The 113,946-nt window shown below is 45.9% G+C and carries 117 protein-coding genes and 5 tRNA genes (1 of these 122 only partly in view); 34 read left to right on the top strand and 88 right to left on the bottom strand.

All coding sequences use genetic code 11. The features are described 5' to 3' along the window. Nucleotides 1–766: the beginning of an ATP-dependent metallopeptidase FtsH/Yme1/Tma family protein gene (locus HYX70_04425; GenBank protein ID MBI2798507.1), read on the bottom strand. It extends 1,085 nt beyond the left edge of the window; the window shows 766 of its 1,851 coding nt (coding positions 1–766); it begins with the start codon at nt 764–766; the stop codon falls past the left edge of the window. Continuing rightward, nucleotides 767–2,089, bottom strand: a complete 1,323-nt coding sequence (gene tilS, locus HYX70_04420; protein ID MBI2798506.1) for a tRNA lysidine(34) synthetase TilS — start codon at nt 2,087–2,089, stop codon at nt 767–769. Nucleotides 2,090–2,364: 275 nt separating this feature from the next. Here tilS and HYX70_04415 point away from each other — a divergent pair, with 275 nt between their 5' ends. Continuing rightward, nucleotides 2,365–3,342, top strand: a complete 978-nt coding sequence (locus HYX70_04415; protein MBI2798505.1) for a hypothetical protein — start codon at nt 2,365–2,367, stop codon at nt 3,340–3,342. Between the two features lie 76 nt (nt 3,343–3,418). Here the strand turns inward: HYX70_04415 and HYX70_04410 are convergent, their stop codons facing one another. Both HYX70_04410 and HYX70_04405 read right to left on the bottom strand, forming a co-directional pair. Further along, on the bottom strand, nt 3,419–3,889 hold the full coding sequence (locus HYX70_04410) for a hypothetical protein (protein MBI2798504.1): 471 nt from the start codon (nt 3,887–3,889) through the stop codon (nt 3,419–3,421). Nucleotides 3,890–3,901: 12 nt separating this feature from the next. Beyond that, nucleotides 3,902–4,060 (bottom strand): hypothetical protein, encoded by a 159-nt coding sequence (locus HYX70_04405; protein MBI2798503.1) that lies wholly within the window; start codon nt 4,058–4,060, stop codon nt 3,902–3,904. Between the two features lie 222 nt (nt 4,061–4,282). Between HYX70_04405 and HYX70_04400 the strand changes: the two genes are divergently transcribed. The 5 genes from HYX70_04400 (at nt 4,283) to HYX70_04380 (ending at nt 5,640) form a co-directional block, all read left to right on the top strand. Beyond that, nucleotides 4,283–4,359: transfer RNA gene (locus HYX70_04400), tRNA-Met, on the top strand. Between the two features lie 42 nt (nt 4,360–4,401). Beyond that, nucleotides 4,402–4,476: transfer RNA gene (locus HYX70_04395), tRNA-Met, on the top strand. A gap of 55 nt (nt 4,477–4,531) precedes the next feature. Then, a complete protein-coding gene (locus HYX70_04390) occupies nt 4,532–5,089 on the top strand; it encodes a hypothetical protein (protein ID MBI2798502.1) in 558 nt (185 codons plus the stop codon). Between the two features lie 23 nt (nt 5,090–5,112). Next, nucleotides 5,113–5,307: a (d)CMP kinase gene (locus HYX70_04385; GenBank protein MBI2798501.1), complete on the top strand. Its 195-nt coding sequence runs from the start codon at nt 5,113–5,115 to the stop codon at nt 5,305–5,307. 3 nt (nt 5,308–5,310) lie between these two features. Continuing rightward, a complete protein-coding gene (locus HYX70_04380) occupies nt 5,311–5,640 on the top strand; it encodes a hypothetical protein (protein ID MBI2798500.1) in 330 nt (109 codons plus the stop codon). Here HYX70_04380 and HYX70_04375 read toward each other — a convergent pair. The 5 genes from HYX70_04375 to HYX70_04355 form a co-directional block, all read right to left on the bottom strand. Further along, nucleotides 5,637–6,035, bottom strand: a complete 399-nt coding sequence (locus HYX70_04375; GenBank protein MBI2798499.1) for a septum formation initiator family protein — start codon at nt 6,033–6,035, stop codon at nt 5,637–5,639. The genes HYX70_04380 and HYX70_04375 overlap by 4 nt on opposite strands. Nucleotides 6,036–6,065: 30 nt before the next feature. Further along, complete coding sequence (locus HYX70_04370) at nt 6,066–6,881, bottom strand: hypothetical protein (GenBank protein MBI2798498.1); 816 nt, start codon at nt 6,879–6,881, stop codon at nt 6,066–6,068. Further along, nucleotides 6,882–8,042, bottom strand: a complete 1,161-nt coding sequence (locus HYX70_04365; GenBank protein MBI2798497.1) for a metallophosphoesterase — start codon at nt 8,040–8,042, stop codon at nt 6,882–6,884. It lies immediately after the preceding gene. 66 nt (nt 8,043–8,108) lie between these two features. Continuing rightward, nucleotides 8,109–9,233 carry an ABC transporter permease gene (locus HYX70_04360; protein ID MBI2798496.1) on the bottom strand — a complete coding sequence of 375 codons (1,125 nt, stop codon included), beginning with the start codon at nt 9,231–9,233 and terminating at the stop codon, nt 8,109–8,111. Between the two features lie 159 nt (nt 9,234–9,392). Then, nucleotides 9,393–10,154: an ABC transporter ATP-binding protein gene (locus HYX70_04355; protein ID MBI2798495.1), complete on the bottom strand. Its 762-nt coding sequence runs from the start codon at nt 10,152–10,154 to the stop codon at nt 9,393–9,395. Nucleotides 10,155–10,220: 66 nt separating this feature from the next. On the opposite strand from HYX70_04355, the gene HYX70_04350 reads away from it, so the two are divergent. Then, nucleotides 10,221–10,484 carry a hypothetical protein gene (locus tag HYX70_04350; protein MBI2798494.1) on the top strand — a complete coding sequence of 88 codons (264 nt, stop codon included), beginning with the start codon at nt 10,221–10,223 and terminating at the stop codon, nt 10,482–10,484. On the opposite strand, the gene HYX70_04345 is transcribed toward HYX70_04350, so the two are convergent. From HYX70_04345 to HYX70_04325, 5 genes are all read right to left on the bottom strand, one after another. Next, entirely contained in the window at nt 10,485–11,318 is an 834-nt protein-coding gene (locus HYX70_04345; GenBank protein MBI2798493.1) for a DUF2207 domain-containing protein, read from the bottom strand. A gap of 16 nt (nt 11,319–11,334) precedes the next feature. Further along, the gene (locus HYX70_04340) at nt 11,335–12,120 is read right to left on the bottom strand and encodes an inositol monophosphatase family protein (protein MBI2798492.1); all 786 of its coding nucleotides are present in this window, start codon (nt 12,118–12,120) and stop codon (nt 11,335–11,337) included. A gap of 3 nt (nt 12,121–12,123) precedes the next feature. Then, nucleotides 12,124–12,199 (bottom strand) — tRNA-Ile (locus tag HYX70_04335). Between the two features lie 203 nt (nt 12,200–12,402). Next, nucleotides 12,403–12,570 carry a hypothetical protein gene (locus HYX70_04330; GenBank protein ID MBI2798491.1) on the bottom strand — a complete coding sequence of 56 codons (168 nt, stop codon included), beginning with the start codon at nt 12,568–12,570 and terminating at the stop codon, nt 12,403–12,405. 140 nt (nt 12,571–12,710) lie between these two features. Then, nucleotides 12,711–12,914, bottom strand: a complete 204-nt coding sequence (locus HYX70_04325; GenBank protein ID MBI2798490.1) for a hypothetical protein — start codon at nt 12,912–12,914, stop codon at nt 12,711–12,713. Nucleotides 12,915–13,072: 158 nt separating this feature from the next. Here HYX70_04325 and HYX70_04320 point away from each other — a divergent pair, with 158 nt between their 5' ends. After that, the gene (locus HYX70_04320) at nt 13,073–13,633 is read left to right on the top strand and encodes a hypothetical protein (GenBank protein ID MBI2798489.1); all 561 of its coding nucleotides are present in this window, start codon (nt 13,073–13,075) and stop codon (nt 13,631–13,633) included. Nucleotides 13,634–14,068: 435 nt separating this feature from the next. Here the strand turns inward: HYX70_04320 and HYX70_04315 are convergent, their stop codons facing one another. Both HYX70_04315 and HYX70_04310 read right to left on the bottom strand, forming a co-directional pair. Then, complete coding sequence (locus HYX70_04315) at nt 14,069–15,145, bottom strand: polymer-forming cytoskeletal protein (GenBank protein MBI2798488.1); 1,077 nt, start codon at nt 15,143–15,145, stop codon at nt 14,069–14,071. A gap of 678 nt (nt 15,146–15,823) precedes the next feature. Next, nucleotides 15,824–16,072 carry an RNA-binding protein gene (locus HYX70_04310; GenBank protein ID MBI2798487.1) on the bottom strand — a complete coding sequence of 83 codons (249 nt, stop codon included), beginning with the start codon at nt 16,070–16,072 and terminating at the stop codon, nt 15,824–15,826. A 225-nt stretch (nt 16,073–16,297) separates the two neighbouring features. Between HYX70_04310 and HYX70_04305 the strand changes: the two genes are divergently transcribed. Genes HYX70_04305 through HYX70_04295 form a run of 3 tightly spaced genes read left to right on the top strand, consistent with a single transcriptional unit; the run spans nt 16,298 to nt 18,303 of the window. Beyond that, nucleotides 16,298–17,032 carry a DUF4190 domain-containing protein gene (locus HYX70_04305; GenBank protein ID MBI2798486.1) on the top strand — a complete coding sequence of 245 codons (735 nt, stop codon included), beginning with the start codon at nt 16,298–16,300 and terminating at the stop codon, nt 17,030–17,032. Between the two features lie 21 nt (nt 17,033–17,053). Continuing rightward, nucleotides 17,054–17,641 (top strand): hypothetical protein, encoded by a 588-nt coding sequence (locus tag HYX70_04300; protein MBI2798485.1) that lies wholly within the window; start codon nt 17,054–17,056, stop codon nt 17,639–17,641. Nucleotides 17,642–17,643: 2 nt separating this feature from the next. Next, a complete protein-coding gene (locus tag HYX70_04295) occupies nt 17,644–18,303 on the top strand; it encodes a class I SAM-dependent methyltransferase (GenBank protein ID MBI2798484.1) in 660 nt (219 codons plus the stop codon). Here HYX70_04295 and HYX70_04290 read toward each other — a convergent pair. The 7 genes from HYX70_04290 to HYX70_04260 all read right to left on the bottom strand — a co-directional run bounded on the left by HYX70_04290 (nt 18,283) and on the right by HYX70_04260 (nt 24,256). Then, nucleotides 18,283–18,852 (bottom strand): nucleotidyltransferase family protein, encoded by a 570-nt coding sequence (locus HYX70_04290; GenBank protein ID MBI2798483.1) that lies wholly within the window; start codon nt 18,850–18,852, stop codon nt 18,283–18,285. The genes HYX70_04295 and HYX70_04290 overlap by 21 nt on opposite strands. A 12-nt stretch (nt 18,853–18,864) precedes the next feature. Beyond that, a complete protein-coding gene (lexA, locus tag HYX70_04285; GenBank protein MBI2798482.1) occupies nt 18,865–19,497 on the bottom strand; it encodes a transcriptional repressor LexA in 633 nt (210 codons plus the stop codon). 85 nt (nt 19,498–19,582) lie between these two features. Continuing rightward, nucleotides 19,583–20,737, bottom strand: a complete 1,155-nt coding sequence (locus tag HYX70_04280; GenBank protein ID MBI2798481.1) for an NADP-dependent malic enzyme — start codon at nt 20,735–20,737, stop codon at nt 19,583–19,585. A 59-nt stretch (nt 20,738–20,796) separates the two neighbouring features. Then, nucleotides 20,797–22,908, bottom strand: coding sequence for a tail fiber domain-containing protein (locus HYX70_04275; protein ID MBI2798480.1), 2,112 nt, complete (start codon nt 22,906–22,908; stop codon nt 20,797–20,799). 103 nt (nt 22,909–23,011) lie between these two features. Further along, on the bottom strand, nt 23,012–23,377 hold the full coding sequence (locus HYX70_04270; protein ID MBI2798479.1) for a signal peptidase I: 366 nt from the start codon (nt 23,375–23,377) through the stop codon (nt 23,012–23,014). A gap of 147 nt (nt 23,378–23,524) precedes the next feature. Then, nucleotides 23,525–23,956 (bottom strand): NUDIX hydrolase, encoded by a 432-nt coding sequence (locus tag HYX70_04265; protein MBI2798478.1) that lies wholly within the window; start codon nt 23,954–23,956, stop codon nt 23,525–23,527. A 126-nt stretch (nt 23,957–24,082) separates the two neighbouring features. Further along, nucleotides 24,083–24,256 (bottom strand): hypothetical protein, encoded by a 174-nt coding sequence (locus tag HYX70_04260; GenBank protein MBI2798477.1) that lies wholly within the window; start codon nt 24,254–24,256, stop codon nt 24,083–24,085. 130 nt (nt 24,257–24,386) lie between these two features. On the opposite strand from HYX70_04260, the gene HYX70_04255 reads away from it, so the two are divergent. Then, a complete protein-coding gene (locus tag HYX70_04255; GenBank protein MBI2798476.1) occupies nt 24,387–25,031 on the top strand; it encodes a Crp/Fnr family transcriptional regulator in 645 nt (214 codons plus the stop codon). Here the strand turns inward: HYX70_04255 and HYX70_04250 are convergent. Both HYX70_04250 and HYX70_04245 read right to left on the bottom strand, forming a co-directional pair. Then, complete coding sequence (locus HYX70_04250; protein ID MBI2798475.1) at nt 25,028–25,327, bottom strand: NUDIX domain-containing protein; 300 nt, start codon at nt 25,325–25,327, stop codon at nt 25,028–25,030. The genes HYX70_04255 and HYX70_04250 overlap by 4 nt on opposite strands. A gap of 74 nt (nt 25,328–25,401) precedes the next feature. Next, entirely contained in the window at nt 25,402–26,538 is a 1,137-nt protein-coding gene (locus HYX70_04245) for an IMP dehydrogenase (protein ID MBI2798474.1), read from the bottom strand. An 88-nt stretch (nt 26,539–26,626) separates the two neighbouring features. Here HYX70_04245 and HYX70_04240 point away from each other — a divergent pair, with 88 nt between their 5' ends. Beyond that, the gene (locus HYX70_04240; protein ID MBI2798473.1) at nt 26,627–27,679 is read left to right on the top strand and encodes an amidohydrolase family protein; all 1,053 of its coding nucleotides are present in this window, start codon (nt 26,627–26,629) and stop codon (nt 27,677–27,679) included. On the opposite strand, the gene HYX70_04235 is transcribed toward HYX70_04240, so the two are convergent. The 4 genes from HYX70_04235 to HYX70_04220 are packed head-to-tail and all read right to left on the bottom strand — an operon-like array spanning nt 27,676 to nt 30,615. Beyond that, entirely contained in the window at nt 27,676–28,083 is a 408-nt protein-coding gene (locus tag HYX70_04235; protein MBI2798472.1) for a VOC family protein, read from the bottom strand. The two genes, HYX70_04240 and HYX70_04235, sit on opposite strands and share 4 nt — an antisense overlap. A 32-nt stretch (nt 28,084–28,115) precedes the next feature. Then, a complete protein-coding gene (locus HYX70_04230) occupies nt 28,116–28,499 on the bottom strand; it encodes a hypothetical protein (protein MBI2798471.1) in 384 nt (127 codons plus the stop codon). Beyond that, on the bottom strand, nt 28,496–29,491 hold the full coding sequence (locus tag HYX70_04225; protein MBI2798470.1) for an NAD-dependent isocitrate dehydrogenase: 996 nt from the start codon (nt 29,489–29,491) through the stop codon (nt 28,496–28,498). Before HYX70_04225 ends, HYX70_04230 begins: the two co-directional genes overlap by 4 nt. Beyond that, nucleotides 29,491–30,615 (bottom strand): diguanylate cyclase, encoded by a 1,125-nt coding sequence (locus HYX70_04220; protein ID MBI2798469.1) that lies wholly within the window; start codon nt 30,613–30,615, stop codon nt 29,491–29,493. The genes HYX70_04225 and HYX70_04220 overlap by 1 nt, the downstream gene beginning before the upstream one ends. 38 nt (nt 30,616–30,653) lie before the next feature. On the opposite strand from HYX70_04220, the gene pyrF reads away from it, so the two are divergent. Then, nucleotides 30,654–32,066 carry an orotidine-5'-phosphate decarboxylase gene (gene pyrF / locus HYX70_04215; GenBank protein MBI2798468.1) on the top strand — a complete coding sequence of 471 codons (1,413 nt, stop codon included), beginning with the start codon at nt 30,654–30,656 and terminating at the stop codon, nt 32,064–32,066. On the opposite strand, the gene pyrB is transcribed toward pyrF, so the two are convergent. From pyrB to HYX70_04190, 5 genes are all read right to left on the bottom strand, one after another. Next, nucleotides 32,067–33,020: an aspartate carbamoyltransferase gene (gene pyrB / locus HYX70_04210; protein ID MBI2798467.1), complete on the bottom strand. Its 954-nt coding sequence runs from the start codon at nt 33,018–33,020 to the stop codon at nt 32,067–32,069. It lies immediately after the preceding gene. A gap of 54 nt (nt 33,021–33,074) precedes the next feature. Beyond that, a complete protein-coding gene (gene purL / locus HYX70_04205) occupies nt 33,075–36,992 on the bottom strand; it encodes a phosphoribosylformylglycinamidine synthase (protein ID MBI2798466.1) in 3,918 nt (1,305 codons plus the stop codon). Nucleotides 36,993–37,073: 81 nt separating this feature from the next. After that, nucleotides 37,074–37,880 carry an ABC transporter permease subunit gene (locus HYX70_04200; GenBank protein ID MBI2798465.1) on the bottom strand — a complete coding sequence of 269 codons (807 nt, stop codon included), beginning with the start codon at nt 37,878–37,880 and terminating at the stop codon, nt 37,074–37,076. Then, the gene (locus tag HYX70_04195; GenBank protein ID MBI2798464.1) at nt 37,877–38,671 is read right to left on the bottom strand and encodes an ABC transporter permease subunit; all 795 of its coding nucleotides are present in this window, start codon (nt 38,669–38,671) and stop codon (nt 37,877–37,879) included. Before HYX70_04195 ends, HYX70_04200 begins: the two co-directional genes overlap by 4 nt. An 11-nt stretch (nt 38,672–38,682) precedes the next feature. Next, nucleotides 38,683–39,570, bottom strand: a complete 888-nt coding sequence (locus HYX70_04190; GenBank protein MBI2798463.1) for an ABC transporter ATP-binding protein — start codon at nt 39,568–39,570, stop codon at nt 38,683–38,685. Between the two features lie 61 nt (nt 39,571–39,631). Here HYX70_04190 and HYX70_04185 point away from each other — a divergent pair, with 61 nt between their 5' ends. Together HYX70_04185 and HYX70_04180 are read left to right on the top strand one after the other, a co-directional pair. Further along, nucleotides 39,632–40,918, top strand: a complete 1,287-nt coding sequence (locus HYX70_04185; GenBank protein ID MBI2798462.1) for a chloride channel protein — start codon at nt 39,632–39,634, stop codon at nt 40,916–40,918. Nucleotides 40,919–40,955: 37 nt separating this feature from the next. Then, complete coding sequence (locus tag HYX70_04180; GenBank protein MBI2798461.1) at nt 40,956–42,593, top strand: ATP-binding protein; 1,638 nt, start codon at nt 40,956–40,958, stop codon at nt 42,591–42,593. Here the strand turns inward: HYX70_04180 and HYX70_04175 are convergent, their stop codons facing one another. Beyond that, nucleotides 42,594–43,085, bottom strand: coding sequence for a VOC family protein (locus tag HYX70_04175; protein ID MBI2798460.1), 492 nt, complete (start codon nt 43,083–43,085; stop codon nt 42,594–42,596). Nucleotides 43,086–43,535: 450 nt separating this feature from the next. Continuing rightward, nucleotides 43,536–43,742: a hypothetical protein gene (locus HYX70_04170; GenBank protein MBI2798459.1), complete on the bottom strand. Its 207-nt coding sequence runs from the start codon at nt 43,740–43,742 to the stop codon at nt 43,536–43,538. Between the two features lie 67 nt (nt 43,743–43,809). On the opposite strand from HYX70_04170, the gene HYX70_04165 reads away from it, so the two are divergent. Next, entirely contained in the window at nt 43,810–44,133 is a 324-nt protein-coding gene (locus tag HYX70_04165; protein MBI2798458.1) for a YdeI/OmpD-associated family protein, read from the top strand. 100 nt (nt 44,134–44,233) lie between these two features. On the opposite strand, the gene dapF is transcribed toward HYX70_04165, so the two are convergent. The 8 genes from dapF to HYX70_04125 all read right to left on the bottom strand — a co-directional run bounded on the left by dapF (nt 44,234) and on the right by HYX70_04125 (nt 50,882). Then, on the bottom strand, nt 44,234–45,001 hold the full coding sequence (dapF, locus tag HYX70_04160; protein MBI2798457.1) for a diaminopimelate epimerase: 768 nt from the start codon (nt 44,999–45,001) through the stop codon (nt 44,234–44,236). A 61-nt stretch (nt 45,002–45,062) separates the two neighbouring features. After that, the gene (locus tag HYX70_04155) at nt 45,063–45,473 is read right to left on the bottom strand and encodes a hypothetical protein (GenBank protein MBI2798456.1); all 411 of its coding nucleotides are present in this window, start codon (nt 45,471–45,473) and stop codon (nt 45,063–45,065) included. A gap of 32 nt (nt 45,474–45,505) precedes the next feature. Beyond that, nucleotides 45,506–46,705 (bottom strand): DNA (cytosine-5-)-methyltransferase, encoded by a 1,200-nt coding sequence (gene dcm, locus HYX70_04150; protein ID MBI2798455.1) that lies wholly within the window; start codon nt 46,703–46,705, stop codon nt 45,506–45,508. A gap of 39 nt (nt 46,706–46,744) precedes the next feature. Beyond that, nucleotides 46,745–47,476 (bottom strand): restriction endonuclease, encoded by a 732-nt coding sequence (locus HYX70_04145; GenBank protein ID MBI2798454.1) that lies wholly within the window; start codon nt 47,474–47,476, stop codon nt 46,745–46,747. Between the two features lie 287 nt (nt 47,477–47,763). Next, nucleotides 47,764–48,813, bottom strand: coding sequence for a hypothetical protein (locus HYX70_04140; protein MBI2798453.1), 1,050 nt, complete (start codon nt 48,811–48,813; stop codon nt 47,764–47,766). Nucleotides 48,814–48,856: 43 nt separating this feature from the next. Then, on the bottom strand, nt 48,857–49,309 hold the full coding sequence (locus HYX70_04135) for an NUDIX domain-containing protein (GenBank protein ID MBI2798452.1): 453 nt from the start codon (nt 49,307–49,309) through the stop codon (nt 48,857–48,859). An 80-nt stretch (nt 49,310–49,389) separates the two neighbouring features. Then, a complete protein-coding gene (locus HYX70_04130) occupies nt 49,390–50,589 on the bottom strand; it encodes a phosphatidylserine/phosphatidylglycerophosphate/cardiolipin synthase family protein (protein MBI2798451.1) in 1,200 nt (399 codons plus the stop codon). A gap of 218 nt (nt 50,590–50,807) precedes the next feature. Beyond that, nucleotides 50,808–50,882 (bottom strand) — tRNA-Asn (locus HYX70_04125). 191 nt (nt 50,883–51,073) lie between these two features. Here HYX70_04125 and HYX70_04120 point away from each other — a divergent pair. Together HYX70_04120 and HYX70_04115 are read left to right on the top strand one after the other, a co-directional pair. Next, nucleotides 51,074–52,156: a hypothetical protein gene (locus tag HYX70_04120; GenBank protein MBI2798450.1), complete on the top strand. Its 1,083-nt coding sequence runs from the start codon at nt 51,074–51,076 to the stop codon at nt 52,154–52,156. A gap of 443 nt (nt 52,157–52,599) precedes the next feature. Next, nucleotides 52,600–53,643 carry a cellulase family glycosylhydrolase gene (locus tag HYX70_04115; protein ID MBI2798449.1) on the top strand — a complete coding sequence of 348 codons (1,044 nt, stop codon included), beginning with the start codon at nt 52,600–52,602 and terminating at the stop codon, nt 53,641–53,643. On the opposite strand, the gene HYX70_04110 is transcribed toward HYX70_04115, so the two are convergent. Then, on the bottom strand, nt 53,627–54,757 hold the full coding sequence (locus HYX70_04110) for a glycosyltransferase family 4 protein (GenBank protein ID MBI2798448.1): 1,131 nt from the start codon (nt 54,755–54,757) through the stop codon (nt 53,627–53,629). The genes HYX70_04115 and HYX70_04110 overlap by 17 nt on opposite strands. Nucleotides 54,758–54,981: 224 nt before the next feature. On the opposite strand from HYX70_04110, the gene HYX70_04105 reads away from it, so the two are divergent. Further along, nucleotides 54,982–56,082: a hypothetical protein gene (locus HYX70_04105; protein ID MBI2798447.1), complete on the top strand. Its 1,101-nt coding sequence runs from the start codon at nt 54,982–54,984 to the stop codon at nt 56,080–56,082. Nucleotides 56,083–56,143: 61 nt separating this feature from the next. On the opposite strand, the gene HYX70_04100 is transcribed toward HYX70_04105, so the two are convergent. Together HYX70_04100 and HYX70_04095 are read right to left on the bottom strand one after the other, a co-directional pair. Further along, entirely contained in the window at nt 56,144–57,457 is a 1,314-nt protein-coding gene (locus HYX70_04100) for an O-antigen ligase family protein (protein ID MBI2798446.1), read from the bottom strand. Continuing rightward, nucleotides 57,420–58,526 (bottom strand): glycosyltransferase family 4 protein, encoded by a 1,107-nt coding sequence (locus tag HYX70_04095; GenBank protein MBI2798445.1) that lies wholly within the window; start codon nt 58,524–58,526, stop codon nt 57,420–57,422. Before HYX70_04095 ends, HYX70_04100 begins: the two co-directional genes overlap by 38 nt. A 54-nt stretch (nt 58,527–58,580) precedes the next feature. On the opposite strand from HYX70_04095, the gene gmd reads away from it, so the two are divergent. Beyond that, on the top strand, nt 58,581–59,585 hold the full coding sequence (gene gmd, locus HYX70_04090) for a GDP-mannose 4,6-dehydratase (GenBank protein ID MBI2798444.1): 1,005 nt from the start codon (nt 58,581–58,583) through the stop codon (nt 59,583–59,585). Between the two features lie 12 nt (nt 59,586–59,597). Here gmd and HYX70_04085 read toward each other — a convergent pair whose 3' ends face one another. From HYX70_04085 to HYX70_04020, 14 genes are read right to left on the bottom strand one after another with little or no spacing between them, the layout of a single operon-like run. Beyond that, nucleotides 59,598–60,749 carry a glycosyltransferase family 4 protein gene (locus tag HYX70_04085; GenBank protein ID MBI2798443.1) on the bottom strand — a complete coding sequence of 384 codons (1,152 nt, stop codon included), beginning with the start codon at nt 60,747–60,749 and terminating at the stop codon, nt 59,598–59,600. 10 nt (nt 60,750–60,759) lie between these two features. Continuing rightward, a complete protein-coding gene (locus HYX70_04080) occupies nt 60,760–61,962 on the bottom strand; it encodes a glycosyltransferase family 4 protein (protein MBI2798442.1) in 1,203 nt (400 codons plus the stop codon). Further along, a complete protein-coding gene (locus HYX70_04075) occupies nt 61,959–62,873 on the bottom strand; it encodes a glycosyltransferase family 2 protein (GenBank protein MBI2798441.1) in 915 nt (304 codons plus the stop codon). The genes HYX70_04080 and HYX70_04075 overlap by 4 nt, the downstream gene beginning before the upstream one ends. Before the next feature lie 2 nt (nt 62,874–62,875). Continuing rightward, nucleotides 62,876–64,006, bottom strand: a complete 1,131-nt coding sequence (locus HYX70_04070; protein MBI2798440.1) for a glycosyltransferase family 4 protein — start codon at nt 64,004–64,006, stop codon at nt 62,876–62,878. Continuing rightward, on the bottom strand, nt 64,003–65,151 hold the full coding sequence (locus tag HYX70_04065; protein ID MBI2798439.1) for a hypothetical protein: 1,149 nt from the start codon (nt 65,149–65,151) through the stop codon (nt 64,003–64,005). The genes HYX70_04070 and HYX70_04065 overlap by 4 nt, the downstream gene beginning before the upstream one ends. Then, nucleotides 65,141–65,995, bottom strand: a complete 855-nt coding sequence (locus HYX70_04060; protein ID MBI2798438.1) for a glycosyltransferase family 2 protein — start codon at nt 65,993–65,995, stop codon at nt 65,141–65,143. Before HYX70_04060 ends, HYX70_04065 begins: the two co-directional genes overlap by 11 nt. Nucleotide 65,996: 1 nt before the next feature. After that, the gene (locus tag HYX70_04055; GenBank protein MBI2798437.1) at nt 65,997–66,815 is read right to left on the bottom strand and encodes a hypothetical protein; all 819 of its coding nucleotides are present in this window, start codon (nt 66,813–66,815) and stop codon (nt 65,997–65,999) included. Nucleotides 66,816–66,821: 6 nt separating this feature from the next. Continuing rightward, nucleotides 66,822–68,402, bottom strand: a complete 1,581-nt coding sequence (locus tag HYX70_04050) for a methyltransferase domain-containing protein (protein MBI2798436.1) — start codon at nt 68,400–68,402, stop codon at nt 66,822–66,824. Further along, nucleotides 68,399–69,286: an FkbM family methyltransferase gene (locus HYX70_04045; protein ID MBI2798435.1), complete on the bottom strand. Its 888-nt coding sequence runs from the start codon at nt 69,284–69,286 to the stop codon at nt 68,399–68,401. Before HYX70_04045 ends, HYX70_04050 begins: the two co-directional genes overlap by 4 nt. Next, nucleotides 69,273–70,526: an ABC transporter ATP-binding protein gene (locus HYX70_04040; protein MBI2798434.1), complete on the bottom strand. Its 1,254-nt coding sequence runs from the start codon at nt 70,524–70,526 to the stop codon at nt 69,273–69,275. Before HYX70_04040 ends, HYX70_04045 begins: the two co-directional genes overlap by 14 nt. Next, on the bottom strand, nt 70,523–71,347 hold the full coding sequence (locus HYX70_04035; protein MBI2798433.1) for an ABC transporter permease: 825 nt from the start codon (nt 71,345–71,347) through the stop codon (nt 70,523–70,525). Before HYX70_04035 ends, HYX70_04040 begins: the two co-directional genes overlap by 4 nt. Before the next feature lie 3 nt (nt 71,348–71,350). Continuing rightward, complete coding sequence (locus tag HYX70_04030) at nt 71,351–72,298, bottom strand: GDP-L-fucose synthase (protein MBI2798432.1); 948 nt, start codon at nt 72,296–72,298, stop codon at nt 71,351–71,353. 27 nt (nt 72,299–72,325) lie between these two features. Then, nucleotides 72,326–74,467 (bottom strand): hypothetical protein, encoded by a 2,142-nt coding sequence (locus HYX70_04025; GenBank protein ID MBI2798431.1) that lies wholly within the window; start codon nt 74,465–74,467, stop codon nt 72,326–72,328. Next, a complete protein-coding gene (locus tag HYX70_04020; protein MBI2798430.1) occupies nt 74,457–74,981 on the bottom strand; it encodes a hypothetical protein in 525 nt (174 codons plus the stop codon). Before HYX70_04020 ends, HYX70_04025 begins: the two co-directional genes overlap by 11 nt. Nucleotides 74,982–75,075: 94 nt before the next feature. Between HYX70_04020 and HYX70_04015 the strand changes: the two genes are divergently transcribed. Both HYX70_04015 and HYX70_04010 read left to right on the top strand, forming a co-directional pair. Continuing rightward, nucleotides 75,076–76,113, top strand: coding sequence for a mannose-1-phosphate guanylyltransferase (locus HYX70_04015; GenBank protein ID MBI2798429.1), 1,038 nt, complete (start codon nt 75,076–75,078; stop codon nt 76,111–76,113). Nucleotides 76,114–76,193: 80 nt separating this feature from the next. Next, complete coding sequence (locus HYX70_04010) at nt 76,194–77,918, top strand: VanW family protein (protein MBI2798428.1); 1,725 nt, start codon at nt 76,194–76,196, stop codon at nt 77,916–77,918. 280 nt (nt 77,919–78,198) lie between these two features. Here HYX70_04010 and HYX70_04005 read toward each other — a convergent pair whose 3' ends face one another. From HYX70_04005 to rpmH, 8 genes are read right to left on the bottom strand one after another with little or no spacing between them, the layout of a single operon-like run. After that, nucleotides 78,199–78,603 (bottom strand): hypothetical protein, encoded by a 405-nt coding sequence (locus HYX70_04005; protein MBI2798427.1) that lies wholly within the window; start codon nt 78,601–78,603, stop codon nt 78,199–78,201. Between the two features lie 7 nt (nt 78,604–78,610). Next, complete coding sequence (locus HYX70_04000; GenBank protein MBI2798426.1) at nt 78,611–79,213, bottom strand: hypothetical protein; 603 nt, start codon at nt 79,211–79,213, stop codon at nt 78,611–78,613. A 21-nt stretch (nt 79,214–79,234) separates the two neighbouring features. Further along, nucleotides 79,235–80,605: a tRNA uridine-5-carboxymethylaminomethyl(34) synthesis GTPase MnmE gene (gene mnmE / locus HYX70_03995; protein MBI2798425.1), complete on the bottom strand. Its 1,371-nt coding sequence runs from the start codon at nt 80,603–80,605 to the stop codon at nt 79,235–79,237. A gap of 20 nt (nt 80,606–80,625) precedes the next feature. After that, a complete protein-coding gene (locus tag HYX70_03990) occupies nt 80,626–81,078 on the bottom strand; it encodes a KH domain-containing protein (GenBank protein ID MBI2798424.1) in 453 nt (150 codons plus the stop codon). Next, entirely contained in the window at nt 81,075–81,911 is an 837-nt protein-coding gene (locus HYX70_03985; GenBank protein MBI2798423.1) for a YidC/Oxa1 family membrane protein insertase, read from the bottom strand. The genes HYX70_03990 and HYX70_03985 overlap by 4 nt, the downstream gene beginning before the upstream one ends. Beyond that, nucleotides 81,904–82,158 (bottom strand): membrane protein insertion efficiency factor YidD, encoded by a 255-nt coding sequence (locus tag HYX70_03980; GenBank protein MBI2798422.1) that lies wholly within the window; start codon nt 82,156–82,158, stop codon nt 81,904–81,906. The genes HYX70_03985 and HYX70_03980 overlap by 8 nt, the downstream gene beginning before the upstream one ends. Further along, complete coding sequence (gene rnpA, locus HYX70_03975; GenBank protein ID MBI2798421.1) at nt 82,155–82,502, bottom strand: ribonuclease P protein component; 348 nt, start codon at nt 82,500–82,502, stop codon at nt 82,155–82,157. The genes HYX70_03980 and rnpA overlap by 4 nt, the downstream gene beginning before the upstream one ends. Beyond that, nucleotides 82,502–82,636, bottom strand: a complete 135-nt coding sequence (rpmH, locus tag HYX70_03970; GenBank protein MBI2798420.1) for a 50S ribosomal protein L34 — start codon at nt 82,634–82,636, stop codon at nt 82,502–82,504. Before rpmH ends, rnpA begins: the two co-directional genes overlap by 1 nt. 162 nt (nt 82,637–82,798) lie before the next feature. On the opposite strand from rpmH, the gene dnaA reads away from it, so the two are divergent. The 4 genes from dnaA (at nt 82,799) to HYX70_03950 (ending at nt 86,912) form a co-directional block, all read left to right on the top strand. After that, nucleotides 82,799–84,163 carry a chromosomal replication initiator protein DnaA gene (dnaA, locus tag HYX70_03965; protein ID MBI2798419.1) on the top strand — a complete coding sequence of 455 codons (1,365 nt, stop codon included), beginning with the start codon at nt 82,799–82,801 and terminating at the stop codon, nt 84,161–84,163. Nucleotides 84,164–84,460: 297 nt separating this feature from the next. Then, the gene (gene dnaN / locus HYX70_03960) at nt 84,461–85,561 is read left to right on the top strand and encodes a DNA polymerase III subunit beta (protein ID MBI2798418.1); all 1,101 of its coding nucleotides are present in this window, start codon (nt 84,461–84,463) and stop codon (nt 85,559–85,561) included. A 2-nt stretch (nt 85,562–85,563) separates the two neighbouring features. Next, the gene (gene recF / locus HYX70_03955; protein ID MBI2798417.1) at nt 85,564–86,637 is read left to right on the top strand and encodes a DNA replication and repair protein RecF; all 1,074 of its coding nucleotides are present in this window, start codon (nt 85,564–85,566) and stop codon (nt 86,635–86,637) included. Between the two features lie 2 nt (nt 86,638–86,639). Further along, nucleotides 86,640–86,912 carry a hypothetical protein gene (locus HYX70_03950; protein ID MBI2798416.1) on the top strand — a complete coding sequence of 91 codons (273 nt, stop codon included), beginning with the start codon at nt 86,640–86,642 and terminating at the stop codon, nt 86,910–86,912. 13 nt (nt 86,913–86,925) lie between these two features. Here HYX70_03950 and HYX70_03945 read toward each other — a convergent pair whose 3' ends face one another. The 9 genes from HYX70_03945 to HYX70_03905 form a co-directional block, all read right to left on the bottom strand. Next, complete coding sequence (locus tag HYX70_03945; protein ID MBI2798415.1) at nt 86,926–87,540, bottom strand: Ig-like domain-containing protein; 615 nt, start codon at nt 87,538–87,540, stop codon at nt 86,926–86,928. Then, complete coding sequence (locus HYX70_03940) at nt 87,537–88,559, bottom strand: hypothetical protein (GenBank protein MBI2798414.1); 1,023 nt, start codon at nt 88,557–88,559, stop codon at nt 87,537–87,539. The genes HYX70_03945 and HYX70_03940 overlap by 4 nt, the downstream gene beginning before the upstream one ends. Next, the gene (locus HYX70_03935) at nt 88,556–90,970 is read right to left on the bottom strand and encodes an N-acetylmuramoyl-L-alanine amidase (protein MBI2798413.1); all 2,415 of its coding nucleotides are present in this window, start codon (nt 90,968–90,970) and stop codon (nt 88,556–88,558) included. The genes HYX70_03940 and HYX70_03935 overlap by 4 nt, the downstream gene beginning before the upstream one ends. 112 nt (nt 90,971–91,082) lie before the next feature. Next, the gene (locus tag HYX70_03930; protein ID MBI2798412.1) at nt 91,083–92,078 is read right to left on the bottom strand and encodes a hypothetical protein; all 996 of its coding nucleotides are present in this window, start codon (nt 92,076–92,078) and stop codon (nt 91,083–91,085) included. Continuing rightward, nucleotides 92,078–95,290: a M23 family metallopeptidase gene (locus tag HYX70_03925; GenBank protein MBI2798411.1), complete on the bottom strand. Its 3,213-nt coding sequence runs from the start codon at nt 95,288–95,290 to the stop codon at nt 92,078–92,080. Before HYX70_03925 ends, HYX70_03930 begins: the two co-directional genes overlap by 1 nt. Nucleotides 95,291–95,317: 27 nt before the next feature. Continuing rightward, entirely contained in the window at nt 95,318–97,207 is a 1,890-nt protein-coding gene (locus HYX70_03920) for a DUF87 domain-containing protein (protein ID MBI2798410.1), read from the bottom strand. After that, nucleotides 97,207–98,091, bottom strand: a complete 885-nt coding sequence (locus HYX70_03915; protein MBI2798409.1) for a hypothetical protein — start codon at nt 98,089–98,091, stop codon at nt 97,207–97,209. The genes HYX70_03920 and HYX70_03915 overlap by 1 nt, the downstream gene beginning before the upstream one ends. A gap of 86 nt (nt 98,092–98,177) precedes the next feature. Continuing rightward, nucleotides 98,178–99,185, bottom strand: coding sequence for a PrgI family protein (locus HYX70_03910; GenBank protein ID MBI2798408.1), 1,008 nt, complete (start codon nt 99,183–99,185; stop codon nt 98,178–98,180). A 6-nt stretch (nt 99,186–99,191) separates the two neighbouring features. Then, nucleotides 99,192–101,438, bottom strand: coding sequence for a hypothetical protein (locus tag HYX70_03905; GenBank protein MBI2798407.1), 2,247 nt, complete (start codon nt 101,436–101,438; stop codon nt 99,192–99,194). A gap of 47 nt (nt 101,439–101,485) precedes the next feature. Here HYX70_03905 and HYX70_03900 point away from each other — a divergent pair, with 47 nt between their 5' ends. From HYX70_03900 to HYX70_03875, 6 genes are all read left to right on the top strand, one after another. Next, nucleotides 101,486–102,037 carry a hypothetical protein gene (locus HYX70_03900; GenBank protein ID MBI2798406.1) on the top strand — a complete coding sequence of 184 codons (552 nt, stop codon included), beginning with the start codon at nt 101,486–101,488 and terminating at the stop codon, nt 102,035–102,037. Next, nucleotides 102,034–102,321 (top strand): hypothetical protein, encoded by a 288-nt coding sequence (locus tag HYX70_03895; protein MBI2798405.1) that lies wholly within the window; start codon nt 102,034–102,036, stop codon nt 102,319–102,321. The genes HYX70_03900 and HYX70_03895 overlap by 4 nt, the downstream gene beginning before the upstream one ends. A gap of 40 nt (nt 102,322–102,361) precedes the next feature. Further along, the gene (locus tag HYX70_03890; GenBank protein MBI2798404.1) at nt 102,362–102,652 is read left to right on the top strand and encodes a hypothetical protein; all 291 of its coding nucleotides are present in this window, start codon (nt 102,362–102,364) and stop codon (nt 102,650–102,652) included. Nucleotides 102,653–102,742: 90 nt separating this feature from the next. After that, on the top strand, nt 102,743–103,108 hold the full coding sequence (locus HYX70_03885) for a hypothetical protein (GenBank protein MBI2798403.1): 366 nt from the start codon (nt 102,743–102,745) through the stop codon (nt 103,106–103,108). A gap of 19 nt (nt 103,109–103,127) precedes the next feature. Further along, on the top strand, nt 103,128–103,505 hold the full coding sequence (locus HYX70_03880; GenBank protein MBI2798402.1) for a hypothetical protein: 378 nt from the start codon (nt 103,128–103,130) through the stop codon (nt 103,503–103,505). 234 nt (nt 103,506–103,739) lie between these two features. Beyond that, nucleotides 103,740–105,071: an extracellular solute-binding protein gene (locus HYX70_03875; GenBank protein MBI2798401.1), complete on the top strand. Its 1,332-nt coding sequence runs from the start codon at nt 103,740–103,742 to the stop codon at nt 105,069–105,071. Between the two features lie 268 nt (nt 105,072–105,339). Here the strand turns inward: HYX70_03875 and HYX70_03870 are convergent, their stop codons facing one another. Further along, on the bottom strand, nt 105,340–105,783 hold the full coding sequence (locus tag HYX70_03870; protein MBI2798400.1) for an Hsp20/alpha crystallin family protein: 444 nt from the start codon (nt 105,781–105,783) through the stop codon (nt 105,340–105,342). A 74-nt stretch (nt 105,784–105,857) separates the two neighbouring features. On the opposite strand from HYX70_03870, the gene HYX70_03865 reads away from it, so the two are divergent. Beyond that, nucleotides 105,858–106,517, top strand: a complete 660-nt coding sequence (locus HYX70_03865; GenBank protein ID MBI2798399.1) for a ComF family protein — start codon at nt 105,858–105,860, stop codon at nt 106,515–106,517. On the opposite strand, the gene HYX70_03860 is transcribed toward HYX70_03865, so the two are convergent. The 9 genes from HYX70_03860 to HYX70_03820 all read right to left on the bottom strand — a co-directional run. Beyond that, a complete protein-coding gene (locus tag HYX70_03860) occupies nt 106,514–107,011 on the bottom strand; it encodes a hypothetical protein (GenBank protein MBI2798398.1) in 498 nt (165 codons plus the stop codon). The genes HYX70_03865 and HYX70_03860 overlap by 4 nt on opposite strands. A 36-nt stretch (nt 107,012–107,047) precedes the next feature. After that, a tRNA-Ser gene (locus HYX70_03855) sits at nt 107,048–107,137 on the bottom strand. Nucleotides 107,138–107,290: 153 nt separating this feature from the next. Beyond that, nucleotides 107,291–108,307 (bottom strand): bifunctional phosphoglucose/phosphomannose isomerase, encoded by a 1,017-nt coding sequence (locus tag HYX70_03850; GenBank protein ID MBI2798397.1) that lies wholly within the window; start codon nt 108,305–108,307, stop codon nt 107,291–107,293. Between the two features lie 131 nt (nt 108,308–108,438). Then, nucleotides 108,439–108,825, bottom strand: a complete 387-nt coding sequence (locus HYX70_03845; protein ID MBI2798396.1) for a hypothetical protein — start codon at nt 108,823–108,825, stop codon at nt 108,439–108,441. Between the two features lie 338 nt (nt 108,826–109,163). Further along, the gene (locus HYX70_03840; GenBank protein MBI2798395.1) at nt 109,164–109,538 is read right to left on the bottom strand and encodes a hypothetical protein; all 375 of its coding nucleotides are present in this window, start codon (nt 109,536–109,538) and stop codon (nt 109,164–109,166) included. Nucleotides 109,539–109,707: 169 nt separating this feature from the next. Beyond that, nucleotides 109,708–111,339 carry a chaperonin GroEL gene (gene groL, locus HYX70_03835; GenBank protein MBI2798394.1) on the bottom strand — a complete coding sequence of 544 codons (1,632 nt, stop codon included), beginning with the start codon at nt 111,337–111,339 and terminating at the stop codon, nt 109,708–109,710. Then, entirely contained in the window at nt 111,339–111,608 is a 270-nt protein-coding gene (groES, locus tag HYX70_03830; protein MBI2798393.1) for a co-chaperone GroES, read from the bottom strand. The genes groL and groES overlap by 1 nt, the downstream gene beginning before the upstream one ends. Nucleotides 111,609–111,863: 255 nt before the next feature. Continuing rightward, a complete protein-coding gene (locus tag HYX70_03825) occupies nt 111,864–112,748 on the bottom strand; it encodes a hypothetical protein (GenBank protein MBI2798392.1) in 885 nt (294 codons plus the stop codon). Nucleotides 112,749–113,642: 894 nt separating this feature from the next. Beyond that, nucleotides 113,643–113,946, bottom strand: a 304-nt coding sequence (locus tag HYX70_03820; GenBank protein MBI2798391.1) for a leucine-rich repeat domain-containing protein, incomplete at its 5' end; no start/stop codon positions are given.

Below are 113,946 nucleotides of genomic sequence, written 5' to 3'. Positions count from 1 at the left end.
TCTCGTCAATAAAGATTATGCAGGGCGCATTCTTTTTGGCCTTGTTAAATAAATCACGCACGCGGCTAGCACCCACCCCTACAAACATCTCCACAAATTCCGAACCAGATATGCTAAAGAATGGCACATCGGCCTCACCGGCAACAGCGCGAGCCAGTAAGGTCTTACCAGTACCCGGGCTACCAAACAACAGCACGCCCTTGGGAATCTTGGCACCCAAGGCTTCAAATTTGCCAGGGTACTTCAAAAACTCCACAATCTCTTGCAGCTCAGTCTTAGCCTCAATAGCACCAGCCACATCGGCAAACTTAACTTTCTCTTTTTCCATGCCAAAAACTCTGGCTTTGGATTTACCAAAGCTCATAGCCTGGTTGTTAGACCCTTGAGCTTGGCGCATTATAAAGTAAAAAAAGCCAATTATTAGCAAAACTGGAATAAAGGCCAGCGCAATGTCGATCCATTTGCCCGAGCCGTCGTTTGGATTCTTGGGTTCAACTTTTACTTTATTGTAGTCTATGCCGTAGTCTTTGAGGCTGGTGTTGCTTTCTTTGAAAGCCTGTTCTTTGCTGCCGTCTTTCAGATTTATTACGAGCTGGTCGCCGGTAAGCTCAATGCTTTCTACTTGGCCTTGGTTAGCCTGATCAATAACCTTGCTCAAGCTAACTTGGGCGGGTTTTTGAGGAGTGGTAGTTGAGAAATACAAAAAGGCACCAATTACTAGCAAACCTAAAACTATATAGATAACGTTCTTGGGTATTCTTTTCATTTAAACCTCACAAATTAACTGAATTGGCTGGTCTTTGTCTGTAGCGGCAAAGCGTCGATCAATAGCTAGTGTTGGTAGCCAGACTACCTCGCCGCTAGCGCTCACCACTACTGGCCAGTGCGAACGCAAGTGCTTGGGCACTTTGGCATCCGAAAAAACATCTTGGAGCTTTTTGCTACCCTCCATGCCTAGTGGTTGCACCCTATCACCAGGCTGCCAGAAGCGTACATACATATTGCCAGGACGCACTAAGGCTTGTGGCCTATCGGTATCAATTGGTTCGTTCAACAGGCGCAGATTAAATAAGCCGTGGCTAAAGGGCTGATTAACATTCAAAGGGGCAGTTCTACCAGATCTGGGGTTACTAACCGGATTAACAGAAGTAATCATTACGCTACCATAGTTACACATCATATGCAACCCAGATGCCAGGTGCGTAACCGAGCCACTGCGGGCACGGCTTACAAACCTTAAAGCCTGCTCTAAATTTTTTTGACTCAATGCCACGCCAGGGGCCAGCTGCTTGCAAATATAGCTAAGCAAATTAAGTTGCACGGCTTCGGGCAATTTACTAAATCGAACCTGATCAATCTCCACTTTTTTGCCGTTTTGTTCAATCACGATGTCGGCTAATAGGCCTTGCAAGTTAGATTCAATTCGGTCGTTTAAGACTTCTAGGCGGTCGAGCGAGCAACTTAGCTGGCTACGAAAGTCTGCTTGAGTGATTGAGCCCAATGGCATTAGCTCGTTTCTTAACAAGTTACGCCGATAGGCTAAGTCACTGTTGCTGCTGTCTTGTCGATAAGACAGATTATGCAGATTGGCGTAAACAATTATGTCGGCTTTGCGGAATGGCAGCAAAGGACGCACCAAGTTATCCCGCCTGGCTCTTAGTGCCGCTAAGCCTTCGCGGTCAGCCCCACGAATAGAGTTGAGCAGGCTAGTTTCGAGCCGGTCGTCACCATGGTGGGCTGTAACAATATAGTCGTAACCCCCCGCGCTGGCCAATTCTTGCAAAAATCCATAGCGCGCCTCCCTAAGTTGAGCCTCGCGGCGTTCTTCCCCGGGTAACTGACCAAGATAAAACTTATAGCCATAATCGTCTGCCAACTTGCCAACCAACTGAGCGTCGTCAACCGAATCGAGCCTAGTCTTGTGGTCGAGGTGAGCTATCGCTAACTCCCAGTTATAGTAAGTATTAAGACCGTGCAACAGATCGAGCAGGCTAACCGAATCTACTCCGCCCGAGACAGCCAAAAGCAACTTAGAGCGCGGCGGCAAAAGCTTGGTACTAGAAAGATGGTTATGCAGTTCAGAAAGCATACTTAATATTTTACCATTACCAGGTGTTTAAGAAACCGTAATTACTACCTAATCTAACTTGCGCTTGTCACCCACCCTGTCATCCCGGACCGGTTCGGCTTTAGACGAAACCAGGATCCGGGATCTATATCATAAACCCATGGATCCCGGATCAAGTCTGGAATAACATTTTAGAAGTGCCTGTGCTTGCTCGGCACGAAGATAAGTTGTACAAAGAAGTTACCTTAACGTAGCCCTAAGAAACTGGGCGTAGTCAAAACAGAAAGGAGCTCATCGTGAGCTCAAGCGAAGAAACCACCGGCGAATACGAGCGGCGCAACCCGCTGCTCGACTTCTTGCCTCACCGACTTCGGAATTGGGACAACTGGTACGAGATGCTTCTCAACCCAGAAACCCCGCTCGAAGTTCAGATTGGCCTGCTGCATTGCGGGTTCGGAGTCGAGGGCAGCTGCAATCAGAACGCTGCGATCGACCGCATGGCTCTCTATCTGCGCATGGCCGACGGTCACCTCGATCATCTGAACGGGCTCTACAACCGCGAACGTGATGTGGTCGACGACCGCAGGATCGACCGCTACAAGGAGGGTCGGCAGACGCTCGCCGCCAAAGCCTTTGCTGTCACCAGTGAGCAGATGTTCAGGCAACTGCCCGAACGAGAAGGAGGCAAGATCGTTTCGTGGACTTGGCTGGAACAGCCTGACATGCTCGAGCTGTTCGTTTGGTTCCTCAGAAGCGAAGACCCTCTGTACTCAACACATCGCACCTACAACCTTCAGGACCCTGAAGGCCGTGGGAGCAAGCCTATGGAGTGGGCGGTGAATTGCGGCAAATGGTTGTGCGAGCTGGCCTTTTACCGCGACCTCGAGCTGGACAGTGAGTACCACCAAGGGCTGGTCGCCTTCAACCGGCGACTGGTAGCGTGTCGGCCGCAGCTGCTGCCATTCATGCGGGCCTTCAAACTGCTACACCTGGCCGAGCAGCTGGGCGAGAACCTCGACAAGGCCACGCTCACAGCTTTGCGCAAGATGGCCATGAATGAGACCGTCAACTATGGCCAGCGAAAGCCGGCCAGCATCAAAGATGCCGCAGCATCTGGCTCCTACCCGGGACGCGTCTGCTTCATGATCGACACCATCATCGAGGAGAACAAACGACGGAGAGAGGTCGCCAAGGCACACGCCGAGGCTGCCGAAGCCAAGGCCCGCGCTCGCGAAGCTGAGAAACGAGCCAAGGACCTCGCCAAGTCCAAGTAAGCCCCGTTACGAACGGATCAACCCGCAATGCGCGGCGCCCCCTTCGTAGCGGGGCGTCGTGCCTTCTATGGGTAATTTAGGGCTGAGTTACGCGCATTGAGCTAAAATTGACTTTGCCGCTAACCGATATAAATACTTCGGCATTGTTTGAGTCATATTGCGATGTAAAGCAGAAGAGCGGTTGCGAGATGCTATCGAGTTTAAAGTCATTGGCACCAAAGGCCACGGTTTGACTGTCGTTGTAGCGCACCGAGCCTTGAGTTTGAGCCCCCGCGCTACTGTTGCCCCACCAACAATACTTTAGACCGCTCTTAAGAGCTAGATTAAACCTAGTAGTGCCATTGTTAGCACTAGTTTGCTGGTTTAAGTTGGAGCCTTTTGTAAAACTAACCACTGTGCCGGCCTTGGTAGTATCAACCGAGCGATAAGCTTGGCTTACAAACACCATTGCTAATCCGGCGATTGCAACCAAAACCACTGCCAACCATAATGTTTGTGCTGGCAATGGGTCGCGGTTTAACTTTTTCTTTTTGTTACGAGCAGGCATTTAGCTTGCCTACTAGCGGATTGACGATGTGTAGGTAGCGGCACTAGCGTATAAAATAAATGCTATTCCAGCCATAGCCACCAAAACAATCATTATTAGAAACGATGGTTCAATAAACTGCTTTTTAGAGCGAGCCAGTGGTGCTTTGCGAGTAGACTTTTTTGCGGGCATTAGTTTTTCCTTTTAACTATCCTTCTTATGGTAACGGGTTTGTATCCCCAGAGCAAGCCCTTAGCTTGAGCGTTTACTTTTAGGTTGATTTATGGTAGAATCAGTGGTTTAAACGGCTCAAATTGTCGAAAAAATTTGAACCGAGAGAAAAACCTTGGTGCAGACAAAAGCAAATACATTTATAATATGTTTGCGATAGTCGAAGCCAAAGTTTGACAGCGAGGCTGCGTAGCTCAGTCGGTTAGAGCGCGGGACTCATAAGCCCGAGGTCGAAGGTTCGATCCCTTCCGCAGCCACCATGTTGACTATTACTCCTGATAGAGATAAAATATCACATACGTCGCGGGGTGGAGCAGTGGCAGCTCGTCAGGCTCATAACCTGAAGGTCGCGGGTTCGAGTCCCGCCCCCGCTACCAGAATTATTTTGACCCTTAAAAACGGGTCATTTTTTGTGCTATAGTAGCCATAAGCATGAAGGCTATCAAACACAGCCAACAAGGTTTTAGTGTGGTTGAGCTAATAATTATTGTTTTAATCATAATTATATTAGCTGCTATCGGCTATTTTTTGTATCGAAATAATGCCAAAACTACCATGACAAGTACAGAATGCTTCACCGTATCTGTTCCAGCTAAATATACCATTACTAATTCTGGCGGAAATCGTTGTCAGTTTGTTGCCAAGCTTGGCTCGAGCAACATGGTGTTAATTGTGCCCTTTACTGAAAGTGTAAATAGTAAGGAGCAGGCAGACACAATTCTCAAAGAAGGGTCGCCACGCCTGGCTACCAGCGATATATCTGTAGTGGATATAGATGGCCGCCCAGCAGAGATGTTTTCGGGCGTATCCAAGCCTGCCGACCAACCAGAAAAGCTATTGTACTCTTACTTGGCATATGGAACAAATCCATACAGGCCCTCGGGGAGCGGCAAAACAATAAATGCCTTCTCAATTAAGTTTGTATTTGAACCCAATAATACCTCAAAAGCTGAGATCGATAGAATTGTGAAAAGTATTAACTGGCGCTAGATACGGCCTTGGCTATGCATAGCATGACAGCAAATAAATTCGTGGTAGCTATAACTGGTCCAACAGGATCCGGCAAGAGTGCGGTCGCCAAACGGCTGGCCAAACAAATTCCTGATTGTGCCAATATTGAAGTAGATAATATTAAGCACTTCTTGGTGAGCGGTTTTAAGTACGACATCCTACCAGATGGCAAAAAGAAGTGGAGATTCGAACAATAGAGTTTGGTAGGTGAAAGCATAGGCATGATCGCCAAAAACTTCCACAAAAAAGATTTAAATGTAATTATAAATGGCTATCTTGATGAATCCGCATGGGAGGAGTTAGTTAAGCAAGTCGAGCTGACCCATAAGATACTTCTGTTGCCCCGAGCAGATATTGCCAAACTTCGAGACGAGCAAAGACATGAGAACTTTAGGATGGGTAGAGAGGCGGTTGATGAACATTATGAGCATTTTTCCACCGTCCCCTTTTACAAAGACTTCGTTAAGATAGATTCCTCAAACCACAATATCGAGCGAACAGTAAAACAAGTTACTGGTCTTTTGGCTTAACTGCCGAGAAGGAAATCCCACCACTGTTGCGGGTTGGGCTTTTGGGCTTCTAGATCTTGTTTGGTTTGCAGCTGCACCGGCACACTCTCCACGCTAGCCGAATCTGTACTTGGAGCTTGAGATTTGGTAATAACCACCCCCTCGCCTGGCGCTTGCAAGCCCAACTTTTCGCGAGCTATACGCTCTTTATAAGAGTCGGTTTGATAGTAAGTAATTTTGTAGCCTAGCTGTTCAATCTGCACTTGCAGCTGGTCAATCTGGTTCTGCAAGGCATCACTACGCGCCCGCAGGGTATAATTTTTGGACGTTTCGGAGGCTAATACTGCAAACATGTATATAGCTATAAGCAGGCCAAACCAAAAGAGAATCTTCGAATAATTAAAAAGCTTACGCATAAGACTTATTTTATCACAGGTAGGATGATATTAATCTTGGGCCGGCTTAACCTGCAGGTAGCGCTTGGCCAAGCAAATTTGGTAGGCCAGACTACTATAGATAATTAACACGAACAATACGACAGCCGATATGGTTATCCAGATGCTTCCCAGCAAGATTAGTTTATTGGCCAATAGCATAACAGCTGGCAGCACAAAGATAAGCACAAACAACATTATTGCCGCCATTAAAATGACAGTAAAGACCAGTACCATCTTAACAAATACGCTCATATGGCCTTTTGCCCTCACCAGATTGTAGCTGTCTTTCATGGCCTCAATCGGATTTTGGTTTTGGTCAACCAAAATATAGGTTGCCGGCGCCATAAAGGCTGAGATCAAAACGCTCAGCACCAAACTTATAACAGCGCCAATGAGTGGGATTATCTGAACGGCAGTCACCACCTGATTTATTAAACCAACTAAAAAATTAACTATAAATATGTACCACATCTTAGCCCAAGCTACAGTTTTGAGCTGCGCCAGGCTTAAGCTCTGGCGCTTGGCAATACTGAGCGACAAATAAACGTAGGCCGATGCCAGATACACGCTTAGCACAAACAAGCCGGCCACAAAGGCCAGGCCATATATTGCTGCCAAAATCACCAAGGGTAGCCGGCCGCCTGGCAAAAAGATTGCCATTACTATTAACAACACCAAGATAGCAGCTGCTGGCACCATTAGCAAAGTCCAGCTCATAATATGGACTAAACCCCGATTGTTCAGCCCAATATCTGACAGCGATTGAAAGAACAGTCGCCAAGAGCCCTGCTTGGCGTAATCTTTTGGCGCAACAGTTTGCAACAATTAAACCTCCAGGCTTTTTACTAACTTTGCTTCAGTATACACGATTGGCTTTTTGAGGAGTAGCTTTTCGAACCCCTTCAACCCCTCGAGCTTTCGGTTGCCAGCAAATAGCGAAACTTTTACCTTTTGACCCATTTCGAATTCTAGCCATGATAGCTGCAGACTGGGTATATAGATTTTGGGCAAACCTAGTCGGGCTTGGTAAGCTTTGGTAATCTTGGTACCCGAGCCACTGTTGGCATAAAAGCCGTCCTTGATTGGTGTAAGCTCGGCCACATGGGTGTGACCAAATACTCCACCAGTTATTTTCTTGGAACTAATCCTTGTGCTGGTATACTCACGCGGGTCGCGATTGTGATCACTACCGCCACGTTCATCTACCAAGCTAGCACTAAGTTTCCAAAAGTGCCTCAAGATTACATAGCCAATAACTATCAGCAACACTGCGTCTAAAATAATCACTATGTCGGTTAGCACCAAGAAGTCTAGCACCTTTTGCGGTGGCGCTTGTTCTAAGAAGTAAAAACCAACGACGGTTAAAAATCTGTAGAGCAATGCTAGTACAAATGGCAACGCCAGCCAGCCACTATTTCTAACAATTGTCCGGTAAAAAATCCTTGAAAACAAAAAAATCGGAAACCGGCGCGGATCGGCCAAAGTATCAACATCGGCTAGAACCTCAGTTTTGGATTTTTGAGCCATCGGCAGAATCTTTTGAACCACATATTGGCCCATGGGGTGATCGTGTGGATCGCGCTGATCCTCAAACAAGTTGTCGGGATCCAATTGATGACCGTGCTCAAATATTACAACTTTTCCATTCATATTGAGCTCTAGCTGAAAACAAAGCTTTGCACCAAGCTCAGCTTGAATAACTTTCTGATCCTCGCTACTCCACCCCACCTCGCCATCGTGATTACCCACCACAAATACAACCTGGCAGCCAGGTTGTTCGCCGAAATTTTTTATTGCACTTGTTAATCTAGCGTGAGCTTGCAAGGCAGCCTTTAAATCTGGATTTTGGCCAGCCCACAATTCTATAATGTCACCATTTAGCACTACAATCCCAGGGCCTGCATGCGAGCGAATCCGCTGAGCTAATTCTTGCTCAACCCAAGCCGAGGCTTTGGTCTGCTTAGCCTGTAGGTGAATATCGCTCAAACTTATAGCCCAAAAGGGAGCTGGCAATTTTAACTGTAAACAATCGTTTACTGGCACGCTACTAGCCTATTCCCACTTAAATACTTTGATAGCTACAATAAACATAATCACGCCCCATATAACCAGACCCAATATGTCGCCCCGTACTTGCCACAGGGTGGAGCCCTGAGTTGAGACCGCGCGCATGGCATCGGCCAGATAGGTTAGCGGAAAAAAGCCAGTTATGGTTTGAAGCCAATTCGGCAGAGTATCGCGTGGAATAAATGTGCCGCTCAAAAAGAGCATTGGGAAACTAATAAGGTTGGCAATGGGTGCAGCTTGGTTTTCATCTTTGGCCCAGCCAGCCACCGTAAAGCCAAAGGCCAAGAAAACCAATACACCAAGAAAAGCTAGGACAAATATGTTGAACATGCTGCCTACAATGTGAACCTTAAAAACCAGCACACTAAGCCCTATTAACAAGCTAACCTGCAATACGCCAATCAGTAAGCGAGCAACCGACTGACCAAATATAAATGTTACCGGATGGGTCGGGGTTACAAACAGGCGGCGCAATGCCCCGGAGCTCTTAAAACTCACAAAAGCAAAGGCTATGCTAAATATGCCAAGCTGCATTATAGACAGCGCCACTATGCCGGGCACCAGATAGTCAATGTAGCCTAGATTATAAGTACTAACCCCCTCTGACTGGACACTAAAAACCACTGGCGTTTTGGTAATTTGGCTGTTAAGTCCACCAACAATCTGACCAACCACCAAATTGGCAGCCTGCCCGGTTTGGGGTTGACCCTTGTTGTAGTAGGTTTTAATTTGAGCAGTTTTTGGGCCAAAAGTGCTAGGATCAACCTGGCCAAATTCTGCCGGCACTACGATTACAAGATCGGTCTTACCCTTGTCTAAGCGATCTTTAGCAGAACTTAAATCGTCTTCGGTGGTCTTAAATACGTCTTTGTTACCAGTAAGCGTGTTCACAAAACTTTGCGACAACTGAGTGTTGCTTTGATTAACTATATCGAGCTTAAAGCTACTTTGCTTGGTAGAGTTAAAAGCACCAAATATGAGTATGAACATAACCGGTATAAATAGCGTAAAGAACACTGCCGTACGGTTGCGGAAATACATCTTAACACTGGCAACTGTCAGGGTTTTGTAGGCTAGCCAGGTTTTCTTGTGTTTAACTTGCTTACTCATAGCAAGCTCCTGAGTAGTGTTTGGTATTCGCACGCAAAACACAGCTAGCTTGTGTACAGTTTAAGGCAAGGCCGAAGACCGCAAGCAAGCTGTACGAAGCGTACAGTAAGCGCGGACTGGAGGCTTTAACGCCAAAATGTGCCAAGATACTATGTCGACTCATTCGCGCATATGCTTTCCGGTTAAATCAATAAACACATCCTCTAAGTTGGCTTTTTGCACCGGCTGCTGCTTTTTAAATCCGCGTTTTAACAGCTGGTTTATCAAATTCGCAGGCGTATCTAGGGCAATAATTTTACCAGCATCCATGATTGCTATGCGGTTGCACAACAACTCGGCCTCATCCATGTAGTGAGTGGTTAAGATTATTGTCTTGTCTTTGCTTTGTATGTCTTGCACCAACTCCCACACATTTCGCCTAGCTTGAGGGTCGAGGCCAGTCGTAGGCTCATCCAAAAACAGCACCGTGGGATCGTTTACCAAAGCCGCCGCTATGCTAAAGCGTTGCTTTTGACCGCCAGAGAGTGCCTTAACTTGAGTCTTGGCCTTGGCGGTTAAGCCAACCTCCTTTAAAAGCTCGTGAGGATCACGGCGGGTAGCATATAGATCGCGGAATACCTGCAGCAGTTCGGTAAGGTTTAAGTTATCAAAAAAGGCCGAGGCTTGCAGTTGCACGCCAATTATTTCTTTAACCGAATCTGGATCGGCATTTACGTCTATACCATCGATTATAATTGAGCCTGCGGTTATGGGTCTGAGACCCTCCATCATTTCGAGAGTGGTGGTTTTGCCCGCACCGTTGGGGCCCAAAATTCCAAATACCTCGCCCTCTTGAACTTCAAAATCAATGCCTTTTACAGCCAAGAGTTTGTCGTATTTTTTTTTGAGTTTTTTGACTTCAATTAGAGCCATGAGCCTTATTGTATCACAAGTCTTATCTAGTACAATCTGGAAAATTACTTTATTCCAGGTATAATAAGGCTAACTATGAGCTTCAATGATCAACCTACTAGTTCTAAAATAAGAAAATTCATCGATCACTACGGCAATGTGCCAGCTCAGCCGCCCGTAATCGATGAGGTTGTGGTTGAACCCTTGCCGCCCCGAAAACTCGACCCTCTAAGTCCCCCGCCAGCCGAGCCACAAGTTATTAGCAACCAGTCTTCACGCTCTAACCCCAGCCCGGCCATGCAGCGCACGTTTGAGCTGCAAGAAGAGATCAACAAGCGGCGCCATTTTGAAGGCAAATAGCTAAGCTACCTTGAATTTGTGCTCAACCGCCTTTATAAATTCTGCTTGGCTGGCTATGCCATCGAATCGGGCCGACCAGGATCGCTCAACATTCAACACGATCGCATATGGTAAATACGAATAATAAAGTTTTTGGTCGTTTAGCTTAGACTTTTCGGTTAAATAGCGCTTAAATGCCTGTATTAGAGCGAGTTCATGCAGACCCTCTTGGCTCAACTGCCCATGCCGGCTTAATAGCCAGCCGCCCACTATGCCGCCGAGGGCAAAGACAGCCGGAAAGCTTCCTGGGAAAATTTTGTTTATACCAGCAATGATTAACACTCCAGCAAAGATCGCCAAGAAACCAAGCAACATTGAGCCGCGCTTGCGCAGCGGCGGGATCTGTTTGTACATGTGTTCCTTATTTAGCTGGCCTCGCAATATTTCAATCAGCTTAGCCATAAATGCTGGGGTAGTTTCGGAGTGAATGCTGGCCAATGCCCGTTGGTGCAGTTTGCCAGTAAATATAAACATTAGTAGCTTTTTTTCGAGCGTGTTGGTTGGCTTGTGCAGATTCTGCAAGCAAAGCACATAGTCATTATTATTCCTCATAACCCTTAAAATGCCTCGGTTGTGCAGGCTCAATAGGGTGGCCGCCAACCCCTTACCGCTTAGCCCATTTTGCAGCAAGTACTCAATCTCAGCCGGGGTTAGGTCTTTGGGCGGTTGAGTCTGAGTCGATAACTTAACTCGAGCCAGCTTAGCCTTTTGCAGCCAAGGTGCAAGCCACTTCCAGCCAGCACCAACAATCAGTCCCGCCGCCCCAATCAATATACAAATCTGCTGCCAATTCATTACTTAATCATAACAGTTATTCGCCAACTGGGAACAATGCGTTCTTGGTCTCAACAAGCTCCTTGTATAGTTTGGGAGATGCTGCAATTAGGTCACGATTGCTGAAGTCGTATTTAGTGCTGCCTATATTGGTCACTACCCCACCGGCCTCTTTCACAAGCAAACACCCTGGAGCAAAGTCATAGTCATAGCCAAGTGGATCTTTGCAAACTCTGCCCTCAATCTTGCCCTGCGCAACAAGGCAAAACTCATACCCCGAACAAATAACCTGGATTAAGTAGGCCCGTTTGCGTAGCTCATCACGCAGTTTAGTATTGGCGGGTTTTTTTAGTTTGGTTTCTAGACTTAGAATGAACTGACCGTTAGGACGATCACTTACATTTACCCTTTTACCGTTACAAAAAGTCCCACCTCCTTCAACAGCAGTTAATAGCTCATTGGTAACAAAATTATTTATGATAGCCAACACCGGTCTATTCTCGTGGATTAAGGCTAGCATTGTGGTGCAAAATGGCATACCACGCACAAAATGCATGGTTCCATCGATTGGATCGAGCAGCCAGTAAGTGTCGGCTTTTTTACTAAAGCCAAACTCTTCACCACGAAAGCCAATTGTTGGGTCTAACTTTTCTAGTCGGCTCGCAATTTCTTTTTCAGTGGATTTATCAAGTTCGGTTACCACGTCGTGTGGATGAGTTTTAGCTTGATGCTCGATGTTCCCAAAATAGGGCATCAGCTTTTTACCAGCCTCAACCACTATTTCTGAGGCATCTTGCAATAACTTGTCTAAATTCAAATTCATAAATGGTGGGCCCGGCAGGATTCGAACCTGCGACCAAGCGGTTATGAGCCGCCTGCTCTGACCGCTGAGCTACGGGCCCGCGTCCAAAGCTGTGCTTTGATTGATATAGCACTTTATAAAAGTGCTATTGTAATTCTCGCACAGTTTCTCCTCTCGATTCAAATTTCTTCGACAATTTGAATCGTTTAGCTACACTAGCACGTTTTCAAGTCTAGTTATTCTATTATAAGCCCCCTACTATAAAAGCCCTATCACAAAGGGCTTTTATAGAGAAAACTAGCTTTAAGCAGCTGGAGCTGCAGGATCTGCAGGCGCAGCTGGGTCGGCTGGTTTTACATCCCCCATATTATCATCACCGGCTGGTGCAGCTGGCGGGGTAGCGGGGGCTGGTGCTGCTGCTGGAGCAGTTTGGTCTCCGCTGCCTGGCTGTGCACCGTCTTGTTGTGGCATTGTGCTTTCATCTGGTTGCATGAAACACTCCTCCTTTTTGTGTTTAATAATATGGTAACTATATTATATACCACACATATAAGAGTAAACAAAAACACCCGTCGGCGTTCCCCGGGCGGGTGTTTATGATTATTGGATTTTTATTTGTCTGCTTTTTTGAGAATTGGTAGACCGGTGCGAGTATTCTCTACCACTTGGTAACCAGCTGGCAACTCATCGATCACACCATCCTTTTCTTCGCGAGCGAAGAAATAAATGCGTTGCTGACGACCACCCTTCAAGGTCACATCCCGCTGGTGTAGATAATATGTTTGACCCTTTGAATTCACATGTGAAAAAGCCATAAAACTTTTCCTCCTCACTTAATTTATTCTTATGTTCCTAGATTACGCAACCTGTAAGGTGATGTCAATAGATGGGGCTTACTTTTTATAGAGGGGCGGATTGCGCAAAAGTGCATAAGCAGTTTACAATAATTAGGTTAGTAAAAGGATTTACAGGTATGGATCATAACAATCAGACACCCCAGAGACCCTCTGGCTTACCCTCTTCTATGCAGCCAAACCGGGCTCGACCTGCTACCCACTCACAGCCCCAAACTCACCAGGTGCACAACCCAAGGCCACCTGTTAACAGAAATAGGCGCTTTGGCTTTTGGATACTAATTACGGTACTTTTAGTGCTGGTGGTCGGCATTGGTTTGCTAATATTTCGAATTGCTACTGGCAACTATAATGAGCTGGCCGTAAAGAAAGATAAATACCAGGCCGTGTTTTTGAACAACAGCATGGTCTACTTTGGCAAAATGAGCAATGTTGATGGCAGCTATGTAAAGCTCACCAACGTCTATTATTTACAGTTTCAAAACCAAAACCAGCCTAGCAATCAAAGCAACAACCAATCCCAACAAATTAGCCTGGCTAAGCTCGGTGGTGAGCTGCATGGGCCAGAAGACGTTATGTATATAGATCGCCGCAGCATTATGTTTTGGGAAAACCTACAAGATAGTGGCCGTGTAGTTCAGACCATAAAAGAAATCCAGAGCAAAAGCGGCTCCAAATAGCTTTCTCCGGCATTAAAACAGCGCTATTATTCCCGGCCGTTGCTGCGATCAGCAAGCTAAGCCACTAAGCAACACTCCTGTTTGCGAGAATTCGCTGGCTAGCGAACCGCACAGCGACAGGAAATTACGACTGGCTAAGCGCTGCTTGATCATAAGCACAGGCCAAACGGTTTTGCTATCTTTTTGCCAAGACAAAAGATAGTTGCCCGAAGGTTAAGGCCCTTCAAACCTTGCGCTGTCCGCGCGGGACTTCTTTGGTTGAGCAAAGAAGCAAACTCACCGACATGGACACAAAACATGAATACCATCTATTCTCTCGCTTCCAGTTCTGCGGAACTCATCCCGACGGTACCGTCGGGACTCAAACAGTCCTCGAACATGGAACACTCGAGCCTAGCTGGCTTCCTGTTTGCTTTAATGTCGGTAGAACTACGACTACTTGAGTTGCTTGGCTCTGGTAGCCAGCACGCGCTCGTAGGCTCGTAGGGTGAGTGCGCCGCTACCAAAACAGACCACTATAAACCCGACTATGGCGCCAAGCACTGGAATTAAACTAATTATGCTCAATATGCCAAGTCCTATTAGCAAAGTGTTAATATTCTGGCCAAAGTTAAATTGTGGATTTTTTAGAACTTTGCGCCCAATCGCCACAGCCACAAACACCTGGCTTACAATTAAAACTGCTACATAGCCCATGGCCAGCACGACCGCAAGCGGTAAGCCAATAGCTATAACCAACAGTAACACAAACATAATTGGCACAAAGATTATAAAGCCCAGACCTGCCAGAAAACTCGGAGCCGGCCGATCCCATATAACGTTGGCCACAGCTACAGTACTACCGGGTAATATGCTAATAATAGCCAGGCCGAGCAGCAGACTCGCTAATAAGCCAAATATTAGACCTTGTAGTCGATCTAGCAACGGATTGGTTTTAGAGGCTGCTGGCGCCAGTTTGGTAACCGAGCCTGTAATACGCTTATCGTTAGCAATGCTGATTTTGGCATTTTGATCGTAGCGCAGGCCGCCATTAATAGCCGCTTGATCGCCCAATGTAATCTGGCCACTGCGAATCGTGGTATTACCACCGATTGGTCCATTTATGTTAACTTCGGCACCATAAACGTAAGCTTGGCCGCCCACGCTACCACTATCCTCAACCAATGAACCGGCCAACACCACACCGCCATTTACTTTGGCCAGTCGGTCAATTGTTACTTGGCTACCAACTGCATACAGACTACCGTTAATAGTGCCTTTGACCGTAACTTTTGAGCCAGCCAAGTGAGCATTGCCAGTAATATTGCCTTCTACTACAACTTCGCTACCTACTGCATATAAATTGCCATTAACCGTACCCTTCACACGTACGATATTGCCGGCCAGCCAAGTGTCGCCATTAACGGTGCCGTTTACATTGAGCTCCTGGCCACTGTTTGCATAGAAGCCGTTGTGCACGGAGTCAACTGCCAAGTTTGGACTGTTACTAGCTGCCGCAAAACCAGTGCTCATTGCCAATCCGCTTAAGAGAATGACAAACCCTACTATATATCGTGACAATCTTTTGAACATACAACCTCAATAATTATTACTTTATATTTAAGACCGTTTTGTAATCTAAGGCAAGCTAATCAAGATCCTTCTTATAGAATATGCCCCCAGTGGGGCTCCTTCGGTTAGTCGTTTAAATTCCGTATAGCCAGATTTCGCGTAAAGTTTTTGAGCTGCAATTTGATTTACTGTGGTGTCTAGCTGAACTTGTTTGTAGCCTCTGAGTCATATATCGCTTCAAGCCCTTTGGTAGTCTCATACCAATGCCCACACCTTGTAATGAAGCCTCGACCCGCATACGCTTTAGTTCCGCTGTTGCATTAGATATACTGCTGTAAGCTGCCGTAGCAACTAGCTTGTTGCCCACAAAGCCGGCTATAAATATCCTCCATTCTGAATATATTCTTTTTCTATATTGTTAAGATCTTCGTCCCAGTGACCGCCTTCGGCATAAGCCTACGTTACTCTTAAAGGCTTTTTGTGAAGTGCTTTTACCTTACCTAGATCTCGAGGACTGAAATTGTCTAAACCACTATATTGTCAAAAGCGTTGTTTTTATTAGAACCCATAATGACAATTATACATAAACCAAAAACACCCGCCAGTATAACGGGTGTTTTGAAAGTCTATTTTTAGTCTTTATTCTTTAGAACGGGCTTCTGAAACGTTGATCTCGCGACCATCAAGTTCTTTGCCATTAAGCTCATCGACGGCTTTCTTGGCTTCTTCTTCGCTGCTCATTTCGACAAAACCGAAACCGCGACTGCGACCGGTCATCTTGTCGGTCACCACGTTGGCCGATTCAACAGTACCAACGCTAGAGAAGAACTCTTTTAATGATTCGTCTGTGGTTGCCCACGCTAAACTGCCTACAAACAGTTTTTTCATGTTTTATAAAACTCCTTATTCTACCTCGGACTGCTTTTTCTTGAACCTGCACGAGGATAGAATAAGCTTTGCGAACCGTAGATCTTATTAATAGTAACTCGAACAGTCTAACACAATAGTGGTAAAAATGCAATACCAACCGAAAATGCTATGCTTAAAAGCTTGTCAAAAAATCAGATTGGCTCTACTATGTAACTTAAGCATAACTAAAAAGGACTTAATTAAATGGACAATAAAAAGGCCTCGGCCAACAACTCAGTAAAAGAACCAACTCAAGCTTCGGCTCCACCGCCAGCTCAACCTGCTGCACCAGCCACTCCTGCGGCCGCATCAGCACGTAAGACCAATGGTGTAGCCATTGCGGCAATTATTCTGGCAATTCTATTCCCGCTAGTTGGCCTTATACTTGGTATTGTAGCTCTCTCGCAGATCAAGAAGAGTGGAGAGGGCGGCAAAGGTCTGGCCGTAGCCTCGATTGTAATTTCAATTGTGATTATGATTGGCGGCTTGCTGATAGTATGGGGCGCATTCTTTGCCATTCAAAATGCCGCCAAGAAAGCCGGGGTCGATGTTGGCAACGGCTCGGTCTCGGTTAAAGGTAATAACGGCGAATCGCTGAGTGTTGGCGGCAATGTTAAAATTCCCGATGATTTCCCTAGCAACGTGCCAATCTATAAGCCAAGCGACGCGGTTGCCGCCCTTAAAACCAATAATGGCTACAATGTAACCCTGGCAACCAATGACAGTGCTCAAAAAGTGTCTGACTTTTACAAAAGCCAATTGCCAGCCAATGGTTGGACTAGCGAGAATACCGACATTAGCGTAAGTGGCGGCACTATCACCTCTTACACCCAGGGCGATAAGCAACTAGTACTTACCATTACGACCGACCAAAATGGCAGCTCAGGCAAAAAAACAGGCATTAACCTTACTGTCACCAACAACACGAATGCCCAGTAACGCCTAGGCGTACTTGAGTAAATGCAGCTGTCCAAAGAAAACCTACGCAAGATCTTTGGCCTCACCCATGGCCAGATATGGCTGATTGTGCTGCTCGATGCGGGCATATTCCTACTCATCAACTTCAACCTCATTTTGCTTAAGGCCACGCAGGGCACGGTATTGGCCGATACGGCCGTTCAAGACAGTTTTGCCGAGCAAATATCTAAGTTTACCAATAGCGCCTACATAAATCTTGGCACCTTGATAGTGTTTTGGGCTGGTGTGGGTCTGATAGCCTACAGTGTAATTTACTCGCTATATTCGGTTTACAACGAAGCCCGCAACGAGGTGGTAGTAGAAAAGGAGTACGTGAACCGTGGCGAAGCCAAAAAACGCCTTAAGGCACCGATGGTTCAGGCCGGGCTGCTAGCAGCCATTGTGGTACTAGGCATGCTAACATTAAAGTTCTTCTACCCCATTTGGCTTAGCCTGTTTGCCACCTTCGTACTCACCATTACCAGTAATCCATTCATGGGGATGCTATCGTTAGTGGGTGCAGTATTCGGCTCAATAATAAATATCTACTTATTCAAAATTCTAATTAGCTGGATTGTGGTTTTAGAGTAGCAATGAGTGAGCAGCTCCGTTCATCCGTACCAAAGGAGCCAACTGGCAGGGAAAGGCTAAATAAAGCCACAAAACTCAACAACTCCAATATGGGCCTTGAAGAATATATGTATTACGGAGACATAAAGATTGATGATCTCAAGGGCGATGTTTTAGATCTTGGCTCAGGAGATTTAGATAGATTTTCTAGAGAGGCTACACGACACGGCATAAAAGTTACTTCTCTTGACCCCCACCTGGTTAAACAATCCCAACGTAATCAAGTTAAAACAGGCTCACATTACGAATTTCCATGGCACAGTGATTTGCCCTGGACAAAAAACTCAGTAGCTGGATTAGCACAAGAACTACCATTTAAAGCAGAGAGTTTTGACACAATAGTGGCAAGTGCGTCGGCCCCTGGCTACTTAGATCCTCGTGATTATGATATTTTCCTTAAAGAAACCAATCGGGTTCTGCGGCCTGGCGGTAAGGCTTATCTCTTCCCGCTGTTTGAGGTCCCCAATGAACCAGAAGCTCCCTACAACGAACAAAAGTTTCTATCGTCTCTTAAGCAGAGCGGCCTTAAGTACGCGCTTAAAGATTATCAGCCAGAGGGCAGCCCAATAACATATAGGGTTGCTATTTTGAGTAAACCAGAATCACCAGGGCAAAGTAATTAGTTTAGGCCAAGTCTCGACCCATCGTTCGGCTTTATTATAATACATATCCTTTGTCATAACACTTTTATTGGGTCTGATGGTTAAACTAAATAAATCCTCTAATCCATATGCAGCAAACACTTTGTAATTATTGCCTTCCTTGCGAACTCCAATACAAGTTAAAGTTGTTCCCCAGCTCGAAATACCATCTTCGACCGAGCTATATGGGTTGATGCTTTTGCCAAAGTGATCAGGATACCAAATGTGAACTCGAGCTTGATTTCGGATCTCGACTTCGATTGGGAGGGAGTAAAAAAGCTGGTCTCCGTGCTTAATAAACTTATCCTCGGCTTGGTATGAGATGTCAGGGTCAAAATAAACCAAATCAAAATCTTTAATCCCATACATAGGTTCGAAACCATGCACATGGTTCCAATAGGTTTGTGATACTGACCCTGCAGCAAGATACCAATTGGGCAAGTTAAGTTCGGCGGTTTTATCTAACACATATTTCAGAGTAGAGTTGTCTAAAAGAATGTTTAATAAGCTATTTTCTCGAGGATCTGCCATAGTTTTTAGAACTTAGTACTTACGAATCAAGCCGATAACTACGCCCTGGATTTTGAGCTGAGTGCCGGGTTCTATATAGATTGGCTCCATGCTGGAGTTGGCGGGTTGCAAGCGAATACGGCGAGCCTCTTTGTAGTAGCGCTTGAGCGTAGCCTCTGAGCCGTTTACCAAAGCCACCACCACATCGCCATTGCTGGGCACTTCTTTCTCCTGCACAACCACAAAGTCGCCTTCGTGAATGCCATCCTCGATCATACTTTGGCCCTTTACCTGTAGCACATAGGAGTCTTTGTTGCCGACCATGAATGGTGGCACCTCCAATGTTTCTTTGTGGCCCTCGAGCGTTTCGATGGGGCTTCCGGCCGCAATCAAGCCCAAGATGGGCAGCTGAATGCCTTTTTCGTTTATCTGAGTCTCCACCTCGTCGGTCGGCATAAGCGAGCGAGCCGAATTATTGCCTTTTACCAATAGGCCTTTGGCCACCAAGGTGTCGACATGTTGAGCAACTGTAGCCACAGAGTTTAGCTTAAGACCCTCGGCGATCTCACGATAGCTGGGCGAATAGCCCTTTTGCTCTATAAATGTAGATATAAAATCGAGTGTTTTCTTTTGTTTTTTAGTAAGCGCCTGGCGAACCTTACCCATGAAACGTCCCTCCATTAATACGATAATTTCACTTAACAGTATATCGAACACAGAACGAACATGTCAAGTTTTAAACTGGGGTTTTTTAAAGTTTTTGCTCTAAACTGGCTACAATGGCTGGCACCACTAACTTATCAAACACGCTTGGAACAATCATATTTGGAGTTGGAGCCTGCACCACACCTGCCAAGGCTTGAGCCGCCAAAAGCTTATGCCCGTCATCGATTCTCTTGAGTCTAGCCTTAATTACACCTTTGAACATGCCTGGAAACACTAAAGCATTGTTGATCTGATTGGGAAAGTCTGATCTACCCGTAGCAACCACCGCAGCCCCTGCGCCCGTAGCAACATCTGGCAATATCTCAGGATTGGGGTTGCCCAGAGCAAATACGATTGGGTTGGGCTTCATGCTACGCACCAATTCTGCACTCACCAGGTCTGGCCGGCCAGACAATCCTATCAAAACATCTCTCCCTTCAACGGCTCTGCTTAAATCTCCGTCTATGTTCTGGGGGTTGGTTATCAAAGCTAAGTTCTTCTTCTCAGGGTCCAGGTCTTGGCGATTGCTTGAGACAATACCCTTGCTGTCTACTGCAACTATGTCTTTAAAGCCATGGGCTAGCAAAAGCTTAGCCACGCCGTTACCAGCCGCCCCCGCACCAATCAAAACTACCGAGGAGCTTTTGGTATCACGACTAGTAACTTTTAGTGCATTTATGAGCCCAGCCAGCACTACAATCGCAGTGGCGTGCTGGTCGTCGTGAATAACAGGAATGTCCAGCTCCTGTTGCAAACGCTTTTCTATTTCAAAGCAGTTAGGCGCGGCAATGTCTTCTAAGTTAATGCCGGCAAAAACTGGGGCAATGTGCTTTACGGCCGCCACTATTTCATCGACATCTTGAGTGTCCAAACAGATTGGAAAAGCGTCGAGGTCGCCAAGCTCTTTGAACAAAGCCGATTTGCCCTCCATAACCGGCAATGCCCCAAACGGGCCAATATTGCCAAGCCCCAATACCGCCGAACCATCAGAGACCACTGCCACGGTGTTGTTTTTAATGGTGTATTCACTGGCTTGGTCGGGGTGCTTGGCTAGAAACGAAGAGACCGCCCCAATCCCGGGCGTATAAAACACGCTTAAGTCATGCTCATTCTTAATAGGCGTCTTGGTATTCAGCTCAATATTGCCATGAAGCTTTTTGCTTTGAGCTAGTGATTCGGCTTTAAAGTCGTGTTGGGTCATGCACTCTATTGTACGCCAAAGCAGCTGACTTTGAGTAGAAGAATTTTTACACCTAACAATTATGGAGTTGGGTTGGGTGTTTGATTTGAGCTGCTATTGAGTTTTTGCTCGAGAATCTGCACTCTGGCTTTGAGATCGTTAATTTCGTTGTCCTGCTCACCTACTTTTGTGCTCACAGCCTTCAGCTCTTCTGTAAGGTTGGCTAACTGCAATCCCTGATCGGCCAGCTGTTGATTGGCTTTGTCGATGTTGCCAGATTGTTGTTTAACAGCCTCAACTATAAAGGGCATAATGCCGTCTTTGTTGAGAGACAGTTTGCCATCTGAGTCGGTGGTGACTAGCTCAGGCAGCACTTTTTGAATGTCTTGGGCAATAAAGCCATCTTGTTGAGTGCCATTCGGGTCAGCCTTCCAGTTGTAGGTAACGCCCTGTAGTTTGTTGATAATGTCTAGCCCGTTGGTAATGTTTAGAATATTGGTTTTGAGTGACTCATCGGAGCTACAGCTCCAACCAGTACCAGTTACGACCGTACACTGGGTGCCACCAGAACCATTGAATTTAGCCACGTTGGTGGTGGTGTCGGTAACAGTTAGTTTGTTAGTGGGCGAGGTACTAGAACCAATTGCCATGGCGCCGCTTTGTGTCACCCTGCCTAAAACCGTGCCAGCAAAGTTTTGCCATTGCTGAAGATCGCCGGTTGAGAATGCCGAACCCTGAAGCACAAGAGCCGTATTGGCACCTGTTACATTAATTTGGGCAATTGCTGCGTTGTCGGTCGTCTGCCAGCCAAAAGACGTGTTGTGATTAACCATCAGTCTAGAGTTAGTTCCAAACACAGTTGGGTCATTGCCAACCGAAAGCGCGCCGTCAAGCACATTTTTGCTAGCTTGGCCGCGTGAATAGATATTATAACTTTCACTGGTAGTCGCCACTCCACTCTGATCGGCAACATACAGACCGTGAACGGCTGCGATAGAGCCACTACCAGTGTTGGTGACGCGCTGAATATCCACTACCGAAACATTACTAATATTACCACTGCCTTTGTTAAATACTCCCGCCGTAACCCCATTAGCATTGCCCATATTGCCGGTGCCGCTGCCAAGCAATCCGCCATTATAGATTACGCCAGATAGTCCGTTTGCAACATCAATAGTGCCACCACCATTGTTTTCAACTAACCCAGCCGCACCATTGCCGGTACTAATAGTGCCGTTATCGTTGTTCTTGAGATATCCAAAAGTACCGGCCGCAGCGTTGATCGTTCCACTCGAGTTGTTATAAGCATAGCCCATAACACCGCCCATGAGCCCAATATTGCCAGTGCCCTCATGTACGGCCAGGCCGGCATTACCTGCCAGCGCTAGGTAATTTTGAGGGTTGCCACTCACGATCTCGCCCGCTTGGTAGCCACCAGTAAAATATTGAGACGTGGCAGACTGGCCTAAGTCTACGAAGTATTCCGACGAGGCGCCGGTATAAAAGTTATAACCAGGTGTTAGACTACTTACCCTCTCCTGAACGCCCTGTACACGAATTACTGGTGTACCGGTAAGCGGTGTTAGAATACTTGGGTTGTCGATGGCCGAGGCATTGCCAGTAGCCGTGTGGCCTACGAATTGAGCAGTGCCATTTACCGCCAAAGTTGTTTGTGGCAGAGGGTAGTTTATACCCACCTGACCATTGGCATTAACATTCACCAGGGGATATCCGCTGGAGTTTTGAACCTGTAATATGTCATTAACTTGGCCTTTGGCGCCTCGGATTTGGGCACCCACAAAGTATGGATTAACCGATTGAATGGCCATATTGGCCTGCTCAACTATCGGCGTGTTGCAAACCACGAAGTAGGTACAGGCGCCCACTATATTTGTTGCTGAACCACCAGGGTTTTGCAAAGCATTTTGCAGAAAGCTGGCAATATCGGGCGAAAGCTGATCCAGGCCAACCGAGCCGGCTGCGAGTTTTGCACTGGTGATTGAACCGTTGGCTACAGGTGTCGTGGTAGATACATTACTGGTTTGGCTTGGCAGGTTGTTGATTCGCCAAAGCATTAAAATAATGGCAATTACGCCCAAAAGCGTAGTTATAATCAAAAGATCGGCCAGCACCCTCAACCAGTTGATGCGCCTACCCAGTGATGTATCTAATGTTTGTGTTTGATCTTCCACCACGTTTCATTACGCTTAAGCCAAAGTATAGCTTTTTTTACTACAATTAACAACGCCTAAGAAGACCCTTTTACGGGTCTTCTTATTAGCAGGCTTTGACCGGCTATTTTTTGGAACCAACTGCCTTGTACTTGGCATCGCCAAAGGCCAGCATGTACATGCCAATAATGTGGAATATAACCAATCCCACCACGGCAAATACCGTACTCTTGTTGAACCGTTTGGCCAGATCGAGCATAACTATGATCCAGACGATCAAGAAAGCCAATGGACCCACAAATGGCACTACTGGCAGTAGTAAGAACACTAACCACCATACTGGTCGACCAACGATGTCTAGCAATATATAGAAGTTATAGATTGGAATAATCGCCGCCCAACCTGGTTTGCCAGCTTTTTTGTAAACCATCCAAACTGGGATAATCCCTACCACCAGTAGGATCAATATGAATACCAGGTAGGCACTCAAAAACGCCCCGACGGCAGCTGGATTGCCAGTCGTGGAGTAAGTCGTTGTTCCGTAATCAGTCATTTTTGCTATGACTCCTTATGATTTTAATTTAATGCTTATGTTTATAAATATAATTGGTTAGGAGCCAAAACACAACTTATTACCCTATTTATTACGCGTAAGCCACGCCTGATACTGCTCGAGTTGATAACGTGTCATGGGTGTAAGGTCTTCATTGAGCGCCTCATCTAGCGCTAGCCATTTATGATCGATTACTCTGTCAAGCTCGGTTCGCTTGGGCTCGCCCGAAACGTGCTTGGCCCAAAAAGTTAGGCCCACCCATTGCTCTTTGCCATCGGCACTATCACGCACATTGGTGCCAATAACGTCGATTGGCTCAATCTTAATCCCAGCTTCTTCCTTAACCTCACGTTTTATGGCTTCTTGTGGAGTTTCGCCAGATTTGAGCAAACCGCCCAACAGCTCCCACTTGTAATGCTGATCACGAGCTTTTGGTCCGCGTAGCCCGAGCAAGATCTCGCCGTTTTTAAAAATAATTGCGCCAGTACCAATTCGAAATGCTTTTTCTTTGCTCATACCGCTGATTATAACACCAAACCCCGGCGTTTAAGGTCGCAAGCGAGGGCGACCAACTGCCGGGGATCGGTGGAAGTGAAGTGTTTTGTTGTAAGGAGTTGTTTACTAGTTCCGGACTAGGGTGTGCTAGTGGGTTGTGGCAGCCGTAAACTTGCTGCTGTGTCTATAATATGGTTTCATGCGGCGTTCAGCTCGCATTGCCCATTTACTGGCCATTTTATCAAAAAGGTCGTCAATTTTACCTGGATCATAGGTTAGGGCTTTTGGTATTTTTTTTAGATATCGGTCTCTTTTTTTCATACTTGCCTCCTTTTATTTAGGTTGCTTTCGTAGTGTAATTCTAGAGATTTTCTGCAGCTGCGAAATTTCTCACAAATGAGCCCTTTATTTTAAACAACGGGGGTGTATAGTGCTTATATGAGGCTAGACTTTGCCACATAGAAAACTAGATAAGTTCGTTGCCAGTTTTCCAACCAAAGACTTCACTGCTGGCGAGGTGATCTTGCACCAGGGCGATGATGTTGTTAATGTCTACATAATTCAAACCGGCATTGTCAAAGCCTATGACATTAATAAAGAGGGCGAGCAAAAAACTGTAATCTACGACACCCCTGGCGAAGCCATTCCGGTTAGTTACATCTATACTAAGGCCGATCATGCGCTCTACTACTACGAGGCCTATACCGATTGCAAGCTGGCGCTGGTGCCACTGGTGGATTTTCAAAAGTTTATGCTTTCAGAACCCAAAGTTGCTTTTCACTTCCTAACCATAATGGCCGAACGTTACTTAGATTTTGCCAGGCGGGTCAATGGCCTGGAACAACTTAAGGCCGAAGACAAAATAATCTATTCACTCGACTTTCTTTCGCGTCGCTTTGGCGACCGGCGCAACCCGGAGCGAGTAACGGTTGACATACCACTGAGTCAGCAAGAGTTTGCCGATTTTGTAGGGCTAACTCGCGAAACGGTAAGTGGCACAATGGGCAAACTGCGTCGCAAGGGTGTGATTCAATACGGTAACGGTAAAGGTCTGATGCTTAACATTAAAAAGATTTCTGACCTTATTGAGCCCTAGATGTACAACCTGAGATTAGGATAGATTATTTCTCTTGCCCGCTCCAAATCCACCCACGAAGATTTTTCTTCGGCGTCTAGGCCGGAGGTAAGCAAACCAGCTAAAAACAAGGTTAGTCTTACCGGCTTTTGTAGCTCCTTGCTTGTATATGTAACGTCTGGGATTAGACGTTTTTTAATTTCTACTTTGCAGCCCGTCTCTTCTAAGGTTTCTCTTGTGGCTGCTTGTTCAAGCGACTCACCTGCCTCTACATGTCCTTTGGGAAATGACCATATTTTTTGATCTTTATCGGTCACTAATAGAACTTTTTTGTCGTGGACTACGACACAGCCTGCCTTTATAATTTCACCATCCCGGTTTTCAATACCCCTCATATATATCTAGAACCGGAGTTGGTTATAAACAGATCGTGCGGGTGGGATTCTTTGAGTGAAGATTGTGATATTTGCATAAACTGTGCGACCTTGTGTAGCTCGGCAACCGACTTAGCGCCGACATAGTACATGCCCGAGGTCAGGCCGCCCACTAGTTCGCCAGCACTGGCAGCCACAGAGCCATCCATGGGCACCATACCCTCTACGCCCTCGGCTATCAACTGCTCGTCTTTGTAGCTTTTGCCATGAAACTCGTCTTCGGAGCTTATCGATAACCCCTTCTTCATTGCCCCTACCGAGCCCATACCGCGATACTTTTTAAACTTATAGGTTTTGGCACCATTGATAATGCTTTGGAATCGACTCGGCACTTGGTTGCGAGTGAGTGTTACCGTCTCACTAGCTGATTCTTGGCAGGCCGCAAACAGCCGGCCCAGCATAACGGTGCTAGCCCCGGCCGCTAATGACTTGGTAACATCGCCGCTGTAGTTAATGCCGCCGTCGGCAATCACTGGTATGTTGCGGCGCTTGGCAGCTCGGGTGGTCTCGGTAATAGCTGTAATTTGCGGCACACCCATGCCCGACACAATTCTAGTTGAACAAATCGCACCAGGCCCCATGCCGACCCGCAGCCCATCCACGCCAGCGTCTATTAGTGCTTTGGCACCGTCGTAGCTGGCAACGTTGCCGCCAATCAAATCTACCCTTGGGTACTTTTTGCGAATCGCTTTAATGGTATTAATAACTTGTTTGGCGTAGCCGTGGGCTGAGTCTACCAAAACCACATCCACACCAGCCCTTGCCAAGGCCTCCACCCGTTTTTCGTAGCCAGGGCTCGAGCCAACTGCCGCACCCACCAACAAGTCTTGCTTCTTAACTTGTGTAACTTGCTTGGCCTGATCTTCAATAGTTAGGTTTCTATGGATAAAGCCAATGCCGCCAACTTTGGCTAGGGCTATGGCCAACTTGGCTTCGGTAACAGTATCCATAGGCGCCGACACCAGTGGGATTTTGAGCGTAATGTTTTTGGTTAGCCTGGTGCGTGTCGAGATACTAGAACGCAAAAACCCGGCGTAACCGGGCTTCAAAAGCACATCGTCGAACGTCAGAGCTTGCTGCAATTGCTTTTCCATACACCATTATGGACGCAAGCTTTGGCATTTGTCAAAGGCCTAGTTTTACGAGCTATGTTATAGTTAAATTTATAAAGAGGAGGTGTTTGTGGCAAGCACAATAACTTTACCAGGCCTAATTGATCCGCATGTGCATTTGCGCGATCCTGGCCAAACCTACAAAGAAGATTTTTATACAGGCACTACGGCAGCCCTGGCTGGTGGTTTTACTACGATTATGGACATGCCCAACAACGCCGAACCAATTACTACACTGGAGCGGCTAGAGCGCAAGATTGCCAGTGCTAAGGGCAAAATTGTGTGCGATCTTGGCATTCATTTTGGTACTTTGGGCGATAATTTCGACGAGTTCAGTAAAGTTATCGACAAAGTTGCCGGCCTTAAAGTTTATATGAACGTAACTACCGGCAACTTCATTGTCGACAAAGAAAAGTTAATCGACATTTACGAGGCTTGGCCAAGTGATAAGCCAATTTTGCTGCATGCCGAAGACGACGTGATCCATTTGGTAGACGATGCCGTGCGTAAAACCCGCAAAACCACCTACGTGGCCCACGCCAGTAGCGAGGAGGAGTTGGGTTTTGTGGTTAAGGCCAAAGACGACGGCCTGCCGGTATTTTGCGGCGTTACGCCCCATCACTTATTTATGACGGAGGATAAGGTGAAAACTATGCACGGCTACGCCATGATGAAGCCGTCGCTCAAGAGCGCCAAAGATCAGAAGTACTTGTGGGATCATATGGACTATATAGATGTTATAGAAAGCGACCACGCCCCGCATACGCGCGAGGAAAAAGAGGCCGATCCACCCGCTTTCGGCGTGCCAGGGCTAGAGACAACTCTAGCAATGTTGCTGACGGCCGAAAAAGAAGGTCGTTTAACCCGTAAGCAAATTGTCGACAAGCTCCACACTAACCCAGCCAAGATCTTTAATGTTAAGACCGACCCCAAAACCAAGATTGTTGTGGAGATGAGGGAGTACGAAGTTGACGAAAAAGACCTTAAGACCAAAGCTGGCTGGAGCCCGTTTGCTGGCCGCAAAGTTGTGGGCAAAGTTAAGCAAGTAGACTTACGCGGCAATACCGTCTACAAAGACGGCAAAGTCTTAGCTAAAAAAGGCAGCGGCAAGGTTATTAGCTAGTCGGTTGGGTCGCAAACAACTTCAATCTTAATGCGGTCAGGGTCTTCAAAATAAACAGCGTAATAGCCATCAACATATTCGGGGTAGGCCTTGGCCCCTCCATACAAAGGCTTAATGTTGTGGGGCTCTAAAAATCCTTGCACAAACTCATCAACATATTCGGCAGAATCAACCCTGAGGGCAATATGATTAAGTCCAGTTTGCTTACGATGAAAAGAATTCTTTTTGTACTTAGAATCGGTAACTGACACACATAGATAGCTTCGACCATCAATTGCATCAAAGTGATCGTCGCCATCGGGTATTACTTTGAAGCCAAGATATCCGAGCAATTCTTTCCAAAACTTAAAAGACTCGTTTGAGTTGGAAAGATTTATACCAATATGCCCTATCGCCGCTTTCATAAATCAATAATACCAAACATGAACCGAGGGTGCTATTGTTTATTGTTTTTCCAATAAGGCTCAAAATTTTCGATTTCTTCTACTAGTTCTTGAACAGATTGGCCTTTGTATGTTAGGCCACGATCATCTATATAAACCCTGGCCACCGGTTTGCGACCATCACTATTTGGAACTTCGGGGTTTTCGTTGAAGTAGTCGACCGGAATGTCGTGCTGCTCGCAATAAGACTTTAGAAAGTCATTATCGCGGGTGCTACCATACACAATTATTTTGTGACCGCGTTTTTTGAGCTCACGAATAGCCTCCACAACTTCAGGCACCGGCTCACCGGCAACATCTTTACCCTTAAAGCCGTCGTATTTGGCAATTACCCCATCAAAATCAAAAGCATAGTTACACGAACGTTCTTTTTTCATAGGTTAGCAATTATAGCATCTCGAAAATCAGTTGTGCTAGCATTACCGCCAAGATCTGGTGTCAGTACTGCTCCTTGCTCTAGGGTCTTATCAATTGCAGCTCTTAAGCTTTCGGCCGCTTGAGGTTCCTTTATGTTATATAGCATCATTACGCAAGCTTCCAACAGGCCGGTTGGATTTGCAATGTTCTTTCCTGCAATATTGGGCGCACTGCCATGAACCGCTTCGTAAACAGCTAAATCATCGCCCATGTTTGCCGAGCCAACTAGCCCCAACCCGCCAACAATACCTGCAGCAATATCAGAGACTATATCCCCATACATGTTTGGTGCAACAATTACGTCAAATTCTTTCGGGTCTAAAACTAATTGCATGCAAGCACTATCTACAATTGCCTCGGCGTACACTACCTTGGAATAGTTTTTTGAGACTTCTCTACAACAGCTTATGAATAGGCCATCAGATTTTTTTAGAATATCTGCTTTATGCAGAGCGGTAACTTTTTTACGACCCATCTTAATTGCTAAGTCGAATGCATATTTAGCAATCCGTTCAGATGCTAGTCTTGTGATAACCTTCTCAGCGATAACCTCTTCACTATCACCCCTCTCTCTTGCTACATAAACATCCTCTGTATTTTCCCGGACAGTTACTATGTCTAGCGGTTTCTTAGTAGAAGCAAATTTACCTATCGATTTGGCTGGTCTGACACTCGCATAAAGACCTAATTGTTGGCGGATAAGAACATTTGGCGAAGTGAACCCCTCACCAACAGGCGTTGATATTGGTCCTTTAACTGCAATTTTGTTCTTCTTAATCAAGTTGCAGATATTTTGAGGAATCGAGCTCGGGGTTGACTGCATAATTTCTGAATTAAGCTCTACCTTTTCCCATTCAAAGTCTAGCCCCATAGAATCTAAAACCTTAGTAGTTGCGTTAACTACTTCTGGCCCAATCCCATCACCTGGGATTACAGTAACTACATGCTTCACTAAATAGTCTCTTTAACTTGGCCCGCTAACTGTGGGTTCCACATTGCACCTGTGGCGGATTGTACAATATCGGCCCCGGCTTGGCGGTAAGCTTGGTAGTCGTCGGCACTCATTACCCCGCCCACGCCAATAATTTCGTAGTCGTAATTGTTCTTGCGGCGAATTCCATCTAGCCGCTTGGCCATGTCTAGCCCGGCCCATTTTACACCCGCACCACAGCTACCACTCTTCAATCTCCCTTCGCCCGGCAAAGCCTGTTGGCCGTACTCATCAACCACCGGAGCAGCGATGGTATTAATCGCCGAGTAAGCCGCTAGGTACGGTGAGCTCTTGGCTACAATATCCTCTAGCAACTCTTGTTGATCGGCACTAAAGTAACCAAACTTAGCAATTACCGGGATGTTGCCGACCTTCTCTTTGGTGCGGCGTGATATTTCTATTACTGCTTGTGGTGTGTAGCAGATTACACCTTCGGTAGCCACATTCGGGCAGCTTAGGTTGAGCTCGATTGCCTCTACGCCAGAGCTAGCTGCTAGCTCAGCAGTGTGTGCAAAGTCATCCCAGTAATCCTCTTCGCTAAATCCGTCTTTAATGCTGCCAACTACGCTCATTATTAGCAGCTGGCCTTCGCCTTGATGTTTAACGGCTTGGCGCAGGTCATCAACCCAAAATTCTGGACCGCGACTAGGATTGCCAAATGAGTTGGTGATGGTTAACTGGTGAGGTTCGCGATCGGTCTCTTGCTTGCCTACAATCGGTTCAGCGGCCTTCTCGAGTGTAAGATCGCCATCAACATCTAGATACAAAACATTAGGGAATTCGTTGCAAGCAAATGGAACACTGCGCTGTGTTTTGTAACAAATTACATCGAAACCACGATCGAAAGCATACTTAACGAACTTGCTGTTGGGCAATGGCCCAGCCGGCATGCCAAATGGTGAGTGAACTTTTTTGCCCAACACCTTGTGTTGTGGCCTACCGCTATTTTTGTATGGCTTGTCGTGCTCGCCAGTTGCGAACGGCCCGAAGTCAAAATTGTCGTCGAACGTTTTGGCCGGGTCGTAAAAAGATTTATGAACCTTCACCTTAACTGCACTGTTTTTTGAATTTTCTAAAGCGCTCATGCTTGCCCTCCTACTCATGCTTATACTACTCTATAAGCATGAGTTTTAAAACCCGATTAAACCAAAGTGTTGCTAAAAACAATTCATTGGTTTGTGTGGGTTTAGATAGTGAAGTTGCCAAGCTACCAGCCAAGTTTCAAAAGCTCAAAGAGCCACAGTATGAATTCAACAAGGCAATTGTAGATGCCACAGCCGGCTTGGTTTGTGCCTATAAGCCTAACTCAGCCTTTTATGAAGCCGAGGGTGCCAGTGGCATTGAACAACTCCGTAAAACTGTTGCTTACATTCACGACAAATATCCAAACGTCCCAGTAATACTCGACGCCAAGCGAGCCGACATAGGCAACACCAACAATGGCTATGTTAAGTTCCTGTTTGAGTATTTAGACCTCGATGCCGTAACCGTTCAACCCTATTTAGGTGGCGAAGCCCTGGAGCCTTTTTTGGCCTGCAAAGATAAGGGTATAATCGTACTTTGCAAAACCTCCAATCCTGGCTCTGGCGAACTCCAAGATATCGACGTTAATGGCAAAAAAGTTTATCAGATTGTTGCTGAAACAGTTCGTGATGAATGGGATACCAACAAAAACTGCCTGCTTGTAACTGGCGCCACCTATCCCGAAGAGCTCAAAGACATTCGCGCCATCATGGGCGATGACTACACCTTCTTGGTGCCCGGCATTGGCGCTCAGGGCGGCGATATTCAGGCCATGGTGCGAGCCGGTGTAAATGCCTATGGCGATGGCATAATTGTAAACTCGGCTCGTGACATTATTTTTGCAAGCAACGGCGAGGACTTTGCCAAAACCGCTAGAGCTAAAACCGATGCTTTGCGCGAAGAGATTAATAAATATAGATTTACCGAGCTCGTAATGGATTTGCACACCAACGGCATTGTAAAGTTTGGCGAGTTTACGTTTAAGTCTGGTATAGTCTCACCAATGTATATAGACCTTCGTATGTTAGTAGCAAACCCTGGCACTATGAGCCGCGTAGCAAAGGCCTACACGGGCATGCTCAATAGGCTCAAGTTCGACCGCATGGCCGCCGTACCTTATGCAGCTATGCCGATTGTTGCGGCTATTTCTGCCGAGAATGGTGAACCATGGATATACACCCGCAAAGAGGCTAAGGGTTATGGCACCAACAAGATGATAGAGGGCGGACACCAGACAGGTGAAACAATAGTGGTTGTAGATGATTTGGTAACGAATGGTGATTCTAAGTTCGAGGTTATTGCCCCATTCGAGAAAGCTGGCCTGAAAGTTACCGACACAGTCGTACTGCTAGACTACCAAAAGGGCGCCAAAGAAAAACTTGCCAAAAAAGGCTATGCTTTGCATGCGGCCTTAACCGTACCAGAAGTTATAGATACCCTACATCGTGAAAACGCTATCGACGACGAGATGTACGCCAAAGTAAAAGACTTCTTGGCACAGCAAGTTAAGTAACTAAGCTGTTTGTAAGCCAGACACTCGCAACTTGCTCGGCACTTCAGGTGTCATGAGCATGTCGAGTAGGGCCATTCTTATGTATACGCCGTTTCGGGCTTGTTCAAAATAAATCGCCCGTGGGTCGTTATCAACCTCTGGGTGGATTTCGTTAACTCTTGGCAGTGGGTTCATAATAACCGCATCATCTTTCATGCGCTTGAGCGTATCGTTAGTCACGCAAAAACTCGAGCGCAAACGTTCAAACTCTGCCCTATCGGCAAAACGCTCTTCTTGAACACGATTAACATACATAACATCGGCCCCATTTAAGACATCATCGTAGCTATCAAGTTGAGTAATCTTGGATCTACCCAAGTATGGTTCGAGCTCTTGTTTAGACATTTGAAGTTCTTTGGGCGCAACCAAATACAGCTCTGTATTGTACAACTTAAGCATGTCTATAAGCGAGTGAATAGTGCGGCTGTGCAGAGTATCGCCAACAGCAACCACCTTGAGCCCATCAATCTTGCCTTTTGCTTGGCGGATGGTAAAGAGATCAAGCAAGCCTTGGGTGGGATGTTCGCCCCCACCATCACCAGCATTGATTATCGGCACCCTTGAGTGATCAGCTGCCAACTTGGCCGAACCCACCATTGGGTGGCGCATAACAATAACATCGGCGTACTGATTGATGGTACGAATTGTGTCCTCGAGCGATTCACCTTTTTTAGTGCTGCTGTATTCGCTGCCGTTTTCGGTCGAGATTACTCGCCCACCCAAATTCAACGCAGCCGTCTCAAACGAAAAACGAGTCCGTGTACTGGGCTCGTAGAATAGGTTGGCAACTATTTTGTTTTGCAATGATTGCGGGTATCTATGTGGTTCGGTGTTTTGAAATTCCGCCGCGAGAGAAAAAATACCATCAAGCTTTTTTGTATCACTAAATTGCTTGATCGATATTACATGTTGCATACTGCATACTATGATCGCAAACTAGCTTATGCTTGGCAAGAGTTTTTATGGATATTATTTGCTTTCCTCGCACCAATCGCGAGCGTTTTGAAACATGCGTAACCATGGGCTGGCTTTAAGGCTCTTCCAATCTTCGGGCAACCAAGGCCATTGCCAAAGAGCGTTTGCCAATCGCTCGGGGTGAGGCATCATAGCTAAGTGCCGCCCATCGGCCGAGCACAGCGCTGTAATGCCGCCTGGGCTGCCATTTGGGTTAAATGGATACTTGGTGGTTGGCTTGCCGCTGTAATCAACAAAGCGGATTGGGGCTAGTTGATTATTTAAGACGGTCTGCATAACGCCTTCGTCTGGCACATGTAAGCGACCCTCGCCATGCGCTACCCACACGCCCATACGTGTGCCAGCCATCTCTTTTAGCATAATACTTGGGCTATGAAGTATCTCAACGGTAGTAAAACGCGATTCAAACCTGCCCGATTGATTGTGGCTAAAGCGCGGTTTTTGTGGGTCTGCTAAGTCGTCGCCTGGCACCCAGCCAAGTAAGGCCATAAGCTGAGCACCGTTGCAGACGCCCAGTGAAAAACTATCCTGGCGATTGTAGAAATCGTTAAATTGCTTGGCTAGTTTTGGATTAAAGTTGATTACGCTTGCCCAACCCCGAGCTGAATCGAGCACATCGCCAAAGCTAAAGCCACCCGCAAAGGCCACACCACGAAAGTCGGCTAGTTTGGCCGAGCCATTTAGCAAATCATGCATGGCAACGTCCCAGGCCTCAAAGCCAGCCGCCATAAAACTAGCTGCCATTTCGCGATCACCATTGGTACCCTCTTCGCGCAAGATGGCTACTTTGGGTTTATAACGAGCCTTCATGATGTTTAAGTCAGTTTTTTGGGGTACAAAGCTTAGCTTGTAGTTCGGAACAGATGTTAGATTGTTCACCACATTAGCTTCTTCGGCCACACAGGTCGGGTTAGTTTGCAAGGCATCGAGTTTGGTGCTAGTCTCGTCCCAGGCATGTCTTAAGGCTGCTACTTTTTTATTAAGAACTGGTTGGCCATTGTAGCTAACGGCTAAGTTATCGACTGCGTTAGCAACGGTGCCGATTTCCACAGCACGCATATTGTATTGTTTGAGGATTCTATCAACTTTCTCCTTGTCGGCGCACTCCAACACCAGGCCAAGCTCTTCGTTAAACATAGCCGCTAACTCATCTTGTTGGCCGTTTATATTAATTCTTGCACCAAAGCCACCAACCACTGACATCTCAATTAGACTGCTTATAAGACCGCCATCGCTACGATCGTGCAAAGAACAGATTAGATCTAGTCTTACTAATTCCTGGATGGCATTGAAGCATCTAGCTAGCATGGTCACATCTTCAACGTCGGGAGCACCATCGCCTAACTGACCGTAAACTTGAGCCAGGGCAGACCCGCCCAAACGGGCTTTGCCTTTGGCGAGGTCTATATATAAGAGCGTGTTGCCAGGCTTTTTAAACTCTGGGGTAACTTTTTTAGTAATATCGGGCATCACGGCATAAGCCGCAACCACCAATTGGCCTGGCGCTTTCACAAACTTACTACCATCTTTGCTGGCCATCGATAAACTATCTTTGCCACCATCTACAGCTATGCCAAGCTTGATCATAATACTACTCATAGCAGTTGCAGCTTCGTGCAGTCGAGCCCCCTCACCCGAAAGCTTAGCAGCCCACATCCAATTAGCACTAGCGCGGATATCCTCGAGCTTAGTAATAGCCGCACCCATAATGTTGGTCAGGGCTTCGGCTACCGACATGCGTGCTTGCGCGCCTGGTGAAATTAGCCCAATGGTTGGCCGCTCACCTTCGCTCAAAGCGGTGCCCGACTTATCAAACAAGCTATGAGCAACAACCCCATAGTTACTTAGCGGCAAGTTATAGGGACCCACACCCTGCTGTTGCGCAACCAAGCCAGTAACACTGCGGTCGACCTTGCGCACCAGCCAACTCTTGGAGGCGACCGATGGTAATCGCAATACTCTTTCTAGGGCATCTTCGACACTAATCCCTTTGGACAAACGAATAGGCTTTAGTTTTATAGCTTGGGTTTTTAGCTCCAGAGTGCGCGGTTCTACCTCACCCAATATTGGCTCAAGTGGTAAGTTAATCGGGGTCGAACTATCTTTCTCATCAAAAACCACCAAGTTACCATCGCCCGTAACCTCGCCAACCACAGCCAAGGGTGCGTTTTCGCGGCTGCAAATTCCCCCCAGTGTTTTGAGGCTTGATGGTCTCACCAAAAATACATTGCGCTCTTGCGACTCATTACCCCACAGTTCCAATACCGAAAGACTAGCATCACCAGACGGAATTGCACGCAGATTTATGCGTCCGCCCGTCGGATGCACGATTTCGGGCAGGGCATTTGAATCGCCACCAGCACCTAGATCGTGAGCCGATATTATTGGATTACTATCGCCCAGCTCCACACAAGCTCGAACAACCCTATTCAGTCTTTGCTCCATCTCGGGTGCGCCGCGCTGCACAGCATTAAAGTCTAAGTCGGCCACATTTTCGCCACTCATGAGCGAACTAGCAGCCGCCCCGCCCATGCCAATGCGGTAAGCTGGGCCGCCAATTTGAACTACCAACATGCCCTTTCTTGGTTCGCCTTTTTTGGTATGGCGGTCATCGATTTGGCCGACTCCCTCGGTGTACAAAATCGGCTTATACCAGGCCCTGTAGCCACCGGGTGTTTGCAAGCCAAAACTGCGCAAGTGACCTAAGATCACCGGCTCACCAAAACAGTTCCCGTAATCCGAAGCACCGTTTGAGGCCTCTATAAGAATCTCGAATGGTGTCGCTTGATTGCTGGATGCCGAATGCCCATCGAGCTCCCAAGGCAAATCGTAACCAGCTAAATTCATGTTGGCCACACAATAACCAACCCCACTAGCAACCACCAGCCCGCCGCGACCAACCGCTTGGTTATCACGAATCCGACCACCGGTACCGGTGGCAGCGCCCGGGTACGGCGCAATACCAGTTGGAAAGTTATGAGTCTCGGCAGTTAGAGTTGGGTGATACAACCGTTTTTCGGTTTTAAGCTTGCCAGCAGAATCCTTGCCTTCAGCTACAGCGGCTACAATATTTTTGCCTCGGATCGCCGAACTGTCATCGTGAAACGCAATTACAGAATTGTTGGGATTTGATTTGTATGGGGCTTTAACTACATCCATGAGATTATCTTTGAGTTGCTTGCCATCAAGTACAATTTTGCCCTTAAAAAACCCGTGGCGACTGTGTTCGGAGTTACCTTGGCCCAACTGAAAAAGCTCAACATCGGTTGGGTTTCGCTTAAGTTGATTAACAAATAAATCATAGTAGCGCTGCAAGTCGTGTTCGTCCATGGCTAAACCAAATTCCGTATTGGCTCTACGCAATGCCTTAATGCCCTCTTTCATTACCGCCACAGAATGAACAGGCTCGGGCCGGGCGGTCGAGGTTAGGCTGTGAGGCGGTTTGTCATAGATTGCCTCGGTCATTCGATCATGCAAAACATCAGCCAGTTGGCTGAGCTTACTTTTTGATGTGCTTTTGTCAAAGCCAAAGCGCCTAGAACGCTCTATCTTATTAACTTTTGTTAGACCAACTGAATGGCAGATCTGGCGAGCAGTTGAAGCCCACGGCGTTTCAAAACTTAAACGTGAGCCAACCTCTATAACTGGATTATTACGAGCCAAGAACGAGTTGGGTCCAAAGCCCTGCGGATCAAACGTTTCTGCTAGCAACTCAGTAAGTTTTTTAATCTCGGATTTATTGAGCACGGTTGTCGTCTCAACATAGTAACACCACTCCATGGCCACAGGATCATCAGAAATAACTGAACGAATCTTGGCCTCAACATTCGCCAGACCAGCCTCCGCAAAATTAGGCACTCGGCGATATAGTCGAATCAGTTGAGTTTTTGCTTGGCTGGCAGATGCAGGCATATTACTTGCATTGTATTATCTAGTTCAAACAATTGGAAGCATAAGCTTTATAAAAGCAACCTAGATCTACCAAAGCAATTACTATGTGGCTAAATCTCGTCGACTGTAAAAAATATAACCCAATCCAATCAGCACAACTGAAATAAATACAGAAACCATAATGTAGGTAAAGCCGACCCAACCAGTATTAATAATCTTTTGAGCCGAAAACCACTGCAGCGGTGTTAAGTACCTAAGCCAACTAAAGTCGCGGGCTAGATCGGCAACTATAGAAAATAAATATGAAGCAACTATTGCAATCGTAACCAATACAGTTGGTAGTTTGGGCTTTTTGCATATTCCAGCAAAGAAAATGCCCAGCGAAAAAAACAGTATTTGTATGAGTAAAATGCCCCACATAAGATTCATAATCTGACTGGTCAGGTTATAATTGCCGCCATTGGTCATGCCCACAGCCACAACCGAAGATACAGCAATTACCAAGAAAATTATCAAAACATTACACAGCCCGGCCACAATCTTGGCCGACAATGCCCTATAGCGCGTGATCGGGCGTGTATACAGAAACTCCGAGGTTTTGTCTCTTTCCTCTTTTGACACTATGCCAGCACCAAGCAAGCCAGAATATATCGCACCTATCAGGGCGAAGTATAAATACAGAATGCCAAAGTAGCCAATAAGTGTGCCAATGTTTAGATCGTTCATGCCAAATAGCACCTGCAATGCTCTCGGGAAAGAGTTGGTAACACTGTTGAGCGAACTTGTGCCTTCGGCCGATTTGAAGCCCTCGAATTTAGAGTAGCCGGAAACCTGCAGAAACAATATACCAACTATCCAGCCCAACAAGGCTTTGTAGTTTGACTTCATCTCCCGCCAGAATATGTTCACTGTTTTATATCCTTTTTGGTAAAAATAGTGTAGCTAATAATTAACCATACAGCCACAAAAACCGCTAGCCACAATAGATATTTGTATTCATAGTTGCCATGCTGAAATATATACACTGGGTCAAAATACTTAAATGGGGTTAGGTAATACAACTGGGGTTTGTCCAAAAAGCCACCAAACGACGAAATCACAAAGAATACAAATACGGTTGGTAAGCTCACCGCTATCACGCTCTTAACTTTTGGCAAAACAGCTCCAAACAAGAACCCTAGAACCAGAAAAAACAGCTGAATAAAAAACAAACTCATTGCTAGCAGAATAAAAAGCTTAATACTAAACCCGGTTGACGATAAAAGCTTTGCGGCAATCAAGCTAGTTGCCGTAAAAAAGACATTTGTAATAACTATAAGACAAAAGGCGGCTGCAAACTTTTCGCTTAGCAAATGAGCCCGACTTGTTGGCTTGGAAAGCAAGAAGTCGGCAGTCTTTGCGGTGACCTCTTTTGACACGATTGAAACGCCTAGGTTCATGGCCTGAATAGAGCCCGCTAGCCAAATAAAAGTTAATATGTAGCCAAAAAAACCGTAAATTGAGTAAAAAATCTCAAACCGGAAGTTAATAGCGGCCAATAAAGCTTTTGGATAATGCGACACAATCTGCCTAAAACTATCTACCTGCGCAGAGACCGGCCCATACTCGGACATAAAAAGCGTCGCCACTGAACCCAACGCTACAATCCAAATTGCAACCGATCGGCGGTAAAACTTTAGCTCTTGCCAAAATACATTCACAGCTCATTCACTTACTTATAGTAATGTAAAAATATTTCTTCTAGATCGGGCTCGCTTACTTCGAGATTGGTTAGGTCGAGTTTTGCAATTACCTTGGTAACATCTTGAAGATTACCGCGATATAAAAAGTTGAGTTCCTTGTCGGCTTGGGTTACCTCGCTCACCCCCTTAATAGCAGAAAACAGCTGTTTGTCTAACTGATCGCGTGCTGACAGTCTGAAGCGTTTGGTACTGTTCTTTTGAAGATCCGATAACTTTTCGACTTTTATAAGTTTGCCTTCCTTAATAATGCCAACCCGGCTACAGAGTCTTTGGACTTCGCCCAATATATGAGAGGAGAATAAAACGCTCGCACCTCTTTGGTTCTCTTCTTTTACAAGATTAAAAAACTTCTGCTGAATCAGTGGATCTAGGCCGCTGGTAGGCTCGTCTAGAATTATCAATCTTGGTTCATGTAAAAGCCCTTGGATAATTCCAACCTTCTTTTTGTTACCAAACGATAGGTCCTCGATCTTTTTATTGAGATCAAGATTTAAAATCTCGGCTAGTTTTTTGATCCGGGCATCGGTTTGGGCTTTGGGTCGATCATAAAAGCTAGCTGAATAGCGCAATAGGTCTATGGCCTTCATACTATCGTAGTAAAAGACTTCCGATGGCAGATAGCCCACCTCCTGCCGTATGTCTGGGCCATACTTGGTAACATCTTCACCAAAAATAGTAGCTGACCCAGATGTCGGATGAATTATCGAAAGTAGTGTGCGAATGGTAGTGGACTTGCCAGCACCGTTGGGGCCAATAAAGCCAAAGATCTCGCCCTCTTGAACCTGCAAATCCAAATCAATAATACCCCTATCCTTGCCGTAATATTTAGTAAGCTTACTAGTCTCGATTACATTCATGATTTTTGTAGATTAAAATAATTGCTTTGTTTATATTCTATCATGGAAGTATTATGTATATATGAACGGTAGCGCAGGACAAGCCAATCTTGAAAATTTAAAGCGGTTTATTGCTGGACGGCGATTTTTTCTAGTACTGTGCTTGGCAATACTCCTGGGTTTGGGTGGCGGACTTGTTACGCTTGTATTTATATTCTTACTCAGAAGCTTTGAACAGCTACTGTGGCAAACACTGCCAGCACAGCTACGTGTATCAAACATTGGCCTATACACGATTGTTGTTTGCGTTACCGGTGGAGTATTTGTTGGCCTTTGTGATAAGTACTTTGGCAATTGGCCTAGGTCGATGGAAGAATCTTTCACGGCTTTCAAGACCGATGGCAAGTTCGACTACAAGCACCTGCCACAATCTGTGTTAGCCAGTTTTGCCTCATTGGGTTTTGGTGCTAGTTTGGGGCCAGAGGCGGCATTGGTTACGGTTGTGGGTGGCATTAGTAGCTGGATTAGCCAAAAAATAAAACTCACCGCTTTAAATGCGAGAGCTCTAGCCTACATGGGATCAACAAGCGCGCTCGGTGCACTGTTTGGTTCGCCGCCCGGCGTGGCTGCACTGTCGTATAGCGAGGAGTTTAGTGATCGCAAGCGACACTTTATTTGGATCACCTTGCCGGGTATATTGGCCGGCCTGGCCGGTTGGTGGTTATATCGTAATTTCAGCAGTGGCGGCTACTTTAGCTACAACTTTTTGGCCTATAAATTTCAGATGTACGATCTAGTGTATTTTGCTTTGCCAGCCATCGCTGCAGCTATATTTGGGCTGGCTTTTATTGGTCTTGAGAAAGCCCTTGGTAAAATCCTAAGGCCTTTTGAGAAACACCAGATTGTGCTGGCTATGGCTGGTGGCTTAGGTTTGGGCATACTGGCCCTTGGGTCTTCATTAATTCTATTCTCTGGTCACGAAGGAATTCAAGATATATTGAGCAACAACTCAAGCTACACCGGCGTTAGCCTGGCACTACTTTCGTTTGGCAAGATCTTGGCGGCTACACTTTTGTTGGCTGCGGGCTGGAAGGGTGGTAAGTTTTTCCCGGTTATGTTTATTGGTGCCGCTATCGGGCTGGCCACCAGCCATGTCTTTAGATCGGTTACCCCTATGGTTGGTGTTAGCTCCGGCATGAGTGCAGCCTTGGCGGTACTCCTACGTCGGCCTTTTGTGACAATCCTAATAATGATATTCTTGTTCCCACCCAATCTATATTTATTTGCAGCCTTAAGCTCTTTGGTGGGATTTGGAATTTGTAAGGCTGTGTCTACAAGGTGGAAATTATTTACCACAAGTCCGATTTAATAGACAAGGTAAAGATTTACAAGCTACAATACTGGTTATGGATAATAACACTCAGAAGAATATTGCCGATGCCTTGTGGCTAGAAAGCTATGATGAAAGTAAACTGTCAGACGATACTGCAGAAGCTTGCAACAGTAATAAGAATTCAAACCATGCGATCGGCGAGCGGGTTCGTGATTACTTAGACTGGCTCGACCGTCACCCACAAAGCTTTAACCCCAGCTACCACAAAAGATATTCATTACTAAAAGAAACTATTAAAGACTTAAATACTCAACAGGCCTACGCGGCCTGCCAAAAACTTTTGGGCAATAATGCCGTTCAGGGCTACGACCAAATTCCAGAGACTGCCGACTTAAAGTTTCCGCGCGACCACGAGCCCAAACTACGCAGCCAAGTTGGTTGGCACTTCTTTGTTGGTAGCGCCTGGGATGAAGACGGCCAAGAATATGGTATAGAAATTATGTTCTTTAGGGTTGCCATGCTGCCACCAGAGCTAGCTAAAAAACATGGCTTGACCGATATTGAAAACCAAATAGTTGAACTCCAACTTGGCATAAGCAGAGCTGGCGAGAGACATCATCAGGCCGATCCAGTAGTGGTGGCTGGCACTACTGGATTAATTAGCTTTAAGCCAGAGCCATTCACCTATACTTTCGGCAAGAATAAAATTTCAGCCGAGCATAAGAGCAGTTTTTGGCCGCTTAATGTTACAGCTCGCGGCATCGACCGTGGTAAAAGCGAACCTTTCCCACTTGCGGCCGATCTAACTTTTACGAGCGGTAAAGAGTATCTACTGCAAGGTGATAATGGTGCAATGCCCAGTATAGCTGGCATGGGAACGCTGTATTACTCTATCCCTAATATCGTTCTCAAATCTGGCAGCACCATAAATTACGGTGGTAAAACTATAAAGCTCAAAAATGGCAGCTTTTGGTTCGATCATCAGTGGGGTTTCTTGGGCGGCAACTCAACCTCGCCCGTATTGCGAGCAGCTAGCAATATTAACAAACCAGCACCAGCTGGCTGGGATTGGTTTATGGCTCAATTCGAGGGCAATCGTCAAATCACTATGTTTGCCTCGCACGGCAAAAAATACATGCCTTTTTATTTTCAAACCGGCGCTGTGCCACCGGGCAAAATGACCGTCGAGGTTGGCGGCAAATACATGGACGAACACAAAAAGCTCTACAATACCTGGGGAACGCTGGTAGTAGATAGGTGGATAAGGAGCGAGGGATCACCTAACCCTCAAATTTACCCAGTTACCCACACCTGGCACCCCAATAGTTGGCACTTTTCTTTTAACGAAACCATGCCCAAGGATATTCGCGAGTTCCACTTGGAGCAAATCGTGCCGTCTAGCCAAACTAACTTTTTTGCCAACGGCTCCCAATACAACGAAGGGGCCGTCTATGTAAAAAGCCCCGAAGGCAAAGATATTGGTCGTGGCTTTGCCGAATCGGTTCAATACGCCGACCCTTGGCCGACTGTTTTTCATATTATGGGTTTCGGAAATGATGCCAAACTAATGGCCGCTATCAAAAATAACGGTGCGTCACTGAGTCGACGCCTAGTTAGCTTAGCTTACATGCTTACACATCAAAAACAGCTCAAAGCAACCTTAGCTAAGAGCAAGGGCATGGAGTTTTTTGGCCCTACCCCCAAGAAGTAACTACTTTTCCTTGTAGGCGCTTTCTAGATCGGCCACGACAATCTTTTTCATTTGCAGCATGGCACGGGTTACACGTTTAACTTTTTCGGAATCTGAGTCACTCATAAGCTCGCCGAGTTGCTTAGGTATTATTTGCCAGGTTACACCAAACTTGTCTTTGCACCAACCGCACCGCTCGGCCTCTGGTACTGCCGAGAGTTTGCCCCAATAATAATCAACCTCCTGTTGATCCTTGCAGTTTACAACAAACGATGTAGCACCCGAAAATTCCCAAACCGGACCACCATCTATAGCCATAAACTTTTGGCCGTCCAGCTCGAACTCGCCATTGAGTACTTTGCCGCCAAAGCCTTTCATGGGTCCTTCTAGGTCCTCTTCATTTGGATAGCGATCAATACTAACAATTTTTGAATTCTTAAATACAGAAGCGTAAAACTTTATTGCCTCTTCGGCATTATTGTTAAACCATAAAAACGGAGTAATTTTTGTCATGGACAACATCCTTGTTTATTAAGCTTAGTATAACAAAACAAACATACCCATGGCTCGTGAACATAGTCACATAAAATACTTTTGGTGCTATAGTGATAACATAAGGAGAACTTCTATGGCGACCCCCGCAAAACAACCAAACAAAAAACCCAGCAAAAGTTATTATGGAAAGCGGCCGCTCTGGCAGTGGATTCTACTGTATTTAATTATTGGTGGAGTTGTATATGCCGTTGTCTACTTTCTGTTCTTTGCAAACGGTTATAAGTACTAGCTTACGAAGTTGCTAAGGGCTTTTTATAAATCTGTGATTTGCAAAAAAAGTAGTTATTATTTACTGGTAGCCACTTTTCTAAGTTCTACAACACGCTTTAGGACAACTTTTTGTCGGCTGCTAATTCGACCCAGTAGCCGTCGATTTGCTTAACAGGCCTTACAGCAAAAAGCTTAATGTTACTTGCTGTTTAGGTATTTGCCGGCCACGCTCAACGCAAATGATGACAGAACCACAAAGCCTGTCGCAAACAGGAGTTTCATTAGGGTTGTGTTTAGGCTTGAGTTGTCTCCCCCGCGACCTGGCGCAGTAATAACAAACAGAACTCCAAAAACACCAAACAATATTGAGGCACCTACAAATACTCGTGTAGCTATTTTTTGCATGGGCTTATTATACACCTTATGGCAAGATTTCTTGATAGAAATGTATTGGCTGGGGTAAGATAAGCCTATGACAAAACAAGAGATATCTGGCGGCACCGTGCATAAAATGGTGCCCGACCTAAAAAAGGCTCTTACTGCTAACCCAAGCGCACTTGCAAAGTGGCAAGGCCTTACCCCGCTGGCACGCAATGAGTGGATTTGTTGGGCAATTAGTGTTAAGCAACAAAAAACTAGAGATGAACACGTGAGGCGTGTGGTTGAGGAGCTTTTGCAAGGCAAGCGCCGGCCGTGCTGCTGGATTGGCTGTATTCACCGCTCCGATAAGCCAGTAAGCAAATCGGTGCAGGGTATACTCAATAAACGATCTAAAACTAACTATCTACAAGGATAATCCTTGCACACCAAACTTCGCTACATCATGAAAAAAGCCCAAGACATGCTCGGGGCTTTTCATGGCTCCGGATGGTGGAGGAAGTTAGAACTAGTTTAGTTTATTCAGTTTCATCTGTAGATACTATTTGTGCTGGTCCTGTCATTCGAAGATAACCCTCGTCGTCCTGCCACACTTTTGCTGTTCCGCCCTTTACTTCAACGTTGATAGGGAATTTAGCACCCTTTAACCTTACTGCTGCAATAGAGCATACTGCCATCCCTGTACCGCAAGCTAATGTTTCGCCATCACCTCGTTCCCAAACACGCACACGAAGTTTGCTTGGTGTTATTACCTGTACAAAATCGACATTTGTCCTACTTGAGAAATGATTGTCTGTTTCAACTTTTGACCCCAAACTCTTTACTGGAGCAGTTTCTATATTTTCAACAAATGTAATAGCATGTGGGTTGCCAATATTTGCAATGTAGAACTTAGTACCAAAAAGCTCTAATGGCTTGTCGGCTAGCTCTGCGATACCCACTTGTACCTCAACCCGGTTTGGGTTAGTGCCATCCCAGTTTACTTTTAGACTTTCTTTGCCCGACTGAATAGTAAATGTGCCAGAGTTTACTAACTTATTATCAACAGCAAATCTAGCCGTACACCTTAAACCGTTACCACATCTTTCGGCAAGAGAACCATCCGCATTCCAGTAATTCATGCCGACCTGATTATCTTTTATAGGAAGCACCTCTATCACGCCGTCTGCCCCAATACCATCCTTTCTATCACAAAGCTTCTTAATCACTTGGCCATTAAGTTTTATAGGGCCCTTGAAGACAATAAAGTCATTTCCAAGACCTTGCATTTTTGTAAACTTTTTCATGTCATCAGATTATATCAAAAAAGACCCTTGGATAATTCATATGTAATCGAAAGTTAAAACTTTATTGGCTTTTTGCTAAAAAAACAAAATCAAATGCCGATGTAGCTGCATATTTCATCATTTCATGGCTATTCTTTGGTTTCTGATAGCAAGTGGCCGCGACGACTGGGCTAGCCTTATTCCATTCCTGAGGCTTGAGTACTTTTTGCAGTAAATAAGTGCTATCTCCTTCCCACTCAGGACGGTAGCGATTTATTTGCTTTTTTACATGATCAAGAGAATCAATAAAATCCTCTACATATAGGCAATAGGCCAGTCTACCATCTCCGACTGTAAAATACCAAATAAAACAATCTGGGCTTAGTGATTCATACTTTGTAAGATTAATGTTTTTAACTCTAAGTCCAAACTGAGTAAGTATTCCAAGAATTAAATCATTTGATTCTCCGTTCCAACTACGCAACATTTCCATTGTTTGCCAAAGTCTTCCATATTCTAATCACCCTAATTAGCATTGCCATTTAGAATATTAATAACAGATGTACCAATATGATAACCAAGGTTTACTGGCACCGCATTTCCAATTTGCTTGTATTGAGCAGAAACTGAACCCGAAAACTTCCAGCTATCTGGGAAGGTCTGTATTCTGGCATATTCTCTTACATTTAAAGGTCTTGTTTCCTCCGGATGGCATCTTTCCGTTTGCTTTTGAGCAGGAGTACAGGTTAAGGTTAAGCTGGGTTCGTGCCAAGAAAGTCGTCGTGCCATTCCTGTCTTCCCGCCCGTTTGCCCATAGCTTGCCTTCATATATTCAATCTGAACATCATCCGGTAAATCACGCCAATAACCACCTTCAGGAACTAGTTTCATTATTTCTTTCTTTCTTTGAGCATAGCTTTGTCCTGGTGCTTCAGGCTTATCACCAATTGCTTCATGAATAGAAATTGTATAGTTTTTCTCTTCTGGGTAAATAATAGGTAGGTCTAAATCATCCCGTACAGCTATTATCACTAGTCTTTCTCGCTTTTGTGGCACATCCAGGTACTGGGAGCGTAATACTTTGTACTCAGCTCTATAACCTATCTCTGATAAAACTTCTAGCATTGCCTTAAGCGTTTCTCCGTTGTTATGACGTAGTAAGCCCTTAACATTCTCACCGATAGCGATCTTAGGCTGAACTTCCTTTACAACTCTAGCAAATTCGTAGAACAGGGTACCTCGAGCATCTTCAAAGCCCATCTTTCTACCAGCATAGCTGAAGGCTTGGCAAGGAAACCCGCCCTCTACAATATCTGCGCTTCCCTTGTATTTATGAAAGTTTATGTTCTTTATATCATCACAGATAATATCCCAATCCTTACGATTGGTAGTTAGAGTTTCGGCTGCGCTTTTATCAAACTCATTTAGTAGAATATGATTTAAGCCGGCGTTATCTAAGCCCAGTGCAGTGCCGCCAGCACCAGAAAATAAGTCTATAACTGTGTAATTCGTTCTCTTACTAGAGCGTAGTATCTTATATAGATTAATAGAATGGTCACCAGATATTTTCTTGTACAGATTTTGTATCTCTGGTAGTTCAAAAAGACGATAGTTGCTTTCAGAGCGTTGTGACTTGATTAAACCCTTCTTTTCCCAGCGTCGGATAGTATCAGTTGAAACCCCAACTTTAATTGCTGCGTCTGAAATTGTAAGCAAGGCACTCATACTCTCCATATTACTGAGAGTACAAACATTATGCAAGGGTTACTGCGAACTTCTTCCGAACATATCTGAATATTTTGATTGAATGTCTTTTGCTAAATCATTAACAACATTATCAACTAGTTCTTTCATATCAATTTCGTTTGCCACTTCACCAAATGCTTTTATCAAGTCTGCGTAAAAGTCTTCATCTCCAGTAAATCGATGCCAAAAATCTTTCCCCATAACTACCGTATAGTCTTTTTCTAGCTTCCTAAAGAACTGGCTTTTTTCTGCTTCTTCGCCATATAATAAACATACATAAAGGTCGTTATGCTGTATTGATAAATGATTTGTCCGGGCTAGATTAGTAAGTGCCTGAAAGTGTTCTTTAATTGTAGTTACATCATCGTGATTTATAACATTTGGGCCGGCTTTAACCTGACAGTATTTCTTTCTTTTATCAATTTTATCTATAAACTCAATATCAATGCCTGGTGTAGTTGAGCCAAAAGTGTCAGAGAATAGTCTGGTAATTAATTCCTGTGTTCTGGAACCAAAAGATGTATTTATCGAACTGCCTAATACTCTCGGGTAAATAAGCGCTTTAGCTAAACTTTTGTAGTTTTGATTGCCCTCTAAATAATTTGCTAGGTATGACCATAAAAAGGGATTGATATTAAACTCATCTACATTTTTTAGTTTTAGTGTGTTTTGTTTATGAGCTTCAGCAAGCTCATCTCGCATCCAAGCTTTCGCCTTTTCCAAAATCTCGTTTTTGGTCTTAGTATCCATAAATTTAGTATATCATTATAAGATAACGATAAATATTACGGGGGGAGATAAAAAACAATTCAATAAGTCTTTTGAGAAGGCTAAGCAAACTGAAAATGTTTTGCCGTAATAGCTCAAAGGAATACTTAAGGCTGTTGGACTACAACTATTATCCGTAGGCTAATATTGATGTTTTACTTTGTGCTCGATAGCTTTCATGTTCACATTATAAACCCTCGGGTCTTAAGCATAAGTACTTTGGCTCCGTGTAGTAACTGAAGTTAGAACTAGCTTTTCGCTGAGCTTACTTAACTATAAGCAGCGTCAAAAGCAGGCTTTAATGTGCTGACATGAGAACTTCCTACCGCAACAATTGGCTCTTTTCCCCGTTTGATTGCGTGAACCGTCAGCTCGAATGTATGTCTATCTCGCATTAGCATATCCATTCGTGAAATCTCAGTTATCACATTAGGCTGGCCTCCAGATTGTTCAGGGGAAGGGTCCCATAGTACAGGGGGTTTGTTCAGGTCATATAATAAAGTTAGCTTCCCATCTGGCTCAAGTTGCAATAGCCTTTCACCTGGCTTAATTTTTTCAAATTCGGCGTTAAGCTTATCTACGATTGCAGGCATCTCTTTTACAATTATCGCCTTTTCCTGTTCAGACATCCTAACAACTTCATCTCGTGTCGTGCTTTTTTCAACCCAACCTCCCTCTGACTTGTCGCCTGCTACGCCAACGCTATGGTGTAAGTACGGAGCAACCGCATCAAGCGAGGCTGTAGGAGAATCCCGAAAAACACCTACCAATGTTTTCAGGCCATAATGTAAGGCTACCTCATCTCTTGTAATGCCTGGGCGTTCAACAAGTATTTTTTTAGCGGTATCATGAGGGTCTGGCTCGCCCGGAATAACTTCAATCCCTGCTTGCTTCCCAACAGCCGCCATGTATGCAAATTCTCCAAAAGCATCTTCCGGATTATCTGGAATGCCTCCTTCTTCTCCGTACTGACTTTCGAGTATAAGTACTTTTGAAGACTTGTCTGAAATAGACTGTAGCTTGTCACCAAGATATTGTACTTCCGGGTCAGCCATATCACTAACATGATGTGTGCCAATTAGTGTTATCTCTGAACCTGAACTGTTAGTATAATGCAGTTCAACGATACCTGTTGCTGGGTCTTCTAGCTCGGGTCTACCTTTCTCGGCAGTTTGATATGCTTGAGTACCAGAGATAATGATTTGTGTCTCAGCCTCTCTAACTTTATTGTTTCCATCCACAATGTCACTCAACTCCTTACCAAGCTGACTTGGTTGGCCCTTAGATGCTTCGGTGTTATTTTTTAGCTCTTCTGGCATAATTCAAGTATAACAAAGCTTACTTCTAATATTGAATACCTATTTAATCAACCTGTCTTACGGACGGTAATGATTTCACTGCAGAAATGTAGTCAATATTCGTCTGCCACATCTCTTCTTCTTCAAGATTCAAAATTTCTACATACTCATCGATATCAAAAAATTTAACATCGGTTGTTTTACCGTTTGGTTTTACCCCGTTTGGGTTAATTTTTGCAAAATAAATAATACTCAACAAATGATAATCTGTATCTACATTGGTCCATGGCACCACCACCCATGGATGACTGCTTATCTTACTCTTGCAACCTATCTCTTCTTCTATTTCACGCCCCAAAGCAACTGTAGGGCTTTCGTCCCATTCTAAGCCTCCGCCCGGCAAATCCCATCCCTTATCTTTCTCTTTCATAAGCAGTACCTGATTTTTTTCATTCAAAATCAGGGCCTTAATAGAAACCCGATAAAAACAATCAGTGCCTGGTGTGTTAGTCAACATTCAGTCAATTATAACAAAAGACCCAATCGGGTCTTAAACATAAGTACTTTGGCTCCGGGTGGTGAAGGAAGTTAGAACCACTATTTCTCAGCCTGCACTTTTTCAAGAAAAGCCATAATCTGTCCAACTATTTCAGGGTCTTTGCTCCACATTGCCAATTCTTTTGTACCGTTGTTTACAGTCCGTTCGGCAAAGTTATGAGACCCAAACAATACTTCTATATCACCATCTGCTCGTTTAATAACAAAAGCCTTAGCATGAGTCGGTCGTACTAAATTTTTAAAGTTAAAGTTTGGAGATTTTTTTGACTCTTGATTTAGCCATACTTGAAAAGCTGTCCCAAGCTTTTTAGAAAGAGGGTGATAATATTCTTTTGGGCTTAGTAAAAACAAACCGGTACTACCAGCCTCTATCTTTTCTTGTAGGACATCTGCAATCTCACCAAACATCGTCTTAGCTGGCGGCCACTGGTTTATCATTATAAACTCATCTTCTGGTCCCAGGCTTTTAGCCATTTCTAAAGCCTTGTCATAAATTACTGATTCACCTTTTTCTCCACCATCAACTAGTAGTTGTGTATCTTTATACAATCCATGCTCTTCACCTACAAAAACTTCATCTGCAATTGCCGATGACGGCTCAGTTTTTAAGAAAATTTCTTTTAACACCTCAACTAATTTAGGGTTAGTAACTTTTATCATAAAGTTGCTCATCTCAAAATCTACTTGTCGCAAATTCATTGTCCCAAACCAAGCCACATCATCAACAATCGCTAGCTTGATATGGTTATGGCTACCTCTTTCATTTTCACCACGGTCTCTAAAAGAGGAGTGTGTTATTCCAAGTTCTTCTAACTCGGCTATTTGTTGTTCTCGAGAATTAATAGCTTGTTGTAGCTCTGATTTATTACCTTTGTATACTGTTTTCCCATATTTACTCCAAGCTTGGTCATTGCCACTGCGAACATGTTCTCGAGCTACACGGTCATAAACAAAACGAGTTTTTGCACCATTAACTTTTGCCGCTTTTAGGGCATTAAAAATGGGTATAGTGGCTTGGGTAACTTCAAACTGCATTGTTTCTATACCAACAAAATCGGTGGCATATTGTGCCAAAGCCGAAAAGTCATCACGAAATTCCTGAGGAGATTGTAATTCAAATCCATTACCTTGCTTTTCTATCTCATTATTTGTCGCGCGAATTTTAGCAAGGCTATCGGTTAATTCTGAATTAAAACTAGAATCAGAATCTTTAGGTTTACTTACATCTTCATTACTCATGTCCTACATCATATCAAAAAGAAGCCCTGACGGCTTCTTTAAGCATAAGTACTTTGGCTCCGGAGGCCGGATAGCGTCCGCTGTACAGCGGACTTCTCCGCTCAAAAGTGCTCGAAGCAAGCTTCTGTGCGCTTTATCGCTACGCCGAACCTACGGTTCGATTCTGACACTTCAGAACATCATGAAAAAAGCCCGAGGCAAAACTCGGGCGCTTTTCATGGCTCCGGAGGCCGGATTCGAACCGGCAACCTTTTCGTTAACAGCGAATTGCTCTACCATTGAGCTACTCCGGATAAACTGCTTATTCTGAAATTGCTCTACCTTCGCTGTACAGCGAAGAGCTACTCCGGAATGGCGTAATACCCACCGATTATACAGATATGGGGCCCTTGAAGTCAAGGTGGAGTTATGTTAAAATACTTGCGCTAAACCGTACAAATCACAACTAGCTCCGGGAGGAGACATGGCTCTATTTAAGTGGAGTGTGCGTAAACACTCCGACAACAGTCTCCCCTGGCGCAAGCTGGGACACGGCAAGTTCACCTACCGCACACTGCAGTACCAGAAAGAACCGCGTGACAGGTGGCGCAACACCAAGGCGAATGTGATCGTGGCCGCCACTAATCCGGATTATCAGTACCGGATCGGCCAGATCATCTATATGCGCCACAACGAGGTCTGGAAAGAGGCCGGGTTCCACCCCACCACCTTCGACGCCTGGCTGCGTGGTGCCGAAAACGCCGACGAAAGTATTCGAAAGCGGTCGTCTGAGCTCAGCGGCGACGCCGAGATCTTGCGTAGTTACAGCGAGCTCCTGGGCGTTAACTGGTATGCCGTCAAAGACGACGTGGCCAAGCGCGCCGACATGCTTGCCGTACTGGCCGGGATGTCGCTACGCTATGCGCCGGCTATTCGTGAGCGCTTGCTGCAAGCATCGGCAAAGGTCGGTGCTTCCGCAGCCCTGCGCGATCGGCACAAGCCACCGCGCGACAACCCGAGCGCAATGCGATGGCGGTGGTCGGCGGCCATCCGGCGGTTCGACGCCCAATGGGAGTTCAACGAAAAGGCCGCCGGTTCTGCCGCCGACATGATCCTGCTGGCACGAGCTGTTCAGGTGCATGTCGACGAACTCTTCGATCGTCTGCTCGAAGCTGAGGGCACGTCAGATGCAAGTGCGGCGGTTCGCAGCCTTGTAGGCGCCGCTATCTTCAACCCACTGTGCAATGCCGGGCAGTTTGCCAAGCAGCACAGCAGGCACGGAGTTGTGGCAGATGAAGACATCGGCCTGGTCATTAGCGCCTACCTGGCTGAGCGCCAGATGTGTGCGGCCAGTGGGTTGGTTACCCTGATCCGCGACTTCCCGGAGTTCAGAACGTCCCAGGTGTTCAACGAACTTCGCCAGGCTGTCTCGTGGGAACCTTTCGACGAAGGCTATAGCGATCTTTCGCTGCAGCTACTGGCGTTCACCGATGCCCTGGAGGTGGTGGTGCACAACGATGCGGCTCGTCGCAAGTCCGCCAAGTCCATCAAGAAGCTCATTCGTGGCCGGGTGAAGGTCGCCGCCTGAGCTTGTTCAACAGAAGTACGGTTTCAACGCTCCGATCTCCAAAAAGGATCGGGGCGTTTGCCGTTATATGTTAGTACTGCTCCAACACTTTAATCAATACTTCATTGCACACAGAAAGCGGCTGCGAATGATTTTTTCTCACTCTAATTAGCTTTTGGCTAGTCTTCGTTCAAACAAAATCATTCTCGCTCACTTCGGTGTAACAATGCAGTCGATTTCAAAAGTGCGGGAACAGTGCTTATGTTTTTACCCTGCAATCATGTAGCCTATCTAGCGTTTCTACTCCAGCCTCAATAAAATACTGTTGGCATCATTCGCCAGTTTTGCTCGTCTGCGTATCGATAGATATGCTTCCTTACAAAAACTAACGACCGGCACTCAACAGCCTGTCTTTCACTTAACAGACTAGAGACACTAGACAGGTTTAGAGTATAATAGCGCGCATGTTAGTCTCTAAGCTCAAAAATTGGGCCAAAACCCTATTCATAATTCTGGTTGGAGCTGTTTATGCTCTGGCCATAATTAGTATTGTACTAATGTATTGGTATTGGGCGGTTAACCTCAACAAGCCCGAGGTAATTGGTGTAAGTTTTAGCCAACCCCAGGCCGAACGCTACGGCGTGGACTGGCAAGCCAACTACTCGGCTCTACTCGATGATTTAAATTTTAAAAACTTGCGGATTGCGGCTTATTGGGATCGCACTGAACCTACCCAGGGCCAGTTTGATTTCTCACAAACCGACTGGATGGTCGAACAGGCCAAAAAACGTGGCGCCAAAGTCACGCTCAACATTGGCCAGAAGCTAATACGCTCACCCGAGTGCTATTACCCTAGTTGGCTCAACAAGAATGATCCGGCTCAAGTTCAAACGCAAATCGACCCCTACCTAGCCGCAGTGGTAAACCGCTACAAAGACAATCCCACTATCGAGGCTTGGCAGGTCGAAAATGAGTTCCTACTAAAAAGCTTTGGCAACTGCCCGGGCGCAAACTTAACCAATAGCCAGCTAAAGCGAGAGGTGGAGCTGGTTCGCGGCTTAGATAAGACCCGGCCCATTGTACTTACTCAGAGCGACCAATTTGGCTTTCCCCTAAAAGGCCCGTTTGCCGATGTATTCGGCATTTCATTGTATCGATATGTTTGGAGCAGCCTATTCGATGGCTACTATCGCTATCCGCAAGATGGCAACTACAACTGGCTAAAAGCAGCCTGGATTCAGTTTTTAACCGGCCAACAGATTAAAATACACGAACTTCAGGCCGAGGCCTGGGGGCCCGTTGGCAACGAGTATCTCAGCTTTAACGAAGCCAGTAAGACCATGAGCCCGCGACAGTTTAGCGAAAACATAGCCTATGGGCGACAGAGCCAAATTAAAAACTTTGACTTATGGGGAGCAGAATGGTGGTATTGGCTAAAAGAGAACGGCCGGCCCGAAATGTGGCAGTCCGTAAAAGACCTAGTAGCTAATTCTAAGTCTGCTTCTTGAGTTTGCGCTCCACGCTCTCGTAAACAGCCAGCGTTTCTTGGGCAGTTTGCCGCCAACTAAATTTATTAAATTGTTGCTTGCCTTTTTTTACCAGTTCTTGCTGTTGCTTTGTGTCGGCTAAAAGGCTCGAAATAACCTTGGCCATGTCGTTGGGGCTCTTAGGGTTAAAGTAGGCGGCCGCATTGCCCAATATCTCGGGTAAGCAGGTGGCCTTGCTGCTGGCTACTGGCAAGCCATAGCCCAAAGCCTCGAGTGGTGGCAGACCAAACCCCTCCGATAGTGACGGAAACACATATAGGGCCGCCTTCTTGTACAGGCCGGCCAGCTCAGCATCATCAACATAGTTGGTAAAGATTACCCGGTGTTGCAAATTAGCCTGCGCAACCTCATCCTCTAGCCGCTTGTGAAAAGCATCTTTACGACCGGCGATTACAAGTTGATAGTCGAGCCGATAGCTATTAACTAGTTTTCCAAAAGCAATTATCAAGCGCTCTAAGTTTTTGTGCGGATAAGCATTGCCTACATAAAACAAGAAGGGCTTATCGATACCAAACTTGGCTAGATTAACGCGCGGGTTTGGGTAGGGTGCATCGGCAGCTTCATGGGTAACTACAATTTTGCGAGCCGACGATTTGTAGCGCTTAAGTAGGCCTTGTTTAACATAGTTGGTTGGTACCAGTACTTTTTGAGATTTTTCTATGCCTTTGCGCAAAACAGTGCGCATAACGGCGTCTTTAACATGGTAGTAGGCCGGCAGCATTTTGCTCCGATTAACATTTTTGAATTCCAATAGTGTGAGGTCGTGAATAGTTATTACGAAAGGGCCGCGATAGAGAATTGGGAAATCAAAGTTAGTAAAGTGCACTAAGTCTGGCTTGGCCAAGTTAATACGACGTAAAAAAGTCGTCTGCTCTCGAAAGGTAAACCACGGCTCGTTGGATTCTAGGTATTCTAGATTGGGTGCTTGTAGTTTAAGTTTTGCACGGTCTTGTGGCCGAACAAGTAAAATATAGCGGTTGGACTTATCGAGTTGTAGAATTTGCTCGACGGTTTGCTCAATATAGCGGCCAATACCAGTTTGCTTGATCCATCGGGCATCTATAAGTATTCGCATGGCGTTAAAGGTTGCTATTACTTAGCTTGTATTTCATAAATATTTATCCAGACCCTTTTAGTAAGAAACATCACTACTAGTTCCAACAATATCACACGCCAACTATTATACCCTATGATCAAGCATGTAGTGGCATGATGCCGCTCCATGCTTGCAACTAGCGTTGGGCTTGCGATATTGTAAATACCGATACTTGTTGGAGTACTACAACAGGAGGGTGAATAATGAGTATCGCACGGAGGGTGGCCCTATTTGGGCCACTCTTTACATTGACATTCGGTATGATTGCAGCCGCTTGCGCTGTGCCAACGCCGGTGGGCATTTCGCCCACTCCAACACCTAGCAGCACCACAATCCAACCCTTGGTGGCCGGAACAGGTGCCAGCAATCCCCAAGCCTTTGTAGATGCCTACAACGTAAAGGGCGGCTCGGTCATGGGCTCGCCCGTGGCAGCTGTCGAGCGCTGGGGCTCAGCTTGCATGCAGCGCTTTTCAAGCCCAGGCTATGGCGAAAATGCCATCGTACAGCCAAGCTGCAGTGGCACCGCCTACAACGTTGTGGGTGAATTATGGGCCTACGCCAGAACCAAAGGCTCAGCTGAGATTGGCTATCCGGTCATGGAATCTCACCGCTGGGGCAACAACACCGGCTGGGCTCAGGACTTCAATGGCGGTTCCATGGGCTATGCAGTAATCGCCCGTGGCGATGCAGTCAAGCGGGTTCAGGGGGTGCGCAGCGGCTTCTTGAGCTGGTACTACGCCAATGGTGATGCCGGTGGTTACCTACAGTGGCCAATCAGCGATGAGTACGGCTACTGCGCGGGCACTCGTCAAGACTTCCAGGGTGGCTCGATCATGTGGGATTCGGCAGGTGGAGTTCGAGCTGCAACCAGCTGCGCGCCAACTATCGGCGGCCGTGAACAACGTGCCGTTGACTGGGCCACGGCCGAGAAGAATTCGCCAGACCCAACCTGGAGCAATGAGTTCGCCCGACCTTGGTCGGGAATCTGCGAGATGTTCGTAGAAGTTGCGCTGGGCGGACGAGGAGCGGGTCGACAGTATGCCAGCGCCATGGCCAACTACTACGCCCAGCTAAATGCTGGTCGAATCCGCACCGACACCAATCCCCCACCTGGCGCGATTGTGTTCTATAGCGGCGCAGGCGGCTACGGTCACAATGGTGTTTCGTTAGGCAATGGCCAGGCAATCTCTACTCAAGGATTCGATGGAGATCGGCTGCCTGTACGGCAACACCCGGTGGTGGGGTATCTGAGCAATCCCTACCTCGGTTGGGCCTACGCCCCCGACAACTGGCTCGGCCGCTAGCTAGCTCACAGGAGGGTGAAGTGGCGATCCTAAGCTCATTAGGATCGCCACTAACCCGCAATTATTTTTCGTTGGTTTTGGCTTTAAACCCAACAACACCCAGCAGCAACCCTACCGCAAACCAGAGCTGAATTACGTAGAGAGTTGAGAATGTCTGATATTGAATAGCTTGGGCTGTCAGGTAACCCAACAAAGCCAACACCACTATGTGTTCGGGCTGCCACTTTTTAGTTTGCAATATTCGCACTGCCGCCCAAACCAGGGCTCCAAAAAAACTCAGCAACAGTGCAAATCCCACCACTCCGGTTTCGGCCAGAAGCTCTAGCGGCTCATTGTTGACAATTGGCCAACCAAAGTAGGCTTGTTGGTTATTATTTGTAGCGGGTCCAAATTGACCTGGCCCAATTCCCATAATCGGGTATTTCTTTATTAAATCTATCGCAAGTGCGCGGCTCATGGCCCGTGAGTCGGAGTTCTCGTTGATATCAGTAACATGGCTTACATATGAGCCAGAACCAGTATTTTTGCTCTGGGTGTCTTCTATGGGCTTGTGAAAAACAGTAATTATTAAGATCGAGCACAAATAGGCACCCAACATAATAGCAAGGGTTGGCCAGATCTTACCAGAACGGTGTTTTGGCATGCATGCATATATAACCACGAGGGTTAGTGCCAATCCGATATACCCAAGTAGCCCACCGCGCGACACAGTTAGAAATAATGGCAAGGAAAACAAAAACAGCAAACCCCAAAGTAATCGCGATTTTTTATAACTGCCAAACAGCAATATCGAAACAACTACTGCTATGGGCAGCAACAGATAAGAAGCAAAATAGAGCGGCTCTAACGCCGTTGCTTGAGGTCTGGCATAGCCAAACAGGTTCCATTTGTAGCGGGTAGCCAACCCAGTAACCGTTTGGGGCAGGCCATAGAGATCACCAAAATATTGAAAGATAGCAAACAGCGATGTCGCGGCTGCACCCGCAAACAAGCCTTTTATTATTGCAGCTAGGTACTGTTTTTGGTAGATAATGCCAACCGACACTGCCAGCGCAGAGGTGTATAGAGTAAATATAAACACTTGGGTGGCCCGCATATGGTTGATAGAGCCTGGGATTAAAATAAACAGCCAAAGCACAAACAGCGCTAGTGGCACCATCAGACTATTTGGCTTAAACTTTTTGAATTTCATAACGAACCAAATTGCCCGCAAAATGATTAAACCGCCAATAAACAAGCTAGGTCTTAGAGTAACCCCAGCAAATGAAAATGATGGTATGCGCTCAAATGGCAAAAGAAATGCTAACAGCGCTAACAAGTACTTATCGGGGTGTTTCCTAGCGTCGAGATAAAATTTGTTTATAAATTGATTCATGTAGCTTGGCTATATTGTTCCAGTCAAAATGCGCCGCCAGCTCATGGGCACCGCTTGCTAATAGTTTAGACAATTTTGGGTCATTCAACAAATCGTTAATAGCTAGCTCAATTGTGTAAGGCTTGTTATTGGCCAATAAGTAACAGTTTTTTCTGTCTTGAAGTAATTTGTCTTGGCTAGGGCCGGTTGTAATCACTGGCTTGCCATGAGCTAGAGCGGCCAGTACACTGCCCCGTCGCAAACTAACTGGCTGGTTAAAGGGCAGGGCCACAATATCGCATATCTGAAGCAACCCCGAGATCTCGCTATCGCTCAAGTACCCCAGCCAATCAATATCGGCACTGGTATGAGCAATTTGCTTGTTTAGTTCTTTATGATATTGGTCTTTTGGATTGTAGCCAGACGAAATTAATAGCTTAGCGCTTGAGCCAACCCTGGACACGGCCTCGACTAACTTATCTACCCCTTTGTTCTGATCGAGCAGGCCCCAGGTAAGAATTAACTTTTTGTGGCCAGGATTATACTTAGATTTTAAGTCATTTAGCTGGCCATCGCTAAACTTAGCCACCTCAATATTGCTGCCAATTGGCACTACATAGAAATTCTTGCGTGGAAATCGTCTTGAAAGCACCTTGTAATCAGCTTGGTTAGAAACTATTACATCCTCAACTGGTTTTATTAAAACCTCAACTCGCTTTCGGCCAAGCCAACTGGCATCGTGATACTCATGTGAAGTAACAACAACTGGCAGTTTAAGCTGCTTGGACACCTCTTTGGGTATCAGAGTTGAGCCCAAGGTGCGGCCAAATTTAACCGATGAATACTGCATGTGGATAAGGTTTGCCTGGTCCTTTTTTACCTGCATAGCTATTTTCTTGGCCACGCCCTGTCGCCAATTACCTACAAACGGTTCGGTAATAGCCGTTTTCTCTGCACCTACAGAGGTTATTATCTTGTGGTCTACTTTTAGATGCTGGCTAAGCCGTTGCATATAATAGCCCACCCCATCTTTAATTGGCGGATACGAGCCGCATATAAATTCAACTTTAACTGGTTTGCTGCTGTTCATGTGATAGTATAATTATATCTTAGCTTACAGTTTTTCAATAATGGAGGATTCAAAATGGCACAAGCAAAACGAGCACTAATCACGGGCATTACTGGTCAGGATGGAACCTACTTGGCTGAGTTGCTAGTAAAAAAGGGCTACAAGGTATACGGTCTAATCCGGGGCCAGAATAACCCCAAGCAAGCCATGATAGAGGAGCTATTGCCTGAGATTGAGCTACTCGAGGGGGATCTGGGAGATATGAGCTCTTTAGTTTCGGCGGTTGAATACTGCCAACCAGACGAAGTGTACAATCTGGGCGCAATTAGTTTTGTAGCATTTTCTTTTAAACAGCCCGAGGTGACCGGAAATATTACAGGACTAGGAGCCCTTCGTCTATTAGAGGCCATCAGAATAGTGGATGGTGGCAAAGGAAAAATTCGTTATTATCAGGCATCAACAAGTGAGCTGTTTGGCAAAGTTCGCGAAGTGCCCCAAACCGAAGAGACGCCCTTCCACCCTCGCAGCCCTTATGGCGTCGCGAAAGCTTATGCCCACTACATGACTATAAATTACAGAGAAAGCTACAATCTACATGCCAGCTGCGGCATACTCTTTAACCATGAGTCGCCACGTCGTGGGCTAGAGTTTGTAACCCGCAAAATAACTAACTCGGTTGCAAGAATAAAGCTTGGCCTGCAAAAGGAAATAACACTTGGGAATTTAGACTCAAAGCGAGATTGGGGTTTTGCAGGAGATTACGTTGAAGGTATGTGGCTCATGATGCAGCAGAAAAAGCCAGATGATTACGTCCTGGCAACCGGAGAAACCCATTCGATAAAAGAGTTCCTCACAGTAGCCTTCAAAGAGGTTGGTATTAACAATTGGAAACCATATGTTAAGCAAGATCCGCGCTTTATGCGGCCGGCCGAAGTTGAGCTGCTAATTGGCAGCCCTGAAAAAGCAAAGAAAAAGCTTGGCTGGAAACCAAAAGTCGGTTTTGAAGAGTTAGTTAAGATGATGGTTAACTCAGACTTACAGCAAACTGAAAGCAAAATTATTGGCAAGGCGGTCAAATAGCTTTAGTTGAAACTACCGCTTGGAGAGTTTGTTCAAGCTATCAACTATCACTTGTGCTGATTTGTCCCAACTGAATTTTTTAATCTGCTCTCTACCCTTTTGCACAAGAGCCTGCATTTCTTTTTGATGCGTTAGAGCAAACTCAATCTTGCTAGCAATGTCTTTTACATCTTTCTCATTGGCATACAGCGCCGCATCGCCACCAACTTCTGGCAGCGACGAGTTGTTAGCTGTTAACACCGGCACGTCACAGGCCATGGCTTCAAGTATAGACATGCCAAAGCCCTCATAAAGACTTGGAAAGGTATAGAGTGTAGCGCCCCGGTATAGTTGCTCTATGTCATCCTCATCGACATAGCCAGTCACCACTACCCTGCCGGGCTCTTTAACCGACTTAATAGCATTATGAATGCCTTCGTCGTTCCAGCCCTTGCCGCCAGCCAACACAAGCGCATATTCTTTTTGCAGTTTTGCCGGCAATGAATTATAGGCTTGCACCAAGCGTTCAATGTTTTTACGAGGCTCAATGCTTCCTACGAATAACAAGTACTTAGCAGGAAGCCCATATTTTTTGCGCACCGACTCACTCAATTTACCCGGCTTAAACTTGTTGGTATCTATGCCGCATGTCGCAACTACCACCTTTTCTGGATTGGCACCATATATCTTTACAATGTCTTGCTTGGCGGCTTCGGAAATAGTGATTATAAGGTCAGATTTTTTGACTGTTTGGGGTACGCGGCGCTCAAGATATTTAAGATTTTTTTTGTTAATTGTCTCGGGGTAATAATGATAGCCTGTATCGTAAATAATTGTTGCTGTCTTAGCACCTGACAGCGTTGGAAAGCGGCGAAAGTGAGTAAATAAGTATACATCGGCTTTAGCCGCAGTCATAAGCTCTATAGGGGGTAAAATAGCCCGACGATTGGCGAGATTAAAAATCTTAGCTGGCACGTACCTTATTAACTTAAAGCGTGTGTCTTTTGGGTAGAGCTCTTTGAACTCGGTTGATCGAGTTAAGAAGTAGAGGCCAAAAACAATATAGTCGTTAGCCTTGTCATACTGCTTCATGCCTTGGTAAATATGAAAAATGTAGTGTGCTATGCCTGCTGCAGGCACTCGCTTGTTGTTAAAAGTTGGGGTTGCCTCAAAAAATATTTTCATAGCTCACCCATTATGACCGATGCCTACCGACAGATTCAAGTACTTGGAGGGTCTGGCGGGCTGTATTTTGCCAGCTAAACTTTTTAACTTGCTCGTGGCCTTGGGCAATTAACTGGCGGCGAAACGCAGCGTCTTTCAATACTCTCGTTACGCCATCCACAAACTCCTTATTGTTTTCGGCCAGAATTGTGGCGCTACCCGCCACCTCTGGTATTGAGGAGTTGTTGTAAGCAATTACCGGACAGCCAGCCTGCATAGCTTCTAATATTGGCAGGCCAAAACCCTCGTACTGGCTTGGAAACAGAAAGGCTTCGGCGTGGTGGTAAAGCCAGTTTAGCTGTGCATCACTAACAAACCCAATGCGTTTAACGCTATTTGGATTTGTTAGTTTTTTGATATTACCGAGAACTGCTCTTGTTTCTTTAAGCTCCGTATGCACAAACTCGTTGCCCACAAGAAGTAAATTAAGGTCATTTTCTGTTAAGAGTTTATTAAGCTCGGGTATAACTGTGTTGACACCCTTTCTGTAGTCGGCCCCGCCGACATATAGCAAAAACTTTTTGGCAACGTTGGCTTTTTTTAGAAGCGTCTTTGTGGCAGGATCTTGTTTAGGCAGCGAGTCAGCAGCTAGATATATGGTTGACACCTTGGTGGGCTTAATACGACCGTCAAACTTTATTAAGTCCCTTTTAGATGCATTAGAAATACTTACTATCTTAGTGGCTTTGTAATAGTATTCTAAGTTCTTGAAATACAGCTTTCTAAGTCTTAGTCTTCTATAATATTCCAACAAGCTACCCGGCCTAAATCCTGACAGTTCAGGCTTTAAGTATTTGTCTTTGTAGAGCAATGGGATTAAGTCGTATAGCACAGCCACTACTGGTATTGAGCCGGCCTGGATTCTAAATGAAACATCGGTTTGGAAGAACACATCGATATTGCTTTTTGATATGTTAAGTTTCGGCGTCTTAACCACAAAAGCCCTTAAATATTTAATGTTTTGCATGTAGTTGTTGGGGGCGATAACTGTCGTAAATTTAAACTTCGGGTCGAGACCAAGCGGTTCGATAATATCTTTATCATTCACAAATAAAACATAGTCGTTAGTATGATCAATAGCCGACAATTGATGTACCAAACGACTAATATACATTCCAATGCCACGATATTTGTTGCCTAGACTAAGCGGTCTTAAATCTATGCCTATTTTCATTTTTTTACTCCCAGCCATTTCGCTATTCTAACCAACTTAAGTCTAACGCAGTGCCTTACATAGGGGCCATAAAATTGTGCCCAACGATGTCTATAGTAGTGTCTATATATTTTTTTGTAATCTTCACCAAAATATCGCCTATAGAACTCTTTGCGAACTTTTATGCTATCACTAAAATATGGGGTAAAGAGTAATTTTGGCACAGCTCTGAGCTTATACTGAGCCATAAGTTTTCCGCCACTGTCAGACTTACTGTCATTGTATAGAACAGCCTTGGGTGTTACCAAAAGTTTATAACCTTTTTTGGCGGCTCGAAGTGAGAAGTCGGCATCGGCAAAATACTGCGGGAACTTTTCGATATCGTAATGGCCTACATCTTTAAAAGCACCGGCCGGTATTAACACGCCCATGCCGGTGAGCCACTTAGACTCTATTGGCCGCTTGCTCTTTGGCTCATCCTCTTTATGATAAAGCTCACCAGTTTCATAGTTAAAATCAGCACCAAAGTACCAAACCCTTTTTCGGTCGTTCATAAAGTAAATTAGTGAGCCAACTAAGGCCTTGGGGTTCTTTTGGGCACACTCAACCAGCTCTGATATCCAGCTTGATCTTAACTCAACATCGTTATTCACGGTTATTATGTAGTCCGCGCCGTGTTTTAAAGCATAGTCAACACCAAGATTTGTACAGCCTGTCCAATACAGACTGCCCGTGCCTTTTAGTATGGTAGTTTTAGGGAATTTAGCCTTAATGGCCTCAGAACTGCCGTCGGTCGAACCATCGTCTACAATAACCATTGTAAAGTTGGGGTAGTCGTTTTCAAAAAGTGTTTTTAGAAACGCCAGGGTGTGTTCTTTGCGATTGAAGATTGGTGTAACTACGAATACGCTTGGGTGTTTGGATTTTGCCATCGTTACATTCTCGCAACCTTCTCATAGACTTTCAAGGTATTCTTAACCATTTTTTCTTTGGTAAATTTTTTAGCCTGAACCCTACCCCTTTTTATCAAGTTAGCTCTTAGTTTTTCGTTTTCGGCTAGTTTGGTCATTTTTAATGCAATGTCTTTTATAGATTGCGGATTACAGTACAGAACTGCATTTCCACCCACCTCGGGTAGCGAGGTGGTGTTTGAGCAGATCACTGGGCAGCCACACACCATAGCATCTACTACCGGTATACCAAACCCCTCGAAGAGTGAGGGGAAAATAAGGCCGAAGGCATTTTGGTAAAGACCCGGTAGCTCATCATTGTCTACGTAGCCTAAAGACTTAATAACTTTGCCAAGGTTATTTTTGTTTATATATTTCTGAACCTCATCTCCTTTTTGCTTTTTTATTCCGGTTAAGACCAGCTGGTAGTTGGGATATTCTTTTGAAAATTCCGAGAAGGCCTGGAGTAAGCGTAGGTGATTCTTGTGCGGCCATGTGGCGGCCGGGTAGTAAAAATAAGGTTTGTCGGTTGACCTTTTTATAGATTTTTTATCGAGCAGACTGGCGTTGTAGTTTAGATGAACGGTAATAATCTTTCTTTGAGCAATCGAGAGTTTTTGTACCAAGCATTGCTTGGTGAATTCAGAAATACTAATTACTGCGACGGCTGAATCACAAGACTGCTTATAGGCTTTTCTTCGAAAAGCTAGATCCTTTTTATCAAAAAACTCAGGAAAGTATTCTTGCTGAATATCCATAATGCTGACTATTTTTTTCACAGAAGTACCTAATAAGTATGGCTGAACAGTTTGCAGTGGAAAGTGAAGCAAATCAAGACCTAGGTTTTCTACAAAACGACTCATAAGTTCTTCGTTTGAGACGCGTTTACCCAACTTGCCCAAAACTTTTCGAGCAAACGATCTTTTGTCGGCATAAACAATGTAAAAGTTTTTTGCCCCCACCTTGATTGTCTTGGCGTTGTGGAGGTTTAACAATACATAGTATTCGTTTTTTTGATCAATCGTTTCGAGCCCCGAGATAAGGTCTCGACAATAGGTTTCAATGCCGCCCGATTTATTTGGCTGAAAATCCAGCAAGGAGATGCCGATTCTCATTTGGTTACTTCCTCGATTATTTCTTTAAGGCGGTCTTCGTAATGCTTAATAGTAAACTTTTTTTCTGCCCAGAGCCTAGTTTTTTCCTGTTTACTCTTAATTTCTCGAGACGTTAGCTTGTTAATCGTGTTAAGCAGGTCGACTAGTGTTTCTACTCTATCGTCTTTTAGTGTGTAGCCGTGGCCGTCCACATCAACGTGGCTCTCTTTACTAAGGACCGGTATGAGCCCTTGGTGCAAGGATTCTATAGCTGACCCTGGGCTACCCTCACTACACGACATAAGTATGCTGAACTGACAATCTTTTATTGCCTCGTAATACTCGCTGCTCCTTTGTAGAACATAGCCATGGGTATGTATGTTTGGCGTATTATACAATACGTCTTTGTAGATACTCGTAAACTCGCCATCAAGATATGTAATAATGTGTAACTCAAAATTATTCGGCAGCTTTTGCCAGGCATCGAGTATAATATCTAGCCCTTTGTGTAGGTTGCCTGGTCCCGCCATAAACAAAAAGCCAAGTTTTCCACTTTTTGTCTCTAGTATTTTACGCGGATTTTTTATTGACATGGAGGCGCCCTCTAGATTGTAAACATCTTTAAAGCCCGAGTATGTCTTAGCGGCATCGCGGTTACCGAGCACTATGATAGCATCGGCATTTTTGTTGGCCAGCTCTTCGGAATCGGCTATTTTGCGATCCAACTTATATTCCATGTTGTGTCGTTGCTTAAAGTACTCGGCTCGTCTTTCCTCTTGGCTATTGTGATACTTCCAGTAGCTCCCAGTGGAATAATATACCAGTTTGTTGTCGGCAGATTTTAATTTTTCTATGTTGGCAAAGTTTTTGCCGCCATGATAAATTACTATGTCATATTCGCCCTCAATCGGACCGGTGTCGTCCCAATTAATCACATCAACCACATAGCCAAGTTGGTTTAGAACCTTGGGAATTGTGCGCCCCGCCCCGTTGTTCGAAAAAAGCGGCGTGGGCCTGCTCTCTAGCTCGTCCAAAACCGGCGGCACTAAGTAGCTTACTAACACTCGCTTGTCATAGTTACTTTTTAGATATTGATTGTAGCCAATTATCCTTTTTTGAGGATTTCTTGGGCGATTTTTTAGCCTAAGTAGTCGCTTAAGTATCATAGTGCCCTTCAACTGTACGGCTTACTGAGGTGTCAGAGCTGTAATATACCATTGGATAATCTTGGTATACCCCTACTGGCAGTACCGAGCTAACCCGCATTTGAAAATCTCGATCATCGAAAGAACAAACGCGCTTTTCTGGGGGGAAATAACCACCCACTAATTCCCAAGCCACGCGAAAGAATGAACAAGACGACTGGCTCATGTTGATACTGTTAAGATGATTAAACTGTAGAGCATCTTTGGGGCCGTATTTAGTTAAAGCAAGATTCTGAGACCGGATCGCATGGTGCGCAGGTAGTTTCTCGCCCTCTTTAAACCACAAACTGCTGCCGCCCAACATATATATGCTGGGGTTGTTTTTGTAGGTTTCTACAATCAGCTCTAAACAATCTGTCGTTAATATATCGTCGGCATTTAGAGTAATAAATAGTTTATTTTTGGAGCCCTGAATTGCCAAGTTGAGGGCGCCGAATTGCTTTAGATTACTACCTGAATCGTTATTAATCAGATTGAGATCGATATTTTTGGTTTTGTTTTCTAACTGTAGTCGCTCCATCACTTCAAATGAGCTGTCTTGAGAGTTGTCATTAACAACTGTTACAGTTAGTGCTTTTTTGTATGTTTGGTTCCGAATACTTTTGAGTGCTCGCGGTAGAAAGTGGCCATGATTGTAACATGGTATCACTATCTCTATAGAGCCTTCAAAGTCGGCCGGTCGTTTAGCTTGACGTATCTTTTCCCTATCGATACTTCTTACAAACTTTTGGATATTTTTTTGTATACTCTCGTCTACATCGGTGAAAAGGCGTTTTTTTATGTGGTGCTTGAGTTGACCCAGCATTTTAGGCTTTGTTCAGTATAAAGTTAGTTTTATCAGAATATAGGTCCTTAAAAAACTTATGTTGCTCTTTAGGGGGTAGATCGTATACAGGGTCAAACTCATTATTCCACGGAAACTTCTCTTTTCGATCAGCTTTTTTAAGATAGCCCTTCATATAGGCTTCTCGGGGATCCAAACCCTTTGCCTGCGATTCCGAAGTTACATATATGGCATTGTTGTAATAGACCTCTGCTAGCTTGTACCTATTATTCTTTGCTAGCTTATGTAGCATAGAAATGCTTTGGCCATAAAAATGATCGCCGGCCCAAAAATAATCTTCTGAATACTTAACAGAGAAGTCCAGGGTCGGAGGAATCTTTTCATTAATTTCGGCTATTATTAGTTGGGGTCTAAATTCTTCAAGAGTCTTTGACAACACAAAATAGTCATAGCCATCTATATCTAGACTTAAAACACCAAACTTTTTTGGCACTTTAAAACTCTTCAAAAGTGGTAAAACATTCAAAGGGGTAACAAACGTCTTGGCTAAACTAACATCGTAGTCCTTTAAAGACTGAGCTAGTATGTGAAACTTTGCAGGATCACACTCAACCGCCAATCCTGACCAGCCAGATTTATAAAAGCTATATGAATTTGACATCTCCAGTCCATTACTTGCACCGATATCGACAAAATACTGATTAATGGAGGGAAATGTCTTTAGATATCTCTTTATTTTTAAATCTTCCCCCAAGTGAGACGAGCCTTTTGTCTCTTCCCTGTCTAGTCGGCGTATCTCATAGCCATATTTATTAGCAACATTTTTTATCACCCCCCTCATACAAAATCAGTCCTTCTTAACTAATGCGGGCATTAATACTAGAGTGTCTTCGCCAACCGTCTTTACTGTTTTAAATGGCCCCTCCCAGGGTCCGTCCAAAAATGCCCAGGTTATTTTTTTGGTGTGGCTTCTTACGATCTTATCCAGCTCCTCGAACGACCATTCGCGCAAATGCCAATAATTTTTTGGGGTGCCGTCTGGGTTGGTGTATTCGGGGCGTCGATTTGGTGTGGCAAAGAATACGACTCTTTTAGATACCCGCAATAACTCATCAATAAATTTGTCGTAATCTTCCACATGCTCAACAACATCTACGCATGTAACAACATCGAAAAAATTATCTTTATACGGTAGGTGGTAGCCATCGTACTTTTTTAGTTCTTTAACTTTAGGATTCTTACCTAGCACATGCTTGGTGCAATAATCCACAGCTTTCTCATCTACGTCAACAGCATAAACCTCTTTAGCGCTAATTGAAAGAAGATTCATGCCATATCCAATTCCCATGCCGACATCGAGCACTTTATCGCCCTCTTTTACAAAGCGGTTTAAGGCATAAAAGTAAGATTCTTTTTGGCAAGGCACCTCTATAGGGCCGTCTGTGGTTGTGTATTCAGATGGATCCTTGCTACTACCGGATTCTTTAGGCACCCGTTCAATTTTGTAGCCAAGTTTGTTAAATACTTTTTTTAGTTGCGACTTCATATTAACCCTCTGATTAGTTGGAAATTCATCAAAAAACACTAGAAAATCATCTATTATATTATCATTTATTGTTAGGCTCTTTGGCATAATAAACGATTTTTTATCTGATTTTTCCCACGTTAAGGTCCAGCTAGGTTTTTCCTGCGAAGGGTGGCTGCCGCCTGCAATGTCGGTGTTAACCACCATGTTATATTTTGGCCATACAAAATACTGATTGTTTATAACCATGTTTAAATAGTAGTAAAAGTCCCAACAACCGCTTAATGAACCGTCTTGCACAGCCCGGTACGACACAAGCAAATCACTACCACCGCGTAATAGCACCTCTGGGTTCTTGTTTTCTGTTTTTTGGAGTAATGACTCGCGGTTAAAATCCAAGTTTTCCCAGCGGTCCTTCCATGTTGCCCACCCCCAAGACGAAAAACGCGGCGCCAAAAACACATCTTTATTTAGGCTATCCATATTTCTTCTGTCAAACGGATATCTTAGACCTGTAACGCCCGCTATTCTCTTATCTTGGGCATATCTATTAAGTGCCTGTTTCATATATTCAAAAAAGCCGGGGGCCACACAAACATCGTCTTCGAGAATTATAGCTTTATCGTATTTCTTAAAGACCGTGTTTAAGCCTCTTTGTATTGACTCACTCAGGCCCATGTTGTTTTTAGCATAAACTTTTTTTACGGTTGTCCAATTAATGTCATTTATCAGCTTTCTAACCTTTTCTACACCTGGCTGATCGGCCGTGTTTCTTGGCCCGTCAGCAAACACGTAGAGCATGGGGATATTGTTGGCTTTTAGACATTCTAGTGCTTCTGCCAGCTGCTTCTCGCGACTAAATACAAATAAAACTACCGGAACTTCACTGTGGTTCTTTCTCATATTAAGGTTAGGTTCTTTTTAGAAGCGTAGTAATTTTCATAAAATTCACTCGAGTCACTATAAGGACCTGTGAACTTATTTTTTTCAGGATTATAACGATAACTATTGTACCCAAAATCTTCAAGTATCTTAAAGATCTCTCGTGCACTGGAATTTGCCCCCTTCAAGGGTATTTCTGAAACCTCAAAGGATAAAATACTTATCTTATTGTTTTTTAATAATAAAGCTGCGCCCTGCAGAACTTGTTTTTCAAAACCTTCAACATCAATTTTTAAGAAGTCAATTTTATTGATCTTGGTTTGTTTAGCAAAACCGTCTAACTTTTGGGTTTCAACAAAGATCGATTTTGTAGGCTTGTGATCACCAAACTGCGGTTTACCAAATGTATTCCAAGCCGAATATTTTTGATCAAAAATATTCATTTTGGTTTTACCCGGCTTATTACCCATCGCAACCATATAGGGACTTACATTATCGACCCTATTTAAACTGAGAGTCTCAAGCATCAATCGATATGTATCTGGAACCGGCTCAAATGAATATATGTGCCCAGTTCCTTTTAGCAATTTAGCAATATAAACACTGTGCAGACCAACATTTGCCCCTAAATCAATAACAACGTCATTTTTTTTTAGTAGTTTATCATAGGCCATAAACTCCGGTTTGTAAAAATCATGAGATATAGCATCATCAGTACTTGTTAGATCCCAAGGATACTGAATAAACCTAATGCCAAAGTGGTCTGTTAGAACTGTTGGATTATCATATTTAATTCTCTTTCTTTCTTTATTAAAATCAATTCCCTTGCTGTGAATTTTTTTTAAGGAGCGTTTTACTCGACTAGGAATGACCTTTTTGATGTTGTAGTAGTTATTTCTTGTCATTATATTTAAAGTTCAGAAGGACTTCCCTTGATTTGACAACGGGGGGAACCCCTGTGTTGTAAAAGTCATATTCAGCTATCTCAAATCTAGATGCAGATTCTACCCAGTCAAATATTTCCGAGTTGAATTGATCGGAAGCAATAAATGCTGTTAAACTATAGCCCCCCGGTGACAAGTTAACATCTTCAATATTTAATGTAAACTCGTTTTTGCCAGGTTTAAGGACTAATTTTTCGCCCACGCTATAGTTAGTTAGATTGCTTACTTGATTACCCTCGTGGTCATTTATATCTATGGATAACTTGAAATTGTCATACATATTTTTGGTTTTATTATTAATCTTTAAAAAGCACCTTATGCTGCGGTCTTTTTCAACAGTGCTTTCAGTTATTATGTCGGTAAATCTAGCGTGCCCATTTCCGCTTCTGTCCTTACGCTCTTTTACGGGGATAGAAGCCAAAGAGCTAGAAGACTGGGAGTAGCTTTCAACAACCTTTGAGGTTTCCCCCACCTCCATAATCTTGCCGCCGCTAAGCCAAATACATTTACTGCAAATGCTCCTTATGGAGTCCATGTTATGACTAACAAATATAACCGTGCGTTGTTTGTTTCTAGTTACGTCACGCATTTTCCCCAAGCTTTTACGTTGAAATTCAGCGTCGCCTACCGCCAGAACCTCGTCAACTATTAAAATGTCTGGCTCCAAGTGGGCAGCAACCGCAAAGGCTAAACGCACATACATGCCCGAACTGTAAAACTTAACCGGGGTATCTAAAAACTTTTCAACACCAGAAAAAGCCACAATCTCATCGAACTTGGCATCGATTTCTTTCTTTTTCATACCCAAGATAGAGCCGTTAAAGTAGATATTCTCGCGTCCTGTGAGCTCGGGGTGAAACCCAGTACCAACCTCTAAAAGACTGGCCGATTTACCGCGCATAATAATCTCTCCGTCAGTAGGCTCAACTATTCTAGAAAGCACCTTGAGCAAAGTGGATTTCCCCGAACCATTCTTGCCAATCAAGCCAATAACGTCGCCTTGTTCAATATTTAAGTCAATTTCTTTTAAAGCCCAAAACTTTTCTTTTTTGAGCTTGTGACCAGTAATAAGTTCGATCGGTTTTTTTACCACGCCTGCTAAAGCATCGCGAAAAGTAACTGTTCCTGGCGCTGCCTTGGCCTCATGGCTTATAAGATAAGCCTTTGATAGATTTTTGATTTCAATTACGGCCTTGCTCATATTATGTCCGCAAATTCTTTTTCTTTAAATTTAAAGTAAATTAAACCAACTACAAAGGACAGTCCGGCCACACCAATAGAAAGCCATGTTAGCGGCCAATTAATAGGTGTTGTGTGTAAAAAACTCGAGCGCATCATGTTAATAACTCCCGTCATGGGGTTTAGATATAGAATCCACTGATATTTTTGTGGAATTGCAGTCACCGGATAAATAACTGGTGTTACAAACAGCCCCACTTGAACCAGAAATGGAACAGCCTGTTTAACATCACGGTATTTTACATTCACGGCTGCCAAATACATACCAACACCCGATGCCGCTATGAACGTTATCAGCAGAGCTGGTATTAATAATGCCACGGCCTGCCAAGTTGGCGGGAATTTAAAATACACCAGTAATCCAACAAAAATAACAAAGGCGAAACAAAAATCAATTAGACCAATAAGTGTAGAGGAAAGCGGCAAGATTAACCTTGGGAAATACACCTTGGTTACCACTGCCTGGTTATCTACCAGGCTGTTGCTAGCGCGGGTCAGTGCCGACGAGAAGAAGTTCCAGAAAAGTAACCCCGTAAAACTAAAAATGGCGTATGGCACAGCCGAGTTGCCCGAGGTTATACCGGCAGCCTTGTTAAAAAACAGTGTAAAAACCACCATTTGCACAAATGGTTGCAAAACTGCCCAACTAATGCCAATGGCAGTTTGCTTATAACGAACTTTTACATCGCGCCAGGCAAAGTAAAAAAATAGCTCGTGATAGGCAAACAGCTCTTTAATGTTAATTGCCAGTCGTTTTCGGGGCTTTATTGCTATCTCGTTCATAGCTTATAAATTATCCTGGTTTTGGCGGTACCAGTCAATTGTCTTTTTGAGCCCTTCTGCAAAGCCAACTTTGCTCTCAAACCCAAACTCTTGTTTGGCCCGACTAACATCGAGCTTTCTTTTGGGCTGGCCATTGGGCTTACTCTTGTCCCAAACTATTGTACCCCTAAAGTTGGTGCCTCTAGCAATTAGCTCTACAAGATCTTTAATTGAGATTTCAAAACTCGAGCCCAGGTTTACAGGATCCGACTTGTTGTATTTCTCAGCTGCTAACATAATGCCTTTTACTGCATCGTCGACATATAAAAACTCGCGGGTTGCCGAACCATCACCCCAAACTACTATTTCATCCTCACCCTTTTTAGTAGCATCGACACATTTCTTTATCAGAGCCGGGATTACGTGTGAGCTCCGAGGATCAAAATTATCACCAGGCCCATAGAGATTGACTGGCAGCAAGAATATTGAGTTGAAGCCATACTCTTCACGGTAACCTTGGCTTTGCACCAACATCATTTTTTTAGCCAAGCCATATGAGGCGTTCGTTTCTTCTGGGTAACCATTCCACAGATCTTCTTCTTTAAAAGGAACAGGGGTGTGCTTGGGGTATGCGCAAACCGTGCCCAGAGCCACAAACTTGGGAATTTTGCGCAGGTAGGCTTGGTGCATAAGTTGCACGCCCATCATAAGATTGTCGTAAAAGAAGCTCCCGGGGTGTTCACGATTTGCACCAATCCCGCCAACACGTGCCGCCAAGTGGATTACCGTATCTGGCAGGAAGTCGTCATACAGGCGATTAATATCCTCGAGCTTTACGAGGTCATATTTATTATGTTCGGCAACATAAACATTTGCACCTTGTGTTTTAAACTTATTAACCAAATGGCTGCCTAAGAACCCGCTGCCACCAGTCACCAAAACCGCCTTACTGTGCCAAAAACCTTTACTCATAAGTTATATTTTAGCAGAAGCTGCGATCTAAGGGGTTACAGTAACATCCAAGAATGCACCAATGTCATTCATGGTTGCCCCGCCCTCAACTATAGCTTGGAACTTTTCACGGAAGGTGCCCAGTGGTGTTGAGCCCGAGGTTGTAAACGGAATGTTAAACTTAGCTATCTGGCCAGGCTGTACCACATGCTGATCGGCAGCCAGAGTGGAGCCATCGGCTTCGTAAACCGCAGCAAAGGTGGTAGCCGGACGGTCGCGGTTGCCGCCAGCCCAGGTGTTGCCAAATATGCTCGATCGGTTTATGGGGCTAGCTGTGGCCAGGTGCACTGGTTTGCTACCAGCCGGGCCACTGCCAACCGAAGCATCGTCGTACCAGGGCATGTTGCCAGTGTTTTTGTAATTTACAAAGCCAGTAAAAGAATTACCGCGCTTAATAGTTGGGTAGATGGATTGGCCTGCAAAAGACTGGGAGTAGGTTGGCGTTTGAACAGTCACATTTAAGAATGTGCCAATATCGTTAAATGGTCCTGCCCCCTCTAGCACCGGTAAAAACCTTTCGCCATATACCCCTGGGGTTGTTCCTAGCGGTGTAGTAAATGTGATATTAAACTTAGCGACTTGGCCAGTCTGAACAACGTGTTGATTATCGGCCAGCGTAACCCCATCTGCCTCATAAACAGCTGTGAAGTTGAGTGCTGGACGGTCGCGATTACCGCCAGCCCAGGCATAACCGAACTGACTCGAACGGTTGATAGGGTTTGCGGTAGACAAGTGGACAGGCTTGGTGCCAGCTGGGGCAGAACCCAAAGCGGTATCATCGTACCAACTTGCAGCACCTTCGTTCTTGTACTTTATGAACTCGGTTTGGCTTTGACCTGGCAACATAGTAGGGTAACCAGATTGACCAGCAAAACTAAGTTTATAGCCCTCCCTAACAGACACATTCAAGAAGGCACCAACATCATTAAAAACATAAGGACTCCCCTCAGCCACCGGATTAAAGTTCTCGGCAAATGTACCAGATCCCTGGGTAGGGCTGGCAGTGAATGTAAAACTAAATTTGGCTATCTGACCTACTTGAGCAATATTCTGATCTGGAGCCAGCGTAACCCCATCTGCCTCATAAACGGCTGCGAAGTTGAGTGCTGGACGATCGCGGTTGCCACCAGCCCAGGTCGAGCTGAACTGACTACCTCTATTAATCGGTTTGGAGGTAGCCAGATGGACAGGGCTAACACCCGGCCCGGCAGTACCAACTGAATTGTCTCCGTACCAAGGTAGCGTACCAACATTTTTAAACTGCATCCAAGCAGGGGCAGACTGGCCTGGACTTAAAATGGGATACCCGGACTGGCCGGCAAAAGCTGCTCTATATGGATCGTCGCGCGTTGAACCAAACCAGTCTACAAAGGTCCGCCAAAAATTGCGATTGCCATAGGCGCTACAGCCATCACCAGTACCATATAAATTTGCCATTGCAGCAGCATTTGGTTGATACGGCGTATATGAGTAAAGGGCGGCCGTAGCTCGGTTTTGAATGTTTACGTTACTACCGCCACAGCCACTATTGGGATTGTACTGAATGAAGCGCACACCAGGAGTAAAGGGCACATACCAGTTTGGATTGTTGTCGAAAAAGTTTCTAAAGTGCCGGGCGGCTTGTGTAACCTGATTGGTAAAGCCGTAAAAAGCTGGATCGCAACTACCATTGTCAGGGCAGGCAAAGCCCATAGCGGTGCGGTATTGCCACCTATACGGCCAAGTGTCAGTAACTAGCCCGGTCTCTTTTTGCAGTGTTGCAAGTAATACCTGGGGGTTAATTGTATAGCTTTGCGCCGCCTCCCATATAATTTGCGCCGCAGACTTACCGTTCTCGCTATAGTCCTTAAGGCATGTCCAGGGTGGTGATTCACCCGATATTCCACTAGCATGCCAGGTGTCACAAGTTGGCACCTTGGAGTTTAGAAAGTTTTGAATATCTTGTGCCGACATGCTGTTTTTGTCGGTAAACTTGCCGTCATCAATAATCCGGCCGGCATCCCACGCTGATGCCTCGGCCGCCTTGGCCGGCTTAGGGATGGCTGCCGAAAAAGAGGTGTAGCTAATTAGTACAGAAACCACCAGCCAACCAGCCGCTAAGATGTTGAATAATTTCTTCTTAGTTGACATTTATAATGTCCCCCGATTGACCATTACCTTGGTCGTTAGCAAATAATACGGTCACCGTCCATTCCCCGTTTATAGGAATCTGGCTCTTTGGCACATTAAAGCCTTGGCAGGCATAATAGCTAGTTACCCGAGCTATGGGTGCAGTTTGGGTTATGTCTGCTTGGCCAGTTTTTTGTAGTTTGAGTGTGCAGGTGCCAGTTGTGGCGTTGTTAACCATTGCCCTTACCATAACAGTTGTAGCATTTTGATCGATAGTGGTTATCTGCGGGTTAATCACTCCTGGCTTAGAGGCTTTTTCGGCAGCCTTTTGGCTGCCAGCAAGATCTTTGGCTTCGGTTTGTGGTTTACCGTCGACCTGAACAGGGGCATCGCTTCGTTTAAGACCAGGAATTATTTTGCTTGCAAGGTTTTTAACCTGTTGGCGTTGCCAATAGCCAAGACCCAGCAAAATCAACAATAACGCTCCCAAGCAAAATACGATTAGCCAAACTTTTTTCTTTTTGTTTCTCTTCATAGCGAATAGTCCCCCTTAGGGTTATATTTTAACATAACCGTCTAGATAATATAAAGTGACCTAAACCTGGAGATTGATTTGCTATAATAAGCCAATGATAATTGTAATTTTTGCTGGTGGCCAGGGTACACGACTTTGGCCCCTATCTCAACCAAACTACCCCAAACACCTACTAAACCTAGTAGATAATAACTCACTAATACAAAATACTTACAAACGCGCCTCGACCCTTACCAAAGATATCTACATAGTTACCGAAAAGTCTCATGCCAACGAAATCAAGAAGCAGCTACCCACACTCCCGGCCTCACACATACTAATTGAGCCTGGCCGGCGCGGCACGGCATCATGTATTTTGCTGGCTTTATCGCAGTTGTCTAAAAAGCACAATCCAAACGAAGTAATTATTTTTTTACATGCCGATCACCACATAACCGACAATAAATCATTTAAAGAGTCGGTGAAGGCTGCGGTTTTGGCCTCACAAGAACTCCAAAAAATAGCCCTCATCGGCCTTCAGCCCGATTACCCATCGACCGGCTTTGGATACATTAAGCTTGGCAAGGAGGCAGTGTCTGAGCACGGTCGGCCAGCTTACTTTGTTGAGAAATTTGTTGAAAAACCAGATTTACCAACAGCTAAAAAGTATGTTAAGTCCAAACAATACCTGTGGAATCTGGGCTTATTTGCGGCACCGATTGAGGTTTTCTTAAGTAGTTTTAAATACTTTGCGCCAAATCTATATAGAATCTATGGCAGCTTGGCTGGCCAGAAGAGCAAAGCTACCCTGCACAAGCTGTATTTAGGATTGGCCAACGAGGCCATTGACACTGCTCTAATCGAAAAGCTCGACAAGCCATTGGTAGTGCCGGGAACTTTTGACTGGACAGATATTGGTAGTTTTAACGATTTACACGAACTGCTTAAAAATGGTGGCTCTAACGTCGTTCGCGGCCAAGTTTGCCAAAAAGACTGCAGCGACAGCTTGGTGATTGCCGGCGATAAGCCAATTATGGCGCTTGGCCTAGATGAAATGGTGGTTATAGATAGCCCACATGGCGTTTTGGTGTGTCCTAAATCGAAAAGCCAACTCGTTAAAGAGGGTGTGGAGCTGCTCAATGATCTTAAGTAATTTCTTAGCTTGTGCCAGATAGCAAAAAGGTACATAATATGTTAGGAACTTGTGCAAGCTTATCGAGGCAAGACGGGGCCATGGCCAAAGAAAAAACATCTATCTGGTTTAAATTGGGAATCGGAGCAGTAATTGCTGCAGCCGGTGCTTTAACGCTGCTATATGCCCTGCGCTTGGCCTATGCCAATCGAGTATTCCCAGGCGTTTATGGCGACGGCATTTACTTAGGCGGTTTAACCAAAAAAGAAGCTATTAAGTTGCTAGATGGTCAGGTAGCTGCCTACCAGAGTACGGCGGTAACTGTTGCCGTAGGCTCCAACAGCCGTAATTATTATGCCAACGACCTGATTGGCCGCAATGATTCCGCTAAACTGGTTGATGATCTTTATAGCTTGGGGCGGATTGGCAACCCATTTACCCAAATATTTGATCAGCTTGGCTTGCTTGTATTTGGCTCAGATAAAACGGTGAGCTCTGTAAGTTTGAGCCCACAAGCCGCCACCGCGCTTAGCAGTTTGGCCAATGAGACCGCCCAGCCAGTAAGCAATGCCAGCTTTATGCTCAATGGTGGTGAGCTGGCGGTAAACCCAGCTCAACCAGGTAAGCGGTTGGGTTTAGGACTAGCTGCACTACAACTGCAGAGTCAACTTGGTCAGCTCAAAAAGGATATTGTTCTAGACACTACTACGCTTCAACCGCAACTTAGCTCTAGTCAGCTCGGAGATGAATCAAAGCTGGTTGAGCCATACCTGCAAAAGCCGTTAGTGCTCAGTGCAGCTGGTAAGAGTTTTTCAATAGATGCCAATACCTTAATCGGTTGGCTCAATGTTAGCTCGCCTATTAAACCTTATTCTTCCAGTTTGTTAAATAACTTTTACAATCGCCAATTGGGACAGGCGGGTGTTGGTTTCGACAAAAACCAGATCGCAGGCTTTGTGGGCAGTATAGCCGCTCAAGTTAACCAGGAGCCCCAAGATGCCCAGCTCACAATCGAGGGGGGCAAAGCCAGCGTGTTTGTACAAAGTCGTGATGGGCGCAAACTCGATGTGGCCGCTTCGACTGATGCCGTTTTAGAGGCTCTCAAAACTGGCCAAAGCCAACCGGTGCAGCTAGCAGTATCGGTACAAAAAGCCGCTGTTAGCAGCGATACCATTGATCAGTTGGGCATAAAGGAGTTGATTAGCGAGGGGGTAAGTTATTTTCCTGGTTCATCAGCCAACCGTATGCAAAATATTCGGGTGGGCGCGGCTCGTTTTAACGGTATATTGCTCAAGCCTGGCCAGGTCTTTTCGTTTGGAGAATACCTAGGCGAAGTCGGCCCCGAAACTGGTTACTTGCCCAGTTTAGTTATTTTAGGCAACCGCGAAGAGTTCCAGTATGGCGGCGGTTTATGCCAAGTGTCGAGCACGGCTTACCGCGCGGCGCTACTGGCCGGTTTGCCTATTGTGCAGCGCGTTAGCCACGCCTTTGCAATTAGCTACTACACCGAGCCTTATGGTGTGCCAGGTGTAGACGCAACCGTTTATTACCCGCAAGTCGACATGAAGTTTCGCAATGATACCGGCAGCTATATACTAATTCAAACCACTATGACCGGCACCACTCTAAAGTTTAGTTTTTATGGCACCAAGACTAAGACAGGGGCTATCCGTGGTCCGTTCTTCGTAAGTGGCAACTCCGACACCACCAAACCTAGCCAAACGGTCTTTTATCGTGATGTTTTGGATCTGGCTGGCAAGGTTATTAAGACCGACACAGTAAATACCAGCTATAAGTCGTCGCTCGATTTTCCAGTAGCAAACTAGTTCTGGCAAGATAGTGGTCGATTAATTTTAACGCCTGTAGCACTTGGTAGCTCCGCACCTAGCTCTCCATTTGCGTATCTCGTTTAGGAAGATAGGCGCCCCATCTATTGAGATGGCCGACGAAAGTAGACGCCCAAAGCCAGGAGCTGTGTAAGTGGCAGCTCCGACACCACCAAACCTAGCCAAACAGTCTTTTATCGCGACATCCAAGACCTAAGCGGCAAAGTAATTAAGACTGACACCATAAATACTTACTATAAATCCTCGCTCGACTTTCCAATTACTGACTAGCTAAGTAATTGTCGATTAGCTTGATATCGCGAATGTCTTTTGTGCTTAGCCTGCCCTGCTTCCATTTGCGCACCTCTTCTAGGGCCGCGAACGGAACAGCCTCAATCACTACTGCCGAAGACAACAGGTGCCCTAAGGTTGGGCTATATGGACTAAAGCCCCAGCTTGAATGAGCTTCAAATGCATCATATGTAACCGGTTCGTCTTTTGGGCCTTTGTAGATTTGCTTCCAGCCGCTTGACTTGAGCTCTTCGAACAAGTCCTCGCTAACAAGCATATCAATGTCGTTGGCCTCACGTAGATTAAGTGCCGCCAGCGAGCAGCTCCCAAAAAGCACATATGAGCCGGGGGGGGTCAGTTTTTGAACGCTAGCTACAATCTCTTGTTTTGTCATATATCTACTAACAATAAGGGTGGGTCTTGCGCCACTCATCTAGCTCTTCGATCGTCCGCACACCATCCTTCATCACGGCTCGGTAGATGTCGGCGGAGGCATACATACCTTCGTCCAGCCCAGGGTATCGACCTTGATCCTTAAGGTTGTATTTTAAAAGTAAGATTGAGTCGCGCTGTTCTTTAGTAAGTTTTTTGTGCCAGCCGAACTCAAACATTTCGGAATCAACTTTGTTCTCCGGCTTCACAACCCACACATCAAAATTCCAGGCCTGGCCTTTGTAGAATATCCGAAATCCTAAGTAAATGCCTTTTGGGTGCCCTGTTTCGGGCTCTAAATAATCTTGTTTGTTGGACACCAATATTCTAACTAGCTCTGGGGTTTCAAGGAGTTTTTGAGAAACTTCTGAAACCTTCCGAATGTCTGGAAAGCTAGAATAAATATGAAAATCGATGTCTGGTTTTACCATAAGCCCATAAGCAAAGCTTCCATCAACATGAATGTCGCCAAGTCTTGCCAGAAGGCTTAGAGTGTCATACTGATCCAGTAAAGCCCGGCCATCTTTTTGCAAAGCCTCAGCTTTTTTATTAGCTTCTTCGAGTGTGATCATGTCTCTATAATACCAGAACTACTATTTGCCTATGCAAAAGCGGCTGAAGATGCCGCTTATAACCTCCTCGGTTACATGGTCGCCGGTGAGCGTGCCAATGATCCGCAGTGCTCGCTGATACTCAACTTGCAAAATGTCACCCGGTAAGCCTTGTTTTAATACTGTTTGAATCTCCTTGAGCTTCTGGTACAGATCGGCTACAACCGATACCTGCCGATTGGTAAGCAGCAAAACGGCATTTGGGTCATGCCCAGCAGCGGCTTTTTTGTAGATAGCATCTAACAGCTCTTTGAGCCCTTTTTTGGTCTTAGCCGAGATATTTATCGAAGGAATCTTACCTAGGCTTACATTGTTTGGATGAGAGTTCGAATCCCACTTGGTATGGAGAATGAGACTGTTATCTGTATCAAGTTTGTCGAGAAGATCCTCTCGCTCAAGATACTTTTTTGTCGCTTCTTCTTTACCAGGCGCAACCAAAACAAGAATCAGATCCGAGCTTTTGATCGCCTCTTGGCTGCGCTGCACCCCAAGCTTTTCGACCACGTCGTCGGTTTCGGCTAGCCCTGCAGTATCGGTAAAGTGAAAGCTTAGATTCTTGTAAGCAATGGTTTCGGTTATGGTATCACGGGTGGTACCAGCTACGTCGGTTACAATCGCCCGTTCATAACCTACTAGAACATTTAAAAGCGTGGACTTACCGGCATTTGGTAGCCCTATTAAGGCCACGCGAAAGCCATTGCGAATTAGCGATAGCGATCGTGCCGAATCAAGCAAGTGATGAGTTGTTTTAAGCAGGCCACTTATCTGCTCGAGCTGGTCTGAATAAGTCGAAGCCTCTAAATCCTCTTCGCTAAAGTCGAGATTGGCAGCAGTGACTGCAGCCAGACCCAATAAAACCTCTTTTATACCGTTAACTTCCCCCGACAATCCGCCAGCCAACTGAAAAGCGGCCAATTTAGCTAGCTGGCTACTCTCGCCCTCTATTAGATCGGCCACGGCCTCGGCCTGTACTAAGTCGAGCTTGCCGTTTAAAAAAGCTCGCCTGGTAAACTCCCCGGCTTCGGCTGGCTTGGCCCCGTTTTTTATTAACAATTGAAGTATGGTGTTTAAAATTATCTGCGAGCCATGACAATGAATTTCGGCCATGTCCTCGCCGGTATAAGAATTGGGTGCGAGCATATAAGCCGTCATGGCCTGGTCTATTTTGGTGCTACCGTCCACAACCCAGCCGACTGTTAGTTTGTTGGGCTCGAGCTTTTGGCCTTTTGTAACCCAAATTCTCTTAAGAACCATCGCGGTCTTTGGGCCCGAAATTCTAACTATGCCAATTGCCGCCCGGCCTGGGGGCGTGGCAATTGCTACGATTGTGGCATCTGTGATTTCGTTGGCCATTGTTCAGGCTTTTAGACCGTTTAGTAGAGTCTTTTTTTGACAACCACAATGCGGTGTGGCTCTTGGCCCTCACTCTCGGTAACTACTTCGGCGCTGTCGGCCAGGTACATGTGTACTTGCCGGCGTTCATAAGCATTCATAGGCTTAAGACGAACTGTTTTGTTGCCCTTAACGGCTTCTTCGAGGGCGGCTTGAGCCATGGCTTTGAGCTTTTCGGTGCGTTCTTTTTTGTAACCAGCCACATCGATAGCCACAAAGCCCTCTGGAGTGCCCTCGCGCCGCAATAATACATTCAGAACATGCTGCAGCGCTCGCAGGTTATCGCCGTTGCGGCCTATTAAAAGCGCTTGATCGGCACTATCAATCATTAATGTGGGGTGCTCCTCATCGTCGTCAACTTCAACCGTGGCCTCAATATTTAGTAGCCTTAGCAGTTCTTGGAGTTTGGCTTGGGCTACACTCAGCTGGCTCATTTTTTCTGACTCTTTTTAGCTTTGGCAGGTTTAGTCCGGGCTGGAAGCTGTTTGATAACATTTGAAATGCCAGTTTTTTTAACCACCTTAACTTCTTCCATTTTTTCAACTTCTTGGCTCATAATCATTTTCTGCTGAATAATAGTAACAATATTGGTAACCGACCAGTAAAGCGGTAGGGCTGCGGGCAGCCGCCAGGCTATAAATACTGTAATTGCCGGAAACAGATAGTTCATCATAGCCGTAGCTTGAGCCTGGGGGTCGCCCTTGGTGTCGGCAGCTTTGGGCGAGATCATCTTAACCTGAATAAATTGAGTTACTCCGGCAAAGATCGCCAAAGCAATGCTAGGTGCGGCCATTGAAACAATGCCCAGCAAGCTCGGTTTAAAGAGGTTGGGGCTAGCGGCGATATCCTTAATCCAGGGCATGTTCTGAACCGGACCATATAGGTTAGATATGGTCTTGGCTATGTCGTTCGTAGCCTGGTTAAACACAAAATATAGAGCAATAAGAAACGGGAACTGTAACAATACTGGCAAACAGGCGCTAAAAGGGTTGATTTCTTTTTCCTTGTAGAGCTCCATGAGCATTTGGTTTTCTTTCTGCTTATCGCCGCCCGCCTTCTTGCGCAATGCTGCTATCTCGGGCTGCAGAGCCTGAAGCTTCTTTTGGCTATGTAGCTGCTTACTAGCCAGCGGCCATAGTGCCAAACGGATCAAAACCGTCATAATTATTACGGCAATGCCGAAGTCGTGACCCGGCAGAACGGCATAAATGAATATCAGCAGGTTTAGCAGCGGCTGTATTAATATGGCGTTTAAGATATTACCCATTCTTAAGAACCTTTTCGCAGCTCAAATCAATCTTGGGTTGGGCAAATGGATTACAGCTTACAACTCTAACAACAGCTAAGCACAAGCCTTTTAACACCCCGTGGTTTTCTACGGCCCGTTTGGTATACTCACTGCAGCTTGGATAATGGCGACAAAAGCCGTGTGGGTAACGGCTGGCTCGCCAGCTATGATCGGGTGAGAGAGTTTTTTGGTAAATATTTATGATATAAACTATAGTTTTCTTCATGACTTGTCTATTATAGCCAGTTTTTTTAGAGCTTCTAAGGCTTCGGCCTTGGTTTGACTGGGCTTTTGTTTGGTTGTGTCGGCTGTGATCATAACTATGATATCAAAACCAGGCTTAATCTGTTGCCAATTGGTGCGCACTACCTCGCTCATTTGTCGTTTCATACGGTTGCGCAATGTGGCCTTTTTGCTTACTTTTTTTGTTACCACTACGGCTAGTCGACTAACGGGCAGGTTGGTGTGACGGGCTTTTATGTAGAGATTCGGGGCAGAGCTTTTTTTGCCAAACTTGTAAACCTTGTTTAGATCGTTTGCTCGGCGCAATCGAAAGGCTCGTTTTAGCATTAGGCCGTAACTCGTTTTCGACCTTTAGCTCGGCGCCGCTTAATAACGGCTTGGCCAGCTCGTGTGCTCATGCGCTTCATGAAGCCGTGTACGCGACTGCGATAGCGTTTTTTAGGTTGGTATGTCTGTTTCATAATCTCAATATTGTACCTGATATTACCTAGTAAATCAATCGGTATAAGTCCTAAGTTATCCACCCCTTTTAGGGTACTCAGAGCTTTTTTTGCAAAAAACTGTGGAAAACCATATGATTGTTATATATAGTTAAGTAATAATGCGTGTTTAGGGGGTGAGTTGTGGATAACACCTATGCTACGGTTTGGAAGTCGGTGCTAGGAGAGCTTGAGGTGGTTTTGTCTCAGGCTAATTATGGTACATGGCTCAAGGGCACCCGCCTAGATTCTATTAAAAATGGTGTGGCTGTGGTATTTGTGCCCAATATATTTAACCGCGACTGGATAGCTCGTAAGTATCATGAACAAATACTAGCAGCTTTGCAAAATGCCGACAGCTCTGTCAAAGAACTGACTTATACCACTCGCTCAAAGCAGGGCTCACAAAAGCCAGGGTCTACACAAACCATTGAACCTAAATCGTCTAGCTCGCCTATTGCTTCTGAGCTCAGGTCTATAAAGAGATCCTCGTTTCAAAGGCCGTTGCAGCGCTATAGTTTTGATAATTTCATTGTAGGTGCTAGCAATCGGCTGGCTTTTTCGGCCGCCCAGCTGGTGGTTGAGCGGCCTGGCGATGCCTACAATCCGCTTTTTATATATGGGCCGGCTGGTGTTGGTAAAACCCATCTAATGTCGGCTATATCGACCGAGATAATTAAGCGTGATCCCAGCACTCAAACTCTATATGTCACTAGCGAGGAGTTCATAAATAGCTTCGTGGGAGCTATTCGAAAAGGCGAGAAGTTTACCAACAAGTATCGCTCGGTTGATGTTTTATTGGTCGATGATATGCAGTTTATAGCCAGTGCCGAAAAAACCAAAGAGGAATTTTTTCACACTTTCAACGCCCTGCACCAGCGCGGCAAGCAAATTGTCTTGTGCAGCGATCGTCCGCCCAAGGAGATCCCGACTCTTGAGGATCGTCTGCGCAGTCGGTTTGAATGGGGCATGGTGGCCGATATTCAACCGCCCGACTACGAAACCAGGGTGGCCATTCTGCTTAATAAGGCCCAGGCGCAAAAAATTAATCTCTCACCCGATGTTGCCGAGTTTATTGCTCAAATTGTAGAACGTAATATTCGCGAGCTTGAGGGTGCACTTATAAAGTTGGGTGCTTACAGTCTGGCTCATAACAGGCCGGTAGATTTAGAGTTAGCTAAGCAGTTGCTGGGTGAACACACCAACAATCAGCCCAAGAAAATCAAGCCCAAGGTAGTACTGGAGCTGTGTGCGGATTACTTTGATATTAGTTTTAAAGACATAGTTAGCACCAAACGAGACAAAGATGTTGTCGTACCAAGACAAGTAGCTATGTACATTATGCGCAGTAAGCTTGGTATGAGCTTTCCTAAGATTGCTAGTTCTCTCGGTAAGAAAGATCACACTACTATTATGCACGGGGTTAAAAAAATACAAGCCGCTCTAACCCAAGACACTCAATTAGGGGGCGACATTAATAAGTTGGCCGAAGAGATGGCCAAAAAATAGCATGTTAGATTTGTGGATAACTATGTTGATAAGTTGTGTACAGTCTGTTTACATGATTAAGCTTTCTACACAATTTAAACACATATTGACATTTAAGATTTTTGGTAATTGTGTAGAACTAAGTGCTTTTGTTTTTTTTATACACCCTAAATGCGCAAGTTTTACATTATATAAGTATTTAATAAATACTTATATAAAAGCCAAAACTAGTGTTATACATACTATCCACACCACCCTATACTGCTGCTACCTATATATATCTAATACAACAGTAATTAGTAAGAGGAGGTTTGAATAATGAAGTTTTCGGTCTTACAAGAAAATATGCAAAATGCTTTAACTATACTTAGCCGGGCAATAGCAACGCGGACTAGTTTACCTGTTCTATCTAATATCTTAATAAATGCTACTAAGCAGGGTGTGGAACTGCAAGCAACCAATCTAGAAATAGCTATTAGCCAAACAATTGGTGCCAAGGTAGAAAAAGAAGGTAAGCTCAGTGTACCCGCTCGCCTTTTTGGTGAACTGGTTAGCCAGCTACCCCCTGGTAAAATACAACTTAGCAGCAACAAAGACAATTTGGTTATACAAACAGACAGCATAAACTCTAGTTTGAATGGCATAGCAGCTAGTGAGTTTCCACAGATACCCAAGATAGCTCCTAAAACCACATTAAAAATACCAGCTAAACAGCTCACAGGTGCTTTAAGCACTGTAACGGTAGCGGCTAGTCTAGACGAATCAAGGCCTGTACTAGCAGGAGTTTATATGTTGTTTACTAAGGGAGCCCTGACGTTAGCGGCCACTGACAGCTATAGATTAGCAGAAAATAAAATTGGATTAGATAATCGTTATGAGCAAGGCCTGATAGTCCCCTTACGCACTGCTCAAGAGGTACAGCGGTCTGCTGGGGCAGACGACCAGGAGGGCGAGGTAGAACTCCAGATTGGCGAGACAGAGCTGGCCTTTAGCTTTGATGATACTGTAATTACCAGCCAACTTATTGAGGGCAAATATCCAGACTACACCAAGATTATTCCAACCAGTAGTAAAACCAAAGTCCAAGTGAACCGGCAACAGCTGTTAAGTAATGTTAAGCTAGCCTCCATATTTGCTCAAGGTGCTGCACATACCATTCAGCTTAATGTGTCCCGAGACAAGCTTAAACTACACACTACGGCAGCCCATGTTGGCACCAACGATGCTACAGTAGATTGTAAGACCACGGGCAACAATTTAGAAATATCACTCAATGCCAAATACTTACTAGATGTGATTCAAACCCTAAACAGTGACCAGGTAAGTCTAGAATTTAATACCAAGCTCGACCCTGTTCTAGTAAGACCAACTCAAAAATCCAACCAACTCTTGCATATAATTATGCCCTTACGCAGCTAAGTATGCTCAAAGCCTTAAGTCTTCAATATTTTCGTTCTTACACTAGCCTGACTATAGAATTTGATAGTAATCTAATTGTTATTGCTGGGCCCAATGCGGTTGGTAAAACCAACTTGATAGAATCTATTTTTGTGCTAGCTACCACTAAGTCATTTCGTGGTTCAGATGCCGAGCTAATACAGTATACAAAACCGTATTATAGCTTACAGGCTCAATACGACAAGGATCGGATTGATATGCACTACACCACTCTCTTAAGTGACAAACCAACAGTTCATAAGCTAGCCAAGCTAAATGGCAAGCGTAGGCCGCTAAGCTCGGTGGTAGGTTTGAGCCCGGCCGTACTATTTGAGCCTAACGACATGAATCTATTGACCGGCCCACCAAGCCAACGGCGTAAGTATCTCGACGTAGTGCTGTCGCAGACGGATAATATTTATCTGGAGCAGCTGCGTAATTACAAAAAACTAATAACCCAACGCAACAGCCTGCTTATGCAGGCTAGACACCAAGCTAAGCAAAGCATAGCCGACCACCTGTTTGTGTACGACGTTCAGTTGGTCGAGCCCGCCGAGTATATAACCCAGACCCGCCTAAAATTCTTAACTAGCATAGTTAAAACAGTGCAATCTAAATACATTATTTTAGCCGACAAAGAATCCCGGCGGCCAAAAACATTCTATCTGCCAAACCTGGACCCAGCAGCAAATACCCTGAGCCAATACGCCAACAGTCACATACGTGATCAAGCTGCAGCCCATACCTTGGTGGGGCCACACCGTGACGACTTTGAACTAAAGTTAATCGAAAAAAAGCGACAAGTAGCCGCCTCCAGAGGCGAGATGCGCTCACTACTACTCGCACTTAAGCTGGCGGAGCTGGAATACATGGAGGAGCAGCTACAAAAGGAGCCGATATTATTGCTAGACGATGTATTTAGCGAACTCGACGCCAGTCGGCGTAAGCATTTAATAAAAGCTATTAATTCCCATCAAACCTTCATAACCACCACCGAAGCCCCTCAAACTGAGCTCAAAGACTATCAGCTAATTGATCTAAGCGGCGCAAAAACCTAATAATGGAAGGTATTAAAGATATCTTGCAAAGGCGCTCTAGCTCAATCGGCTCCAACCAACTAACCGCTATGGAGGCCATAAAAAAAGCTACCCTAGATATTACAGGGGTTAGCGCTAGGGTTGTTCGTTTGCAGCACCAAACAGCGACCCTGGCCGTAGAAAGCTCGGTGGCTGCCAGCGAAATCAGGCTACATACTGCCGAGATAGTGCTTAAAACGGGTCAAATATTGTGCTCCGACCAGCAGCTAAAAAGTATAAGAGTATTAATTAGATAAGTTTAGTTTGTGATTAGTTGGGCGGTGGAGCACCTTTGCCCTGCAGGTATCTCAGCTGCTGAAAATCAATTCTTTGCTTGTTAGGGTCTACATTGTTGTCTCGAAAGTACTGCAGAGCCTGGGCTTTGGCTTGGTCCATCGACTTGGTCGATATTTGAACCGTGAACCCGTCTAAATTTTCGTTATAGAATATATTAAAGTCACTGCCACTGAATGGTAAAAGCCTAATAAATTGTGCTCTTGGCGAATTATTAACTCCAGTTGTAAATAAAATACTAGTGCTGGTCTGCTGGCCCTGAGTCGATCGTATATTGTTTATTGAAATCAAATATTGAGATTTTTCTTGCAAAGGCTTGGCCGGTGTTAGCACTAACTTATTTTTTTGCAACTCCATTACAAATAGCTGGCTGGGCGATGTTTGTAAAAAGGTTTGGGCTTGGTTGGTGTCGAGGTCTTGAGAGAACACAAGTGTAATCGTGTTCTCTGGCGGCACATTGGTGCTTTTGTTGCTTGGAGAGCCGCCAACCACCCGAAACTTGCCAGATCGGTTAAAGCTATAAACTGCCAAAGCCCCGCCCGCCACAGCTATAGTTAGCAGTATGCCCAGCACAATCAGCCACCTTCTCATTTTAAGCCGTCCAAAAAGTTTTCTACCATATAAATTCCACCTTTTGTAGAAATATATACATTTTTATCTGTAGTAACAAGCTGGTTGGGTTTGAATACATAATCTGGCAATACCATCTCCTTGGTGGTTTTGTTGGCTTCGTAATTATATACTACTAATTTTGCTTGGTCGTTGTTTTTTATTATAGCGGCTAGCCTCTTACCTCCTAATGGGTAAGCCAGAAACGGTGAAGTTTGAAGCTTGGTGGTAAACTGCTGGCCGGCGTTCATAGAAACCACTAAGTTGGAGTTATTGTTTTCGCGGTACAAGAAAAACTGCTTTGCCTGGTAATATTCAACCAAACTTGGCAGGCGTTGTTGCCCGAGAGGTTGCCAGCTACGGGCGTCAAGGGTGGTTAGGGTAATGCTGCCATCTGTCTGTGTAGAGGTAGTTATTAGCTTGTCTTGGTTGGCATAGGCAATTGTTTCGAACCGGATATTGCTATCCGAAGCAGTTAAGGCTTGGCCTGGCTGAGCCGCATTTATTATGTTGAGCTGGCCGCTATATATGGTTGATTCGAAAGGCCCTCCTTCTCCCTGGCTAGCTCGGTTGGGCGGCAAAAGTCCAAGTAGCTGGTTGCCAAACCCCCACTTAACATAGTTGTAAGGTACGATTGTTTTTCCATCCAAGCTATTGCCGTTGTAGACATCCAGTCTACTTATGGTAGTGGAGGCTTGGCCGCTGGGTTTTGTGGTGGCTATGTATTCTCCTGTTTCAGCCAGCTTCGGCTTGTACTCAATAGCTACGCTGCCAATAAACTCTTTTTTGGCCAAGCTTTCATTGTAGCGTTGGATATTACTGTTGTTGTCGATAAAAGTAACCACACCGTTGTTGGTTACCATGTGGTAGTAAGAACCAGTATCAAACAGCTGGGTTGTTTTGACTGACGGCCTACTTAGCATCGTTATGATTAACGCTACCAAAGCAATAAATATAACTAGAGCCGCCAATACTAGCAATAATAAGCGTCTGGATCTCATTGTCCTAAGGCCTGTCTAATTTTTGCCATATAATTTGCTCCTGGGTCGCGATGGCCTTGCCCCGGAACCGGATTCATGCAATCGTTGGCTTCCATATGACCAAATATACCCTTACTGTTGGGCTCGGCACAAACCATTTCATTCTTAATGTTAAATATCTCCATCAAGTCTTTGATTGTCGTGATTACGGCTCCAAACTGAACACTATTATTCATAACCTCGTTTTCATCTGCGCCGTCGATCTCTATGCCTATGGAGTGCTTGTTAAAGTCATTAACATTTTCAGTAAAGGTGTTGAGTGGGTCTACCAACTGATAAACCTGGCCTTGGTCTGAAATCCACACCTGAACCGAGCAGCCTTGAGGCCCGCAGCTTTTATTGGACTTAATCGCATTAACAAAACTAGCACCATCTGCAGATTGGCCAGCGGTATAGTGAACTACGATCGAGCTTACATTAATAGGCGGGCCGTCAAAAGATTTAACCACAGTAGCATTTTTGAGCGATCGCACGGCTTGGCCGCCGCCATCACAACTAATGGCATCGCCGGCCAAGTCAACCATTTTCTTGTTGCCATCTTTAATGCCCTGGATGTAACCAGCCGTATCATTGCCATCACTTGGGGGTGCATATTTCATCATAATTTGGTCAACCTTTGTTAAGCCCTTATCTAGGTAATTTTTTTTCAGATAAGTGGGCTCATCAAACTCGCTACCACCGCCATCTAGGCTAAGTTCCCAGCTAGGCCATTTATACCAGTTTCTACCGTTGGTTGACACTGAGGGTTGTCCGCTTGCGGCGGTTAGCCCAAATGAGTTGTACGACTCACTATTGTTGCCTGGCACTGCCTTACCGAAGCTTGATTCTCTTTGCGCGATCGAAACAATCAGAAACGGATTCACGCCTTGCCGTATAGCACCACTTACAAACTTTGCGCCCAGGGTTTTTAAGGGTGCATCTTTTCCTCCGTTTTGCTCTATGTATTTATTAATTGCCTCACCCAGCTTGGTGGCATCATTCACCTTCATAATTGCCCCATCGTCTATGCAGTTACCCGAGCCACCACTATTAGCTGCCGGGCAATTGTTCGACGCGCTGACGGTATTGTTGGTGCCACCACCACTTTTGAGGTTATTGGCCACCAGGCTAGCGTAGGCATTGACCCCATCTGGATTGGACGGGTGAACATTGTCGCCGGCTTTGAACAGTTTATTAGAATCGGCCAGAGTAGGTGCTGGCTGGCTTGGGTCTCCTTCGGGGTACACAGTTTTAAACCACGATATTAGCTTAAAATTCCCAGAATTAGACTTATCAATTAGGGTCTTATTCATAGGCCCATAGACCTCGGTGTTTATCTTTTGAAACTGCGGACTATTGGCGGCCAAATCGATCCAGTATATTTTCACGCTGTCTTTAGCCTGTTTGATTATGTTAATAGCATTGTCGACATCGGCCGAAAAGTTTGCGGCGTCGTAAGCGTTTGTGCCAAGCTCTAATACCACGGTGTCGGCGTTCTTAATTTTGTCGGTACTAGCCTTAAGCACATCTATGCCATTGGGCTGAAACTGAGCAGGCCCACCAGTTAAGCCACGGCCGGGCAGGGTGTCAAATTCAATGTTGGGGTATTGTTCTTTTAGCTTGTCTTTAATGGCGCTACCTATAGAGTCGCCTACAAAGAATACCTTGCCAGCATCACTAGCGGCTCGGGCAACTGGCTTAAACTGGTCTTTGGTGTTTAAAAAAGCAGCGGGGCCAGAAGTTTGCCCGTTGTTTGTGCTGCCACCCAAAGACTGGTAGCGTTTAAGGCCGGCCTCTATATAACTTTGACTTCCAGGATTATAGGTCTTAAATGCAAAGACAACCGTACCTTCTTTAGGGTTGTTGGGGTCGCCGATCTCTGGCGTAGGGCCTATTTTAGCGGCGTTTTTGAGCCAATTTTGGGCGGCGGCTTTGGCAGCATCCTCGAAATTGTTAATATCACCCCATTCCCTCTTCCACAGTTCGGGGAGAACTTGGAACGGTCCGGTCGCCCCCGCACTGCTTACCGCGCCGCCGTTTAGGGCGTTGCGGTCGGTGGGTATGGTGCGATACTCGTTTATACCATGTTCGTTCATGTAGATAGCGGCTAATACGTTAGCATTGGTGCCGGCGGTATTGGCGGCATTAGTTAGGATTGTTCGGGCTGGCTCAGGGAAGTCTGCCGGTAGCGTAGAACTGCCCGACGTATTAATTGAGGTTTTGCCGCACGGCAGGTCGGTTTTGTCCCACCAGTTAGCTCTTTCGGCTTCGTATCGCCAGGAGGGCGATGCGGCGGCAACGGCCTGGAGTGGAGAAACTAAAACAAATAATATAGTAACCAACATAACTATAGGCCTAATGAATTTAGGGCTAACAGCTTGCAACAGACTCATTGCAAGAGCCTCTGGATGGATAAAAGAGTAGCTGCGCAAAGCGCAACAGGCTTTGCGCAACCCACCTCAATTACCCTCGGAGCATCATCTACTACGGCAGCCGCTCTATAGTTCATTGTGTCAAGCCCTTTATTGGGTCTAAACCGATGAAGAAGATTTGATTTTGAGCTGTAATGTACATTCTACTATTTATCACATACACCCCACTTACTACAGTGCTAGCAGGTATCGAAATATAGCCTATTAGCTGATCTTTATTGTTGGTTAGGTCAAAACTATGGAGCTCAACGTTATTTCTACTAGTTACATACAGAAGCCTGGCTTTGCTAACCATAACTACGTTAGATAAGGGCTGAAACAGCGAGGTGATTTTTAGGCCGTTAGTTGAGAATGGCTGCACAGGACCGCTATTGGATCCAGTTTGTAATAGTGCCGCCTCATATTGATTATATTGGTTAAAACTAAAATTTGGCAACTGTTGAATCGTCTGCAGGCTGCCGTTTGTTCTGTCGAGCCTGTAAATTTGTAGTTCAAGCAGGCCTTTACTTCCGCTGGCTGATATATATAGGCTGGTGGGGCTACTTAGTAGCAAGCCAATCGGCGAGAATGGTGTAGTATAGGTATTTATAAGCCTACCCGAGGTATCTTTAACAGTAAGATTTTGAGATAAATTTTCGGCACCACCAGCAATTTTTGGTGGCGTAACAAAAGTGCCATACAGGTATGTATTGCTGTCAATCCAGCTGAAGAACTTAGCTTCAAACTGAGCTACAACTTTCCAGGAGGACAGGTTGTAAATTAGAACAGTGGAATTGTTTTTGACAGCTCCAAAAGTTGCATCTTGATTAACCTGAAAGCTATCAAATTCCGGCAGGGCGCCAAGCAAGCTAGGCGTGCCGTCTTTAATAAGATACAGGTTGTTGGATTTAGTATAAACCAGCCCTTTTGCGGTAGCTTGAGCGAAGCGGATGCGACCACTGTCGGCAATCTGAGCATTGAGGCTGAATGTGCTAGGCTGCCGGGTTACTAATATAAGCATAACTATTATGACAGCTAGAGCTAGCACCGCAACAATGCTTATGATAGTAATGGTAATCCGCCTGTTCATTAATTACTCTCGCAGTAAGTTTGAGTATTTTGCCCGTCTGGTGTATCTGGCAAGTAGTCACCCGGGTTTTGCTTGGGGCCATTTATGTCTTCGGTACGGACTTCGAAGTGTAGGTGGGGGCCGCTCGAATCGCCACTCGAGCCACCAATAGCCACCACGTCACCTTGGCTCACACGGTCTCCTTTGGCTACCGTAACCTCGCTATTGTGGGCGTAGAGGGTGTATAGGCCGTCATTCTGCTTAATGATCAGGTAGTTACCATAGCCAGAGCTGCTGTTGCTGTTATCGGCCAGCACCACTTCGCCATCGGCTACCGCGTATATGTCTGGCTTGAGATTGCCAACATAAGCAATATCTACAGCTTGGTAACCATGACCATTGCCACATCTGCTAAATACTGTCTTTCCTCCTATAGGCCAAATAAAGCCGCCGGGATTACGCTGCCCGCTGCCCGCACCGCCCTTGCTAGAGCCTGCATAAAACCCTTTCGGGGCTGTATCGCTGGATAAATTTTGTAGCAACTCCACTTGTGATTTGTAGTAAACATACAAACGATATTTTCTCGCAAAATCTAGATTTATATTTGGCATGTTTAGCGGGTTGCTGTTGGTCATCGTAGTCTCACAAGTATAGGCCTTAAAAAAGTCCGAATCCACATCTTGATTGTAAGTAAGCTGATTGCCGTCCCCGCCTATTTTAAAACCGTCTTTTATGTAAAGATATTTCTTTTGAATGGCAGGATCGGTGTTGCTAATATCCTTGGGGTCTTCAGGAATACGGGTAAAGAGAATAGGGTTTGGAATATCTTTCTTAAAGCATGCGTCATAATATTGCATTTGTTTAGTGCGAATGTCATTAGGGTCGCTAATATCTTTTTTTAGCTTTTCAATTGCGCGGGCATTGTCTAGAAGATTGGTACTTTTTAGTTCATTACTGCTGAATCCAGCTAGGTCTACCTTGAAGTAATTGGCAATATCATCGCTGGCTGCAAAAGCTGTATTTTTTTGGCCTGTGGCCACATAAGCCACCAGGCTAGATGTGTCTGTAAAAAGTTTAGGTATATTTACCAGCGATGCAGTTGTTGAGGCCATGTAAGTAGCAGTATCACGCCAGCTGGTGTTTCGGCTGGCCAGCTGGCTTGCAATTGAACGCGGGCTAGCAGTGTCGAATATTCTGGCCAAAAAGCTTTTATTTTGTTCGTTTTGTCGTGCATTGTCTTCTACTCTAACAGCGAGCTCGGCCTGTTCTTGTTCGGTCAAGAACCGACCACCAACCGTACGCAGGTAATCTGAGGTAAGTTGTTGCACGCCCATGGCTTGTCGGTTAAGATTTTGTGGACCTGCCTCTGTACCTGTAACCGAGGCTGCGCCGGCCAGCCTAAAACTGCCAATCAGTATGTCTTTTAAACCAAAGTTGTTTGGGTTACCTATCTCAAAGATCCCGCTAGACTCAGCCACAACAGTAGCCCTAAAAGTTTTGTACAAATTAAACACGGCTGTTTGACCCACGTTTTTTATAACTTGTTGTATAATCGGTACCGGAAAGCCAAAGTTGGCATAGGCACAGGCTGGTCTTAGCGCCAATCCGATTCGGATAGCTTCTTCTGGCTTGATAATGTAGGCTCTATTGTGGATAGACTCAGCATTGGCTTGAATGCCCTGGTTGCCGTTGCCTACCGATAAGCTATAGCCCGCGCCGTCTGCCCAATTGGCTATAGATGCAGCAGTATAATTGATCTCTTTGTTGCTGTTTTGGTACATGGCACCAGAACCAGCTAGCGACAAAAACTTTAAGGCGTTACGAACTGCCGCATCGCGGCGGCTATATATACCTTTCACTACATTATTCTCGGCAGTGAATACTTGATAATAAGTACACATAGAATCAGTAACTTGCTGGGGGTCTTGATCGTTGTTTGGGAACGTCAATCCAACACTGGCCGCAATTGCGTCATAATCTAGCGCCTCGGGGTCTTTGCCCTGCTGAATCTCAGAATATACTCTGTTGGAGAAGTCTGTTACTTTTTGTTCGGTACTCTTGGGAGCCGAGTCTTGCTTTTCCTCGATCCGTTTAACGGTTTTTTCGAGCAGAGCCTTATTTACCTCAGATTGTGGTTTGTTATAGAGCTCACTTTTGTCGGTTGAGTAGGCCAGAAAGGCATCTGAAAACTTATTAACACTTCTTGCTGCGGGGTTACGGGTTGACATATTAAACATTGGGTAGCTGTTCATAAAACAAGTGTTTACAGCTTCTGTAGCCTGGTCTGGCGGCACTTCTTTGCCGGTCGTTTTGTCGTAAGCCTTGTCGATTTCGTTAATAGTTTGACCATCGTAATTTACAAATGGCGCAAATGTAAAACGGTATTTACAGGTAATATCGTTTCCATACTGCCATTGTGCTTTTTTCCAGTCTATGCGGGCCAGAATGTCATCTATGCTGCCGGGGTCTGGCTTGGTTGTGGGGCTGGGTGCTGCTATTGCGGTATTACTGTGCTCTATCTTTATAACTAAGCCGGCTCTTTCCAGTACGGTTCTTACTTGAGCTGCGCCTGGCAGGCCTATTGCATCGGCTGACTGGACTACAAATCGCCCTAAGGCCTTATTGGTAATAGCCGCCTTCATGAACTCAAACGGGTTAGCGGCGGCATAGAATACAATGAATATCAATATAAACACTGGCAAGAGTGCAATTATGCTTACCAGCGCCAGGGCTCTCCAGTGCTTTTTAGCCTGCTTAGCCAGAGTTAGCCAGGCAGTTGGGCTCTCAATGGTGGCTGCTGCTTCGGCTATCTGGGCAGCGTCGGCTGCTTTATCGGCAGCCTTGTCTTTTGCAGTCTCGGGCTTATCACCATCCTTACCGCTGCTTGCGGCGCCCAGGGCTTTGGTTGCGGCAGAGCTGCCACCACCACCTGCACCGGCGGCTTGTTTGGCGACTTTTTTTGCCATGTCCATACTGCTACCACCACCTTGCTGTCTGTTTTGGCCGACATTATCAGCGGCGGTAATATGCCCTGATTCATCTACTGCTGGTCCCCGGCTACGATTGCTAGTTGGTAGGTCGGCAGCATCCTCCCGACCAGTAGCACGGATAGAGCCATCGGAAGTGGAGTGGTTGTCAACAAAATCTGACCACTCAGAATTGCTGAGATTCTTGTCGTGTATTAAGTTGTCATCAATATTGTCGTCTGGTGGCGTAATTGTACCCTGAGCCATCTGTTAAAGTCCCCTTGAGCTCATTGCTTATTCTGCTCCAGTTGCATTTTGCTGTGCCAGATTTTGAGCCTCTGCAGCTTGGGCGCCCGCCGATGCGCCCTGAACCTGAGCCTTGGCTTGCTCCAAGCTATCCAAAATATCCTTTGGGTTGGTGGTAATCAGCTGCTCCTCGCCCGGGAAGGCCAGAATTCGCAAAATAATGTGGCTCAAGCCAGCAAAGAATAAGCCCTCGCCAACCGGAAATTGGCTCAACAGCTTGGCTTCTTCGCTGGTTAGCTTAAAGGTCTGGCTAACAATATCAACCGCAGCCGGGTTTTGCTTAAGCAGTAACTGTAAGCTTGAGTTATTCACAATTGCCCGACCAAGCCGAGTGCTCAAGAAGTCTTCAACATCTTGCGAGATGGTGGTTAAGCCCAAGTAATACTTGCGCGCTCGCTTGGCAATGCTAAATAGAAACATAGCCGAGTCTTGATATTGCATGAGCTGCCAGGCTTCGTCGACTACCAAAATGCGCTTCTTCCTCTCGGTTTTTACGCGGTTCCAAATATAGTTCAATGTAATATACATGCCGATTGGTCGGAGCTCGTCCTCGAGATCGCGAATATTAAACACCACGAAGTTAGAGCTTAGGTCAACATTGCTCTGCTGACTAAAAATACCCGAGAAAGTACCCTCGGTGTAACGCCGCAGGCGAGCCGCCAGGGCAGGTCCGTTACCGCCCATCTGATTAAGGGTGTTATACAGATCTTGCATAATTGGCGGCTCAGCCTTATGGGTTAGGGGGTCGTTAGTTATGCCCTTTTGAGCATAGGTATTGATCAGTGCCACGTCGAGATCGGCTTCTTCGGCTGGGCTCATCTCGCCGGTCATTAGTCGCAACAGCCCATGCAACATAATTATATTGGCTCGCAGGGCATTATCGGCCTCTTCACTATCAATTGTGGTGGGGATATCAAATGGATTAATGCGCGTAGAGCTGGCCAGGCTTAGGTGCAAGAAGCTACCGCCCACGGCATCACACAAGGTCCTGTATTCATTTTCGGGGTCGATCACAATTACTTCGGACCCCAGCATGAGTGAACGCAAGCACTCCAGCTTAACCGCAAAACTCTTACCAGCACCCGACTTGGCAAACACCACCATATTGGCATTTTCTAGAGAGAAGCGATCAAACAACACCAAGCCATTGTTGTGGCGGTTAATGCCATACAATATACCCTCGTCGTTACTTAGGTTGGCGGTGGTAAATGGAAAACTGGTGCTAATAGCACCCGTATCCATGTTGCGGCGTACCTGAATTTGATCTTGGCCCATCGGCAAAGTAGTGGTAAAGCCTTGTTCCATCTGAATGGTGGTGGGTTTGGTGTAAATTAGTGCTGTACCAAACACGCTTTCAATGCGCCGGCCAACTTCATTAAGCTCTTTTAGGTCTTTGCCGTAAATAGTTATATATAAGCCTAGGCGAAAGAACCGGTCTTCGCCCACCTGCAGCTTGTCGCGCAATTCTTCGGCATCTTGTAGGGCAGCCTCTAGCCCGGGGTCGCGCACCTTACCCTTCTCCTGGTTTATGCTATAGGTGGCCTCCATTTGGGTAACTTTCTTGCGCAAATTATCTAGTACCACCCTTGATTCTACCGGCTCGATTGACATTGATATGTCAATTACTTCATCGAGATTAATAATTGGGCTTAGCCAGCCCGTGAATAACGAACGTGGGTAAGCGTATATAAACAGAGTGCGGGCATAGCGCTTGCCAATTTTTATGTAGCTGCTCTCGACCTCAAAAGAACTTGGCGCAATCATATCGCGCAGAGTAACGACACCCTCGCGATAGATTTTTTGAGCTTCAGACTGCATGGCCGTTTGGCGATCAATTTGAGCCTGAACCGCCGGGTCAACCTTGGGTTTTCTGGCCATCACCTGCGCTCTCCGCTCTTGGCTTGGTGAGCCGATTGGCTGCCGTACGAACCAGACTGGGCTCGCCGTTGCTCGGCGGCAAACAAGTCTTCGGGCTCGGGTTCTGGTTGTTCGTTGCCGTGTGGCTCAGCTAAGCCGCCTTCGCGCATTACGACCGGGGTATTTACCTGATCCACACTGCCCAAGGCTTGGTTTTGAGCTTCGTCGATGTTGTAGGAGTTGTAATACAGCTCAATAATTTCTTGGGTGTTCAAAACGACTGAACGAATCCCGATTTGGGCTAGGCCACCGGCCACCAGGTTGGTACGCTGTATAAGGTCGCGCCGGCGCTGATCATATTGTTTGCTGGTTTGGGTAACCTGTTGCTCACCAGCAATCAGTTTTTTAATGCCAGTAAAGACGTTTTCTTTGCTTACTACCTGGGTATAGTATGGCACAACCACATAGAACTTTTTGTCCATAATATTTACCTCTTCGAGCAGAGCCCGAATATTGAATATGTAGTCGTCCATAAGTCCAGCCAGCAGCCCGTTTGGCTGGTTAGACTGCAAGTTCTCGAGGTTCTCGAGATAGTTGTCGAGATCAACTTTGCGCGACTGAATAACAATTTGAATTGGAAAGTGCAAACCATTTAGAAAGCCCTGATAAGCATACTCAATGGCATCGCGTTCGGCCGGACTTTTGAGGTCGAAGTTAGTGGGGCTACACATAACCACCATGCGTAAACTACCGTCGCGCATTACTACTATGCCGTCTTTGATCTCCGAAAACTGCAAATGCGACTGGGTGCTCTGACGCTGGTTTTTGGTTTTTTTGGGTGGGGTAATCGAACCAAAGTATTCGGTTTGGGCGGGGGTTAATTGGGGCTGATTATTCTTTGCCATAGTCTTAAATGCTAATCTATTATGATATCAAAATCTCGAGTTGAGATAAAGCTTGTGTTTTTGTTTAAACCGAGCCAAAATTTGCTCTAACCTCTAACTTGTACCACTTGGCCTTCGCTAAGCGGAATGGCCTTGTCGGCCTGAGCCGCCAAGCGCTGCACCGATAGGTGGTCACTTTGCTGGCTCAATCTGGCCAAAGCGGTGGCAACTTGATTGCCAGACAGGGTGCCGCCAGCAGTAGCTTGGCTTGCTGTGGCGGCGGCAACTTGAGCATTGGCTCTATCACTAGTGAGGGTGGGCGCAGTCTTGGCGGTTTTTGGTGCCGCAGTTAGCGATTGTTTCATTTTAGCGACCGTGCGATTGCGCAAATTAACCTCTACGTTTTGCAACAAAGTACCAACATCGGTCGATTGAGTGCTAGTTTCGTCTAGCACATCGTCTTGGGCGGTGGCAGCCGGCGGCTGCGGTGCAGGCTGAGTCGCAATTGGTGCCACGCCTGGTTGTGCTTGGGCCGTTTGGGCTGGTGTAGCCTGCGGAGCCGATACTTGAGCAGCTGCTTGGGGCGCGCTTGGCATAAGCGGCTGAACATTTGGAATTTCGCCCTGAGCGGCCTGTGGGCCAACCACTCTCGAGCTCATTTGAGTGGCTATATTGCTGCTGTCGGGCAGCTGCAAGTTGGGGTCTTTGTAGTTACCACGCGTATCCACAATAAACGCCAATTGCTTTAGCTGGCCCTGGTTAAGACTTTTGTGTAGTTCTGGCACAACGGCTTTTTTGGGTTCGTTCTTAATCACGTCGGGGTTGGCGTCTTTTTGCCATTGGCGTTTGCGCGGGTAAAGATTAAAGCGAATAAAGGCCAAAAAGTAGTTTTCGAAGCTCACACCTTCGCGTTGAATGAGGCCAAGCGCCAAAAGTGTGCCAGAGACTGGTAGCGCCAAAATAATTCCTACTATTAGGTTGAATGGAGCCAACAAACGGATGGCAATAAAGCCCCACATAAGCGCAATTATTACATATATAAATTGCTTTATAGTTAGCGGGCCAAGAATTTTATCTTCGGCCTCTACGTTTTGTGGTACTTTGTATTGTCCCATTTTTACCTACAGTAAGTTTTTATCCATTAAGGCAGCATTTACTTTGGTTCTAACGGCAGGGTCAATATTCGTGGGCGCCTTTCCGGTAGTATTGGTGTTAGCGGCAATATCTTTAAGCAAATCAATAACAGCGGGATCAAGCTTGGTTCGGATGCTGTCGTTCGAAACCAAACCTGTCAATGTTGCTGCTGATAGATCGCTGCCATGCTTTTCAATAATTGATTTTTGGGAACCACCAGATGAGTTTGCAATTTTTTCTGGGTTAAGATCCTTGGCATCAAAACCAGGTCTGAGTTGCGGCACAGCATCGAAGTCCGACCAGCTTTGGTTCATTACACCTTCTACAAATTTTGGATCTTTCCCTTTGGCGTAAGACACCACTTTGTCGTCGCCACTTTTACCGGCCAATCTCAATAAACTAGACTGTGTAGCCCTGTTAGAATTATCATAAAGATCTAGCAAAGCTTTTTCCCGAGCCTCCTTTTGTTTGTCGTAGTTTTTGGAGCCCTTGACTACTGGGTGTTTAGCTTTTTCCCGACTATACAAAAGGCTGGCATATTTATCGGCCTCAGACTGGGCAGCAGCGACTCTCGAAGCATGCTTTACTTTGCTTTTGCGAGTTCCTGCTAAACTACCAAATCCAGATCCAGAAGCAAACCTCCCGAGCCGAGTATCGCCAAATTTGGATGTAGCAATTTTGTTACGCCTAGATTCGGCTAGCCTATCGGACTGCTCACCCACTTGCTTCCTGCCGGCGCTGGCCTTCCCTCCAAGATAGCCTGCCACAGCACCGGCTGTGAATTCCATAATATCGCCACTCCACTTAAAGGTTTTGGGTATCAATGCTATGGCTACCACTGGAATTAGGGCGGCCAGTAAGGAATTAATTGGCGCCAATGCAGCCGAAAGCACCGAAGCCACCGCCAGTATAGAGGTTATTATAGGAAACATTAATATGAGCTTAATAAAGTTGGCTCCCCACAGCTTAAAGTACTTTTGAGTGCCTGGCAGCACCATGGCAGCAAAGGCTATGGGCGCGGCAATAACTAGTATATAAATAAACAGATTTCGGAATATCATATAGACCATGGCAATTATCAGTACCACCAAAATGGCAATTGCTGCTACTAACACCAAGAAGAATGCTCCAAGCGAACTCAGTAAGCCGTTTAGATTGGGTTGGCTACCGGTGCCTAGTAGATTATTAATAGCTGTGGTAAAATCAATTCCTCCAACCGACGATATTAAGTTGGGCAACAAAGAACCAAGTATGTTGCCAGCGTCAATCATAAGTGCACTAATTATATATGCAAACTGAGTTAATACCACTGCCGCAATCAGCCGTGGCAAAGTCTTTTTAACGGTGTAGTTGTCTATGCCAATAGCAAAAGCATTGGCAAATAGCAGTACAATAAACAAAAGCACATACAAACCATCGGCCAGGTAAACTATATTCTGCGTAGATGCTTGCAAATTAATGCCACCACTACTGCCAGGAAACGCTAGTGGTTCGACTTTGAGCAAGTTTTGCAGTTGCCCACCAGGCCCTACTATTTTGTCGACCGACTCAGTGATACTTTTGAGCAATGGACACAATACAAAACTCAAAGCCCCGGCTTGATCTCGGTTGTTACATTCATCTCCAGATTCGCTCTGTTGGGCTTTGGAGATGTCAGCTGAGCGATCCACAACCTTACCACTGTATTTTCTGGGGGGACTTGAAGACCATGGCCCATCATTGCCGCTATAATAATCACAACCATCCTTGTTGTTTACTACTGAACAAAAACCCGTACCGGCATTGGTGCTGTCGCTACCCGCGGGGTCAAAACTCTCTATAGCGCCACAAAATCCACCGCCGTTGTCGTAGTTAAACGCCATACCATCCTTAACATCACCCGGAGACTTAAAACAAAAACGAGTGTAGGCATTTGGTCCTGTGGCCTGTATAACCATTACGGCGGCTGTGTCTTTGCGACTAAACACTATGTAGTTACCCAGAACATTACTTAAGTCTGGATTGTAGAACCAGTCTTCTTTGGCATCGCCACCGCCAAGTGATGGGTTTGAATTTTCGCAGTCTATACTAAAAGGGGTTTTCCAGGCACCAATAGTGCTTAAAGTGGTGGGCCCGCAAGATCCAGTTTTTGGAAGCTCAGCTCTCGCATTCTGGCCGTTGGTAACAAAAAAAAGTACCGCCCCAAACACAAGAGCAAAGCAGCAAAGAGCTAACAACTTTGTTTTTGCTAACATTGCCCTTATGATATATGATTACAGGGGTAAAATAAAGCTTGTTTACAATGCGCAGATATACAAATTCTATACCTTTTATTGCACTTGGGCTTATTGCCCTAGCCCTTAGTCTAGCAAGTACGACTGTTGCACTAGCGGCAGAGCCACAGACCGGTCAAGGTGCCGAGCCAACTAATCAAAATCAACAACTTTTTAAGTGTGTAAATGCCGATGGTTCTGATGCAGGAGCACCAATTACTGATCAAAAGACTGGCAATGTCACTTGTCTTGCAGGCCAGCAAATTGAGCCTCTTAACTCGAAGACTTTTGGCCGTAGTAAGCTCGATGCCAACCAAGATTGTAGTGTAGTTACAAGGGGCTGGCTGTGCAACCAAGGCAGTCTTTACGATGTGATTAATCAGATATCAGACTATTTAGTTGGTATTTTTGGAGCCGTAGCTGTTGTGCTAATACTTTGGTATATAATCACTATTATTGCTACGGGTGGTAGTCCCGATCAAATAGCAAATGCCAAAAAACACCTCATACAGGTAGCTATTAGTCTGGGGCTATTAATAAGCGCCTATGCAATTGTTAAATTGACAGGGCTATTCCCATGAACTTTACTCTTTTCACCCAACCCATTCAAGACCAAATCAACGCTGGCAATTGGCAGGGTGCTGTGGCCGGCCTATTAAATAATGCGGTAGTTATATTGCTTTTTATTGTTGGGGTGGTGTCGGTTATCTTTATAATAATCGCCGGCTTTATGTATGTAACATCTGGTGGCGACGAAAGGCGTTTGCTTTTTGCCAAAAGAGCTTTGGCGGCATCTGTGGGCGGGCTTGTTGCTGCTATGGCAGTTGGTAGTATTCTTAACTTTATCTTTAGTAAATTTTTTTAAGACTGCTTTGGCCTAACTATATTTAATGTATAATACAGATATGTTTAAGCTAGCAACAAAAATACTAGCGGCAGCTCCATCATTGCCAAATGCTTTGCCGCAAAAAGGCTTTGGCGACATAATCTCAACCGTTACCAACACTCTGCTCTTCTTGGTTGGTGCTGCTGCCGTGATTGGCATAATTTATGGTGGCTTTACCTATGTAACCAGCGGTGGCGACGAAAACCGCTTGCGCCAGGCCAAAGAGGCCATAATTTATTCAGTTGTAGGGCTAGTAATTGCCCTGCTATCGTTCTTGATAGTTAATTTTGTAATTGGTGTTTTTAGGTAGCCACCCCCGGTCTTTACTTATTTTACGGCCGGCGATATAATTACCAATAACCAATGTATAATTGTTATGTTAATAAGGAGAAGCACTCATATGTCACTTTCATCGCGAATTAAAATCACTACTGCAACCGTAGGCGCGGGCTTGGGCGTAGCAATTGCCGGAGCCGCGCATGCTGCCAACCCCGATGTCTCACAGGGCGCTAACTCGGCTCAAGGTTCGCTTTCTAGCGTCCCGCTAACCACCCAGGTTGCACAGATTACCAATACCCTCTTGATAGTAATTGGTGTGGTGGCAGTTATTATGCTTATTGTGGGTGGCTTTCGCTACATTTTTAGTCAAGGCGACGAAAAGCAAGTCAAAGGCGCCAAAGATACCATCCTCTTCTCGATAATTGGTATTGTGGTGGCCTTGCTGGCCTATGCCATTGTTAACTTCGTGCTTGGGCAGTTCTCGTAATAAGGAGCTCTCAACTCAAGTGAAATTTATTAACTCAAACCGCATTGCCGCAGGCCTCATGGCCTTTGCGACACTTTTGGCTTTTCCCGCTATCACCTATGCAGGAGCCAGCTGCGATATAGCTGGCGGCGTATCTGCTGGGGCGAGTTGTGCTCAGGGGAGTGCCCCCGGCGGCACTCTGCCGGGCCGAATTGCTGCAGTTACCAACACTCTACTTATAATTATTGGGGCGGCGGCCGTGATTATGATTGTAATTGGCGGGCTTAAGTATGTATTGAGCCAGGGCGACGAAAATGGCTTGCGCAGTGCCAAAGATACCATCATCTACGCAGTTGTGGGCTTGGTCGTAGCGCTTTTGGCATTTGTAATTGTCAACTTTGTGCTGAGCTTCTTTTAAACCAAAGGCCAAAAAAGAGTAATTGGGGGCAGTGCTGAGTATTTACTACCCAACAAGAGCCGGCTTTATAATCTGTTATTTTGAGTAAAACAAGCAAATCTTTGTACGAAAATCGTTTTTATAAGGAGAACCTAGACACCTCTAAGCCAACAAAACAGAATTGATTTGCAGCCAAAAAAGGACAAAAAGCATAGGTTTAAGCTAAAATGAAACTATGAGACAAGCTCTTAACTTATGAAGAAGCGCCTACATCGTCCACGACTGCGTTACTACCTACTATTTATTGGTCTGATTGTTTTTATGTGGGTCTATTACTTTTTTTTGTCGCCCCCGCCGCCGGTGGCCAACAATCGTGACTACAAAGGTTCGGTTCAGTACCCCACTACGCCAATTACTCTTACTTACTGGCGAGTTTATGATAGCCAGAATGCCTTCGACGCCGTGGTGGCCGACTATCAAAAACTTCACCCCAATGTTACGGTGCAGATTCAAGAGGTGGATGCAGCTATCTATGATGCCAAACTTACAGCCGCTGCCAAAGCCGGAACTTTGCCCGACATTTTTGCAATTCGCAATGATTGGTTGGTGCGTTATCAGGCCAATGCTAGCCCGGCGCCAGAAAGTGTATTTACAGCTAAACAGTTTAAGTCTGACTTTGCCTCGCTGATTAGCGGCGAACTGGTGCAGGGCAATAAGGTTTGGGGCGTAGCCTATAGCCTACCAACCTTGGGATTGTTTTATAACCCTAGCCTGTTTGAACAAGCTGGCTTAAAAGACCCGCCGAGTAGCTGGCAAGAACTGCTCGATGCCAACACCAAATTAAGTCAAAAACAGGGGCCGGCTCTATACAAATCGGGCGTAGCGCTGGGTACCCCAGCCATTAATAACAGTGCCGATGTGCTTTCAGTACTAATGATGCAAAATGGCGCTCAAATGACCAACCAGCCGCCTACCCAAGCAACATTTGGCTCAGTCGACTCCAATAACTACAACGCTGGCGCCAAGGCCCTGGCCTTTTACTCGAGCTTTTCTAATCCAAACAAAACCAGCTATTCGTGGAGCGATGCTCTGGGCGGCAGTGTTCAGGCTTTTGCAAACGGTAAAACTGCTATGATTATTGATTACCCGTTTCAGGCCAACATGATTTCGGCCACCAACCCAGATTTAAAGTTTAAAACCGCCCCATTACCCCAGCTTAATAGCTCAAATCAACTCAACTATAGTCAATACGTGGCCGAGCTGGTTTCGAGCAATAGCAAAAATCCCGATATTGCCTGGGACTTTTTGGGTTTTGCCAGCTCCTACAATGAGCTAGCTAAATATTTGAACGCCAGCGGCCGAGTTTCGAGCCGCCCAGATTTAGCTAAGAGTCAATACAACGACCCTATTCTGGGGCCGTTTGCCAGGCAAGTAGTAAGCGCTACCGACTGGTACCAGGGTTACAATGCAGCGGCCTCAGACGAAGCCTTGCGCGAAGCCATGGCCACAGTTCAGCTGGGCTACGACCCGGCTATTGCATTGCGCCTGGTAGAGCCCAAAGTGACCGAGCAGGTTCAAAAGAAATAGCTAATTCTCCCCGACACTCGAGAATCAGAAAAAGTTGGATAAAACTTTGGCCTATGCTGCGATTCTAGCAGCGTGCAGACAGCAAAATACCTTCCTGTTGCTGCGCGGTCATGTAGTAACAAGATTCTCGCAACAAGAGTGCATTTTGCTACTGCACTTGCTGATCGCAGCATAGGCCGATAGACGGGCGGGACAATTTTTAGAATTGGGGAATCAAAAAAGCCCTTACTCAAGGGCTTTTTTAGAGAATGCACACACAAATTACTGTTTAAGCGGCTGGTTTAACCTTAATCTTCTTAACCTTGTCTTCTGGCACCACTTTTGGAATCTCGATTGTTAGCACGCCATCTTTGAGGCTGGCATTGGCCTTTTCGGCGACAGTGCTGGTAGGTAGAATAACCGACCGGCTAAAGCTGCCCCAAAAGCATTCCTGAACATAATAATTGTCTTTTTCGACCGTAACTTCTTCTTTGCGGTCGCCACGAATAGTCACAACGTCCTCCGAAATAGCCACATCGATATCCTCGGGCTTAACACCAGCAATTGGAGCCTTAATCACAATAGTGTCTTTGGTCTGATAAACGTCAACTGCTAGCTGACCTTCGAACTCTTCTTCGTTCATCCATTCTTCGTTACCAGCCTCTTTGGCCTGTTCGTCGTCTAAAAACTCATCTTCTAGGATTTCTTCGTCTACCTGGTTTTTTCTTGCCATATATCCTCCTTATCCTTGCCACCAAGGTTATTACCACCTATTATAATCAGATAATATACCTGAATGCAAGCCACATGCTACAAAAAATCACCGAATTATTAAGTCCAAGCTGTTGTATAAAATGCAACGTTGAGGGTAGTCTTTTGTGTTCTGAGTGCTCGCAAACCCAGCTAATCGTTAAAAAACCCGCCTGCTTTTATTGTAACGAGCTGAATGATGACGGCCGTACCTGCAAACGCTGTCGGGCTAAAACTAGCTTAAATGGTGTTCTAGTGTCATATCGCCTGCAAAACCCAGTCGACGAGCTTGTATACCGGCTCAAATACTATGGCGACCGCTCGGCGGCTGAGCTATTTGCGCCGAGTATGGCTAGCCTTTTGGAGGGTAGCAGGTTTGATATGCTGAGCTTTGTCCCTAGCGACGGCCGATCACAAAGGCGCCGTGGCTACAATCAGTCGCTGTTGCTGGCCAAGCAGGTTGGCCGAAATACATCTGTGCCGGTCACAAAAACCATGATTCGTGTAGCCCATACCGGCCAGATTGGTTTGGGCCGGCAAGCTCGCTTGCAGTCTGTTAGGGGTAACTTTATGGTTATTACGCCGCAGGTAGCGGGTGCCCGAGTTGTAATTGTCGACGATGTTGTAACCACCGGCGCCACCCTAAATGAGTGTGCTCGAGTACTTAAGCAGGCTGGCGCCAAAAGTGTATGGGGCTTGGCTGTCGCCAAGCGTTAGCGGTAGTAGTAAAACAAGGTAATAACCGCCAGCCCAGCAATTAATACATCTTCGCCTAGCGTTACCCAGGTAAGTGGAATGCGAAAGACGGTGCCCAGTGTAGCGCTGGTTCGCACGGCCGGATTCTTAATGCCCTGGTAAGAACCAACGCTGTCAATTAGCATTAAGCACAGCGCCACCCAAGTAACAACCAGAACCTCGAAGTTAAATAACATGGCTAGGCCGATACTTATTTCTATAAACGGGTACATGTAGGCATAGAGCTTGGCGTGTTTGGCAATCTCGTCGTATTTAGCAAAAGTTTTGGCAAAAGAGTCGATCTCGTAGACCTTAATAGCTCCCACCACAATAAAGAACGCACCCATAAAATCCAAGACCGCCGGGGCTACCTCTAGGCTGGCTCGAGCAAACATCTTGTAGCCCGTAAAAGCTAAAACAACCAAAAAAATTACAATTAGTGGTCGGTAGCGTTTTAGAGCCAATTTTTTAGCCATAAGCACATTGTAACAAAAAATGAGCATCTAGGCTCATGGCGGAGAGGGAGGGATTCGAACCCTCGATACCCTTGCGGATATACCGCCTTTCCAAGGCGGCGCACTAGGCCACTATGCGACCTCTCCTCGTCGTAACAATGCTTTGATAATTATTACAATTTCAAAATTGTAATTTACATTCTCGCATTGTTTCTCCTCTCAATCCAAATTTCTTCGACAATTTGAATCGTAGTTTAGAGAACGAGCCATATTATATCTGAAAACAGTTCAAAATTCGAACTATTTAAGCTTGGCCTTAAGCTCCTCAACCAACTTAACGGGCAGCGGGTCGACATGATTAGCTTGGGCCAAGTAGGCACTCACATAGTCCCCTAGCAAATTAACGTACAGCAATTGCTGCAGCCGGGTTTCGCCCACTGCTTTAACTTCGATTGGCTCAAAGCCATGACCCTTTAGCACCTCTTTGGTAGCATCGATGCGTTTTTGCATTTGAGCTGTTTCTAAACTTGAGCGCAACAGCACAGAGTTGAGCTGCTTTTCTTTGGGCAGTAGCCAGCCCTCGAGCTCATTATGGTCGAGTTCTGGAAACACGTTACAAAAAGCCATTTGTTTGGCGTCTTCGTTAATGTTTATCTTCCATTTGTAGGCGGTACTACTGATTAGCGGGCTGGCATATATAAGGGCTGGTTTGCCGGTCAGTTGCGCAGCGATCTTGGCCGCCAAGTTATTGCTGTCGCTATCTAGGTTCAAGGTGCTTTTTTGCCGGTCTAGAAAGTTCGCAACCTCTATTAGTTCGCGGCGCAGATCTATGCTGCCGGCCAGGCCGAGGTCTTGCAGTAGGCAGGCCATGGCCTTTAAGTCAGCCAAAACAGCAAATCGCGGTTGCTCGGCCTGGGGCAGCTCAAGCAGCCAATTACCCTCTTTTTGAGCCTGTTCCAGCAGTGTACCCCCATGGGTCATGATTACAATCTGAGCACTCATTTTATCGGCAAATTCACAAGCACTAAGTGTTTCTTCGGTGTTGCCAGAGTAGCTACTAACTATCACCAGACTGTCAGTATCGATGTAGCTTGGCAGTTTGTAGTCGCGCACTGTCTCGAACGGCACACTCAGGCGCTCATCGAGCCAGTTTTTTATAACTCCGCCAGCCAACGCACTACCGCCCATGCCGGCCAACACAATGTTACGAATGCCTGAACCTAGCTGTGGTGTTAAGGCCGGCTCCAAGCCCTCATTGTAGCTTTCACGCAGCTGCTGCGGCTGGGCATCAATAGCGTTGAAAATGTTATTATTCATTTGCTTAGAATTATAGCAGAAACGGCAACGGGGCGGGGTCTCTTGCGAGACCCCGCCCCAGTGTGTGGCAGTTGTTGGGATGGGACAACTGGCTGCCGATGCCACGGTCGGCTGCCAGGGCTGGAGAACTTCTAGCGCCGGTACTGGCGGTAGACGTAGCGCCGATGCTCTCGACGTCGACGCCTGCTGTGCAGCTCGGACTCTTCTTGCAGCTCGTGCTCGAAACGCGCCTGCTCTCTCGCCTCGAGTTTCTTGAGCTCCTCGTCGAGGCGATTCACTGCTGAGCGACTGGCTCGAAAGATCCTGATCTGCTGTCCCTTCTTGCTCAGCTTGTACAGGGCCGCCAGACGCTCTCTGCGCTCACACACCCGTTGTCGCCAGTCGTGTTCGCGCAAGAGCCTGCGCAGCGCCCTGAGCGCGGCCTCGAGATGCTCTTCTCCGACGATCTGATCACGAACGTCGTCGTCGTGCATCACGAGCATGCCCAGCTCGGCCCTTCCGTAGCGCCGAAGCTGCATGCACGACCATCGGTAACCGCTGTGCTGCTCGAGGTCCCTCCTTTCCGCCAGTAGTTTCTCGAGCTTGGTTGTCTGGGCTACGATCACCCAAACACCTCCCGTTTGTAGTAGACGAATATCGGACTTAGCACTTCCGTATAACTACTTGTTGCATGCCGCTCCTCCAAGTGGCGGTACGGGGAATCTAGGTTGATTCCCACAGAATAGCCATCGATAGGTTAATAACTATTCAGTAAGAATTTATAAACGACTATATATTAAGTTGTTTCGACAAAGCAAGCCGGGGCAGGGAGGGGCTCCGAGACCCCTCCCTGCTACCAGTCCCCCCGGATGATGTGTTAGTCGAGCTCAGTCCGGATAAAGACGTCAGCCAGCACTATCTTTCCGCGACGAATCACGTTTTCGAGATCTCGTGGCACCGGTTCGTGCAACATGAGGTCTGCGAGCTCAGCAGCCTCGTCGACTTCGTCGTCGTTGAGGTCTGCGCCGATCTTGAGGAGCCAACAGATGATCTTGATGGCATCGAGCTTTCTGGCGTCTTCCTTGCTCTTCAGCCACTCCCGGGCAGCTGTCAGGCCTGCCTGGTGGTTGTTCTCCAAGAGGCTCCGGATCGAGTCTGGTAGCTCAGGAAGCTTCAGGAAACGATCCTTTTCGCTTCGGACTGACGCCGGAATCGGTGTAGCGGTGGTGGGCCGATCTGCAGTCATCGTCATCGGTCTTCCTCTCGTTGTTGTCGCTGTGCTTGCTTTGTCGTGGTTCTTGCAACCCGGGCTCAAAAGCCCAAGAAACTTAAGCAGATATTACAATATGCCAATAACTTTGTCAACATAAAAAGACCCCCGCAACTTGGAGGGTCTTTTTATTGTCCGTGCTGGGCTGAATTTACATCATGCCGCCCATGTCGGGCATGCCACCGCCGGGCATAGCTGGAGCTTCTTTTTCGGGCAGATCAACCACCGCGGCTTCGGTGGTGAGCAGCATAGCAGCGGCGCTGGCAGCATTCAAAAGCGCGCTCTTAGTAACCTTAACTGGGTCTATAATGCCGGCTTTTAGCATGTCGGCCTTGCGGTTACGAGCAAAATCCCAGCCAATGGCTTTGTCGCCAGCATTAATAGTGGCCAAAATCACCGCTACGTCGGTTACACCGGCGTTGCTGGCAATTTGGCGAAGGGGCGATTCTAAGCTGTCGCGTACAATGTTTACACCAACTTGCTCTTCTTCTTCGAGCTGAAGCTTATCGAGCGCTCGGGCGGCCTTAATTAACGCCGAGCCACCACCAGGCACAATGCCCTCGGCCACTGCAGCCTTGGTAGAGTTAATGGCATCTTCTATGCGAGCCTTCTTTTCTTTGAGTTCAACCTCGGTGGCGGCGCCGACCTTAATAACAGCCACGCCACTCTCGAGTTTGGCAATGCGTTCTTGCAACTTCTCGAGCTCATATTCACTAGTCATATTCTCGGCCTGTGTCTTCATCTGGGCCACGCGAGATTTTACAGCACCCTGGCTACCCTTGCCGTCTACAATTGTGGTGTTGTCTTTGTCGGCAATTACTTTGCGGGCTTCACCCAGCATTTCAACACTAGCATCTTCGAGCTTTAGACCCACCTCTTCGGTGATAACCTGTCCGCCAGTCAAAATGGCAATATCGGCTAGCATTTCTTTGCGCCGATCGCCAAAGGCTGGAGCCTTAATAGCCACAGCATTGAAGGTGCCGCGCAGCTTGTTGAGAACCAAGGTAGTAAGAGCCTCACCCTCGAGATCTTCGGCAATAATCACCAAGTCTTTCTTGCCTTCGGCGGCCAGCTTTTCAAGCAGTGGCAACAGCTCCTGAACCGAGCTAATTTTTTTGTCGGTAATTAGAATAGGAGCATTTTCGACCACGGCTTCCATACGAGCGGTATCGGTTACCATGTATGGGCTAACATAGCCTTTGTCGAACTGCATGCCTTCCACAATTTCTTTGTCCAGGCCCATAGTTTGGCCTTCTTCAACGGTTACAATGCCATCGGCGCCAATCTTTTCCATAACTTCGGCAATCAGAGCGCCAACTTCTGGGTCGGCGGCCGAAATGCTGGCCACATTGGCAATTTCCTCGCCCGCTCTTACTGGCTTAGCAATTTTATTGAGCTCGCCGGCTACAGCCGCGGCAGCTTTTTCGATGCCGCGGCGGACAGCCATGGGGTTAGCGCCAGCAGCAATGTTTTTAATGCCGTCTTCAATCATGGCTTGAGCTAACACGGTGGCAGTGGTGGTGCCGTCACCAGCTTGATCATTGGTTTTGCTGGCCACTTCTTTTACAATCTGAGCGCCCATGTTCTCGAATGCATCTTCGAGCTCGATCTCTTTGGCAATGGTTACGCCATCGTTGGTAATCAGTGGGCTGCCATACTTCTTGTCGAGCACTACGTTGCGTCCTTTCGGACCCAGAGTGGCTCGAACAGTGTCGGCTAGCTTGTCGACACCAGCCTTTAGTTTTTTGCGCGCATCTTCGCTAGCAATAATATCTTTGGCCATTATTTGCCCCCTTTCATAACTGCCAAAATGTCTTCTTCTTTGACAATCATTAGTTCTTTGCCGTCAACCTTGACCTCGGTCGGGCCGTACTTGCTATAAAGCACTCGGTCGCCGGCCTTAACCTCTTTAACCTCGGTGCCAACGGCTAATACTTTGCCCTCAGAGGGCTTTTCTTTGGCACTATCTGGCAATATAATGCCGGCTGCAGTTTTTTCCTCAAGCTCAACTTGTTCTAAGACGACCCGGTCGCCCAATGGCTGAATATTCATACGTTTATCTCCTCACCGCAGCTATAACTCTGACACAATATGCGTAGCTAACAGCTACAAGGCTTGCTTACCGTAGGTAGCTACGGCTCGCGTTGCGCTTCGCTGTTGTCTTGTCTTGCGCTCAGATTTAAAGCTGCTACTTACTTATTTATGAGAGCTAGAAAGACTCGCTGTAAGCATTAGCACTCTCGTGCATAGAGTGCTAATTACCAACTAGTGTAATCACTTTGGCATCTGGTGTCAAGTGTAATTTACTTAAGCTGCACCAGCCCTAATTTGATCGTAGCGGTCTTGTTTGGCCTGCAAGTATTCGCCATGGTGAGCATTGATAACAATTATGTCGGGACGTACGCGCACAAAAGCTCTTTTTTCTCTATACATTGGGTTTTGTGAGACCTTGCGCAGGTAGCGTTTATAGGCGTAGTTATCTAATTTGTCTAACCAGCTCAGGCTCATGTAGCCAAGCTTAACATTGCTCTCGGGCCAGCTGTAGTTGGGCGCGTTTTGGCGCACAAAAGAGTTGTTTTTGAGCAGCTCATACCAGGTGTGAGCGCCATACAGTGGCTGGGCTGTTAGCAGCCAAGGTAATCGTTGGGGGTCGAGGCCGTAAACATCGCGCTCAAATTTAACACCATTGGTACTAAATAGAGCCGATATGCCTAGGCGGTTCTGCTTTTGCTTGCTAGAGTCGATATCAAAGCGATGAAACAGTCCATAAAGATAAGCTTTGGTTAAATAAATGCGATTGGGAGACGTTACGACCACCATATCGATGTCACTATCTTCGGTCGGGCAACCATAGGCCACACTGCTTACTAGCACCACCGACTTAACAAATGGCAGAGCGGCAAAGACCCTGCTCCAGCGCTTGGCTTTTTTGAGCAATCTTGGTTGATTGGCGGCAAATGCCTGGAGTTTGTTGTAGTTAACACCACGTAGGCCGTAGCGGTCATCTATTGCTTGTAATTTGCCGCGTTTTATTAGTTTGGACAAGTGAACACGAACGGCCACCGGAGTGGTTTTAACGGGCAGGTATTGGTAGATTTGCCCAGCAGAAAGTGGCAACTCGAAGACCGCAAAATAACTTAGCAAATCCAAAATAGCTGAGCGCAACCGTTTTTCGTGCTGAACCACACTCATGCTTGTCATTATAAACCAAAAGCGGCTCCTATCGCGGAACTGCATTTATGGCGTTGGCTTCTACTAAGCACACAATTAGTTATGTATTTGGTAGAAGCGATGAAGTAAATCGCTATTTTGTAAGCACACAACCCGGGTGGGAACCTAAGTCCCCCTCCCACCCGGGCGTGGGCTGGTGTTGGTATGACCTTGCGGGGCCACCGGATTGCGGGCATGGAATGCCGCTAAGCTCACACCAGTAGAGTGCAAACGAGCTTGTATCCGGTGACCCCGCAGCCGCTGGGTGCGTCGAAAGAGCGGGACGCGGACCGGCAAGGCATGCCGACGTACCGGTCCGCATGGTCCCGCTTGACCCTTGTAATCCACGCAGGGTTTGGAGGAAGTGGATAGGGTCGAGAATTCGGAGCCACTCTGGCTTGTTGCGGATTGAGCTCATGAACTGTTGCTCAATCACCAGAGGGCTCGTGATTGGCGGGAAGATGGCTTCCAGGTCATGCGTCGCTTGACAGGCGCTACAGCTGGATCTTCCCACGATTGGTCGGCGAGACCGACCACTCTAAGTCAGCAAGCGTGTGAGGCTTGGGCATCTTAGGTGGTCGGCTCACCGTTCGTGCGCCGTGTTCGTGGGCGGAGACCAACGAAGCAATCTGTCCGGGATTTCTCCCCGGGTCAGGGGCGCGATCGATCTACTTCATCGTCAAGGTGGTCATTCGCATTTTTGCAAAGGCGAATAACAGACTGAAATTTTAGCAAATCGCAACTCTTATGTCAACCGCCAGGGTTGCTCGGCGTAAGTCTGGTGTGGCTTTTTTGGTGCAGGCTTAGAGTGCAATCTTAGTTGGGCTCGACGTTTAAAAATCAGCCTGCCAAGCTAGGCTGGCTGGGGCTACTAGCCTAATAGCTAAAGCCGCGCTGGCGTAGCCTAGCTTGGGTGGCAGCATCAAGGTGGTTGCCGGTGCAGTACAGCTGCTGCAAGCTGGCCGGCAGCTCTGGCAGGCTGGTGAGTTGGTTGGAGCTGCAGTCTAGCCCCTGCAAGCTGGCTGGCAGCTCTGGCAGACTGGTGAGTTGGTTGGAGTAGCAGTACAGCCGCTGCAAGCTGGCCGGCAGCTCTGGCAGGCTGGTGAGTTGGTTGGCCCAGCAGTCTAGCTCACTAATTAGCAGCTGCCGTGGCAAGGGCAGCTGGCCTTGGAGCTGGCAG

This window comes from Candidatus Saccharibacteria bacterium (assembly GCA_016191105.1).
Classification (GTDB): Bacteria; Patescibacteriota; Saccharimonadia; order CAILAD01; family BJGX01; genus JACPPH01.
The sequence above is the reverse complement of the archived record's forward strand: the minus strand, read 5'-3'. Positions and strand labels throughout refer to the sequence as shown.

What these genes read in the sequence shown, in the direction of transcription:
- HYX70_03980 (MBI2798422.1), bottom strand. Translation starts at nt 82,158, where the DNA reads ATGAAGAAAACTATAGTTTATATCATAAATATTTACCAAAAAACTCTC.
- HYX70_04030 (MBI2798432.1), bottom strand. Translation starts at nt 72,298, where the DNA reads ATGAGTAAAGGTTTTTGGCACAGTAAGGCGGTTTTGGTGACTGGTGGC.
- HYX70_04065 (MBI2798439.1), bottom strand. Translation starts at nt 65,151, where the DNA reads ATGATACTTAAGCGACTACTTAGGCTAAAAAATCGCCCAAGAAATCCT.
- HYX70_03915 (MBI2798409.1), bottom strand. Translation starts at nt 98,091, where the DNA reads ATGGCAAAGAATAATCAGCCCCAATTAACCCCCGCCCAAACCGAATAC.
- HYX70_04050 (MBI2798436.1), bottom strand. Translation starts at nt 68,402, where the DNA reads ATGAGAAAGAACCACAGTGAAGTTCCGGTAGTTTTATTTGTATTTAGT.
- HYX70_04035 (MBI2798433.1), bottom strand. Translation starts at nt 71,347, where the DNA reads ATGAACGAGATAGCAATAAAGCCCCGAAAACGACTGGCAATTAACATT.
- HYX70_04005 (MBI2798427.1), bottom strand. Translation starts at nt 78,603, where the DNA reads ATGACAAAACAAGAGATTGTAGCTAGCGTTCAAAAACTGACCCCCCCC.
- HYX70_04245 (MBI2798474.1), bottom strand. Translation starts at nt 26,538, where the DNA reads ATGGAAAAGCAATTGCAGCAAGCTCTGACGTTCGACGATGTGCTTTTG.
- HYX70_04075 (MBI2798441.1), bottom strand. Translation starts at nt 62,873, where the DNA reads ATGGCAAAATCCAAACACCCAAGCGTATTCGTAGTTACACCAATCTTC.
- HYX70_04345 (MBI2798493.1), bottom strand. Translation starts at nt 11,318, where the DNA reads ATGAATTGGCAGCAGATTTGTATATTGATTGGGGCGGCGGGACTGATT.
- dapF (MBI2798457.1), bottom strand. Translation starts at nt 45,001, where the DNA reads ATGAAAAAGTTTACAAAAATGCAAGGTCTTGGAAATGACTTTATTGTC.
- HYX70_04390 (MBI2798502.1), top strand. Translation starts at nt 4,532, where the DNA reads ATGAAGGCTATCAAACACAGCCAACAAGGTTTTAGTGTGGTTGAGCTA.
- purL (MBI2798466.1), bottom strand. Translation starts at nt 36,992, where the DNA reads ATGCCTGCATCTGCCAGCCAAGCAAAAACTCAACTGATTCGACTATAT.
- HYX70_04360 (MBI2798496.1), bottom strand. Translation starts at nt 9,233, where the DNA reads ATGAGTAAGCAAGTTAAACACAAGAAAACCTGGCTAGCCTACAAAACC.
- HYX70_04015 (MBI2798429.1), top strand. Translation starts at nt 75,076, where the DNA reads ATGATAATTGTAATTTTTGCTGGTGGCCAGGGTACACGACTTTGGCCC.
- rpmH (MBI2798420.1), bottom strand. Translation starts at nt 82,636, where the DNA reads ATGAAACAGACATACCAACCTAAAAAACGCTATCGCAGTCGCGTACAC.
- HYX70_04010 (MBI2798428.1), top strand. Translation starts at nt 76,194, where the DNA reads ATGGCCAAAGAAAAAACATCTATCTGGTTTAAATTGGGAATCGGAGCA.
- HYX70_03840 (MBI2798395.1), bottom strand. Translation starts at nt 109,538, where the DNA reads ATGACGATGACTGCAGATCGGCCCACCACCGCTACACCGATTCCGGCG.
- HYX70_03885 (MBI2798403.1), top strand. Translation starts at nt 102,743, where the DNA reads ATGTCACTTTCATCGCGAATTAAAATCACTACTGCAACCGTAGGCGCG.
- HYX70_03905 (MBI2798407.1), bottom strand. Translation starts at nt 101,438, where the DNA reads ATGTTAGCAAAAACAAAGTTGTTAGCTCTTTGCTGCTTTGCTCTTGTG.
- HYX70_04350 (MBI2798494.1), top strand. Translation starts at nt 10,221, where the DNA reads ATGAGCTTCAATGATCAACCTACTAGTTCTAAAATAAGAAAATTCATC.
- recF (MBI2798417.1), top strand. Translation starts at nt 85,564, where the DNA reads ATGCTCAAAGCCTTAAGTCTTCAATATTTTCGTTCTTACACTAGCCTG.
- HYX70_04375 (MBI2798499.1), bottom strand. Translation starts at nt 6,035, where the DNA reads ATGCGTAAGCTTTTTAATTATTCGAAGATTCTCTTTTGGTTTGGCCTG.
- HYX70_04025 (MBI2798431.1), bottom strand. Translation starts at nt 74,467, where the DNA reads ATGTCAACTAAGAAGAAATTATTCAACATCTTAGCGGCTGGTTGGCTG.
- HYX70_04070 (MBI2798440.1), bottom strand. Translation starts at nt 64,006, where the DNA reads ATGAGAATCGGCATCTCCTTGCTGGATTTTCAGCCAAATAAATCGGGC.
- HYX70_03870 (MBI2798400.1), bottom strand. Translation starts at nt 105,783, where the DNA reads ATGGCAAGAAAAAACCAGGTAGACGAAGAAATCCTAGAAGATGAGTTT.
- tilS (MBI2798506.1), bottom strand. Translation starts at nt 2,089, where the DNA reads ATGCTTTCTGAACTGCATAACCATCTTTCTAGTACCAAGCTTTTGCCG.
- HYX70_03860 (MBI2798398.1), bottom strand. Translation starts at nt 107,011, where the DNA reads ATGGCTAAAAAATTGGCTCTAAAACGCTACCGACCACTAATTGTAATT.
- HYX70_04100 (MBI2798446.1), bottom strand. Translation starts at nt 57,457, where the DNA reads ATGAATCAATTTATAAACAAATTTTATCTCGACGCTAGGAAACACCCC.
- HYX70_04140 (MBI2798453.1), bottom strand. Translation starts at nt 48,813, where the DNA reads ATGCCAGAAGAGCTAAAAAATAACACCGAAGCATCTAAGGGCCAACCA.
- HYX70_03825 (MBI2798392.1), bottom strand. Translation starts at nt 112,748, where the DNA reads ATGAGTGTGGTTCAGCACGAAAAACGGTTGCGCTCAGCTATTTTGGAT.
- rnpA (MBI2798421.1), bottom strand. Translation starts at nt 82,502, where the DNA reads ATGCTAAAACGAGCCTTTCGATTGCGCCGAGCAAACGATCTAAACAAG.
- HYX70_04325 (MBI2798490.1), bottom strand. Translation starts at nt 12,914, where the DNA reads ATGGCTTTTTCACATGTGAATTCAAAGGGTCAAACATATTATCTACAC.
- HYX70_04165 (MBI2798458.1), top strand. Translation starts at nt 43,810, where the DNA reads ATGACAAAACAAGAGATATCTGGCGGCACCGTGCATAAAATGGTGCCC.
- pyrB (MBI2798467.1), bottom strand. Translation starts at nt 33,020, where the DNA reads ATGCAACATGTAATATCGATCAAGCAATTTAGTGATACAAAAAAGCTT.
- HYX70_04045 (MBI2798435.1), bottom strand. Translation starts at nt 69,286, where the DNA reads ATGACAAGAAATAACTACTACAACATCAAAAAGGTCATTCCTAGTCGA.
- HYX70_04330 (MBI2798491.1), bottom strand. Translation starts at nt 12,570, where the DNA reads ATGCCACAACAAGACGGTGCACAGCCAGGCAGCGGAGACCAAACTGCT.
- HYX70_03930 (MBI2798412.1), bottom strand. Translation starts at nt 92,078, where the DNA reads ATGAACAGGCGGATTACCATTACTATCATAAGCATTGTTGCGGTGCTA.
- HYX70_04185 (MBI2798462.1), top strand. Translation starts at nt 39,632, where the DNA reads ATGAACGGTAGCGCAGGACAAGCCAATCTTGAAAATTTAAAGCGGTTT.
- HYX70_04280 (MBI2798481.1), bottom strand. Translation starts at nt 20,737, where the DNA reads ATGACCCAACACGACTTTAAAGCCGAATCACTAGCTCAAAGCAAAAAG.
- HYX70_03925 (MBI2798411.1), bottom strand. Translation starts at nt 95,290, where the DNA reads ATGGCTCAGGGTACAATTACGCCACCAGACGACAATATTGATGACAAC.
- HYX70_04340 (MBI2798492.1), bottom strand. Translation starts at nt 12,120, where the DNA reads ATGAATTTGAATTTAGACAAGTTATTGCAAGATGCCTCAGAAATAGTG.
- HYX70_04055 (MBI2798437.1), bottom strand. Translation starts at nt 66,815, where the DNA reads ATGAGGGGGGTGATAAAAAATGTTGCTAATAAATATGGCTATGAGATA.
- HYX70_04295 (MBI2798484.1), top strand. Translation starts at nt 17,644, where the DNA reads ATGAGTGAGCAGCTCCGTTCATCCGTACCAAAGGAGCCAACTGGCAGG.
- HYX70_04405 (MBI2798503.1), bottom strand. Translation starts at nt 4,060, where the DNA reads ATGCCCGCAAAAAAGTCTACTCGCAAAGCACCACTGGCTCGCTCTAAA.
- HYX70_04115 (MBI2798449.1), top strand. Translation starts at nt 52,600, where the DNA reads ATGTTAGTCTCTAAGCTCAAAAATTGGGCCAAAACCCTATTCATAATT.
- HYX70_04135 (MBI2798452.1), bottom strand. Translation starts at nt 49,309, where the DNA reads ATGTTGACTAACACACCAGGCACTGATTGTTTTTATCGGGTTTCTATT.
- HYX70_04260 (MBI2798477.1), bottom strand. Translation starts at nt 24,256, where the DNA reads ATGAAAAAAAGAGACCGATATCTAAAAAAAATACCAAAAGCCCTAACC.
- HYX70_03940 (MBI2798414.1), bottom strand. Translation starts at nt 88,559, where the DNA reads ATGAGATCCAGACGCTTATTATTGCTAGTATTGGCGGCTCTAGTTATA.
- HYX70_04230 (MBI2798471.1), bottom strand. Translation starts at nt 28,499, where the DNA reads ATGAAAAAAGAACGTTCGTGTAACTATGCTTTTGATTTTGATGGGGTA.
- HYX70_04290 (MBI2798483.1), bottom strand. Translation starts at nt 18,852, where the DNA reads ATGGCAGATCCTCGAGAAAATAGCTTATTAAACATTCTTTTAGACAAC.
- groL (MBI2798394.1), bottom strand. Translation starts at nt 111,339, where the DNA reads ATGGCCAAAGATATTATTGCTAGCGAAGATGCGCGCAAAAAACTAAAG.
- dcm (MBI2798455.1), bottom strand. Translation starts at nt 46,705, where the DNA reads ATGAGTGCCTTGCTTACAATTTCAGACGCAGCAATTAAAGTTGGGGTT.
- dnaN (MBI2798418.1), top strand. Translation starts at nt 84,461, where the DNA reads ATGAAGTTTTCGGTCTTACAAGAAAATATGCAAAATGCTTTAACTATA.
- HYX70_04130 (MBI2798451.1), bottom strand. Translation starts at nt 50,589, where the DNA reads ATGAGTAATGAAGATGTAAGTAAACCTAAAGATTCTGATTCTAGTTTT.
- HYX70_04310 (MBI2798487.1), bottom strand. Translation starts at nt 16,072, where the DNA reads ATGAAAAAACTGTTTGTAGGCAGTTTAGCGTGGGCAACCACAGACGAA.
- HYX70_03950 (MBI2798416.1), top strand. Translation starts at nt 86,640, where the DNA reads ATGGAAGGTATTAAAGATATCTTGCAAAGGCGCTCTAGCTCAATCGGC.
- lexA (MBI2798482.1), bottom strand. Translation starts at nt 19,497, where the DNA reads ATGGGTAAGGTTCGCCAGGCGCTTACTAAAAAACAAAAGAAAACACTC.
- HYX70_04000 (MBI2798426.1), bottom strand. Translation starts at nt 79,213, where the DNA reads ATGATCACACTCGAAGAAGCTAATAAAAAAGCTGAGGCTTTGCAAAAA.
- mnmE (MBI2798425.1), bottom strand. Translation starts at nt 80,605, where the DNA reads ATGGCCAACGAAATCACAGATGCCACAATCGTAGCAATTGCCACGCCC.
- HYX70_04110 (MBI2798448.1), bottom strand. Translation starts at nt 54,757, where the DNA reads ATGCGAATACTTATAGATGCCCGATGGATCAAGCAAACTGGTATTGGC.
- HYX70_04020 (MBI2798430.1), bottom strand. Translation starts at nt 74,981, where the DNA reads ATGAAGAGAAACAAAAAGAAAAAAGTTTGGCTAATCGTATTTTGCTTG.
- HYX70_03945 (MBI2798415.1), bottom strand. Translation starts at nt 87,540, where the DNA reads ATGAGAAGGTGGCTGATTGTGCTGGGCATACTGCTAACTATAGCTGTG.
- HYX70_03985 (MBI2798423.1), bottom strand. Translation starts at nt 81,911, where the DNA reads ATGGGTAATATCTTAAACGCCATATTAATACAGCCGCTGCTAAACCTG.
- gmd (MBI2798444.1), top strand. Translation starts at nt 58,581, where the DNA reads ATGGCACAAGCAAAACGAGCACTAATCACGGGCATTACTGGTCAGGAT.
- HYX70_04410 (MBI2798504.1), bottom strand. Translation starts at nt 3,889, where the DNA reads ATGCCTGCTCGTAACAAAAAGAAAAAGTTAAACCGCGACCCATTGCCA.
- HYX70_04145 (MBI2798454.1), bottom strand. Translation starts at nt 47,476, where the DNA reads ATGGATACTAAGACCAAAAACGAGATTTTGGAAAAGGCGAAAGCTTGG.
- HYX70_03910 (MBI2798408.1), bottom strand. Translation starts at nt 99,185, where the DNA reads ATGGGACAATACAAAGTACCACAAAACGTAGAGGCCGAAGATAAAATT.
- HYX70_04155 (MBI2798456.1), bottom strand. Translation starts at nt 45,473, where the DNA reads ATGGAAATGTTGCGTAGTTGGAACGGAGAATCAAATGATTTAATTCTT.
- HYX70_03850 (MBI2798397.1), bottom strand. Translation starts at nt 108,307, where the DNA reads ATGAATAATAACATTTTCAACGCTATTGATGCCCAGCCGCAGCAGCTG.
- HYX70_04095 (MBI2798445.1), bottom strand. Translation starts at nt 58,526, where the DNA reads ATGAACAGCAGCAAACCAGTTAAAGTTGAATTTATATGCGGCTCGTAT.
- HYX70_04175 (MBI2798460.1), bottom strand. Translation starts at nt 43,085, where the DNA reads ATGACAAAAATTACTCCGTTTTTATGGTTTAACAATAATGCCGAAGAG.
- HYX70_04170 (MBI2798459.1), bottom strand. Translation starts at nt 43,742, where the DNA reads ATGCAAAAAATAGCTACACGAGTATTTGTAGGTGCCTCAATATTGTTT.
- HYX70_03875 (MBI2798401.1), top strand. Translation starts at nt 103,740, where the DNA reads ATGAAGAAGCGCCTACATCGTCCACGACTGCGTTACTACCTACTATTT.
- HYX70_03845 (MBI2798396.1), bottom strand. Translation starts at nt 108,825, where the DNA reads ATGCAGCTTCGGCGCTACGGAAGGGCCGAGCTGGGCATGCTCGTGATG.
- HYX70_04040 (MBI2798434.1), bottom strand. Translation starts at nt 70,526, where the DNA reads ATGAGCAAGGCCGTAATTGAAATCAAAAATCTATCAAAGGCTTATCTT.
- HYX70_04060 (MBI2798438.1), bottom strand. Translation starts at nt 65,995, where the DNA reads ATGCTGGGTCAACTCAAGCACCACATAAAAAAACGCCTTTTCACCGAT.
- HYX70_04085 (MBI2798443.1), bottom strand. Translation starts at nt 60,749, where the DNA reads ATGAAAATATTTTTTGAGGCAACCCCAACTTTTAACAACAAGCGAGTG.
- HYX70_04105 (MBI2798447.1), top strand. Translation starts at nt 54,982, where the DNA reads ATGAGTATCGCACGGAGGGTGGCCCTATTTGGGCCACTCTTTACATTG.
- groES (MBI2798393.1), bottom strand. Translation starts at nt 111,608, where the DNA reads ATGAATATTCAGCCATTGGGCGACCGGGTCGTCTTAGAACAAGTTGAG.
- HYX70_03990 (MBI2798424.1), bottom strand. Translation starts at nt 81,078, where the DNA reads ATGAGCCAGCTGAGTGTAGCCCAAGCCAAACTCCAAGAACTGCTAAGG.
- pyrF (MBI2798468.1), top strand. Translation starts at nt 30,654, where the DNA reads ATGAGTTTTAAAACCCGATTAAACCAAAGTGTTGCTAAAAACAATTCA.
- HYX70_04220 (MBI2798469.1), bottom strand. Translation starts at nt 30,615, where the DNA reads ATGAGCGCTTTAGAAAATTCAAAAAACAGTGCAGTTAAGGTGAAGGTT.
- HYX70_03890 (MBI2798404.1), top strand. Translation starts at nt 102,362, where the DNA reads ATGTTTAAGCTAGCAACAAAAATACTAGCGGCAGCTCCATCATTGCCA.
- HYX70_04305 (MBI2798486.1), top strand. Translation starts at nt 16,298, where the DNA reads ATGGACAATAAAAAGGCCTCGGCCAACAACTCAGTAAAAGAACCAACT.
- HYX70_04300 (MBI2798485.1), top strand. Translation starts at nt 17,054, where the DNA reads ATGCAGCTGTCCAAAGAAAACCTACGCAAGATCTTTGGCCTCACCCAT.
- HYX70_03900 (MBI2798406.1), top strand. Translation starts at nt 101,486, where the DNA reads ATGCGCAGATATACAAATTCTATACCTTTTATTGCACTTGGGCTTATT.
- HYX70_03920 (MBI2798410.1), bottom strand. Translation starts at nt 97,207, where the DNA reads ATGGCCAGAAAACCCAAGGTTGACCCGGCGGTTCAGGCTCAAATTGAT.
- HYX70_04265 (MBI2798478.1), bottom strand. Translation starts at nt 23,956, where the DNA reads ATGAGCAAAGAAAAAGCATTTCGAATTGGTACTGGCGCAATTATTTTT.
- HYX70_04320 (MBI2798489.1), top strand. Translation starts at nt 13,073, where the DNA reads ATGGATCATAACAATCAGACACCCCAGAGACCCTCTGGCTTACCCTCT.
- HYX70_04235 (MBI2798472.1), bottom strand. Translation starts at nt 28,083, where the DNA reads ATGAAAGCGGCGATAGGGCATATTGGTATAAATCTTTCCAACTCAAAC.
- HYX70_04180 (MBI2798461.1), top strand. Translation starts at nt 40,956, where the DNA reads ATGGATAATAACACTCAGAAGAATATTGCCGATGCCTTGTGGCTAGAA.
- HYX70_04190 (MBI2798463.1), bottom strand. Translation starts at nt 39,570, where the DNA reads ATGAATGTAATCGAGACTAGTAAGCTTACTAAATATTACGGCAAGGAT.
- HYX70_03895 (MBI2798405.1), top strand. Translation starts at nt 102,034, where the DNA reads ATGAACTTTACTCTTTTCACCCAACCCATTCAAGACCAAATCAACGCT.
- HYX70_04315 (MBI2798488.1), bottom strand. Translation starts at nt 15,145, where the DNA reads ATGAGCACTGGTTTTGCGGCAGCTAGTAACAGTCCAAACTTGGCAGTT.
- HYX70_03865 (MBI2798399.1), top strand. Translation starts at nt 105,858, where the DNA reads ATGCTACAAAAAATCACCGAATTATTAAGTCCAAGCTGTTGTATAAAA.
- HYX70_04385 (MBI2798501.1), top strand. Translation starts at nt 5,113, where the DNA reads ATGACAGCAAATAAATTCGTGGTAGCTATAACTGGTCCAACAGGATCC.
- HYX70_03935 (MBI2798413.1), bottom strand. Translation starts at nt 90,970, where the DNA reads ATGAGTCTGTTGCAAGCTGTTAGCCCTAAATTCATTAGGCCTATAGTT.
- HYX70_04080 (MBI2798442.1), bottom strand. Translation starts at nt 61,962, where the DNA reads ATGAAAATAGGCATAGATTTAAGACCGCTTAGTCTAGGCAACAAATAT.